At 71.6% G+C, this 113,703-nt stretch carries 108 protein-coding genes, 1 tRNA gene and 1 pseudogene (1 of these 110 only partly in view); 74 read left to right on the forward strand and 36 right to left on the reverse strand.

The annotated features are described in order from the left end of the window. Positions 1-517: 517 nt before the first annotated feature. Genes EXU48_RS17560 through EXU48_RS17615 form a run of 13 tightly spaced genes read left to right on the forward strand, consistent with a single transcriptional unit; the run spans position 518 to position 14,568 of the window. A complete protein-coding gene (locus EXU48_RS17560; protein ID WP_133108998.1) occupies positions 518-1,576 on the forward strand; it encodes a hypothetical protein in 1,059 nt (352 codons plus the stop codon). Beyond that, the gene (locus EXU48_RS17565; RefSeq protein ID WP_133108999.1) at positions 1,573-2,667 is read left to right on the forward strand and encodes an HAD-IIA family hydrolase; all 1,095 of its coding nucleotides are present in this window, start codon (positions 1,573-1,575) and stop codon (positions 2,665-2,667) included. The genes EXU48_RS17560 and EXU48_RS17565 overlap by 4 nt, the downstream gene beginning before the upstream one ends. Before the next feature lie 45 nt (positions 2,668-2,712). Continuing rightward, the gene (locus tag EXU48_RS24580; protein WP_165962878.1) at positions 2,713-2,889 is read left to right on the forward strand and encodes a hypothetical protein; all 177 of its coding nucleotides are present in this window, start codon (positions 2,713-2,715) and stop codon (positions 2,887-2,889) included. A 1-nt stretch (position 2,890) separates the two neighbouring features. Then, positions 2,891-3,730, forward strand: a complete 840-nt coding sequence (locus tag EXU48_RS17570) for a TlyA family RNA methyltransferase (RefSeq protein ID WP_133109000.1) — start codon at positions 2,891-2,893, stop codon at positions 3,728-3,730. Next, the gene (locus tag EXU48_RS17575) at positions 3,727-4,575 is read left to right on the forward strand and encodes an NAD kinase (protein WP_133109001.1); all 849 of its coding nucleotides are present in this window, start codon (positions 3,727-3,729) and stop codon (positions 4,573-4,575) included. The genes EXU48_RS17570 and EXU48_RS17575 overlap by 4 nt, the downstream gene beginning before the upstream one ends. After that, the gene (gene recN, locus EXU48_RS17580) at positions 4,572-6,326 is read left to right on the forward strand and encodes a DNA repair protein RecN (RefSeq protein ID WP_133109002.1); all 1,755 of its coding nucleotides are present in this window, start codon (positions 4,572-4,574) and stop codon (positions 6,324-6,326) included. Before EXU48_RS17575 ends, recN begins: the two co-directional genes overlap by 4 nt. A 5-nt stretch (positions 6,327-6,331) precedes the next feature. Continuing rightward, a complete protein-coding gene (gene steA, locus EXU48_RS17585; RefSeq protein ID WP_133109003.1) occupies positions 6,332-7,519 on the forward strand; it encodes a putative cytokinetic ring protein SteA in 1,188 nt (395 codons plus the stop codon). A gap of 53 nt (positions 7,520-7,572) precedes the next feature. Then, positions 7,573-8,643, forward strand: a complete 1,071-nt coding sequence (locus EXU48_RS17590; protein WP_165962879.1) for a copper transporter — start codon at positions 7,573-7,575, stop codon at positions 8,641-8,643. After that, on the forward strand, positions 8,640-9,497 hold the full coding sequence (locus EXU48_RS24585; protein ID WP_165962880.1) for a hypothetical protein: 858 nt from the start codon (positions 8,640-8,642) through the stop codon (positions 9,495-9,497). Before EXU48_RS17590 ends, EXU48_RS24585 begins: the two co-directional genes overlap by 4 nt. Further along, entirely contained in the window at positions 9,494-11,104 is a 1,611-nt protein-coding gene (gene murJ, locus EXU48_RS17600; protein ID WP_235857106.1) for a murein biosynthesis integral membrane protein MurJ, read from the forward strand. The genes EXU48_RS24585 and murJ overlap by 4 nt, the downstream gene beginning before the upstream one ends. After that, positions 11,097-12,194, forward strand: coding sequence for a glycosyltransferase family 4 protein (locus EXU48_RS17605; RefSeq protein WP_133109005.1), 1,098 nt, complete (start codon positions 11,097-11,099; stop codon positions 12,192-12,194). Before murJ ends, EXU48_RS17605 begins: the two co-directional genes overlap by 8 nt. A gap of 6 nt (positions 12,195-12,200) precedes the next feature. Then, a complete protein-coding gene (locus EXU48_RS17610) occupies positions 12,201-13,916 on the forward strand; it encodes a CTP synthase (RefSeq protein ID WP_328591653.1) in 1,716 nt (571 codons plus the stop codon). Further along, a complete protein-coding gene (locus EXU48_RS17615; RefSeq protein ID WP_133109006.1) occupies positions 13,909-14,568 on the forward strand; it encodes an NUDIX domain-containing protein in 660 nt (219 codons plus the stop codon). The genes EXU48_RS17610 and EXU48_RS17615 overlap by 8 nt, the downstream gene beginning before the upstream one ends. Positions 14,569-14,583: 15 nt before the next feature. On the opposite strand, the gene EXU48_RS17620 is transcribed toward EXU48_RS17615, so the two are convergent. Genes EXU48_RS17620 through EXU48_RS17630 form a run of 3 tightly spaced genes read right to left on the reverse strand, consistent with a single transcriptional unit; the run spans position 14,584 to position 17,258 of the window. After that, a complete protein-coding gene (locus tag EXU48_RS17620; protein WP_133109007.1) occupies positions 14,584-15,570 on the reverse strand; it encodes a COX15/CtaA family protein in 987 nt (328 codons plus the stop codon). 21 nt (positions 15,571-15,591) lie between these two features. After that, positions 15,592-16,347: an ABC transporter permease gene (locus EXU48_RS17625; RefSeq protein ID WP_133109008.1), complete on the reverse strand. Its 756-nt coding sequence runs from the start codon at positions 16,345-16,347 to the stop codon at positions 15,592-15,594. Then, positions 16,344-17,258, reverse strand: a complete 915-nt coding sequence (locus EXU48_RS17630) for an ABC transporter ATP-binding protein (protein WP_235857107.1) — start codon at positions 17,256-17,258, stop codon at positions 16,344-16,346. Before EXU48_RS17630 ends, EXU48_RS17625 begins: the two co-directional genes overlap by 4 nt. 262 nt (positions 17,259-17,520) lie before the next feature. On the opposite strand from EXU48_RS17630, the gene EXU48_RS17635 reads away from it, so the two are divergent. The 8 genes from EXU48_RS17635 to EXU48_RS17670 are packed head-to-tail and all read left to right on the forward strand — an operon-like array spanning position 17,521 to position 24,231. Next, a complete protein-coding gene (locus tag EXU48_RS17635; RefSeq protein ID WP_133109009.1) occupies positions 17,521-18,219 on the forward strand; it encodes a helix-turn-helix transcriptional regulator in 699 nt (232 codons plus the stop codon). Between the two features lie 35 nt (positions 18,220-18,254). Beyond that, entirely contained in the window at positions 18,255-19,661 is a 1,407-nt protein-coding gene (sufB, locus tag EXU48_RS17640) for a Fe-S cluster assembly protein SufB (RefSeq protein WP_456238535.1), read from the forward strand. Further along, positions 19,661-20,944, forward strand: a complete 1,284-nt coding sequence (gene sufD / locus EXU48_RS17645) for a Fe-S cluster assembly protein SufD (protein WP_133109011.1) — start codon at positions 19,661-19,663, stop codon at positions 20,942-20,944. Before sufB ends, sufD begins: the two co-directional genes overlap by 1 nt. Then, a complete protein-coding gene (locus EXU48_RS17650) occupies positions 20,941-21,294 on the forward strand; it encodes a non-heme iron oxygenase ferredoxin subunit (RefSeq protein WP_133109012.1) in 354 nt (117 codons plus the stop codon). The genes sufD and EXU48_RS17650 overlap by 4 nt, the downstream gene beginning before the upstream one ends. A 21-nt stretch (positions 21,295-21,315) precedes the next feature. After that, on the forward strand, positions 21,316-22,074 hold the full coding sequence (gene sufC, locus EXU48_RS17655; protein WP_133109013.1) for a Fe-S cluster assembly ATPase SufC: 759 nt from the start codon (positions 21,316-21,318) through the stop codon (positions 22,072-22,074). 25 nt (positions 22,075-22,099) lie between these two features. Continuing rightward, the gene (locus tag EXU48_RS17660; RefSeq protein ID WP_133109014.1) at positions 22,100-23,404 is read left to right on the forward strand and encodes a SufS family cysteine desulfurase; all 1,305 of its coding nucleotides are present in this window, start codon (positions 22,100-22,102) and stop codon (positions 23,402-23,404) included. Further along, positions 23,397-23,879 (forward strand): Fe-S cluster assembly sulfur transfer protein SufU, encoded by a 483-nt coding sequence (gene sufU / locus EXU48_RS17665; protein WP_235857108.1) that lies wholly within the window; start codon positions 23,397-23,399, stop codon positions 23,877-23,879. Before EXU48_RS17660 ends, sufU begins: the two co-directional genes overlap by 8 nt. 19 nt (positions 23,880-23,898) lie before the next feature. Next, positions 23,899-24,231 carry a metal-sulfur cluster assembly factor gene (locus tag EXU48_RS17670; protein WP_133109015.1) on the forward strand — a complete coding sequence of 111 codons (333 nt, stop codon included), beginning with the start codon at positions 23,899-23,901 and terminating at the stop codon, positions 24,229-24,231. Between the two features lie 441 nt (positions 24,232-24,672). On the opposite strand, the gene EXU48_RS17675 is transcribed toward EXU48_RS17670, so the two are convergent. After that, complete coding sequence (locus tag EXU48_RS17675; protein ID WP_133109016.1) at positions 24,673-25,077, reverse strand: hypothetical protein; 405 nt, start codon at positions 25,075-25,077, stop codon at positions 24,673-24,675. Positions 25,078-25,188: 111 nt separating this feature from the next. On the opposite strand from EXU48_RS17675, the gene EXU48_RS17680 reads away from it, so the two are divergent. The 3 genes from EXU48_RS17680 to EXU48_RS17690 are packed head-to-tail and all read left to right on the forward strand — an operon-like array spanning position 25,189 to position 28,589. Then, positions 25,189-25,878, forward strand: a complete 690-nt coding sequence (locus EXU48_RS17680) for a TetR/AcrR family transcriptional regulator (protein ID WP_133109156.1) — start codon at positions 25,189-25,191, stop codon at positions 25,876-25,878. Between the two features lie 45 nt (positions 25,879-25,923). Continuing rightward, positions 25,924-26,925: an ABC transporter ATP-binding protein gene (locus EXU48_RS17685; RefSeq protein ID WP_133109017.1), complete on the forward strand. Its 1,002-nt coding sequence runs from the start codon at positions 25,924-25,926 to the stop codon at positions 26,923-26,925. Then, a complete protein-coding gene (locus EXU48_RS17690; RefSeq protein ID WP_165962881.1) occupies positions 26,922-28,589 on the forward strand; it encodes an ABC transporter permease in 1,668 nt (555 codons plus the stop codon). The genes EXU48_RS17685 and EXU48_RS17690 overlap by 4 nt, the downstream gene beginning before the upstream one ends. A 10-nt stretch (positions 28,590-28,599) precedes the next feature. Here EXU48_RS17690 and ypfJ read toward each other — a convergent pair whose 3' ends face one another. Beyond that, the gene (gene ypfJ, locus EXU48_RS17695) at positions 28,600-29,481 is read right to left on the reverse strand and encodes a KPN_02809 family neutral zinc metallopeptidase (RefSeq protein WP_133109018.1); all 882 of its coding nucleotides are present in this window, start codon (positions 29,479-29,481) and stop codon (positions 28,600-28,602) included. Between the two features lie 52 nt (positions 29,482-29,533). Continuing rightward, entirely contained in the window at positions 29,534-30,493 is a 960-nt protein-coding gene (locus tag EXU48_RS17700; protein WP_235857110.1) for a GNAT family N-acetyltransferase, read from the reverse strand. Positions 30,494-30,601: 108 nt separating this feature from the next. Between EXU48_RS17700 and EXU48_RS17705 the strand changes: the two genes are divergently transcribed. Then, positions 30,602-32,200, forward strand: a complete 1,599-nt coding sequence (locus EXU48_RS17705; RefSeq protein WP_133109019.1) for an ABC-F family ATP-binding cassette domain-containing protein — start codon at positions 30,602-30,604, stop codon at positions 32,198-32,200. Positions 32,201-32,223: 23 nt separating this feature from the next. Here EXU48_RS17705 and EXU48_RS17710 read toward each other — a convergent pair whose 3' ends face one another. Genes EXU48_RS17710 through EXU48_RS17720 form a run of 3 tightly spaced genes read right to left on the reverse strand, consistent with a single transcriptional unit; the run spans position 32,224 to position 33,725 of the window. Beyond that, positions 32,224-33,162 carry an SURF1 family protein gene (locus EXU48_RS17710; RefSeq protein ID WP_133109020.1) on the reverse strand — a complete coding sequence of 313 codons (939 nt, stop codon included), beginning with the start codon at positions 33,160-33,162 and terminating at the stop codon, positions 32,224-32,226. 19 nt (positions 33,163-33,181) lie between these two features. Further along, the gene (locus EXU48_RS17715) at positions 33,182-33,409 is read right to left on the reverse strand and encodes a hypothetical protein (RefSeq protein WP_133109021.1); all 228 of its coding nucleotides are present in this window, start codon (positions 33,407-33,409) and stop codon (positions 33,182-33,184) included. Then, positions 33,402-33,725: a DUF3099 domain-containing protein gene (locus tag EXU48_RS17720; protein WP_235857111.1), complete on the reverse strand. Its 324-nt coding sequence runs from the start codon at positions 33,723-33,725 to the stop codon at positions 33,402-33,404. Before EXU48_RS17720 ends, EXU48_RS17715 begins: the two co-directional genes overlap by 8 nt. A gap of 145 nt (positions 33,726-33,870) precedes the next feature. Between EXU48_RS17720 and fabG the strand changes: the two genes are divergently transcribed. The 4 genes from fabG to serB all read left to right on the forward strand — a co-directional run bounded on the left by fabG (position 33,871) and on the right by serB (position 36,759). Beyond that, positions 33,871-34,584, forward strand: coding sequence for a 3-oxoacyl-ACP reductase FabG (fabG, locus tag EXU48_RS17725; protein ID WP_133109022.1), 714 nt, complete (start codon positions 33,871-33,873; stop codon positions 34,582-34,584). A 52-nt stretch (positions 34,585-34,636) separates the two neighbouring features. After that, complete coding sequence (gene fabI, locus EXU48_RS17730; protein WP_133109023.1) at positions 34,637-35,404, forward strand: enoyl-ACP reductase FabI; 768 nt, start codon at positions 34,637-34,639, stop codon at positions 35,402-35,404. A 4-nt stretch (positions 35,405-35,408) separates the two neighbouring features. Continuing rightward, the gene (locus tag EXU48_RS17735; RefSeq protein ID WP_133109024.1) at positions 35,409-35,945 is read left to right on the forward strand and encodes a SixA phosphatase family protein; all 537 of its coding nucleotides are present in this window, start codon (positions 35,409-35,411) and stop codon (positions 35,943-35,945) included. 154 nt (positions 35,946-36,099) lie between these two features. Continuing rightward, positions 36,100-36,759, forward strand: coding sequence for a phosphoserine phosphatase SerB (serB, locus tag EXU48_RS17740; RefSeq protein WP_133109025.1), 660 nt, complete (start codon positions 36,100-36,102; stop codon positions 36,757-36,759). 86 nt (positions 36,760-36,845) lie between these two features. Here the strand turns inward: serB and EXU48_RS24810 are convergent, their stop codons facing one another. The 3 genes from EXU48_RS24810 to EXU48_RS17750 form a co-directional block, all read right to left on the reverse strand. Beyond that, on the reverse strand, positions 36,846-37,082 hold the full coding sequence (locus EXU48_RS24810) for a hypothetical protein (RefSeq protein WP_207947807.1): 237 nt from the start codon (positions 37,080-37,082) through the stop codon (positions 36,846-36,848). Positions 37,083-37,251: 169 nt separating this feature from the next. Continuing rightward, positions 37,252-37,809: a hypothetical protein gene (locus EXU48_RS24815; protein WP_207947808.1), complete on the reverse strand. Its 558-nt coding sequence runs from the start codon at positions 37,807-37,809 to the stop codon at positions 37,252-37,254. Between the two features lie 254 nt (positions 37,810-38,063). After that, positions 38,064-39,308, reverse strand: coding sequence for a glucose-1-phosphate adenylyltransferase (locus tag EXU48_RS17750; protein WP_133109026.1), 1,245 nt, complete (start codon positions 39,306-39,308; stop codon positions 38,064-38,066). Between the two features lie 119 nt (positions 39,309-39,427). Here EXU48_RS17750 and glgA point away from each other — a divergent pair, with 119 nt between their 5' ends. Beyond that, complete coding sequence (gene glgA / locus EXU48_RS17755) at positions 39,428-40,630, forward strand: glycogen synthase (protein ID WP_133109027.1); 1,203 nt, start codon at positions 39,428-39,430, stop codon at positions 40,628-40,630. A 78-nt stretch (positions 40,631-40,708) separates the two neighbouring features. On the opposite strand, the gene EXU48_RS17760 is transcribed toward glgA, so the two are convergent. After that, positions 40,709-41,518, reverse strand: a complete 810-nt coding sequence (locus EXU48_RS17760; RefSeq protein ID WP_133109028.1) for a hypothetical protein — start codon at positions 41,516-41,518, stop codon at positions 40,709-40,711. A 33-nt stretch (positions 41,519-41,551) separates the two neighbouring features. Between EXU48_RS17760 and EXU48_RS17765 the strand changes: the two genes are divergently transcribed. The 8 genes from EXU48_RS17765 (at position 41,552) to EXU48_RS17800 (ending at position 51,166) form a co-directional block, all read left to right on the forward strand. Next, on the forward strand, positions 41,552-42,373 hold the full coding sequence (locus EXU48_RS17765; RefSeq protein WP_133109029.1) for an ABC transporter ATP-binding protein: 822 nt from the start codon (positions 41,552-41,554) through the stop codon (positions 42,371-42,373). 47 nt (positions 42,374-42,420) lie between these two features. Further along, positions 42,421-42,906, forward strand: coding sequence for an NfeD family protein (locus EXU48_RS17770; RefSeq protein WP_133109030.1), 486 nt, complete (start codon positions 42,421-42,423; stop codon positions 42,904-42,906). 62 nt (positions 42,907-42,968) lie between these two features. Continuing rightward, positions 42,969-44,141, forward strand: a complete 1,173-nt coding sequence (locus tag EXU48_RS17775) for an SPFH domain-containing protein (protein ID WP_133109031.1) — start codon at positions 42,969-42,971, stop codon at positions 44,139-44,141. 27 nt (positions 44,142-44,168) lie between these two features. Further along, positions 44,169-45,899: an ABC transporter ATP-binding protein gene (locus EXU48_RS17780; RefSeq protein WP_235857112.1), complete on the forward strand. Its 1,731-nt coding sequence runs from the start codon at positions 44,169-44,171 to the stop codon at positions 45,897-45,899. After that, positions 45,896-47,923 (forward strand): ABC transporter ATP-binding protein, encoded by a 2,028-nt coding sequence (locus EXU48_RS17785; RefSeq protein ID WP_133109032.1) that lies wholly within the window; start codon positions 45,896-45,898, stop codon positions 47,921-47,923. The genes EXU48_RS17780 and EXU48_RS17785 overlap by 4 nt, the downstream gene beginning before the upstream one ends. Before the next feature lie 147 nt (positions 47,924-48,070). After that, positions 48,071-49,246, forward strand: a complete 1,176-nt coding sequence (locus tag EXU48_RS17790) for a glycosyltransferase family 4 protein (RefSeq protein ID WP_133109033.1) — start codon at positions 48,071-48,073, stop codon at positions 49,244-49,246. A 10-nt stretch (positions 49,247-49,256) separates the two neighbouring features. After that, positions 49,257-50,081, forward strand: a complete 825-nt coding sequence (locus EXU48_RS17795; protein ID WP_235857113.1) for a TrmH family RNA methyltransferase — start codon at positions 49,257-49,259, stop codon at positions 50,079-50,081. Next, a complete protein-coding gene (locus EXU48_RS17800; protein ID WP_133109034.1) occupies positions 50,078-51,166 on the forward strand; it encodes a hypothetical protein in 1,089 nt (362 codons plus the stop codon). The genes EXU48_RS17795 and EXU48_RS17800 overlap by 4 nt, the downstream gene beginning before the upstream one ends. On the opposite strand, the gene EXU48_RS17805 is transcribed toward EXU48_RS17800, so the two are convergent. The 4 genes from EXU48_RS17805 to EXU48_RS17820 all read right to left on the reverse strand — a co-directional run bounded on the left by EXU48_RS17805 (position 51,156) and on the right by EXU48_RS17820 (position 56,638). After that, positions 51,156-52,823 (reverse strand): ABC transporter ATP-binding protein, encoded by a 1,668-nt coding sequence (locus EXU48_RS17805; RefSeq protein WP_133109035.1) that lies wholly within the window; start codon positions 52,821-52,823, stop codon positions 51,156-51,158. The two genes, EXU48_RS17800 and EXU48_RS17805, sit on opposite strands and share 11 nt — an antisense overlap. Next, positions 52,820-53,854, reverse strand: a complete 1,035-nt coding sequence (locus EXU48_RS17810; protein ID WP_133109036.1) for an ABC transporter permease — start codon at positions 53,852-53,854, stop codon at positions 52,820-52,822. Before EXU48_RS17810 ends, EXU48_RS17805 begins: the two co-directional genes overlap by 4 nt. After that, a complete protein-coding gene (locus tag EXU48_RS17815; RefSeq protein ID WP_133109037.1) occupies positions 53,854-54,930 on the reverse strand; it encodes an ABC transporter permease in 1,077 nt (358 codons plus the stop codon). Before EXU48_RS17815 ends, EXU48_RS17810 begins: the two co-directional genes overlap by 1 nt. A 64-nt stretch (positions 54,931-54,994) precedes the next feature. Next, positions 54,995-56,638, reverse strand: coding sequence for an ABC transporter substrate-binding protein (locus EXU48_RS17820; RefSeq protein ID WP_133109038.1), 1,644 nt, complete (start codon positions 56,636-56,638; stop codon positions 54,995-54,997). Between the two features lie 192 nt (positions 56,639-56,830). Here EXU48_RS17820 and EXU48_RS17825 point away from each other — a divergent pair, with 192 nt between their 5' ends. From EXU48_RS17825 to EXU48_RS17850, 7 genes and pseudogenes are all read left to right on the forward strand, one after another. Next, positions 56,831-57,454 (forward strand): hypothetical protein, encoded by a 624-nt coding sequence (locus EXU48_RS17825; RefSeq protein ID WP_328591654.1) that lies wholly within the window; start codon positions 56,831-56,833, stop codon positions 57,452-57,454. Positions 57,455-57,530: 76 nt separating this feature from the next. Continuing rightward, positions 57,531-57,815, forward strand: a pseudogene (locus tag EXU48_RS25365) (barstar family protein); the annotation flags it as partial. 126 nt (positions 57,816-57,941) lie between these two features. Next, on the forward strand, positions 57,942-58,883 hold the full coding sequence (locus EXU48_RS17830; RefSeq protein ID WP_235857125.1) for a 5'-3' exonuclease: 942 nt from the start codon (positions 57,942-57,944) through the stop codon (positions 58,881-58,883). Positions 58,884-58,924: 41 nt separating this feature from the next. After that, complete coding sequence (gene metH, locus EXU48_RS17835) at positions 58,925-62,452, forward strand: methionine synthase (RefSeq protein ID WP_133109040.1); 3,528 nt, start codon at positions 58,925-58,927, stop codon at positions 62,450-62,452. Positions 62,453-62,540: 88 nt separating this feature from the next. Continuing rightward, positions 62,541-63,059 (forward strand): EXLDI protein, encoded by a 519-nt coding sequence (locus EXU48_RS17840; RefSeq protein WP_133109041.1) that lies wholly within the window; start codon positions 62,541-62,543, stop codon positions 63,057-63,059. A gap of 192 nt (positions 63,060-63,251) precedes the next feature. Next, positions 63,252-64,040 carry an ABC transporter ATP-binding protein gene (locus EXU48_RS17845; RefSeq protein WP_133109042.1) on the forward strand — a complete coding sequence of 263 codons (789 nt, stop codon included), beginning with the start codon at positions 63,252-63,254 and terminating at the stop codon, positions 64,038-64,040. Beyond that, entirely contained in the window at positions 64,037-64,801 is a 765-nt protein-coding gene (locus EXU48_RS17850) for an ABC transporter permease (RefSeq protein ID WP_133109043.1), read from the forward strand. The genes EXU48_RS17845 and EXU48_RS17850 overlap by 4 nt, the downstream gene beginning before the upstream one ends. A gap of 2 nt (positions 64,802-64,803) precedes the next feature. Here the strand turns inward: EXU48_RS17850 and EXU48_RS17855 are convergent, their stop codons facing one another. Then, positions 64,804-65,349 (reverse strand): YbaK/EbsC family protein, encoded by a 546-nt coding sequence (locus tag EXU48_RS17855; protein ID WP_133109044.1) that lies wholly within the window; start codon positions 65,347-65,349, stop codon positions 64,804-64,806. Beyond that, on the reverse strand, positions 65,349-65,876 hold the full coding sequence (locus EXU48_RS17860; protein WP_133109045.1) for a YbhB/YbcL family Raf kinase inhibitor-like protein: 528 nt from the start codon (positions 65,874-65,876) through the stop codon (positions 65,349-65,351). Before EXU48_RS17860 ends, EXU48_RS17855 begins: the two co-directional genes overlap by 1 nt. A gap of 197 nt (positions 65,877-66,073) precedes the next feature. On the opposite strand from EXU48_RS17860, the gene EXU48_RS17865 reads away from it, so the two are divergent. Together EXU48_RS17865 and EXU48_RS17870 are read left to right on the forward strand one after the other, a co-directional pair. Continuing rightward, positions 66,074-66,868 (forward strand): hypothetical protein, encoded by a 795-nt coding sequence (locus EXU48_RS17865; protein ID WP_207947809.1) that lies wholly within the window; start codon positions 66,074-66,076, stop codon positions 66,866-66,868. Next, the gene (locus EXU48_RS17870; protein WP_133109046.1) at positions 66,868-68,616 is read left to right on the forward strand and encodes a Y-family DNA polymerase; all 1,749 of its coding nucleotides are present in this window, start codon (positions 66,868-66,870) and stop codon (positions 68,614-68,616) included. Before EXU48_RS17865 ends, EXU48_RS17870 begins: the two co-directional genes overlap by 1 nt. Before the next feature lie 288 nt (positions 68,617-68,904). Here EXU48_RS17870 and EXU48_RS17875 read toward each other — a convergent pair whose 3' ends face one another. Beyond that, positions 68,905-69,357, reverse strand: a complete 453-nt coding sequence (locus EXU48_RS17875) for a nitroreductase family deazaflavin-dependent oxidoreductase (RefSeq protein ID WP_133109047.1) — start codon at positions 69,355-69,357, stop codon at positions 68,905-68,907. 61 nt (positions 69,358-69,418) lie between these two features. Then, entirely contained in the window at positions 69,419-69,901 is a 483-nt protein-coding gene (locus tag EXU48_RS17880) for a VOC family protein (protein WP_133109048.1), read from the reverse strand. Positions 69,902-70,089: 188 nt separating this feature from the next. Here EXU48_RS17880 and EXU48_RS17885 point away from each other — a divergent pair, with 188 nt between their 5' ends. Continuing rightward, positions 70,090-70,695, forward strand: coding sequence for a ClpP family protease (locus EXU48_RS17885; protein WP_133109049.1), 606 nt, complete (start codon positions 70,090-70,092; stop codon positions 70,693-70,695). Next, complete coding sequence (locus tag EXU48_RS17890; RefSeq protein WP_133109050.1) at positions 70,695-71,303, forward strand: ClpP family protease; 609 nt, start codon at positions 70,695-70,697, stop codon at positions 71,301-71,303. The genes EXU48_RS17885 and EXU48_RS17890 overlap by 1 nt, the downstream gene beginning before the upstream one ends. Here the strand turns inward: EXU48_RS17890 and EXU48_RS17895 are convergent. The 5 genes from EXU48_RS17895 to EXU48_RS17915 all read right to left on the reverse strand — a co-directional run bounded on the left by EXU48_RS17895 (position 71,275) and on the right by EXU48_RS17915 (position 75,372). Then, the gene (locus EXU48_RS17895) at positions 71,275-71,697 is read right to left on the reverse strand and encodes a TIGR03667 family PPOX class F420-dependent oxidoreductase (RefSeq protein WP_133109051.1); all 423 of its coding nucleotides are present in this window, start codon (positions 71,695-71,697) and stop codon (positions 71,275-71,277) included. The two genes, EXU48_RS17890 and EXU48_RS17895, sit on opposite strands and share 29 nt — an antisense overlap. An 81-nt stretch (positions 71,698-71,778) precedes the next feature. Next, a complete protein-coding gene (locus EXU48_RS17900; protein WP_328591655.1) occupies positions 71,779-72,453 on the reverse strand; it encodes an HAD family hydrolase in 675 nt (224 codons plus the stop codon). Continuing rightward, positions 72,443-72,943, reverse strand: coding sequence for a helix-turn-helix domain-containing protein (locus EXU48_RS25440; RefSeq protein ID WP_133109053.1), 501 nt, complete (start codon positions 72,941-72,943; stop codon positions 72,443-72,445). The genes EXU48_RS17900 and EXU48_RS25440 overlap by 11 nt, the downstream gene beginning before the upstream one ends. 80 nt (positions 72,944-73,023) lie before the next feature. Further along, entirely contained in the window at positions 73,024-74,145 is a 1,122-nt protein-coding gene (locus tag EXU48_RS17910; protein WP_133109054.1) for a LacI family DNA-binding transcriptional regulator, read from the reverse strand. Positions 74,146-74,253: 108 nt separating this feature from the next. Beyond that, on the reverse strand, positions 74,254-75,372 hold the full coding sequence (locus EXU48_RS17915) for a hydroxyacid dehydrogenase (protein ID WP_133109055.1): 1,119 nt from the start codon (positions 75,370-75,372) through the stop codon (positions 74,254-74,256). Positions 75,373-75,600: 228 nt separating this feature from the next. Here EXU48_RS17915 and EXU48_RS17920 point away from each other — a divergent pair, with 228 nt between their 5' ends. The 4 genes from EXU48_RS17920 (at position 75,601) to EXU48_RS17935 (ending at position 82,177) form a co-directional block, all read left to right on the forward strand. Then, positions 75,601-76,926 carry an ABC transporter substrate-binding protein gene (locus tag EXU48_RS17920; RefSeq protein ID WP_165962883.1) on the forward strand — a complete coding sequence of 442 codons (1,326 nt, stop codon included), beginning with the start codon at positions 75,601-75,603 and terminating at the stop codon, positions 76,924-76,926. Next, entirely contained in the window at positions 76,923-77,891 is a 969-nt protein-coding gene (locus tag EXU48_RS17925) for a carbohydrate ABC transporter permease (RefSeq protein WP_235857114.1), read from the forward strand. Before EXU48_RS17920 ends, EXU48_RS17925 begins: the two co-directional genes overlap by 4 nt. After that, positions 77,888-78,778 carry a carbohydrate ABC transporter permease gene (locus EXU48_RS17930; protein ID WP_133109058.1) on the forward strand — a complete coding sequence of 297 codons (891 nt, stop codon included), beginning with the start codon at positions 77,888-77,890 and terminating at the stop codon, positions 78,776-78,778. Before EXU48_RS17925 ends, EXU48_RS17930 begins: the two co-directional genes overlap by 4 nt. A gap of 78 nt (positions 78,779-78,856) precedes the next feature. Continuing rightward, on the forward strand, positions 78,857-82,177 hold the full coding sequence (locus EXU48_RS17935; RefSeq protein WP_133109059.1) for an error-prone DNA polymerase: 3,321 nt from the start codon (positions 78,857-78,859) through the stop codon (positions 82,175-82,177). Between the two features lies 1 nt (position 82,178). Here the strand turns inward: EXU48_RS17935 and EXU48_RS17940 are convergent, their stop codons facing one another. From EXU48_RS17940 to EXU48_RS17955, 3 genes are all read right to left on the reverse strand, one after another. Continuing rightward, positions 82,179-83,483: an AI-2E family transporter gene (locus tag EXU48_RS17940; RefSeq protein ID WP_328591656.1), complete on the reverse strand. Its 1,305-nt coding sequence runs from the start codon at positions 83,481-83,483 to the stop codon at positions 82,179-82,181. A 61-nt stretch (positions 83,484-83,544) separates the two neighbouring features. Then, a complete protein-coding gene (locus EXU48_RS17945) occupies positions 83,545-84,438 on the reverse strand; it encodes an aminoglycoside phosphotransferase family protein (RefSeq protein WP_133109060.1) in 894 nt (297 codons plus the stop codon). Between the two features lie 65 nt (positions 84,439-84,503). Then, entirely contained in the window at positions 84,504-85,223 is a 720-nt protein-coding gene (locus EXU48_RS17955) for an HAD hydrolase-like protein (RefSeq protein WP_133109061.1), read from the reverse strand. A 69-nt stretch (positions 85,224-85,292) separates the two neighbouring features. Between EXU48_RS17955 and EXU48_RS17960 the strand changes: the two genes are divergently transcribed. Beyond that, complete coding sequence (locus EXU48_RS17960) at positions 85,293-86,102, forward strand: pentapeptide repeat-containing protein (protein WP_133109062.1); 810 nt, start codon at positions 85,293-85,295, stop codon at positions 86,100-86,102. A 63-nt stretch (positions 86,103-86,165) separates the two neighbouring features. Next, on the forward strand, positions 86,166-87,413 hold the full coding sequence (locus EXU48_RS17965) for an MFS transporter (RefSeq protein WP_133109063.1): 1,248 nt from the start codon (positions 86,166-86,168) through the stop codon (positions 87,411-87,413). Positions 87,414-87,417: 4 nt separating this feature from the next. On the opposite strand, the gene EXU48_RS17970 is transcribed toward EXU48_RS17965, so the two are convergent. Continuing rightward, the gene (locus tag EXU48_RS17970; protein ID WP_133109064.1) at positions 87,418-87,891 is read right to left on the reverse strand and encodes a tRNA (cytidine(34)-2'-O)-methyltransferase; all 474 of its coding nucleotides are present in this window, start codon (positions 87,889-87,891) and stop codon (positions 87,418-87,420) included. Positions 87,892-87,919: 28 nt separating this feature from the next. After that, a complete protein-coding gene (locus EXU48_RS17975) occupies positions 87,920-89,092 on the reverse strand; it encodes an AAA family ATPase (protein WP_133109065.1) in 1,173 nt (390 codons plus the stop codon). A 120-nt stretch (positions 89,093-89,212) separates the two neighbouring features. Here EXU48_RS17975 and EXU48_RS17980 point away from each other — a divergent pair, with 120 nt between their 5' ends. The 4 genes from EXU48_RS17980 (at position 89,213) to EXU48_RS24590 (ending at position 92,036) form a co-directional block, all read left to right on the forward strand. Beyond that, positions 89,213-90,103: a D-hexose-6-phosphate mutarotase gene (locus EXU48_RS17980; protein WP_133109066.1), complete on the forward strand. Its 891-nt coding sequence runs from the start codon at positions 89,213-89,215 to the stop codon at positions 90,101-90,103. 162 nt (positions 90,104-90,265) lie between these two features. Then, positions 90,266-90,868: an ECF RNA polymerase sigma factor SigK gene (sigK, locus tag EXU48_RS17985; protein ID WP_133109067.1), complete on the forward strand. Its 603-nt coding sequence runs from the start codon at positions 90,266-90,268 to the stop codon at positions 90,866-90,868. Then, positions 90,865-91,767, forward strand: coding sequence for an anti-sigma factor (locus EXU48_RS17990; RefSeq protein WP_133109068.1), 903 nt, complete (start codon positions 90,865-90,867; stop codon positions 91,765-91,767). The genes sigK and EXU48_RS17990 overlap by 4 nt, the downstream gene beginning before the upstream one ends. A 107-nt stretch (positions 91,768-91,874) precedes the next feature. Next, positions 91,875-92,036 (forward strand): hypothetical protein, encoded by a 162-nt coding sequence (locus EXU48_RS24590; RefSeq protein WP_165962884.1) that lies wholly within the window; start codon positions 91,875-91,877, stop codon positions 92,034-92,036. A 103-nt stretch (positions 92,037-92,139) separates the two neighbouring features. Here the strand turns inward: EXU48_RS24590 and EXU48_RS17995 are convergent. Then, positions 92,140-92,225 (reverse strand) — tRNA-Leu (locus EXU48_RS17995). A 147-nt stretch (positions 92,226-92,372) separates the two neighbouring features. Next, positions 92,373-95,183: a S8 family serine peptidase gene (locus EXU48_RS25445; RefSeq protein ID WP_328591657.1), complete on the reverse strand. Its 2,811-nt coding sequence runs from the start codon at positions 95,181-95,183 to the stop codon at positions 92,373-92,375. 475 nt (positions 95,184-95,658) lie between these two features. On the opposite strand from EXU48_RS25445, the gene EXU48_RS18005 reads away from it, so the two are divergent. Next, entirely contained in the window at positions 95,659-97,737 is a 2,079-nt protein-coding gene (locus EXU48_RS18005; protein WP_133109070.1) for a M3 family metallopeptidase, read from the forward strand. Continuing rightward, positions 97,734-99,059 carry a M20/M25/M40 family metallo-hydrolase gene (locus EXU48_RS18010; protein WP_133109071.1) on the forward strand — a complete coding sequence of 442 codons (1,326 nt, stop codon included), beginning with the start codon at positions 97,734-97,736 and terminating at the stop codon, positions 99,057-99,059. The genes EXU48_RS18005 and EXU48_RS18010 overlap by 4 nt, the downstream gene beginning before the upstream one ends. Positions 99,060-99,079: 20 nt before the next feature. Here EXU48_RS18010 and EXU48_RS18015 read toward each other — a convergent pair whose 3' ends face one another. Further along, the gene (locus tag EXU48_RS18015; protein ID WP_133109072.1) at positions 99,080-99,316 is read right to left on the reverse strand and encodes a DUF5703 family protein; all 237 of its coding nucleotides are present in this window, start codon (positions 99,314-99,316) and stop codon (positions 99,080-99,082) included. Positions 99,317-99,387: 71 nt separating this feature from the next. Here EXU48_RS18015 and EXU48_RS24820 point away from each other — a divergent pair, with 71 nt between their 5' ends. Continuing rightward, positions 99,388-99,678 carry a DNA primase gene (locus tag EXU48_RS24820; RefSeq protein WP_133109073.1) on the forward strand — a complete coding sequence of 97 codons (291 nt, stop codon included), beginning with the start codon at positions 99,388-99,390 and terminating at the stop codon, positions 99,676-99,678. A gap of 42 nt (positions 99,679-99,720) precedes the next feature. Here EXU48_RS24820 and EXU48_RS18025 read toward each other — a convergent pair whose 3' ends face one another. Further along, entirely contained in the window at positions 99,721-100,674 is a 954-nt protein-coding gene (locus EXU48_RS18025; RefSeq protein WP_133109074.1) for an aldo/keto reductase, read from the reverse strand. Between the two features lie 40 nt (positions 100,675-100,714). Between EXU48_RS18025 and EXU48_RS18030 the strand changes: the two genes are divergently transcribed. Continuing rightward, positions 100,715-101,569, forward strand: a complete 855-nt coding sequence (locus EXU48_RS18030) for an undecaprenyl-diphosphate phosphatase (protein WP_133109075.1) — start codon at positions 100,715-100,717, stop codon at positions 101,567-101,569. Between the two features lie 9 nt (positions 101,570-101,578). After that, positions 101,579-102,814, forward strand: coding sequence for a cysteine--1-D-myo-inosityl 2-amino-2-deoxy-alpha-D-glucopyranoside ligase (gene mshC, locus EXU48_RS18035; protein WP_133109076.1), 1,236 nt, complete (start codon positions 101,579-101,581; stop codon positions 102,812-102,814). Positions 102,815-102,827: 13 nt separating this feature from the next. On the opposite strand, the gene EXU48_RS18040 is transcribed toward mshC, so the two are convergent. After that, positions 102,828-103,655 carry a PAC2 family protein gene (locus tag EXU48_RS18040; RefSeq protein WP_133109163.1) on the reverse strand — a complete coding sequence of 276 codons (828 nt, stop codon included), beginning with the start codon at positions 103,653-103,655 and terminating at the stop codon, positions 102,828-102,830. Between the two features lie 160 nt (positions 103,656-103,815). Here EXU48_RS18040 and EXU48_RS18045 point away from each other — a divergent pair, with 160 nt between their 5' ends. The 10 genes in view from EXU48_RS18045 to EXU48_RS18090 are tightly spaced (at most 39 nt apart) and all read left to right on the forward strand, a layout consistent with a single transcriptional unit that may run on beyond the window. Next, entirely contained in the window at positions 103,816-104,514 is a 699-nt protein-coding gene (locus tag EXU48_RS18045) for an HAD family hydrolase (protein ID WP_235857116.1), read from the forward strand. After that, positions 104,492-105,631: a site-2 protease family protein gene (locus tag EXU48_RS18050; RefSeq protein WP_133109077.1), complete on the forward strand. Its 1,140-nt coding sequence runs from the start codon at positions 104,492-104,494 to the stop codon at positions 105,629-105,631. Before EXU48_RS18045 ends, EXU48_RS18050 begins: the two co-directional genes overlap by 23 nt. 20 nt (positions 105,632-105,651) lie before the next feature. After that, on the forward strand, positions 105,652-106,692 hold the full coding sequence (locus tag EXU48_RS18055) for a tRNA (adenine-N1)-methyltransferase (RefSeq protein WP_133109078.1): 1,041 nt from the start codon (positions 105,652-105,654) through the stop codon (positions 106,690-106,692). A gap of 32 nt (positions 106,693-106,724) precedes the next feature. Then, positions 106,725-108,389 (forward strand): proteasome ATPase, encoded by a 1,665-nt coding sequence (gene arc / locus EXU48_RS18060; protein ID WP_133109079.1) that lies wholly within the window; start codon positions 106,725-106,727, stop codon positions 108,387-108,389. A 36-nt stretch (positions 108,390-108,425) separates the two neighbouring features. Then, positions 108,426-110,093: a depupylase/deamidase Dop gene (dop, locus tag EXU48_RS18065; RefSeq protein ID WP_133109080.1), complete on the forward strand. Its 1,668-nt coding sequence runs from the start codon at positions 108,426-108,428 to the stop codon at positions 110,091-110,093. Positions 110,094-110,132: 39 nt separating this feature from the next. Continuing rightward, the gene (locus EXU48_RS18070; RefSeq protein WP_133109081.1) at positions 110,133-110,330 is read left to right on the forward strand and encodes a ubiquitin-like protein Pup; all 198 of its coding nucleotides are present in this window, start codon (positions 110,133-110,135) and stop codon (positions 110,328-110,330) included. Continuing rightward, positions 110,327-111,142, forward strand: a complete 816-nt coding sequence (prcB, locus tag EXU48_RS18075; protein WP_133109082.1) for a proteasome subunit beta — start codon at positions 110,327-110,329, stop codon at positions 111,140-111,142. The genes EXU48_RS18070 and prcB overlap by 4 nt, the downstream gene beginning before the upstream one ends. Continuing rightward, positions 111,139-111,852 (forward strand): proteasome subunit alpha, encoded by a 714-nt coding sequence (gene prcA, locus EXU48_RS18080; protein ID WP_133109083.1) that lies wholly within the window; start codon positions 111,139-111,141, stop codon positions 111,850-111,852. The genes prcB and prcA overlap by 4 nt, the downstream gene beginning before the upstream one ends. Further along, positions 111,849-113,255, forward strand: coding sequence for a Pup--protein ligase (pafA, locus tag EXU48_RS18085; protein WP_133109084.1), 1,407 nt, complete (start codon positions 111,849-111,851; stop codon positions 113,253-113,255). The genes prcA and pafA overlap by 4 nt, the downstream gene beginning before the upstream one ends. 11 nt (positions 113,256-113,266) lie before the next feature. Continuing rightward, on the forward strand, positions 113,267-113,703 hold the 5' end (the start) of the coding sequence (locus EXU48_RS18090) for an FKBP-type peptidyl-prolyl cis-trans isomerase (RefSeq protein WP_133109085.1). It continues 472 nt past the right edge of the window; the window shows 437 of its 909 coding nt (coding positions 1-437); the start codon lies at positions 113,267-113,269; its stop codon lies off the right edge, out of view.

A 113,703-nucleotide genomic window follows, 5' to 3' on the forward strand; every position in this document is an offset into this window, starting at 1 on the left:
GGGTGAGCGGGGCTCTGCCGCGTCTCGGCCGCCTCGGGACGGTGAGCGTCGGTACGACTCGCGTCCGCCTCGTGAGGGTGAGCGTCGGTACGACTCGCGTCCGCCTCGTGAGGGTGAGCGGGGCTCTGCCGCGTCTCGGCCGCCTCGGGACGGTGAGCGTCGGTACGACTCGCGTCCGCCTCGTGAGGGTGAGCGTCGGTACGACTCGCGTCCGCCTCGTGAGGGTGAGCGTCGGTACGACTCGCGTCCGCCTCGTGAGGGTGAGCGGGGCTCTGCCGCGTCTCGTCCGCCTCGGGACGGTGAGCGTCGGTACGACTCGCGTCCGCCTCGGGACGGTGAGCGTCGGTACGACTCGCGTCCACCCCGAGACGGTGAGCGGGGCTCTGCCGCGTCGCGGCCGCCCCGCGACGGCGAGCGTCGGGAGGGGAGGCCGCGTGACGGTCAGGGCTCCGGCCGGCCGCGTTCGGACCGTCCGGACGGCTCCGATCGTTCCGGCTCGGATGCTCAGCGTCGGCCTTTGCGGAGCGCCGATCGGCGCCTGGACAGCCGTCCGCCGCAGCGCGAGCGGATCCCGGCGCCGGAGATCGACGAGGACGTGGTGCCCAAGGACCTCGACCCCGCCGCGCGTCAGCGTCTGCGCACGCTCTCCAAGGAGAACTCCGACGAGGTCGCTCGACATCTGGTGATGGCCGGACGTCTCGTGGACGACCAGCCCGAGGCCGCGTACGAGCACGCGCAGGCGGCGTTGCGACGGGCCGGGCGGGTGGACATCGTCCGGGAGGCCGTGGCGCTGACGGCCTACGCCACCGGACGGTACGCGGAGGCACTGCGTGAGTTGCGCACCGTCCGCCGACTCAGCGGGCTCGACGCCCACCGGGCGATCGAGGCCGACTGTGAACGTGGATTGGGACGGCCGGAGCGCGCTCTCGCTCTCGCCGCGGCCGAACCGAGTCCGGAGATGACGATCTCCGACCGCGTCGAGCTCGCGATCGTGGCCAGCGGCGCCCGTCTCGATCTCGGCGAGTCCGAGGCAGCACTGCTTGCCCTCGACAGCCCGGTGACCGCCGTCGTCACCGATGGCGAACTGAAGCAGCGGCTCGACGAGGCGCGGGTCGGGGTGCTTCGGGCACTCGGTCGCGACGAGGAGGCGGACACGCTGGCCGCGACACTGCCGACTCCGGACGAGGCCGAACCTGAGGACGACGGCGTGGAGTTCGCGGAAGTGCCGTACTCGACTGCCGAACTCGAAGCGATGGCCGTCCAGGTCGCCGAGCAGGAGGAGGCGGCCGAGCGCGCGCGGGCAGCACGCGCCCAGGAACGCCTGGACGAGGCGGACGCCCGCGACGGTGCCGGCGACGCGGACGTGGATGCCGATCGTGACGGCGAACCTGAGCCGGACGCCGACCCTGAGCCGGTGCCGACGGACGGCTCCGGTCTCGAGATGGACGGGGAGCCCGACCCGGAACCTGTGGACGGCGCCGAGGTCGGGATGGACGCCGAACCCGACCCCGAGCCGGTCGAGGATCCCGCAGCCCCGGCTGAGGGATCCAACGGTGGCCCGGAGGACGAGAAGTGACCACCGGCGCCACCCTGCTCGGCTCCGACGAACCGCTCCAGACCGCCTACGATGTCGCCCTTCTCGACCTCGACGGCGTCGTGTACCGGGGCGCGTTCGGCGTCGCGGGTGCCCCCGAGGCGGTGACGGCCGCGCGGGCCGCCGGGATGCGTGTGATGTACGTGACGAACAACGCCGCCCGGGCACCCCAGACGGTCGCCGATCACCTCACCGAGCTCGAGATTCCGACCAGCGCCCAGGAGGTCACCACCGCCGCACAGGCCGCCGCGGCACTGGTCGCCTCCGAGGCGCACCCGGGCACCCGGGTGCTGACGATCGGTGGCGAAGGCCTCCGGCTGGCGATGGCCGCCGAGGGCCTCACCGTCGTCGACTCCGCCGATGACGCCCCGACGATCGTGGTCCAGGGCTTCGCGCCGACACTCGGCTGGCGGGACCTCGCCGAAGCCGTCTACGCGATCCGGGCCGGTGCCGACTACATCGCCTCCAACCTGGATGCGACCCTGCCGACCGACCGCGGCATGGCGCCCGGGAACGGTGCGCTGGTGGCCGCGGTCGTCCACGCGACCGGCGTCACCCCGCGATCGACCGGTAAGCCGCAGGCCTCGATCTTCCACCAGGCCGCGCGCCGGTCCGAGGCCCGGAACCCGCTCGTCGTCGGCGACCGGCTGAATACGGACATCGCCGGCGCCCGGGCCGCCGGCTACCCGAGCCTGCACGTCCTGACCGGTGTGGACCAGATCACCGACGTCCTGCGGGCCGTCCCGGGGGAGCGGCCCACGTTCCTCGCCGCTGACCTCGCCGGCCTCGCCCGGACCCACCCGCTGCCCGAGTGGCACGGAGGTGCCTGGACCTGTGGGACGGCCGCGGCTCGGGTCGAGGGGACGACGCTGGTGCTGACCAGGACCGACGGGGAGGTCGCCCTCGGCGGCGGATCCGACCCGACCGAGGTGTCCCTGGACGAGTTCCGGGCGGCCACAGCCGCCGCGTGGACGGCGACCGACGCCGTCGGGCCCGACCACCCGAGGAGTGGCGACGCGGGGGGCTCCGTGCTGCCCGCCGACTTTCCACCACTGCGCCTCGCCTCCGAGTGAGGGTGCCGCCGGGCCGGTAGCGTGGCCCCCGAAGGGAGAACGCCCGTGCCCACCAGCGACGACACCACCTACGACGAGCCGATCGAGTTCGACGACCCCGAGATCGAGGCCGCGCTCACGGCTCTCGGCGGGCTGTCCGAGGTGCCGCTCAGCCAGCACGTCGACGCCTTCGAGAACGTCTACCGGGTGCTCCAGGACCGGCTCACCCAGGCCGAGGGCTGACGTGGCGCGTCGGGCGCGCCTGGATGCCGAGCTGGTCCGTCGGGGGCTGGCCCGGTCCCGCCAGCATGCCGCCGAGCTGATCGACGCCTCGCGGGTCCTGCTCGACGGCAGCGTCGCGACCAAGGCCGCCACCCAGCTCGACCCGGCCCGGGCGGTCCGGCTCCTGCCCCCGCCCGACGGTGCCGAACCGGAGTACGCCTCCCGCGGCGGGCACAAGCTCGCTGGGGCCCTCGACGCCCTCGGTGACGCGGCCCCCCGGGTGGCCGGGCGCCGGGCTCTGGACGCCGGTGCCTCCACCGGGGGATTCACCGACGTGCTGTTGCGCCGCGGCGCCGCCCACGTGGTGGCCGTGGATGTCGGGTACGGCCAGCTCGTCTGGGAGCTCCAGAACGACGAACGGGTCACGGTCCGGGACCGCACCAACGTCCGCTCGCTCACCCCGGAGGACGTGGCACCGGCACCCGAACTCGTGGTCGGAGACCTGTCCTTCATCTCGCTGACCCTCGTGCTGCCCGCTCTGGTCGGCGCGGTGGCACCGGACGCGGACCTGCTGCTCATGGTCAAGCCGCAGTTCGAGGTGGGCCGCGAGCGACTCGGATCCGGGGGAGTGGTCCGGGACGCGGCCCTGCACGCCGACGCCGTTCGCACCGTCGCCCGCGCCGCGGCCGAACTCGGCCTGGCGCTGCGCGCCGTCGTGGCCAGCCCGCTGCCCGGGCCGAGCGGTAACGTCGAGTACTTCGTCCACCTGAACGCCGGCGACGGCGTGTTCCCCACTTCGGAGGAGATCGACGCGATGATCGCGGTCGCCATCGAGAACGGTCCAGCGGGGGTGACCCCATGAGTCGCCGGGTCCTGGTCCTGACCCACCCCACCCGGCCGGCCGCGGTGCACACCGCGGACTCCGTCGCCGCCGGGCTGCGTGATCGCGGCATGACGCCCATCGACGAGTCGGAGGTCGACGGCGGCGAGATCGAACTCGCGATCGTGCTGGGCGGCGACGGCACGATCCTGCGTGCCGCCGAGCTCATCCGCGGCCGCGAGACCCCCCTGGTCGGGATCAACCTCGGTCACGTGGGCTTCCTCGCGGAGTCCGAGGTGGACCGGGTCGCGGACGTCGTGCGCCGGGCCGCCGAGCGCGACTACGTCGTCGAGGAACGGATGACGCTGGACGTGGCCGTCCAGCGCCCGGACTCCGACGACGTCACCCGGGGGTGGGCGATCAACGAAGCCAGCGTGGAGAAGAGCGAGCGCGAGCGGATGATCGAGGTCGCGATCGGCATCGACGAACGTGGCCTGTCCACGTTCGGGTGCGACGGCGTCGTGCTCGCGACCCCCACCGGGTCCACCGCCTACGCGTTCTCCGCCGGCGGCCCGGTGGTGTGGCCGGACGTGGAGGCCATGTTGCTCACCCCGATCAGCGCCCACGCCCTGTTCGCCCGGCCGCTCGTGGTCGGCCCGGATTCGCGCATGTCCGTCGAGATCCTCGCCCGCAGCTATTCGGCGGCCGTGGTGTGGTGCGATGGCCGGCGGCGGATCGAGGCCCCGCCGGGATCCCACATCGACGTGGTTCGTGGGGCCGAACCGGTCCGGCTGGCGCGGCTGAACCTGGCCCCGTTCACCGACCGCCTGGTCGGCAAGTTCAATCTGCCCGTGGCCGGCTGGCGGGGCGGCCGGGAGGCGCCGTGATCGAGGAGATCCGCATCGAGAACCTGGGCGTGATCGTGTCCGCCCGGATCGAGCTGTCCCCGGGCCTGACGGTCATCACCGGTGAGACCGGCGCCGGCAAGACGATGGTGCTGACCGGACTCGACCTGCTCCTCGGCGGCAAGGCCGATGCCGGTGCCGTACGGCCCGGCGCCGACGCCGCCTCCGTCGAGGGTCGCCTCGTGCCACCGGCCGGCCACCCGGCGCTGGCCCTGGCCACCGACGCCGGCGCCCTGCTCGACGACGACGCCCTGATCGTCGTCCGGACGGTGGCCGCTGCCGGGCGTTCGCGCGCTCACCTCGGCGGCCGCACCGTGCCCCAGGGACTGCTCGCGGACGTCGGCGCGGAACTGGTCACCGTGCACGGGCAGAGCGACCAGCTCCGGCTACGGTCGAGCGCACACCAGCGCCAGGCCCTGGACGCCTTCGCCGGACCCGAGCACCTCGACACCCTGGAGAACTACGCCCGGGCCCACACCCGTCGTCGGGCCCTGGAGCGTGAGCTGGCCGACTGGGACGCCGAGGTCACCGACCGGCGCGATGAACTCGCCCGGCTGGAACGCGACCTGGAACGCATCGACGCCCTCGAACCGGTCCCGGGGGAGCTGACCACCCTGCGTGAGGAGGCCGAACGCCTCGGCAATGTCGAGGAACTACGGCTCGCGTCGGACCAGGCGCACGACGCGCTCGCCGGCAGCAACGACTCCGCGGAGGCCATCGACGCCCCGAACGCCGTCGAGCTGATCGAGGCGGCCCGGCGGGCCCTCGCGGCCGCGGAGAGTTACGACGGCCGACTGGCGGACTGGTCGACCCGGCTGGCCCAGCTGTCCTACCAGGCCAGCGACCTGGTCACGGAGATCAGCAGCTACGCCAGTGCCCTCGAGGCGGATCCGGAACGGCTCGAACAGGTGCACGAGCGCCGGTCCGCGCTCGGGGAGCTGACCCGCGCCTTCGCCGACCCCGGGGACCCCGCCGATACTGACCCGCTCACCGCGGTGCTGGCGTACGCCACGTCCGCCCGGGCTCGAGTGGGTGAACTCACCGCACCCGGCGCCGGCCGGGACGCCCTCGAGACCCGCCTCGCCGAGGCCACGGAGACCGAGACCACGGCGGCGGCGGCCCTGACCGCCGGCCGGCGGGCCGCCGCGGAGGCCATGGCGCGGGCCGTCGATGCCGAACTCGCCGGACTGGCCATGGGCGGCGCGAGCATCGAGGTGGCCCTGAGCCCCCGCGAGGAACTCGCCGGCTGGGGCGCCGAGGATGTCGAGCTGCTCCTGGTCGCCCATCGGGGCGCCCCGGCGCGCCCGCTCGCCAAGGGGGCCTCCGGCGGCGAGATGTCCCGGGTGATGCTGGCGATCGAGGTCGCCCTCGCCCGGGAGCAGGCGACCACCACCGACAGTGCGCTGCCCACGTTCGTCTTCGACGAGGTGGACGCCGGGGTCGGCGGGCGCGCCGCCGTCGAGGTGGGTCGCCGCCTGGCCGAGCTGGCCAGGCACACCCAGGTGATCATCGTCACCCACCTCGCTCAGGTCGCCGCCTACGCGGACCGGCACGTCGTGGTCACCAAGACCACCCACGACGGCGCGGATGCGGTGACGAACAGCGACCTGCGCGAGGTGACCGGCGCCGACCGCGAGGCCGAACTGGCCCGCATGCTCAGCGGCGATGCGGACTCCGACACCGCCATGCGGCATGCCGCGGAACTCCTCGAACGGACGGGCGTGGGACCATAGGGTCGATGAGATCCCTGCTCCGACGCCGATCGAGTGACGCCAGCGCGCCCTCCGATGCGCTCCACCATGTCCGGGTGGACCCGCGTACCAAGTCGTTGACGAAGCGCCTCCGGGCCGGCGAGATCGCCGTCATCGACCATGAGGACATCGACCGCGTCTCCGCCGAGGCCCTGGTCGCGGCCAGGCCGAGCGCCGTGCTGAACGCCGCGAAGTCCACCTCCGGGCGCTACCCGAACCTGGGCCCGCAGATCCTCGTCGACTCCGGCGTCCCCTTGATCGACGACCTCGGTCCCGATGTGATGACCCTCAAGGAGGGCAGCACCGTCCGGTTCGACGGGGCGACCGTCTTCGACGCCTCCGGCTCGGTCGTCGCCGAGGGCACCCGCCAGGACGACGCGAGCGTGGCGGCCGCGATGGAGGATGCTCGCGCCGGCCTGTCCGTCCAGCTCGAGGCCTTCGCAGCGAACACGATGGACTACATGAAGCGGGAGCGTGAACTCCTGCTCGACGGCGTTGGCGTGCCGCGGATCAGCACCAAGATCGAGGGGCGGCACGTGCTGATCGTCGTCCGCGGGTACTCCTACAAGGAGGACCTGGCGATGCTGCGCTCCTATGTGCGTGAGTACCGGCCGATCCTGATCGGCGTGGACGGCGGCGCGGACGCGATCATCGAGGACGGGCTCAAGCCCGACCTGATCGTCGGGGACATGGACTCCGTCTCGGACAAGACCCTGCGCAGTGGGGCCGAGGTGGTGGTACACGCCTACCGCGACGGCCGCGCGCCGGGGCTGGAACGCGTGGAGCAGCTCGGCGTCCCGCACGTCGTGTTCCCGGCCACCGGGACGAGCGAGGACATCGCGATGCTCCTGGCCGACGACAAGGGCGCCACGCTGATCGTGGCCGTCGGCACCCACGAGACCCTGGTGGAGTTCCTGGACAAGGGCCGGTCGGGGATGGCATCGACGTTCCTGACCCGGCTGCGGGTCGGCGGCAAGCTGATCGACGCCAAGGGTGTGTCCCGGCTGTATCGGCACCGCATCTCCAACTGGCAGGTCACCGGCCTGATCCTGGCCGGTCTCGCGGCCCTCATCGCCGCCATGGCCGCGACCCCGGCCGGGCAGGCGTTCTTCGGGCTCGTCCTGGCCCGCTTCGATGACATCTGGTCCTGGGTCCGGGGGTTGTTCGGCGGCTAGCACCACCCCGCCCCGACCAGGCCCGGCCACAGACCGAGAAGGAAAGCCCACACGTGATCGACTTCCGCTACCACATCGTCTCCCTGATCTCGGTGTTCCTCGCGCTCGCCGTCGGCATCGTGCTCGGCGCCGGACCACTGCGCGACTACATCGCGGACGAGCTCACCGGTCAGGTGGAGCAACTGCGTGAGGAGAAGGAGACCCTGCGCGCTGAGCTCGACGTTGCCCAGCTCAGCCTGCAGCGACGCTCGGAGTTCATCTCGGCGTCCGCGCCGGCCCTGCTCGGGGGCACCCTCGAGGACCGGTCCGTGGCCGTCGTGGAACTGCCCGGGGCGAACACCGACGTGACCGACGCCGTCATGACCCGGCTGGAACAGGCCGGCGCCACCGTGACCGCCCGGGTCGTGGTCAGCGAGCGGTGGGTGGACCCCGCCGAGCGAGCGTTCCGTTCCGGGATCGCCCAGAGCCTCGTGCCCTACCTCAACCCCGCGCCGGCGGATGACGCGAGCACCGAGACCATCCTCGGCCAGGCCCTCGGGCAGGCCCTGACGCTGCGGGACCCCGCCAACCTGGACGCCAGGTCCGCCGAGGCCGAGAACCTCTACGAACTGCTCGTCAGCAGCGAGCTGATCACCGAGGTGAGCGCGCCCACCGGACCGGCGTACGCGACCGCGGTGATCGCGCCGGAGCTGATCGAGGAGATCACCCAGGAGGACGCTCTGACCCGACTGGCGGAGAGCAACGCTGTCTACACCGGGCTCGCGGTGGACCTCGCCGGAGCCGGCGAAGCGTCGGTGCTCGCCGGCGCGGACGCCTTCGACGGCGACCTCGTCCGAGCCGTGCGCGCGGACGAGGCGGCCGCGCGGGCCGTGACCACCGTGGACAGTGTCGGGACCATCACCGGACAGGTGACCGTGCCGCTGGCCGTCGTGGCGACCACCGGCGGCGGGCCCGCCAGCTACGGCTTCGCCGAGGGCGTCGACGCCGTCGTCCCCGAGCCGGTGACCCTGACCCCGCCGGACCCGGCGGCGTTCGCTCCCGGCCCCGTGGCGACGTCCGACAGTGCCGACAGTGCCGATGGGGCCGATGGGGCCGATGGGGCCGACGCGGGGGCCGAGGGATGAGCCGGCTGGCCGCGGCCCTCCTCGGCGGCGGCCTGACCGTGGCCGCGTCCGTGTTGTTGCGCGACACCACCCCTGGTGGCGCCACGCGCTGGCAGCGCAGCAACTACCGCGGCACCACGGTGAGCCTGCTCGGTGGCGTCGCCACCGCTCAGGGATCGGTCTGGGCCGGGCTCGGCGCCGGAGGTCGCGCCGGCGCCGGCGCCGCCCTCGCCTCTGCCGTCGGCGGGACGCTGGGGGCGGTCGACGACCTCGATCCCGACGCGACCGCGTCCAAGGGACTGCGTGGCCACCTCGGCGCACTCGCCCGCGGTGAGGTGACCACCGGAGCCGTCAAGCTGCTCGGGATCGGCGCGTCCGCCGTCGTCGCGGCCGCCATCGGTACCCGCCTGGGTGCACGTAGCGCGGGCACGGGCACCACGACCCCTGGCCTCTCCGCGGCCGCCCGCGGGTTGGACGTGCTCACCTCGGGTGCGCTCGTGGCCGGCACGGCGAACCTCATCAACCTCTTCGACCTTCGGCCCGGGCGCGGGCTCAAGGCCGCGGGCGCCATCGCCGCGCCCCTCGCCGTCGCCGGCGGGCCGGGCGCCCCCCTCGCCACCGGCGCCCTCGCCGTGATCGCCGCCTCCTGGACCGACGATCTCAACGAACGGACCATGCTCGGCGACACCGGGGCGAACTCCCTCGGCGCCCTGGTCGGTACCGCGTTCGCGCTGCACCCCAGTGCCCGGGTCCGGGGGATCGGCCTCACCGCCGTGGTGGCACTGACGCTGCTGAGCGAGAAGGTCAGCTTCTCGAAGGTCATCGAGGCGACCCCGGTCCTGCGCCGGGTGGACGGCTGGGGCCGGACCGCGTGAGCCCGCGCCGCCTGCTCGGTGGCGTCGCCGGGGCGGCGACGATGATCGCCGTCCTCACCGTGGCATCGCGCCTGCTCGGCTTCGGCCGATGGTGGGTGCAGGCCAAGACCGTCGGAGCGACCGCCGTCGGGAACGCCTACGCCACCGCGAACACGGTGCCGAACGTGCTCTACGAGGTGGTCGCCGGCGGGGCGCTCGCGGGTGCCGTGATCCCGCTGCTCGCGGCCCCGTTGGCCCGCAGGATCCAGGCCGACGTGGACCGGATCTCGTCCGCGCTGCTCACCTGGGCCGTGCTCGTGCTGACCCCGCTCGCGGTCGCGCTCACCCTGCTGGCCCGCCCCATCGCGGAGGCGCTGCCGCAGTCGGTCGGCGGAAACGCGGCCGCGCAGGAGGACCTGACCACCTACTTCCTGGTCGTCTTCGCCCCCCAGATGGTCCTCTACGGGATCGGGGTGGTCCTGACCGGCATCCTGCAGGCCCACAAGCGCTTCCTCGCGCCGGCCCTGGCCCCGCTCGCGTCCTCGACGGTGGTCATCGTCAGCTACCTCGCGTTCGGCGCGCTCGCGAACGGCATGCAGGACCAGCCGGACCAGCTCTCCGACGCCGCCCTCGCGTGGCTGGCGTGGGGCACCACGGCCGGCGTTGCGGTGCTCTCCCTGCCGTTGCTGATCCCGGTCCGGCGTTGCGGGGTCCGGCTGCGCCCGGCGCTGCGGTTCCCGCCCGGGGTCGCCCGACGGGCGGGTTCGCTCGCCCTCGCCGGGATCGGTTCCCTCGTGGCCCAGCAGATCAGCGTCGTGGTGGTCGTGCTGCTCGCCCGGAGCGGTGGCGCCGAGGGCACGATCAACGTCTTCCAGTGGACCCAGGCGGTCTACCTGCTCCCGTACGCGGTGCTCGCGATCCCGCTCGCCACGGCCGTGTTCCCGCGTCTGGCCGAACTCGCCGCGGGCGGGAACCACAGCCAGTTCGCGCGCACCGCGGATTCCTCCACCCGGGCCGTGCTGGCCGTCTCCCTGCTCGGGGTGGGGGCACTGATCGCGGCCGCCCCTGCCGCCCAGGCGGTGTTCGCGATCGACAGCGAGACCACCGGCATGACGCTCGCCCTGACGCTGATGGCCCCGGGCATCGTCGGCCTGGCCATGATCTTCCACGTCAGCCGGGCACTGTTCGCGATCGACCGGCAACGGGTGGCCGTGGCCGCGACCGCGGCCGGCTGGCTGGTCGTGACGCTCGCGTGCGTGGTCGGTGTGCGCGTGGTGGCACCCGACGGCGGAGCGCCCGTGGCCACGCTGGCCGCCCTTGGTCTGGGGCACAGCATTGGGATGACCGTGGCCGGGGTGGCCCTGCTCGTCGCGTTCGCGAGGGCGTTGCCCGGCGCGGTCACGCGCGCGTGCACGCGGACGGTCGCGGTCGCCGGTGGTGGGGCGGTGGTGGGCGCGCTGGTGGGCCGGTGGGCCACGGACGCGGTCCTCGACCTCGCCGGGCGTTCCGTGCTCGCCGCCGTGATGGCCGCGCTGCTCGGCGGGATCCTCGCCGCGGCGGCCGTCTGCGGTGCGGTGTTCGCCGCGGACCGTGGCATCCTGAGCATCTTGAGGAGGGCGCGTGCCTGAACTGCGGATCGTGCAACTCACCGGCTCCAGCGACGGTGGGGTCGGCCGGCACGCCCGGGAACTGGCCGAACACCTGGCCGCCGAGCACCGGGTGATCCTCGCCGGCCCGCCCGGGGTGGTCAGCGGCGTCGCCGACGGCGTGCACACCCAGCAGGTGACGATCGCCGACCGGCCCCGGGTGGCGGACGCGAACGCGGTCGCCCGGATCCGCACCATCGCCCGCCGCGCGGACGTGGTGCACGCCCACGGGCTACGGGCCGGAGCGCTCGCCGCACTGGCGATGACACCACCCGGCACCGGTCCCGACCGCACCGCGCTCGTGGTCACGCTGCACAACGCCCCGGTCGGCGGGGTCGGCATGCGGACCGTGGCAGCCGGACTGGAGCGGCTCATCTTCGCCCGTGCGGATGCCGTGCTCGGCGTCAGCGGGGACCTGGTGGAACACGCCCGCGCGCACGGGGCCAAGCTCGCGCAGCGTGCCCTGGTGCCTGCGCCGCCACGGCGCGGCGGGCCACCGACCCCCCTGGACGCCGAGGATCGCCGCAAGCTCGGGATCTCACCCGAGCACCCGATGGTGCTCACAGCCGCCCGGTTGGCCCCGCAGAAGGGCCTCGGCCTGCTCGCCGACGCCGCGGCCCTGCTCGCGGACCGGGCACCGACCGCACGCTGGCTGGTGGCCGGCTCCGGCCCGCTGCTCGACGAGCTCGCCGACCAGGTGCTGGGGGAGGACCTCCCGGTGATCCTGCTCGGGTGGCGCGACGACCTGGCTGCCCTGATGGCCACGGCCGACGTCGTGGTCAGCACCAGCGCCTGGGAGGGACAGCCACTGAACCTGCAGGAGGCCCTCGCGGCCGGTGCGCCGATCGTCGCGACGGACGTGGGTGGCACCGCCGAGGTCACCGGCGGCGCGGCCGAGCTGGTGCCCTACCCGGACGCGGACGCCCTGGCGGCCCGCATCACCGCCGTCCTGTCCGATCCACAGCGGCGTCGGGACATGCGCGCGGCCTCGCTGACCCGGGCCGCGGAGCTGCCGACGGCGTCCGACGCGCTCGCTCAGGTGCTCGGGATCTACACAACGGTGATAGCGTAAAAGTCCGTGGTGAACTCTTCGGACCGGTACGCCGGCAACCTGGCCAACATCCCGCGTCATATCTTCGTGACGGGCGGTGTGGCCTCCTCGCTCGGCAAGGGTCTGACCGCCTCCAGCCTGGGGCACCTGCTCCGCGCCCGGGGGCTGCGGGTGACCATGCAGAAACTGGACCCGTACATCAACGTCGATCCCGGCACGATGAACCCGTTCCAGCACGGTGAGGTGTTCGTCACAGAGGACGGCGCCGAGACGGACCTGGACATCGGCCACTACGAGCGCTTCCTCGACGTGGACCTCAACGCCGGGGCGAACGTCACCACCGGGGTCGTGTACTCGACCGTGATCGCCAAGGAGCGGCGCGGTGAGTACCTCGGGGACACCGTTCAGGTGATCCCGCACATCACCGACGAGATCAAGGCGCGGATGCGCGCCCAAGCCACCCCCGCGGCAGGCCAGCAGGCACCGGACGTCATCATCACCGAGATCGGTGGCACCGTCGGCGACATCGAGTCCCAGCCGTTCATCGAGGCGGCCCGCCAGGTGCGCCAGGACATCGGCCGGGACAACGTGTTCTTCGTGCATGTGTCCCTGGTGCCCTACCTGGCGCCCAGCGGCGAACTCAAGACCAAGCCCACCCAGCACTCCGTGGCCGCCCTGCGCAGCATCGGCATCCAGCCCGACGCCATCGTCTGCCGGGCGGACCGGGACATCCCCGAGTCCGTCAAGGGCAAGATCGCCGCGATGTGCGACGTCGACCGCGAGGCCGTCATCACGTGCGTCGACGCCCCGAGCATCTACGACATCCCGAAGGTGCTGCACAGCGAGGGCCTGGACGCCTACGTGGTGCGCCGCCTCGCGATCCCGTTCCGGGACGTCGAATGGGACACCTGGCACGGGCTGCTGGACCGGGTGCATCACCCGGCCGACGAGGTCGAGGTGGCCCTGGTCGGCAAGTACATCGACCTGCCCGACGCCTACCTGTCGGTCACCGAGGCGCTGCGCGCCGGCGGCTTCCACGAGAACAGCCGGGTCAACATCCGGTGGGTGGCCTCCGACGACTGCGACACCGAGGCCGGTGCCCGCAAGGCCCTGCACGCCGTTGACGCCGTGCTCATCCCGGGAGGATTCGGGGTCCGCGGCATCGAGGGCAAGCTCGGTGCGTTGCGGTGGGCCCGTGAGCAGCAGGTTCCCACGCTCGGCATCTGTCTGGGTCTTCAGTGCATGGTGATCGAGTACGCCCGCAACGTGCTCGGTCTCGCCCGTGCCTCCTCAACGGAGTTCGACCCGGACACCCCCGACCCGGTGGTCGCGACCATGGAGGAGCAGCTCGAGATCGTCGGCGGCGAGGGAGACCTCGGCGGCACGATGCGCCTCGGCAGCTACCAGGCGGTCCTCACGCCCGGTTCCGTGGTCGCGCAGACCTACGGGTCGGAACAGGTGTCCGAGCGGCACCGGCACCGCTACGAGGTGAACAACTCCTACCGCGACGTCCTGGCCGCGGCCGGCCTGCAGATCAGCGGACGGTCCCCGGACTCCTCGCTCGTGGAGTTCGTCGAGCTGGACCGTGAGCAGCACCCGTACTACGTCGCCACGCAGGCCCACCCGGAGTTCAAGTCCCGGCCCACCCGGGCGCACCCGCTGTTCATCGGTCTGATCGCGGCCGCACTCGGCCGGCAGCGGGAGACCCGGCTGCTCGAGGTCGAGCCGGCGCGCAATGCCTGACGGCGGAACCCGGCCGGATCCGGTGCCGGTCCTTCTGCCGGGGCCGGTCGCGGACGAGCCCGCGGCGCTGCCGGTCACGGACTCCCGCACGATCCACTCCGGCCGGGTGTTCGACATCGTCGCCGAGACGGTCGACCTCGGCGATGCCGGCGCAGTGCACCGGGAGTTCATGAAGCACCCGGGTGCCGTGGCCGTGGTGGCCCTGGACACCGAGGACCGGGTGCTGTTGCTGCGCCAGTACCGCCACCCGGTCCGGTCCTATCTGTGGGAGGTGCCGGCGGGCCTGCTGGACGTCGCCGACGAACCGCTCGTGGATGCCGCCGCCCGCGAACTCGCCGAGGAGGCGGACCTGCAGGCGGCCCGCTGGGACACGCTCGTGGACTACTACACGAGCCCCGGTGGCTCCGACGAGGCGCTGCGGATCTTCCTCGCCCGGGACCTCAGCGACGTCCCCGAGGGTGGCACGTTCACCCGCGAGGGCGAGGAGGCCGGAATGGAGCTGCGCTGGGTGCCGCTCGCCGACGCCGTCGCCCTCGTCCTGGTCGGTGCGCTGCACAACCCGAGCGCGGTCGCCGGGCTACTGGCCCTGCAGGCGGCTCGCGCCACCGGCCTGAGCGGGCTCCGGCCCGCCGACGCTCCCTGGGTGCGCTGACGAGACGGACCGACCTCAGGCCGCGCCGGCGTCGACCGACGTGACCGACCCGGCCGCGGCCGGGGTGACCGGGCGGATCCGCAGGCCGAACACCGCGACGGTCGTCGCGACGATCAGCAGCGCCGAGCCCACCAGGTGCATGCCCACCACGAGCTCGGGCAAGCCGTTGAAGTACTGGTAGTAGCCGATGGCCCCCTGCAGGGCCGTCACCGCGACCAGCACCCACCCGCGCCGACGCGCCGTGACCAGCGCCGCTGCGCCGTCGGGCACGTCGGCCTGCGGCCGAGCCCGGTACAGAGCCACCAGCAGCAGCCCCAGCACGCCCACGAACACCCAGACGGTGCCGGAGTGGAACCTGGTGACCAGCAACGGGTCGACGGCGAACCGGTAGCCGACCTCATCGTCGCCGGAGTGCGGGCCGGCTCCGGTGACGACGACCCCGAGGACCACCACGAGGCCAGCCAGCGCGGCGAGCACCCGGCCCAGCACCCGCACCGCGGGTGCCACCACCGATACGGGCGCCCCGTCGCCCTCGCGCCACCGCAGCAACAACACGGTGGACACCCAGACCAGGGCCGCCGAGAGCAGGAAGTGTGAGCCCACGATCACCGGGTGCAGCTCGATCAGCACCGTGATGCCACCGACCACGGCCTGGACGAGCACCCCGATCAGCGGGACCAGTGCGAGCCGGCGGAAGCCCCGGTCCCGCACCGGCGTGACGCCCGCGCGCTCCTGGGTGAACACGAGCAGCACCACGGCTGCGGAGATGGCCACCAGCACTCCGGACATGGTCCGGTTCCCGAACTCCACGAACGGGTGGTAGGTGGCAGCCTCGTGGAACGTCGGCGCGAACTGGCCCGGCTCGCACTGCGGCCACGTGGAGCAGCCCAGGCCGGAGCCGGTCAGGCGCACCGCACCCCCGGTGCCGATGATGAGGATCTGGCCGATCAGGTTCGCGACGATGGCGGCGCCGGTGAGTTTGGTGTGGGTTGCGGGGGACACATGCCTACGGTAATGCGAGAGTCAGTCCCACTTGAACCAGCGCACGGTCGCGGCGCTGAACGCGGCAGTCCAGGCGGCGAGTACGGCCAGCGCGACCCATGTGGTGGCCGAGGGGCCCGGGCCCAGTGCCGTGCGCATCGCCTCCCCGAGGGCGCCCGAGGGCAGGAACCGGGTCACATCGCCCGCGGGGAGCAGGATGCCTCCGCCGACCACGAGCAGCAGCCAGAGCAGGTTCGCTCCGGCAAGGACCGCTTCGGCGCGCAGGGTCCCGGCGAGCAGCAGGGCCAGGGCCGTGAAGGCACCGGTACCGAGCACCACCGCCAGCAGCGCGGCTCCGACCCCGGCCGGGTTCGGCTGCCAGCCGAGGGCGAGCGCGAGGCCGCCGAGGATCACGACCTGCACGGCCTCCATCGCGAACACCCCGAGCACCTTGCCGCCGAGCAGGCCGCCACGTCCGAGCGGGGTCGTGGCCAGCAGGCGCAGTGCGCCGGCGCGCCGGTCGAAGCCGGTGGAGATCGCCTGGGAGGTGAACGCGGTGGACATCACCGCCAGGGCCAGCACCCCCGGCGCGGCGACGTCGATGACCGGGGTGTCGCCGGTGTCCAGGCGGATCAGGTCGGTCCGCACGAGCACCACGAGCATCAGCGCCGGCAGGATCAGGGTGAGCAGGAGCTGCTCGCCGTTGCGGAGCAGGTTGCGCAGTTCGAACCCGCCGTGCGCCACCACCCGGCGGGGCCACGGCGCGCCACCCGCGTGCGGGCGCGTGGTGAGCGTCATCGCAGGCTCCGTCCGGTCAGGTCGAGGAAGACGTCCTCGAGGGTGCGGACCCCATCCTCGAGCTCAAGGGTCAGTCCGTGCGTGTCCGCGAGCTCGGCGAGGTCGGCCCGGGCGGCCGGCGTCAGCGGGCCACGGAGCCGAGCGGCGTCCGGCGTGCGCGTCGCTCGGGCGCCGGCCACGGGTCCGGTCAGCTCGGCCACCGTGCCCTGGGCCAGGACGGCGCCGTGGTCGATGATCGCGACGTGGTCGGCGAGCCGGGCCGCCTCGTCCATCAGGTGGGTGCTCAGGATGACGCTGACCCCGTCGGCCCGGAGTGTCTCGACCAGGTCCCAGACCACCAGCCGCGCCTGCGGGTCCAGGCCGGCGCTGGGCTCGTCCAGGAACACCAGATCCGGTCGGCCGACGAGGGCGATCGCCAGAGCAAGACGTTGGCGCTGGCCACCGGACAGGCGCCGCACCGACGTCCGCGCGAACGCGTCGAGGCCGAGCAGGTCGACGAGCTCCTCGACGTCCCGGGGGGCGGCGTACATCCTGGCCACGTGGCGCAGCAGTTCCAGGGGCCGGGCCATGATCGGCAGGCCACCGTCCTGGACCATGACGCCGACCCGTGGCCGCAGCCGGGCCGCATCCCGACGGGGGTCGAGCCCGAGCACCCGTACGGTCCCGCCGTCGGCGGCCTGCAGACCCTCGCAGATCTCCATCAGTGTGGTCTTGCCGGCGCCGTTCGGTCCGAGGATCGCGGTCACGGCCCCCTGACTGGCCTTCAGCGACAGGGATCTGAGGGCACGGGTGTCACCGAAGGACTTCGTGACACCCTCGAGTTCGAGGCACCAGTGATCGGTGCCGGCTGCGAGCATCCCGTCAGCGTAGTGCGGATCGGGAGTGGCCCGGATCTGTGGCGTGTCTCTCATTTCTCGGATGGTGGACACGCCGGTTCCGGCCCGCGATCACGGCAAGGGGCGACCTCCCGCGGGGCGGTGGCGCCGATCGGAGCGGTTCGCCGCGCGAGGGCGAGGCCGTCGGAGAGCCGAATAAGGCTAGCCTTGCTTGCCGGGAAGCATTTGGGCAACGAAAATGTTGGATAAATCGAGGGCATGCCCATGCCCATCGAGCAGGGGCCATCGAGTGTGGGCACCACGACAGCAGGCCCATCGACACCAGGAGGTGAGGCGCGTGACGACCGAACCGGTCGAGGACTCCGAGTCCAGCACTCGTGAACGCGTCCTCGCGCTGATCGTCGAACTCGGGCCGGTCACGGCCGCGGTGCTCGCGCAGCGACTCGACCTGACGTCCGCCGCGATCCGACGGCACCTGTCCGCGCTCGACTCCGGCGGCCAGATCGCCGAGCGGGAGGATGCCACGCACGCCCCACGCCGGCGCGGGCGACCCGCCAAGCAGTACATCGCGACGGCGGCGGCCCACAGCCACCTCGGTCAGGCCTCCGCGGACCTGGCGGTGCATGCACTCGAGCACCTCGCCAAGGTGCTCGGGCCGGGCGCCGTCGAAGGCTTCGCCGAGGAACGCTCGGCGGAACTGCGCCGCCGGTACGCCGCCGCCGTGGGCGGCGCCGGACCGGACCTGCCCGCTCGCACCGCGGCCCTCGCGGAGGCGCTCAGCAAGGACGGCTACGCCGCCACCTCCCGCCCCTTCGGGAACGGCGTGGCCGTGCAACTGTGCCAGGGCCACTGCCCGGTGCAGGAGATCGCGACCCAGTTCCCCCAGCTGTGTGAGGCGGAGACCCGCGCGTTCTCCGACCTCCTCGGCGTCCATGTCCAACGGCTCGCCACCCTCGCCGGTGGAGAGCACGTGTGCACGACCCATATCCCGGTGACGATCCCGACCCGTGCGGAAGGAAAGAGAACACGCCCATGACGACACCGACCGAGACCACCCCCACGACAGAACCGATGACGCAGGACGAGACCATCGCGTCCATCGGCAACTACAACTACGGCTGGCACGACGCCGACGACGCCGGTGCGAACGCCACCCGGGGACTCTCGGAGGACGTGGTCCGCAACATCTCGCACCTCAAGGGCGAGTCGGAGTGGATGCTGAAGACCCGGCTGAAGGCGCTGCGGCTGTTCGACAAGAAGCCGATGCCGAACTGGGGCGCCGACCTCACCGGGATCGACTTCGACAACATCAAGTACTTCGTGCGGTCGACCGAGAAGCAGGCGCAGAGCTGGGAGGACCTCCCCGAGGAGATCAAGACCACCTACGACAAGCTCGGCATCCCGGAGGCGGAGAAGCAGCGCCTCGTGGCCGGCGTCGCGGCCCAGTACGAGTCCGAGGTGGTCTACCACCAGATCAACGAGGAGCTCGAGCGCCAGGGTGTGCTGTTCCTCGACACCGACACGGCGCTGCGCGAGCACCCGGAGATCTTCGAGGAGTACTTCGGCTCGGTGATCCCCTCCGGTGACAACAAGTTCGCCGCCCTGAACACCGCGGTCTGGTCCGGTGGGTCGTTCGTGTACGTGCCGCCGGGCGTGCACGTGGAGATCCCGCTGCAGGCCTACTTCCGGATCAACACCGAGAACATGGGTCAGTTCGAGCGGACCCTGATCATCGCCGACGAGGGCTCCTACGTGCACTACGTGGAGGGCTGCACGGCGCCGATCTACTCCTCCGACTCGCTGCACTCGGCGGTCGTGGAGATCATCGTCAAGAAGAACGCGCGGGTCCGGTACACGACGATCCAGAACTGGTCGAACAACGTGTACAACCTCGTCACCAAGCGGGCCACCGCCGCCGAGGGCGCCACCATGGAGTGGATCGACGGGAACATCGGTTCCAAGGTCACCATGAAGTACCCGGCCGTCTACCTGACCGGGGAGCACGCCCGGGGTGAGACCCTCTCGATCGCGTTCGCCGGCGAGGGGCAGCACCAGGACACCGGTTCGAAGATGGTGCACATGGCGCCGCACACGTCCTCCTCCATCGTCTCGAAGTCCGTGGCGAGGGGCGGTGGCCGGGCGTCCTATCGGGGCCTGGTCCAGGTGCTCGACGGCGCCGAGGCATCCAAGTCGAACGTGCTCTGTGACGCGCTCCTGGTGGACACGATCTCCCGGTCGGACACCTACCCCTATGTGGACGTGCGCGAGGACGACGTCGAGATGGGCCACGAGGCCACGGTGTCGAAGGTGAGCGAGGACCAGCTCTTCTACCTGATGTCCCGCGGACTGCCGGAGACCGAGGCGATGGCCATGATCGTCCGGGGCTTCGTGGAACCGATCGCCCGCGAGCTCCCGATGGAGTACGCGCTCGAACTGAACCGACTGATCGAACTGCAGATGGAAGGGGCCGTCGGCTGATGTCGACCACCACAACTGAGACCACCGACCACACCGGCCTGAGCACCGACCACTCGCGGGCCGTCGCCGACGGCGCGCACACGCACGGGCAGGGCCGGGTGCCGGAGAGCTCCCGGGCCGACCGCGCGACGTCCTTCGCGCTCGCCGACTTCCCGCTGCCCACCGGCCGCGAGGAGGACTGGCGGTTCTCCCCGGTCGGTCGCCTCCAGGGCCTGTTCGGCGGCGTCCTGACCGGAGCCGCGCCGCAGGTCGAGATCACCGGCGACCCGAAGGTCACCGTCGAGCGCGTCGGTCACGACGACCCACGGCTGGGCGCCGTCGGGGCCCCAGGGGACCGGCTCGCCGCGACCGCCTGGGAGTCCTTCGACCAGGCCCTGGTCATCACCGTGCCCGCCAACCACGTCACGGCCGGGGAGACCCTCGTGACGATCACCGGGACGGACACCACGCCCGCCGCCCAGCACATCCTGATCGTCGCCGAGTCCCTCAGCGAGGGCGTCGTGGTGCTCGACCACCGCGGCAGCGCCGAGCTCGCCCAGACCGTCGAGATCCAGGTCAAGGACGGCGCCTCGCTGCGGGTCGTCTCCGTTCAGGACTGGGACACCGGCGCCGTGCACGCCTCGAGCCACCGCGCCATGCTCGGCCGGGACGCGACCCTGCGGCACGTGGTCATCACCCTCGGTGGGGACGTCGTCCGGATCACCCCGGAGGCCGCGTTCACCGGGACCGGCGGTGAGGTCGAGATGAACGGCCTGTACTTCGCCGACGCCGGCCAGCACCAGGAGCACCGCCTGTTCGTGGACCACGCCGTGCCGAACTGCACGTCCCGGGTCACCTACAAGGGCGCGCTGCAGGGCGACGGTGCGCACGCCGTGTGGATCGGGGACGTCCTGATCCGCAAGGAGGCCGAGGGCACCGACACCTACGAGCTGAACCGCAACCTGGTGCTCACCGACGGCGCCCGCGCCGACTCGGTGCCGAACCTGGAGATCGAGACCGGCGAGATCGAGGGAGCCGGGCACGCGTCCGCCACCGGGCGCTTCGACGACGAGCAGCTGTTCTACCTGCGCTCGCGCGGCATCCCCGAGGCGGCCGCCCGCCGGCTCGTGGTGCGCGGCTTCTTCGCCGAGATGATCGCGAAGATCGGCGTGCAGTCCGTGCAGGACCGACTGCTCGCTGCGATCGACGCCGAACTCGACGTCGTCATGGGCCACCTCATCGGCACCGACGACCTCGACGAGGCGGATGTGATCGCCGCCGTGGAGAGCGGCGTCGTCAAGTGAGCGCGCAGGTGGTGGCCGCCCGTGACGATCTCGAGGTGGGGGAGACCCTCAAGCTCGAGCTCGACGGCGCGGACGGCTCGCTCGTCGAGGTGGCCCTGGTCCGGGCCGAGGACGGCGAGTACTACGCCGTCAACGACGTCTGCTCGCACGGGCAGGTCTCGCTCTCCGAGGGCGAGGTGGACGGCACCACGATCGAGTGCTGGCTGCACGGCTCCACCTTCGACCTGCACACCGGCAAGCCCCTGTCCCTCCCGGCCACCCGGCCGGTCCCCGTCTACCCGGTGAGTTACGACGGCGACAACGTCCTGGTGGACGTGGACGCCCCGCTCGCCGCCCATCAGAACGTCTGAGAAGAAGAGAGAACACCGCACATGTCGACACTTGAGATCCGCGACCTGCACGTCAGCGTCGAGACCCCCGAGGGCGCCAAGCAGATCCTGCGCGGCGTCGACCTCACCGTGAGGAGCGGCGAGACCCACGCCATCATGGGCCCGAACGGCTCCGGGAAGTCCACCCTGGCCTACTCCATCGCCGGCCACCCGAAGTACGAGGTGACCTCCGGCGAGGTCCTCCTGGACGGTGAGAACGTCCTCGAGATGACCGTGGACGAGCGCGCCCGCGCCGGGATGTTCCTGGCCATGCAGTACCCGGTCGAGGTCGCCGGGGTGACCGTCTCGAACTTCCTGCGCACCGCGAAGACCGCGATCGACGGCAAGGCCCCGGCGCTGCGCCAGTGGGTCGGTGACGTCCGCACCGCCATGGAGAACCTGCGCATGGACCCGGTGTTCGCCGAGCGCAACGTGAACGAGGGCTTCTCCGGTGGCGAGAAGAAGCGCCACGAGATCCTCCAGATGGAGTTGCTGTCCCCGAAGTTCGCGGTGCTCGACGAGACCGACTCCGGTCTCGACGTGGATGCCCTGCGGATCGTCTCCGAGGGGGTCAACCGGGTGAAGTCCACCACGGACGTCGGCGTGCTGCTGATCACCCACTACACCCGCATCCTGAACTACATCACCCCCGACTTCGTGCACGTGTTCGTGGACGGTCGGGTGGCCGAGCAGGGCGGCCCGGAGCTGGCCGAGCGGCTCGAGGCCGAGGGGTACGACCGCTACCTCGTCGGCAGCAACTGACGATCTCCACCACGAGGAGGACCGGATGACCACCACGGCCCCAGCGTCGCTCACGGCGGCGGAGTTGAGCGCGATCCGCGACGACTTCCCGCTGCTCGAACGCACGGTCCGTGGTGGTCGCCCGCTCGTCTACCTCGACTCCGCGGCCACGTCACAGAAGCCCGAGTGCGTCACCGACGCCGAGCAGGACTTCTACCTGCGCCGCAACGCGGCCGTGCACCGCGGCGCCCACCAGCTCGCCGAGGAGGCGACCGAGGCCTACGAGAGGGCGCGGGCCGCCGTCGCCGGCCTCGTCGGGGTGGGCACCGGCGAGATCGTCTGGACCAAGAACGCGACCGAGGCGATCAACCTCGTCGCGTACGCCATGTCGAACGCGACGCTCGGGCGCGGCGGCGAGGCCGCAGCGGCGCTGCGGCTCGGACCGGGTGACGAGATCGTGGTCACCGAGGCCGAGCACCACGCGAACCTCGTGCCGTGGCAGGAGCTGTGTGCCCGCACCGGGGCCACCCTGCGCTGGCTCGGGGTGACCGACGAGGGCCGGATCGACGTCGGCACGCTCGGCGTGATCAACGAGCGCACCCGGCTGGTCGCCTTCGCGCACGCCTCCAACGTGACCGGCGCGATCGCACCGGTGACGCAGATCGTGGCCGCGGCCCGTGCGGTCGGTGCCCTGGTGCTGCTGGACGCCTGCCAGAGCGTGCCGCACCTGCCCGTGGACCTGCGCGCCCTGGACGTCGACTTCGCCGCCTTCTCCGGCCACAAGATGCTCGGGCCGACCGGCATCGGTGTCCTGTACGGTCGCGCCGACCTGCTCGCCGCGATGCCGCCGTTCCTGACCGGTGGCTCGATGGTCGAGGTCGTCACCATGGAGTCGACCACCTACGCCCCGCCGCCCCAGCGGTTCGAGGCCGGCACCCAGATGGTCGCTCAGACCGTCGGCCTGAACGCGGCCGCCGACTACCTCGCCGAGCTCGGGATGCCCGCGCTCGCGGCGCACGAGGCCGAACTCACCGAGCACCTGGTCCGCGGGGTGGCCGGCATCGACGGGGTCCGGGTACTCGGCCCGACCGACGCCACCGACCGGCTCGCCGTGGTCGCGTTCGACGTCGCCGGGGTGCACCCGCACGACGTCGGCCAGATCCTCGACGACGCCGGCATCGCGATCCGGGTGGGCCACCACTGCGCGCAGCCGGTGCACCGTCGCCTCGGCGTGCACGCCTCGGCCCGGGCCTCGGCGAGCATCTACACGACGCACGACGAGATCGAGACGTTCCTGGAGCACCTGGCCGGGGTCCGCTCCTTCTTCGGACTGGGAGGCAGCCGTGGCTGACGCGATGGAGCAGCTGTACCAGCAGGTGATCCTCGACCACGCTCGGGAGAAGCACGGTTTCGGGCTCGCGCCGGGAGCGGCCGGCGAGTCGTTCCAGGTGAACCCCACCTGCGGCGACGAGGTGCGTCTGCGGGTCCATCTGGCCGAGGGCACCGCCGCCCCCGTCATCGAACGGGTCAGCTGGGAAGGGCTCGGCTGCTCGATCTCGCAGGCGTCCCTGTCCGTCCTCAGCGACCTGGTCGCCGGAGCCGACGTGACCCGCGCGGACCAGCTCACCGAGACCTTCCGGGCCCTGATGGCCGGCCGCGGTCAGCCGTTGGACGCCGAGCGGGAGGACCTCCTCGGCGACGCCGGCGCCTTCGTGGGCGTGGCCAAGTACCCCGCCCGGATCAAGTGCGCCCTGCTCGGCTGGATGGCCCTGCGGGACGCCCTCGCGCACGCACTCACCGAACCGTCCACCGTGACACCGGATTGACCTTGGATCAGGAGCAGCCATGAGCACCGAAGCAACCAGCGCCGTCCCGAACGCCGCCGACGTCGAGGAGGCCCTCCGCGACGTCATCGACCCCGAGCTGGGCATCAACGTCGTCGACCTGGGTCTCGTCTACGGGATCACCCTCGACCAGAACAACGTGGCCATGATCGACATGACACTCACCTCGGCGGCCTGCCCGCTGACCGACGTCATCGAGGATCAGGCCGCCCAGGCCCTCGAGGGCATCACCGCCGGGCAGCGCATCAACTGGGTGTGGATGCCGCCGTGGGGCCCGGACAAGATCACCGAGGACGGCCGCCAGCAGCTGCGGGCGCTGGGGTTCAACGTCTGAGTTCGGCCGGCTGGTCGCCGAGACCACGGGCGTTCGATGGGCGCCGGAGTTCGTCTCGGCGTTCTTCGACTCGGACACGAGGATGTAGACCGGATGCGTTCCTCGCGCGACGGTCGACCCGAGGTTCGCAGTAGGCCTGAGCGGTCCTGGAACCCATCGGAGCCCCGTGGGATCCGATCGAGCATCTCATCACGGCTGTCAGCGCCGCGGAGACGCGGATGGTCGACGAGCGCCTCACGGAGCTTGCCTCGCCCCGGGTGGCTGCCGTCCCGCTGAGCCTGTTCTGACCGGATTGCGACGCCGACACCCGTGACGGCTGGGGTCCTGGTTCAGGACGGCCGAGTGGCGAGATCTGGCGCACCCGACCGGCACCTGGCCGCGGCTCCTGAACACGCGGACCGATTCGTGGCGAGGTCGATCGAGCCTTCCAGTGCGGTGTCGTTAGTTGGCGGCTTCGGAGGTGCCATTGGAGTCTTGCCGGTGTCGAGCCCGTTCAGCGATCCCGCCGAAGAACTTGCCGGTTGCCTCGCTTGCCCGCGCGAAACCGTCAGCTCCCGAGTCGATTGCCTTGGCCCGGGTGGTCTGCGCCCGATCGAGCGTCTGCGTGCCGAACCGGCGGGCGACTCCCACGCCCTCGGCGCCAGCATCGACCACCTTATCCTTGAGCTCGGTGGCTGCGTCGCGCCACCGCTTCGCTTCGGCGGATTGCCGGTCGGACTCGATGCCGAGCCTTTCGTGGAAGTCGACGACGACGGTCGCGACGTGGTCGCTCGCCCGCACCACCGCCGGGGACTCGAGGGGGTTGAGAAGCACCTTCTTGTTGGCCAGCCCGGCCGCGCGGTCCACGCGGACGATGAGGTGCTCCGTCGTGTGGGAGAACCGAGGACCGCAAGCCCGTCGCCATCGCTGACCAACTTGACGTGGACCTCGACATCCGCTGAACACCGGATTAGCATGATGAACGTGCGTTCAGGCCAGCGTGTTCGTCCGGTGCCGGCATCGGACCTGACGGCGCGCGCACGGATTCGCGACGCCGCGATCGAGCGCTTTGCCAGGGACGGCTTCGGCGCGGGAGTGCGCACGGTCGCCGCTGATGCGGGCGTCAGCGCCGCGCTGGTTCTGCATCACTTCGGATCGAAGGATCGACTGCGCGAGCACTGCGACGAGCACGTCCTCGGGGAGATCCGATCGGCCAAGGCCGAGAGCATCGCGAAGGCGGAGTCCGGCTCGTTCCTCGAGCGCTTCGCAACCGCGGAGCAGTACGCGACGATCCTCGGTTACGTTCTGCGTTCCCTGCTCGACGGTGGGCCGCTGGCTCAAGCGTTCGTACGGCACATGGTCGACGACGCGAACGAATACGTGGCGGCGGCGGTCGCGTCGGGAATCGCCGTGCCGAGTCGGGACGAGCGCGCTCGCGCCCGCTACCTCACCCTGTCGGCACTGGGCGCGATGATGCTGTCGATCACCCTCGACCCTCCCGAGGATCTGAGCGATCTCAGTTCCTTCATGCGCGGGTTCTTCGACGAGTTCACCCTGCCGACCCTTGAGTTGTACACGGAGGGCTTCCTCACGACCCGACGCATGCTCGACGACTACCTCCTCTATGTGGGCGATCCACCAGGTGAGCGCACGGCTCCGATGAATTGAGCCCACGCGCACCAGGTAGATCCCTCGACGATGAGAAGGAAGACCATGACCAGCACGACTCGGCGTGCCCCCGGCACGCCCGCCATCGAGATCCACGACCTGCACAAATCGTTCGGCACCGTCAAGGCGCTGGATGGACTCGACCTGACCGTCGCCGACGGACAGGTGGCCGGGTTCCTCGGCCCGAACGGGGCCGGCAAGTCCACCACCATCCGGGTCCTGCTGGGCCTGCTCCGTTCGGATGCCGGCTCGGCACGGATCCTCGGCGGGCACCCCTGGCGTGACGCCGTGGCTCTGCACCGACGGCTCGCCTACGTCCCGGGCGATGTGTCGCTGTGGCCGAACCTCACCGGTGGGGAGGCCATCGACTACCTGACCCGGCTGCGCGGCCGGACGGACGCCAAGCGCAAGGCGGAGCTCCTGGAGCGCTTCGAGCTCGACCCCACGAAGAAGGCCGCCACGTACTCGAAGGGGAACCGCCAGAAGGTGGCCCTGGTGGCGGCCCTCGCCTCGCGCGTCGACCTCCTCGTGCTCGACGAACCGACGTCCGGCCTGGATCCGTTGATGGAGGCCGTTTTCACCGACTATGTGCGGGAGGCCAAGGACCAGGGCACCTCGGTGCTGCTGAGCAGCCACATCCTGTCCGAGGTCGAGAAGGTCTGCGACACCGTCACCATCATCCGTAGTGGACGGGCCGTGGAGGCCGGGACACTTGACGAGCTTCGGCATCTGACCCGCACCAGCGTGACCGCCGTCGTCGACGGCGACCCCAGCGCGATCGAATCGCTGCCTGGCGTGCACGGCCTGGTTGCCACGCCGAACGGCGCGGGCACCCGGGTCACGTTCGACGTCGACAACGCCAGCATGGGCGAACTTCTGCCCGCGATCGGGGCGCTCGGGGTGCGCTCGCTCACCGCGGCGCCGCCGTCGCTGGAGGAGTTGTTCATGCGGCACTACGGCGTTGACATCGCGTCGGATGAGCCCGGGGAACCGGCGGGCCGACACTCGGCAGTGGCGACCCCCGAGCACTCGGCGGGTGCGCGATGAGCGCTGCCGTCGCAGCGAACGCGGTCACCGAGCAGGGACGCGCCGGTTCAAGCACCCTCACCGGGACGTGGCGGTTGGTGCGCTTCATCGTTCGTCGCGACCGGGTGCGGATCGTGGTCTGGGCCGCCTCGGTCGTCGCCTTCTACGCCTATTTCACGTTCGCCCTCGACACCGTCTTCGCCGACCCGGTCGCCCGGCAGGGGCGTGCCGCGGTCATGGAGACACCGGCCGGCATCGTCATGGGCGGTCCCGGCTACGGCCTCGATGACTACACCACCGGCGTGGCCATCGCGAACGAAGGCATCGTCTGGATGGTGCTCGCCCTCGCAGTGATGAGCATCCTGCACGTGGTCAGGCACACCCGGGCCGAGGAGGAGTCCGGCCGCTCCGAGTTGGTCCGGGCCGCCGGGGTGGGTCGCCATGCCCCGGCCACGGCCGCAGTCATCACCCTGGTCGCGATGCAGGCGCTGATCGCGGTCGTCGGCGCGCTCGCGATGGTCGGGGTGGGCTCGGAACTGGACGTGGTCGACTCCTTCGGTGTGACGATCGGGTCCGGTCTCAGTGCGTTGGTGTTCGGCGCCGTGGCCGTCGTGTTCTGCCAGGTGATGGAGCACGGGCGCGGCGCGATGGGAGCGAGCCTGGCCGTGCTCGGTCTCGCGTTCGTGGTCCGCGCCGTCGGCGACATGCGCGAGCTCGGCGGCAGCACCCTGTCCTGGTTCTCGCCGTTCGCGTGGGCCCAGCAGATGCGCTCGTTCGTCGACCTGCGATGGTGGCCGGCGCTCCTGTCCGTGGCGGCCACGGCGATGCTGCTCTGGCTGGGGTCGGTGCTCGCCTCCAGGCGCGACTTCGGCGGCGGCATGGTGGCTTCCCGGCCCGGTCGCGCGGGCGCGAGGTCGTCCCTGCGGCACCCGTTCGTCCTGGCTTGGCAGCAACAGCGTGGCGCGCTGATGTGGAGCAGCCTCGGGCTCGGGCTGATGTGGTTCGCGACCGGCACACTGATGCCCGAGATCGGCACCATGATCGGCGACATCGTCGCCGACAATCCCGCGGCCGAGCAGATCTTCGGCCCGGGCTCCTCCGCGCTCAGCGTCACCTTCCTGGGCGTCATGATCCTGTTCTCCGCGCTCTGCTGCGCGGCGTATGCCATCGTGATGGGCGGCCGCCCGAACGGGGAGGAGCGGGCGGGCCGGGCGGAACTCGCCCTGTCGCTGCCCGTGTCCCGGCCCCGCTGGCTCGGCTCCCAACTGCTCGCGGCAGGTCTCGGCACCGTGGTCCTGTTGGGTGTGAGCACCTATGGAATGTGGCTCGGCGCCGTCACCGTGGGCTGGACGGACCAGACCTTCGCCGACTACACGGTGGTAATCGTGAACTACCTGCCGGCCGTGCTCGTGTACCTCGGGCTGACGTCAGCGCTCTTCGCCTGGTTCCCGAGGTTCACCGGGGTCACCTGGGCGCTCCTCGCGTACACCTTCGTGGTCGGGATGTTCGGCGGCCTTTTCGAGTTGCCCGACTGGGCACTGCGCCTCTCGCCGTTCGACTGGGTACCCGGGCCGTTCCTCGACGACGTCGCCGTCGGTGACCTGATCGTTCTGTGGGCGGTGGCGGTGGCGCTGCCCGTCCTCGCGTTCGTCGGCTTCCGGCGCCGCGACGTGGTGACCACCTGACCATCGGCGCTCAGAGCGAGGCGCCGTCCACCGCGAACGTGTCACACCCCTCGGGCCCGTCGTTGTACCCGGTGGTGAACCAGCGCTGCCGCTGCTCGGACGACCCGTGCGTCCACGACTCGGGGTGGGCCTGACCACCCTGCTGGGTCTGGATGTGGTCGTCGCCGACGGACGCGGCCGCGTCCAGCGCGGACGCCAACTGGGCGTCGGTGAACGGCTCCAGCAGGCGGTTGCCCTCGGCGTCGGTGGTGTTCACGGCGTTCGCCGCCCAGGCCCCGGCCAGGCAGTCCGCCTGCAGTTCCAGCCGGACCGCGTCCGAGGTGGGCCCGGTGTCGGTGTTGTCCACCTGGCCCATGATCCCGGAGAGGTTCTGGATGTGGTGGCCCCACTCGTGGGCGACCACGTACAGCTCCGCGAGCGGTCCGCCCTGCGCGCCCAGCTGCGTGGTCATCAGCTCGAAGAACGTCGGGTCCAGGTAGATGCCCTGGTCCGGCGGGCAGTAGAACGGCCCGACGGCGGCACTCGCCTGACCGCAGCCGGTGGACGTCCCGTCGGTGAACAGTTCCATGCCGGGGGAGGCGTAGGCGCCGCCGCTGATCTGTGGGTAGGCCTGCGCCCAGTAGTCGTCGAGTGAGGTGTACGCGCCGACCATCCGGCACTCGACGTCCTCGTTCGCGGCCGCCCCCGTGGTGCAGTGCTCGAGGCCGGTGTCGGACTCGCCGCCGGTGGCGCCGTCGTCGCCGGTCGCCAGGCCGGTCAGGTCGACGCCGAGCAACTGGGACAGCAGGAAGAGCACCAGGACGGTGCCGCCACCGACCGCGACGCCGGCGCCGGTGCGGCGACGCCTGCGGACCCGGGACGGGTCCAGCTTCGCGTCCTCGTTGAACGTCATGAACCAACGCTAGCCGCGAACCGGCGGAACTACCCGTCAGGGGCCGCGTGGGTCAGGCCGGGGTCGCGGCGATCTCGGTCTCCGCCTCGACCCGGGCCGCACCGGAGGCCAGCAGCCCGGTGATGACCGCCGCGAGCGGCTCCATGGCGTCGTCGACCTCCACCTGGACCGGGAGCCGGGCCACCAGCATCGCGAGCAGGTTCCGCACGGCACCGCGGGCCCGCGACGGGTCGAGTTCCGCGTCGTAGCCGAGCAGCACCTCGGTGGGGGCGTCCTCCGGTGCCTCGGTGTCCGTGGCGGGCGGGTCGTAGCTCACCGCGAACGCCAGGATCCGGCCGCCGGCGTCCTTGGGCCGGTCCCGCAGCACGACCGCACCGCGCGCCCCGGTAGCCGGCGCGAGCAGGTGGTCCTGCGCGCGCCCGAGCGTCATCTGCGCGCGGTCCCAGGGTGCGTGCACCGCGTCGTAGAACGCGGCGACCGTTTTCGTCAGCTCCACGGAGCCGGTGGCGAGGTCCTCCAGGGCCGGCCCGGTCGGGCCGAACGGTGGGACGGTCAACGACCCCGGGGCCACCACCACCAGCCGGGACCGCTGGATCGGCACGAGCCCGACCGACGCCGCGAAGGGTGCGGCGGCGGCGTCCGTCTCGGTTCCGCCGTCGAGGTCCGCCACCGGGTAGCGGGACCGCAGGCCCGTGGTGCCCGACGGCGGTGCCTCCTCCCGTAGGGCGCTCACCAGGGCGGTGCCGACACCGTGGCGGCGCTGGCCGGGGACGACCTCCACGTACAGCCAGAGCCGGTCGGGGTGCAAGCCGCTCTCCGAGACGGCACCCGCGCCGACGACGGCGCCGCCGGCCTCGGCGACGACGGTGCGCCGCCACGGCTGGTGCGTTCCCGGCCCTAGCAGCGCCCGACCGAGCGCCGCCTGGGGTGTGGCGGCCGGGCCGAGCGCGTCGGCGACCGCCACCTCATCGCCGTCGCGCCAGTCACGCAGCGCCAGTGTCGGCTCGCTCACACATACCTCCTCGCGGTGGGGCCGGAGAACGCCGGACCGGTGTCCGCCGGGGCCTTCCCACGTTGTCGCCAGTTATCGACACGGTAGCGCGTCGGTAGACTGGTGCCAGTGATCATCGCGCAGGACGTCGAACTCCGCATCGGGGTTCGCCAGCTACTCGGCGGAGCCACCTTCCGCATCGACTCCGGGGACCGGATCGGCCTGGTCGGCCGCAACGGGGCCGGGAAGACGACCCTCACCAAGACCCTCGCGGGCGAGGGCCAGGCCAGCGGCGGCACCATCACGACCACCGGCCAGGTTGGCTACCTCCCGCAGGACCCGCGGACCGGCGACCTGGACATGCTCGCCCGGGACCGGGTGCTCTCGGCCCGCGACCTGGACGCCGTGATGCGCCGGATCCGGCGCGCCGAGGCGGACATGGCCAGCGAGGACGAGGCCGTGCGCGAGAAGGCGATGGCCCGGTACGCGCGCCTCGACGAGGAGTTCGCCGCCCAGGGAGGCTGGGCCGCCGAGAGCGAGGCGGCCCGGATCACGTCCAACCTCGGGCTGCCGACCCGGGTCCTGGGCCAGCCGTTGCGCACCCTCTCCGGCGGGCAGCGGCGCCGGGTGGAGCTCGCCCGGATCCTGTTCTCCGACTCCGAGACGCTCCTGCTCGACGAGCCCACGAACCACCTGGACGCAGACTCGATCGCCTGGCTGCGGGAGTTCCTGGCGTCCTACTCCGGCGGGTTCATCGTGATCAGCCACGACACCGGACTGCTCCGGGCGACTGTGAACAAGGTGTTCCACCTGGACGCCAACCGCGGCGAGCTCGACGTCTACAACCTCGGCTGGGACGCCTACCTCGAACAGCGGGAGACCGACGAGCGCCGGCGTAAGCGGGAGCGCGCGAACGCGGAGAAGAAGGCGAGCACCCTGCTCGCCCAGGCGGACAAGATGCGAGCCAAGGCGACGAAGGCGGTGGCGGCGCAGAACATGGCCCGCCGGGCCGAGCGGATGCTCTCCGGTCTGGACGACGTGCGTGCCAAGGACCGTGTCGCCAAGCTCCGGTTCCCCGATCCGGCGCCGTGCGGACGCACCCCGCTGCGGGCGGCCGGCCTGTCGAAGAGCTACGGCTCCCAGGAGGTCTTCACCGACGTCGACCTGGCCATCGACCGCGGCAGCAAGGTCGTCGTGCTCGGCCTCAACGGCGCCGGCAAGACCACCCTGTTGCGGATCCTGGCCGGGGTGGAGGCCTCCGACACCGGAGAGGTGCAGCCCGGTCACGGCCTGAAGGTCGGCTACTACGCCCAGGAGCACGAGACCCTCGACACCGACCGGACGGTCGTGGAGAACCTCCGCTCGGCCGCGCCCGACCTCACCGACACCCAGGTGCGGAGCGTGCTCGGGTCGTTCCTGTTCTCCGGGGACGACGCGGACAAGCCGGCCCGGGTGCTCTCCGGTGGCGAGAAGACCCGGCTCGCGCTCGCGGTCCTCGTGGTCTCCTCGGCCAACGTGCTGCTCCTGGACGAGCCCACGAACAACCTCGACCCGGCCAGCCGCGAGGAGATCCTCGGCGCCCTGCGCACGTTCACGGGCGCCGTCGTGCTGGTCACCCACGACGAGGGTGCCGTGACGGCCCTGGAGCCGGAGCGGGTGCTGCTGCTGCCCGACGGCGACGAGGATCTCTGGAACGACGGCTACGTCGAACTGGTCTCGCTGGCCTGACCGGGACGGGGCCGGCGTGGTCCTCAGGTCCGCTCGCGCAGCTGGGCGTCGATGAGCGCGTCCTCCTCCTCCTCGGCGCTCCGGCGGCGGGTCCGGGCGGGCGGTTCGATGCGTGGGGCCGGCCGGGCGGCTGGGCTGTTCGGGCTGTGCGGGCCGAAGTCATGGGTCTCGAACGCTTCACGGCGGGCGAGGATCGCCGCGCCCGCCAGGGCGCCGATGCCGAAGATCCACCACTGGAACGCGTAGGAGAGGTGGTTGCCGAGGTCCGCGGCGGGCCTGGGCAGCGGGTTCGGGGGCGAGGCGGTCGTCGGCGACTCGTCCGCGAGCACGCCGTAGGCGCCCGTGACCAACCGGCCGTCACCGCCCGCCGCTGCTCCGCCGTCGCCCGTCGTGGCCGTCAGCACCTGCGCCGGGGCGAGGCCGTAGACCTGACCCTCCGGGGCGTCCCGGTCGGTGAGCGGCTCCGCCGGGCGCAACCGGACGGTGAGCGTGACCTCGCCGCCGGGAACCTCCTGCTGCGGGCCGTGGTCGGTGAAGGTGTCCGTGGCGTACCAGCCCCGGTCCACCGTGAGCAACCAGGTCTCACCCGCAGCACCGTCGACGGCGAAGATCGCGGCCACATGATCGGCGGCGCTGCCCCCGATCGGGCGCTGCGGCAACACCACGGACGGGTGTGCGGCGTCGGTGAGGTAGTGGCCGGTCACGGTCACCGGGGTCCAGGTCCGCGAGTCCTCGAGCACGCTGTCCGAGGTCGGCAGGACCGCCTCGATCGCGACCGGGTCGGCGTCGTAGTTCGCGTCCACGAGCGCGATCGCCTCGGCCTTGCCCTGGTAGCGGGTCAACTGCCAGTAGCCCAGGCCGCCGCACGCCAGGGAGACCACGACGGCGACGGCGACGATGCCGGCCCACCGGCCGCTCAGCAGGAACCGGTACCGGCCCGGCGAGCGCCCGCCCGTGCTCATGCCGGACCCATCGCGCGCCTCACTCGACCGCACGAGCGTCCGGCTCCGGGGGCAGGTCCGCCACCGGGACGGTCTCGCGCAGGAACGAGCGGGCCCCGAGGAAGTTCTCCAGGTGGACCCGGTGGTCCGGGCAGGCGAGCCAGGTCTTGCGCCGGTCGGGGGTGTGCAGCTTCGGGTTGTTCCATCGAAGCGCCCAGGCCGCTTCCTGACGGCAGCCCTTCGCGCTGCAGACGAGCTCCTCAGCCATGGTTGCCGCCAGCGGGGCGGTCGGGGCGGTCGGCGGGGTCCTCGGGCGGCGGTCCCGCGGTCAGCGACGGGTTCTCGATCTGGGTGCCCGGCGCGGCGCGACGGTCCCCGCCGGCGTTCGCGGCCACCACGGCCAGGTACGGCAGCACGATCGCCAGCGCCGCGAACGTCCAGCGCAGCCAGGTGATCGTCACCACGATCGCGAGGGCGAAGCAGAGCGTGCGGATGCCCATGGTGATGAGGTAGCGCTTGGTGCGATCGTGGAGCTGCTCGGTACGGCCGCGCTCGACCGACGTGATCGCGTGGACTTCTGGCACCCTCCCAGGTTACGCCGGGTCCGTCGCCGCGACGCCGCCGACGGACGATTGTGACGCCGACGCACGATCTGGACTAGTTTCGGGCGTGAGGCTCCCAGGGGCACCAGGGCCGGACGAACGACTGGACGAACGACTGGATGGCGCATTGAGCGAGAACGAGCGGACCGTGGTGGTGACCGGGGCGAACCGGGGGATCGGACGGGCGATCGCCGAACGGTTCGTCGCCGACGGCTACCGGGTGGCCACGATCTACCGCAGCGGCGACCTACCCGACGGTGTCTTCGGTGCGGTCGGTGACCTCCGGGACACCGACTCCATCGACGCCGCCTTCACCGCGATCGAGGCGCACCAGGGACCGACCGACGTCCTCGTGGCCAACGCGGGCATCAACAAGGACACCTTGCTGATGCGGATGACGGACGAGGAGTTCACCGACGTCGTCGACGTGAACCTCACCGGCACGTTCCGGTGCGTGCGCCGGGTCACCAAGGGGATGATCCGCAAGCGATCCGGGCGGATCATCCTGATCTCCTCGGTGGTGGGCCTGTACGGCTCGCCAGGGCAGGTCAACTACGCCGCCACGAAGGCCGCGCTGGTGGGCATCGCCCGGTCGGTGACCCGCGAGCTCGGTGCCCGGGGCATCACCGCGAACGTGGTGGCGCCCGGGTTCATCGACACCGCGATGACCGCCGAACTGCCCGAGGCGACCCAGCAGAAGTACCTCGCGTCGATCCCCGCCGCCCGCTTCGCCGAGCCGGCCGAGGTGGCCGCCGCGGTGAGCTTCCTGGCCGGGCCCGACGCCGGCTACATCAGCGGCGCCGTGATCCCGGTCGACGGCGGCCTCGGCATGGGGCATTGATCGGGCACGGACCTCCCACATGAACACCGACACACGCACAGGAGACGCTGGCATGGGACTGCTCGAGGGTAAGAAGCTACTGATCACCGGCGTGCTCATGGAGAGCTCGATCGCATTCACGGTCGCCAGGATCGCGCAGGAGCAGGGCGCCGAGGTCGTGCTGAGCTCGTTCGGACGCCAGTTCAAGCTGACCCAGGCGATCGCGCGCCGGCTGCCGAAGCCCGCCCCGGTGGTGCAACTGGACGTCACCGACGACGACGACCTGGCAGCGCTCGCCGACCGGGTCGGCGAACACGTCGACTCCCTCGACGGCGTCCTGCACTCGATCGGCTTCGCGCCACAGAGCGTGATGGGGGGCAACTTCCTCGCCGGCACCTGGCCGGACGTCGCCACCGCGCTCGAGGTGTCCGCGTTCTCCCTGAAGTCGCTCGCCGTGGCGGCCAGGCCGCTGCTGGCCCCGGGATCCTCGATCGTCGGGCTCACCTTCGACGCGCAGTTCGCCTGGCCCGTCTACGACTGGATGGGCGTGGCCAAGGCCGCGTTCGAGTCGACCGCCCGCTACCTGGCTCGAGACCTCGGACCCGATGGCATCCGGGTCAATCTCGTCTCGGCCGGGCCGCTGCGCACCACCGCCGCGAAGTCGATCCCGGGGTTCGAGAGCATGGAGGGCGGCTGGCCCGACCGGGCCCCGCTCGGGTGGGACGTGAACGACGCCGAGCCGACCGCCCGCACGGTCGCGGCGCTGCTCTCGGACTGGCTGCCGGCCACCACCGGAGAGATCGTTCACGTCGACGGTGGCGTGCACGCCATGGGACTCTAGGACCATGAGCTCCTCACCTTCGCAGCGGCACCTGATCCTGCTCCGGCACGCCCAGGCGGAGCAGTCGGCCACGACCGACTACGACCGGGTCCTGACGGTCACCGGCCGGGCCCAGGCGACGGTGGTCGGGCAGCGGATCCTCGAGCGCGACGTGGTGCCGGACCTCGTGCTGTGCTCGGCCGCGGTACGCGCCAAGCAGACCTGGCAGCTGGCCGCGACCGCGCTCGGCGACGCGGCGGACGCCGTCACGGTGACCTACTCCGAGGACCTCTACAGCGCCGACGTCGATGAGGTCCTGGACCTGCTCCGGGCGGTCTCGCCCGAGGTGGGCCGGGTGCTCGTGGTGGGCCACGAGCCGGTGCTCTCGGGCACGGCACACCGCTTGGCGGGACCGAAGTCGCAGGAGTCCGCCGCGCTGCGGGTCCGGACCGGGATCTCGACGGCGACCGCCGCGTTCCTGGAGTTCCGGGCACCCTGGTCGACGCTCACCGATCGGGCCGCGGTGCTCACCGGGCTCTCGACGGCGCCCACCGGCGAGTAGGTCGCCGGGGCAACAACGGTTCGCTCCCGACGCGCCTGGCACGTCGGCAGCGAACCGTCAGTGGTGGGTCGGGTTGAGGGCGGGCCCGAGGTCAGCCGGTCTGAGCGGGTGGACAGCCGTGCGCGCGGCCGGGAGGCTGCGGCATGATTCGCTCATGCCCTCACCGCACCCGCGGCCCCGCCGTCGCCGGCTCGTCGTCATGGACGTGGACTCCACGTTCATCAGCGCCGAACAGATCGACCTGATCGCGGCGCACGCCGGCATCGGTGATCTGGTCGCCGGGATCACCGAGCGGGCGATGCGCGGTGAGCTGGACTTCGTGCAGTCGCTCACCGAGCGGGTCGCGACCCTCGCCGGGCTGCCGGTGTCCGTGCTCGCCGAGGTCCGGGCCCAGGTGCGCACCACTCCCGGTGCGACCGGCCTGGTCCGGGAACTGCGGGGGCGCGGCTGGCCGGTCGCGCTGGTCTCCGGGGGCTTCCACGAGATCATCGATCCCCTCGCCGCCGAGCACGGCATCACCCTGGTCCGGGCGAACCGGCTCGAGGTCGACGGCGGCCGGCTCACCGGGCGTGTCTCGGGCCCGATCGTGGACCGCGCCGCCAAGGCCCGGCACCTGCGCGAGTTTGCCGCCGCGGAAGGCGTCAACCTCGCCGACACCGTCGCGGTGGGCGACGGCGCCAACGACCTCGACATGATCGCTGTCGCCGGCCTTGGGGTCGCGTTCGCGGCCAAGCCGCTGGTCGCCGCGCAGGCCGACGTCGCCCTGCCCGGGCCGCGCCTGGACGCGCTGCTCAGCCTGCTCGACGAGCACTGACCCAACGCGGCGAGCGCCGGCCGGTCCGGTGAGCCCCCGGCTCAACGGTTCGATGACGACGCGTGTGGCACGTCGTCACAACATCGCTAACGACCAGGGGTCGGTGCGCAGCTCGGACCTGGCCTGAAGCCCCCGGTCCAGCCGCGCTGCTGCAGGATCTTGGCGATCCAGCGGGCGGTCCGGCACGGCGTGGTGAAGACTAGCCCGTACGTGACGCGCGCGGTCGGCGATCCGGTGGCCGCCAGCTCGGCCAGGTCCCGGTTGGCGTCCTCGTCACGCGAGGCCGCGTCACCGTGGAAGGCCAGGCCGTCCAGCTCCACCACGAGCCCGTACTCCCGATACCGGACGTCCTGGTGCGTACGAGTCCCGAGCGAGGAGCTCCGGTGCTGGCGCTTGGCCCGCGGCAGGGCGTGGGGCCGCTCGATGTGGTCGCGGTACCCGCGCTCGAGGACCGAGCAGACGCCTCACGCAGGTCGGTGAGCATCGCGGCGATCATCGCGCGCCCCGCGACCCGTCGCCGCTCGGCGAGCGTGGAGAGGGCCGGTCCACCGTGGTCTGGCGCGACTGCATGACCTTGGCGAGGGTGGCGAAGGCGCCGGCGACGTCGCCGGCGCGGACGTGTTCGGACATCTCGTCGATGGTCGCGTGTTCCACGCGCACCCTCGGCGGCGCGCGGTGCCACAGCACCCGATGCCGCAAGTTGCTGTGGTGGCGCACCTGCACCCCCTCCGGCGGCTGGACCGTGCGGCCGCGCGCAATCGCGATCTGAACCCGCGCTGGCGGCGGACCCGGCAGCGCGGAGGCACCCGCGAGCGCAGCCGGCCACGCGATCAGCACCGCGGCCCACTCGCGCTGCCGGTGGGTCAGCGGGCCGGTGTGGGTCACGTAGACGCCGGGGTGGATGCGCCGCAGCTCGCGCCGCCGGATCATCCGCTCGAGGTCATGCATCCGTGCACCCGCCTCAAGCAGCTGAGGGCGTGAGACCACGCCGTCCTGCACCGAGAGCAGATCCCGCAGAGCCGACCCGTGGAGCTCGAACCGTTGCGCCATCGCGGCACCATGCCACGGCTGCGGACGCCCTTCCACGGACTGCACGTGACCGTGTGGATCGCGACGCATCCGCGCCTCACTGTGGGCACGGGACGGAGCGACGGGGAGCCCGGGGACACCCGGGGTCCCGTTCACGGTTCCCTGGCGACGTGCGTGGCGCGTCGCAGCGGCACCGCTAGCAGGCCCCACCACGTGCCCACGGCTGACGGGTTTCTGGCGGGGTACTCGATGCATCGCCATCGAACCACTAGCGATCAGTCCGCGGTGATCCGGGTGCCCTTCGGGACGACGGTGACCCCCGACGGGGTCACTGCGAAGCCGCGGCTGGCGTCGAGTTCGCGGTCGACGCCCACCGTGGCTCCGGGCTCGACCTCCACGAACTTGTCCAGGATCGCCTTGCGGACCTCCGCGCGCCGGTGCACCTGCACGCCGTCCATGAGAACGGAGTCGGCCACCGAGGACCACGAGTTGACCCGGGTCCCCGGGGACAGGATCGAGCCGGACACGTCGCCGCCCGAGACCACGACGCCGGGGGAGATGATCGAGTCGTGGGCCTGGCCGACCCGGTCGGCAGAGGCGTGCACGAACTTCGCCGGCGGCAGCCCCACGTAGCCGGTGTGCAGCGGCCAGTCGTCGTTGTAGAGGTTGAACACCGGCTCGACGGTGATCAGGTCCTGGTTCGCCTCGTAGTACGCGTCGAGCGTCCCGACGTCGCGCCAGTAGTCCCGGTCCCGGTCGGTCGAGCCGGCGACGTCGTTGTGGATGAAGTCGTACAGGCCGCACTGCCCGCGGTCGACGAAGTAGGGCACGATGTCGCCGCCCATGTCATGGCGGGAGGAGGTCGAGGCGGCGTCCTTGGTGACGGCGTCCAGCAACGCGTCGGCGTTCATCACATAGTTGCCCATCGAGGCCAGGACCTCCTGCGGGGAGTCGGCCAGGCCGACCGGGTCGGTCGGCTTCTCCAGGAACTCCGCGATCCGCAGCGGATCGGAGGCATCCGCGGAGATCACACCGAACTGGTCGGCGAGGGCGATCGGCTGCCGGATCCCGGCCACCGTCATCTCCGCCCCGGAGGAGATGTGGGAGGCGACCATCTGGGAGAAGTCCATCCGGTACACGTGGTCGGCCCCCACCACGACGACGATGTCGGGGCGCTCGTCGTCCATGATGTTCAGCGACTGGTAGATCGCGTCGGCGCTGCCGAGGAACCAGTTCTTGCCGACCCGCTGCTGCGCCGGCACCGGGGCCACGTAGTTGCCCAGCAGGTGTGACATCCGCCAGGTCTTGGCGATGTGTCGGTCCAGGGAGTGCGACTTGTACTGCGTCAGCACCACGACCTTGAGGTAACCGGAGTTGACGACGTTGGAGAGGGCGAAGTCGATCAGGCGGTAGATGCCGCCGAACGGGACGGCCGGCTTCGCGCGATCAGCCGTCAGCGGCATCAATCGCTTTCCTTCTCCGCCGGCGAGGACGATCGCGAGAACTCGTGGTGCTGCCATGATCTGAACCATAGGGTGAGGCGAGGGTTCCCACCATCGCTTGCCACGGATTGTTTCAACGCCGGTCCGCGCGCGGCCAACGGGGGTCCCGCGGCACGGGAAACGGAAGGAGTTCGCCGATGCGTGTCGATCTGCTGACCAGGGAGTTTCCGCCGAAGGTCTATGGGGGAGCGGGGGTGCACGTCACCGAGCTCGCGGCGGTCCTCGCCGAGCAGATCGAGGTGCAGGTCCGGTGCTTCGACGGACCCCGGCCGGACGCCGTCGGGGTGACCGGGTACGACGTGCCGCCGGGCCTGGACGGTGCCAACCCGGCGCTGGCCACCCTGGGCGTGGACCTGGAGATGGCCGCGGACGTGGGCGGTGCGGACCTGGTGCACTCGCACACCTGGTACGCCAACCTCGCCGGCCACCTGGGCGGCCTGCTCCACGACATCCCCCACGTGCTCTCCGCGCACAGCCTCGAGCCGCTGCGACCCTGGAAGGCCGAGCAGCTCGGCGGCGGGTACGCCATCTCGAGCTGGGCCGAGCGGACCGCCTACGAGGGTGCGGCCCGGGTCATCGCGGTGAGCGCCGGGATGCGCTCGGACATCCTGCGCAGCTACCCGCAGCTGGACCCCGAGAAGGTGGTCGTGGTGCACAACGGGATCGACCTCGACTCGTGGCGGCGCCCCGAGCCCGCCGAGGTGGACGCCGTCGCCGCGAAGTACGGGGTCGACCGTGGCCGCCCCACCGTGATCTTCGTCGGCCGGATCACCCGCCAGAAGGGCCTGCCCTACCTGCTCCGGGCGGTGCGCGACCTGCCGTCCGAGGTGCAGATCATCATGTGTGCCGGGGCGCCGGACACCCCGGAGATCGCGGCCGAGGTCAAGAACGCGTTCGCGCAGCTCACCACCGAACGCACCGGGGTGATCTGGATCGACGAGATGCTGCCCCGCGCCGAGGTGGTCGCCCTGCTCGCCGCGTCCACCGTCTTCGTCTGCCCGTCGGTCTACGAGCCGCTCGGCATCGTGAACCTGGAGGCGATGGCCGTCGGGCTGCCCGTGGTGGCCTCGGCCACCGGCGGCATCCCCGAGGTGGTCGACGACGGCGAGACCGGGCTGTTGGTGCCGATCGAGCAGGTGACCGACGGCACCGGGACGCCGGTGCACCCGGACGTCTTCGTCCGCGACCTGGCCGCGGCCCTGACCGAGCTCACCTCGGATCCCGAGCGCGCGGCGCGGATGGGGGTGGCCGGACGGGCCCGCGCGGAGGAGCACTTCTCCTGGCAGGCCATCGGGGAGCGCACCCTCGAGGTGTATCGGGACGTGCTCGCGCAGCGGTGACCATCGGGTGGGCGAGTGGGCCCGCGTGGGCTGAGTGGGCCGAGCGGCACGGCGTGCGGCTCGCGCTCGCGGACCGGGTCAGGCCCGACGGGGTGCGCTCGCGCTCGCGGCGGTGAGCGCCCGTCGAGCCGCGGCGGCCACGTGCCGGAGCGCGGCCGAACGCTGATCGGCCTGCCAGGCGTTCACGGCGGCGCCGTCGTCCGTGCGGGCGAGTTCCACGATCGCGGTGAGGCGGACGGCGCGCACGAGCAGATCCGTGCGGCGCGCGTCCTGGCCGGGGGGCAGCCGGACCTCCAGCGCCGGGGGCACCACGGAGGAGGCCAGCATCGAGATCTCCTCGGCGGCCTCCTCGCGCCAGCGCGCCACGTCCATCCGGCTGAGCGCCTCGATGGCGACGTTCAGGGCCTCGGCGAGCCCTGCCCTGGCCTCACCGAGGGAGTCCACCGCGGGCGGCCGGGACGCCCCGCCGAACACCCGCCACGCCACCATCGCCCCCGGCTCCAGGGCCGATCCGAACTCGGTGACGAACGGTACGGCCACGAAGGAGCCCGTGGCCGCCGCCCCGTCGGAACCGACGCCGACCGGCAGGCCCGCCGGGGGACCGGACACCACGAGTGCCTCGCCCACCTCCATGGCTGCCTCCCCGGCGGTCCCCCCGAGCGCGAACGGCTCACCCGGGGCCGGTAGCACCGCGGCGACCTGGCCACCACCCGCCCGCAGCAGCAGTTCCGCGAGCGAGCCGGCGCCGTCGACCGTGTTGACGGTGTGTGGTTCGTCCTCGCCGACGATCGCCGCGAGCGCGTCCGAGACGGACGGCTCGGCCTCGGGATCGCGAAGGGCGTCGACCCAGAGTGCGGCCAGCACGCTGCGCGGCACGTCGATGGTCACATGCCGAACCTAGGTCAATTAGGGTCTTCAGTCATGGGTGACGTGCTGCAGTTCGACGAGGTGAGCGTCCGTCGCGGGGCCAAGACCATTCTCGACGGCGTGAACTGGTCGGTCGAGGAGGGGGAGCGGTGGGTGGTGCTCGGCCCGAACGGGGCCGGCAAGACCACGATCGTGCAACTGGCCTCGGCACGCATGCACCCGAGTTCGGGTCAGGTGGAGATCCTCGGCGAGCGGATGGGTGCCGTGGACGTGTTCGAACTGCGCCCGCGCATCGGCCTCGCCAGCGCCGCGCTCGCCGATCGGATCCCCGGCGGGGAGACCGTCCTGGACGTGGTCCTGACCGCGTCGTACGGGGTCACCGGGCGCTGGCGGGAGAGTTACGAGTCGCTCGACGTCGGCCGCGCCCGGGACCTGCTCGGTGCGTTCGACGTGGCCGACCTGAGCGGCCGGTTCTTCGGGACGCTCTCGGAGGGCGAGCGCAAGCGGGTCCAGATCGCCCGAGCGCTGATGACCGACCCGGAGGTGCTGATCCTCGACGAGCCGGGCGCCGGACTCGACCTGGGCGGCCGGGAGGAACTGGTGGCCGCCCTCGGGGAGCTGGCCGCGGACGTCTACTCACCCGTGCTCATCCTGATCACCCACCACGTCGAGGAGATCCCGCCGGGCTTCACCGACGGACTTCTGCTGCGCGAGGGACGCGTGGAGGCCGCCGGGCCGCTCGAGGACGTGATGTCCCCGCAACACCTCTCGCGTACGTTCGGGCTCGACCTGCTGGTGGAGCGGCACGCCGAGCGGTGGTCCGCCCGGGCACTGAGCGCCGGCGAGCGTGAGTCACAGCGGCGCCACGTGCTTTAAACTTCCTTTACACTGCATTCAACGGCGAGGTTCGAGGGGAGGCAGCGATGAACTACGGCTGGTTGTGGTGGCTCGGAGCGGCGTTGCTCCTCGGGGTCGTCGAGATGCTCACAGTCGACCTGTTGTTCCTGATGTTGGCCGGTGGCGCGGTGGCCGGCGCGGTCGCGGCCGGGCTCGGTGCCCCGTTCTGGGTGTCCGCACTCGTCGCCGCCGCGACATCGATCCTGCTGATCTTCGCGGTCCGGCCGTGGGCGTTGGCGCACCTGAAGAAGACCACCCCGGACGCCGACACGAACATCTCCGCGCTCACCGGTCGCACCGCCACGGTCCTGGCGGACGTCACCCAGCAGACCGGCCGGGTCAAGCTCGCCGGGGAGGTCTGGACCGCGCGGGTGGAGCAACCGGGCGTGGTGCTGCAGGTCGGCGCGGTGGTGTCGGTGGTCCGCATCGAGGGAGCCACGGCCGTGGTCGCCCCGCAGGCGGTGCCGCAGAACCCGAGCCAGCCGTACGGCACACCCGGTCCCGGTTACTGATCGACGACCTTCACACGAACGGCCCGCGGCGCGCGGGCCGGAGGAAACCAAAGGGGTAGTTCATGGATTTCGGTCAGGTAGTCGGAGCAATCATCCTGATCCTGGTGGTGATCTTCGTGATCGTGGCGGCCCGCCGCGCGATCCGGATCGTGCCTCAGGCGGTGGCGCTCATCGTCGAGCGTCTCGGGCGGTACCAGACGACCATGTACGCCGGGCTGCACCTGCTGATCCCATTCGTGGACCGCGTCCGGGCCGGCGTCGACCTGCGTGAGCAGGTCGTGCCGTTCCCGCCCCAGCCGGTGATCACCTCCGACAACCTCGTGGTCAGCATCGACACCGTGATCTACTTCCAGGTCACCGACCCGAAGTCCGCCACCTACGAGATCGCGAACTACATCCAGGGCATCGAGCAGCTCACGGTCACCACGCTCCGGAACATCATCGGTTCGATGGACCTCGAGCAGACGCTGACCAGCCGTGACCAGATCAACGGCCAGCTCCGTGGGGTCCTGGACGAGGCCACCGGCCGCTGGGGCATCCGCGTGAACCGCGTCGAGCTGAAGGCCATCGACCCGCCCCAGAGCGTGCAGGGTGCGATGGAGCAGCAGATGCGCGCCGAGCGTGACCGTCGTGCCGCGATCCTCACCGCCGAGGGTGTCAAGCAGTCCCAGATCCTCACCGCCGAGGGTGAGAAGCAGTCCTCGATCCTGCGCGCCGAGGGCCAGGCCCAGGCTGCGATCCTCAAGGCCCAGGGTGAGTCGCGCGCCATCCTCCAGGTGTTCGACGCGATCCACCGCGGCGACGCCGACCCCAAGCTGCTGGCCTACCAGTACCTGCAGATGCTGCCGCAGATCGCGAACGGCTCCTCCTCCAAGCTCTGGGTGGTGCCCGCCGAGTTCACGGCGGCGCTCGGCTCGATCACCTCGGCGTTCGGCGGCGGCGAGACGCCCCCGCCCACGTCCGGTGGCGACGCGCCGTCCGGTCGCGGCCCCGACCGTGGCGATGGCCCGGAGATGATCGAGGGCCTGGACATCTCCCTGCCGGAGACCGCGTTGCAGGACCCCGCGGAGGCACTGCGGGAGGCCCGGAGCCAGGTGGACGAGGCGACGGCCGAGGCGAGCACCGCCGGTGAGCACACCGGGGTGCCGTTCGACCGGTCGTCCGAGGTCGGGCAGGCCGCGCCGGACGAGCCGATTCCGCCCGCAGCGAAGCCGTGGAGTCCGCACGGGGAGTGAGATGCTGACACGGTGTAACGTCACCGTGTGCTGCGACTGGTCCGGACCTTCCTGAAGCCGTACACGTCGGCGATCGCCATCGTCTGCGTGCTCCAGTTCGTGCAGACGATGGCGGCCCTGTACCTGCCGACGCTGAACGCCCGCATCATCGATCAGGGCGTGGTCACGGGTGACACGGACTTCATCATGCGCACCGGCGCCCTGATGCTCGGCATCTCGCTGGTGCAGATGGCCGCGAACGTGGTCGCGATCTACTTCGGCGCCCGCACGGCGATGGCCCTCGGCCGGGACCTGCGGGAGGCGCTGTTCGGCCGGATCATGGACTTCTCGGCGCAGGAGATGTCCGCGCTCGGGACGCCGTCGCTGATCACCCGCTCCACGAACGACGTGCAGCAGGTGCAGATGTTCGTGTTCATGTCCCTGACCATGATCATCACGGCGCCGATCATGCTCGTCGGCGGCATCATCATGGCGGTCCAGGAGGACGCCGGACTCTCGCTCCTGCTCGTGGTCGTGGTGCCGGTGCTGGGCGGCACCATGGCCGTGGTGGCCAGCCGGATGGTGCCCTACTTCCGCAGCATGCAGAAGCGGATCGACACGATCAACGGGATCCTGCGCGAGCAGATCACCGGGATCCGGGTGGTCCGGGCGTTCGTGAAGGAGCACGACGAGCAGGCCCGGTTCGCCCGCGCGAACAGCGAGCTGCGCGACGTCGCGATCCGGGTGGGCTGGGTGCTCGCGTTCGCCCTCCCGCTCGTGATGCTGATCGTCAACGGTGCCTCGGTCGCGGTCATGTGGTTCGGCGCGCAGCGGGTCGACTCCGGGGCGATGGAGATCGGCTCCATCGTTGCGTTCCTGAGCTACCTGATGTTCATCCTGTTCGCCGTGATGATGGCGACGATGATGTTCATGTTCGCTCCCCGGGCCGTGGTCTCCGGTGAGCGGATCGACGAGGTCCTCGGCTCCGAACCGACCGTTCTGGCTCCCCTCGACCCGAAGCGACCGGACCGGGTGCGCGGCGCTGTCGAGTTCGACGCGGTCGACTTCCACTACCCGGGTGCCGAGGCGTCCGTGCTGCACGGGGTCTCGTTCCGCGCCGAGCCGGGCCGGACCACCGCGATCATCGGGTCGACCGGCTCCGGAAAGACCACGCTGCTGAACCTGGTGCCGCGGCTCTTCGACGCCTCCGAGGGTGCCGTGCGCATCGACGGGATCGACGTGCGCGACATCGACCCGACGATCATCACCGGCGAGATCGGGCTGATCCCGCAGAAGCCCTACCTGTTCTCCGGGACGGTGGCCTCGAACCTGCGCTACGGGCGTGAGGACGCCACCGACGAGGAGATGTGGGACGCGCTGCGGGTCGCCCAGGCCGAGAACTTCGTGCGCTCCATGGACGGCGGCCTCGAGGCGGAGATCGCGCAGGGCGGCACGAACGTCTCCGGCGGTCAGCGCCAACGCCTCGCGATCGCGCGGGCGCTGATCCGCAAGCCGTCCATCTACCTGTTCGACGACTCCTTCTCCGCACTGGACTACGCGACCGACGCGGCGCTGCGGGTCGCGCTACGGCCGCGGACCCGGGACGCGAGCGTGATCATCGTGGCTCAGCGGGTCTCCACGATCAGGGACGCGGACCAGATCCTGGTGCTCGAGCACGGCCGGGTGGTCGGCGCCGGCTCCCATGACGAACTCCTCGCCACGAACGAGACCTACCAGGAGATCGTCTCCTCGCAGCTGACCGCGGCGGAGGCGGCATGAGCACCGACGACACCGAGGACGTCACCCGGGGCGAACGCGCCGACGACTCCGAACTGAAGGCCTCCGTCAAGCCCGCGGCCCGCCGGCCCCAGGCGCACGGCCCGGGCGGCGGGATCGGGATGCCGGCCGAGAAGGCGATGAACCTCGGCGGCACGCTGCGCCGGATGGTCTCCGAACTGCGCCCGCAACGGGTCGCCGTCATCGTCGCGATCGCGTTCGGCGTGGTCTCCACGGCGCTCGTGGTGCTCGGGCCGAAACTGCTCGGGAACGCCACCAACGCGATCTTCGACGGGTTCGTCGGCAGCCAGTTCGAGCCCGGCCTGACCCAGCCGGAACTCGTCGAGCTGCTGCGCTCGCAGGGCATGGACGCCCAGGCCGACCTGGTCAGCGGGATGCCGAACCTGGTCCCCGGGCAGGGCATCGACTTCACCCGGCTCGCCCAGTTGCTCGGGGTGGTCCTGGCCGTGTACGCCGCGTCCTTCCTGTTCAGCTGGCTGCAGGGCCGGATCACGACCAGGGTGGTCCAGCAGACCGTGTACGACCTGCGCGAACGCTCCGAGACGAAACTGGCGCGGCTGCCGCTGAGCTACTTCGACAAGCAGGCCCGCGGCGAGGTCCTCTCCCGGGTCACGAACGACATCGACAACATCGCCCAGACGCTGCAGCAGTCGCTGTCCCAGCTGATCACCTCGGTCCTGACCGTGATCGGCGTGCTGTTCATGATGTTCTACATCTCGTGGATCCTGGCCCTGGTGGCGCTCGTGACGATCCCGTTGTCCGCCGTGGTGGTCGCGCAGATCGCCAAGCGCTCCCAGCCCCAGTTCGTGGAGCAGTGGAAGCGCACCGGGACCGTGAACTCCCACGTCGAGGAGATGTACACCGGGCACTCCCTGGTGAAGGTGTTCGGCCACGAAAAGACCGCCCGGGCGACGTTCGAGCAGGAGAACACGCAGCTCTACGAGGCGAGCTTCAAGGCGCAGTTCATCACGGGCACCATCCAGCCGGTCATGGGCTTCGTGTCCAACCTCGGCTACGTGGTGGTGGCGGTGGTCGGTGGGCTGCGCGTCGCCTCCGGCCAGATGAGCCTCGGCGACGTGCAGGCGTTCATCCAGTACTCACGCCAGTTCTCGCAGCCGATCACCCAGATCGCCTCGATGATGAACCTGCTCCAGTCCGGCGCGGCCTCCGCCGAGCGCGTGTTCGAGATGCTCGACGCACCGGAGGAGTCCGCGGACCCGGTCGCCCCGGCGACGCTCGGGGAGGTCGAGGGACGGGTCGCATTCGAGAACGTGTCCTTCAGCTACTCGCCGGAGCGGCCCCTGATCGAGGACCTCTCGTTCGTGGCCGAGCCCGGCCAGACGATCGCGATCGTCGGCCCGACCGGCGCCGGCAAGACCACGCTGGTGAACCTGATCATGCGCTTCTACGAGGTGAACGGCGGCCGGATCACGATCGACGGCGTGGACACCCGCGACCTCACCCGGGCCGGCCTGCGTTCGAACATCGGCATGGTGCTGCAGGACACCTGGCTGTTCGGCGGCTCCATCGCGGACAACATCGGCTACGGCACCCACCGGGAGGTCACGGAGGCGGAACTGGTCGCCGCCGCCGAAGCCACCCACGTGGACCCGTTCGTGCGGACCCTGCCCGACGGGTACGAGACCAGGCTGGACGACGAGGGCACCGAGGGCACGGCCGTCAGCGCCGGTGAGAAGCAGCTGCTGACCATCGCCCGGGCCTTCCTCGCCGACCCGGCGATCCTGATCCTCGACGAGGCCACCTCCTCGGTGGACACCCGTACCGAGGTGCTCGTCCAGGAGGCGATGAACGCGCTCCGGCACGGCCGCACCAGCTTCGTCATCGCCCACCGGCTCTCCACGATCCGGGATGCCGACATCATCCTCGTGATGGAGGAGGGTTCGATCGTCGAGAAGGGCAGCCACGATGCGCTGATCGCGGCGGGCGGTGCCTACGCGCGCCTGTACCGGGCCCAGTTCGCGGCCGCGGCGGCCGAGGTCGACTGAGCGGTCCGACCGGCCCCGCGCGCGAGGCGACGGCCACCACGCACACGAACGGGACGCCGTCGTACACCGGAAGTTCGACAACACGTCGGGCGACATCACCCGCGCGGTGGATACGCTGCGCGCCCGGCATCTGCCACCATCGGCCCTATGCGCATCGCAGTGGTGGCCGAGTCGTTCCTCCCGCAGGCCAACGGGGTGACCGTCACGCTGCTGCGCCTGCTGGAGTACCTGGACGTGCGCGGCGAGGACGTGCTGGTGCTGGCGCCGGCCCCCGGCCGCGGCGAGCACGCGGTCGCCGAGTACGCCGGCGCGAGCGTGCGCCGCTACCGGGCAGTGCCGCTGCCCGGCTACGCGGAGATGCGGCTGTCGAACCCGCGGGTGCGGACCCTGGAGGAGCACCTGCGCTACTTCGGTCCCGACGTCATGCACCTCGCGGCACCGTTCGTGCTCGGCTGGCAGGCGATCGGCGCGGCCCAGTCACTCGGGCTGCCGTCGGTCGCGGTCTACCAGACCGAGGTGCCCAGTTACGCCAAGCGGTACAAGGTGCGCCAGATCGAGCCGCTGCTTTGGCGTCGGATCGAGGACATCCACAAGAGCGCCACGCTGTCGCTGGCGCCCTCCTCGTACGCCTGCCAGCAACTGATCGACCGCGGTGTGCACCGGGTGGCGGTGTGGCCCCACGGCGTCGACCGGGACCGGTTCTCACCGGTACACCGGGACGAGGCCCTGCACGCCTCCCTGGCGCCGGGCGACGAGGTCGTGGTCGGGTATGTGGGGCGCCTGGCACGGGAGAAGCAGGTGGAGGACCTGGCCGTGCTGCAGAACCTGCCAGGGGTGCGGCTGGTGGTGGTCGGGGACGGGCCGCGCCGCGACCAGATCCGGCGGGCACTGCCGAACGCGACATTCACCGGGCGGCTCGAGGGTGCCGATCTGACCCGGATGATGGCGAGCCTCGACGTGTTCGTCCACACCGGCGAGATGGACACGTTCGCGCAGACCATCCAGGAGGCCCAGGCCAGCGGGGTGCCGGTGGTCGCGCCGGCCCGGGGCGGTCCGATCGACCTGGTCGCCGACGGGCAGAACGGCCGCCTCTACACGCCGGGTGACCTGGGCGCGATGCGTCGCGCGGTCGAGGGCCTCGCCGCGGACCCCGTGCGCCGCACCATGATGGGGCTGGCCGCCCGGGAGTCCACCGCGCCGCGGACCTGGGACGCGGTGAACGCCGAGGTGACCCAGCACTACGCGAACGCCATCGAGTTCGCCGCGCGGGACCGGATCGCCTCCGGCGGTCGCCCGATGCGGCGCCGGCTGATCACCCGTTAGTCTCGCGGGCGTGCCGACCGTCCCGCTCACCGATCTCGGATCCGCCGAACTCGCCGACTACACCCGTCTCACCGATGTGGCGCTGCGCTCGCGCAGCGAGCCCGAGCGTGGCATGTACCTCGCCGAGAGCTCCACGGTGATCCGCCGGGCGGTGGCCGCGGGGCATCGGCCGCGCTCCTTCCTGCTCGAGCCGAAGTGGCTCCCGGACCTGGAGCCGCTGCTGGCACGGGTCGGTGCCGGCGAGCACGGGGACATCCCGGTCTACCTGGCCGAGCAGGACCTGCTCGAGCAGATCACCGGCTTCCACCTGCACCGGGGCGCGCTCGCGGCCATGCACCGCCCGCCGCTGGCTCCGGTGGCGCAGGTCGTCGCCGGGGCGCGGCGGGTCGCGATCCTCGAGGACATCGTCGACCATACGAACGTGGGTGCGGCGTTCCGCAGCGCCGCCGGGCTGGGCGTGGACGCCGTGCTGGTCACGCCGCGGTGCGCGGACCCCTTCTACCGGCGCTCCGTCCGGGTCTCCATGGGCACCGTGTTCCAGGTCCCGTGGACCCGGATCGACCCCTGGCCGGCCGGGATCGCCACGCTGCGCGACGCCGGGTTCGTCACGGCCGCACTCGCCCTCGACGAGCACTCGATCCGTTTGGACGACCTCGCCGACGACCCGCCCGAGCGGCTCGCCGTGGTGCTGGGCGCCGAGGGCCACGGGCTCAAGGCCCGCACCGTCGCGGAGTGCGACCGGGTGGTGCGCATCCCGATGGCTGGCGGGGTGGACTCGCTGAACGTCGCCGCCGCCGCGGCGGTCGCGTTCTGGGCGACCCGGACCCGGTCGTGAGCACCGGGCCGGCGTCGCTCGCGGTCCGTCTGCAGCGTGCGGACACGGTGGCGGACTCGGTCGCGGATCTGACCGAGGCCGACCTGAAGGAACTCATCCGGGACGCGACGCCGCTGGGGTCCGGAATCGGCGGGCGCACCCTGCTGACCGTCGTCGGCGGGGTTGAGGTCTTCGTGAAGCAGGTCCGGCTGACCGACCTGGAGCGCCGGCCCGAGCACCGGGGCTCGACCGCGAACCTGTTCGGTCTGCCCCCGTACTACCAGTACGGGGCCGGTTCGGCGGGCTTCGGGGTGTGGCGCGAACTCGCGGCGCACGAACGCACCACCGCCTGGGTGCGCACCGGGTCGACGCCGAGCTTCCCGTTGCTCTACGGCCACCGCGTGCTCGAGGCCGCACCCCCTCCGGCCACGGCCACGGACTCCGGGCAGGACTGGACGGAGCCGGCCGCGGCGGCCCGGTTCTGGGGCTCGACGGCGGTGCGCGAGCGGGTGGAGGCGCTCGCCGGGGCGTCGGCGAGCGTACTGCTGTTCCTGGAGTACCTGCCCGGGCACGTGTCCGGCTGGTTCGGCGCCCGGATGGCCGAGGGCGGCCCCGGGCTCGATGCGGCGTGCGCGATGCTCGAGTCCGACCCGGTCCGGACGGCCCGGCTCATGAACGAGGACGGACTGCACCATTTCGACGCGCATCCGCTCAACCTCCTCACCGACGGTCACCGGGTGTACATCGCGGACCTCGGGCTCGCCACCGACACCGGGTACGACCTCGGCGACGACGAACGCGCCTTCCTGGCCAGGCACACCACCTACGACGGCGCGTACGTCGTCACCCAGCTGGTGAACGCCCTGGTGCGGGGACTGACCGACCGGCCCACGCCGTCGGACCGGTTGGACCTGCTGCGCCGGTGCGCGGGCGGCGAGCGGCTCGACGGCATCCGGCCGGCCGCGGCGGACCTGATCACCCGCTACGCACCCCTCGCCGTCCTCACGAACGAGTTCTGGCACGACCTCACCCGGGTGAGCCGCCGCACCCGCTACCCGGACGAGGCGGTCCGGGCCGCGGGGGAGGCCGCCGGGCTCACGCTCTGAGCGCGGCCAGGGCGAGGCGTCGCTCCCGCTGCGCGACCGGGTCCGGAACCGGCACCGACGCCAGCAGACGCTGGGTATAGGGGTGCGTCGGGGCGCCCAGGACCTGCGCAGCAGTGCCCAGTTCGACCAGTTCGCCCCGGTGCAGCACGCCCACCCGGTCCGCCACCATCGCCACGACGGCGAGGTCATGGCTGATGAACAGGGTCGCGAAGCCGAGGCGCTGCTGCAGCTCCGCGAACACCTCGAGCACCTTCGCCTGGACCGAGACGTCCAGCGCCGAGGTCGGCTCGTCCGCGATCAGGAGCTCGGGATCCAGGGCGAGGGCCCGGGCCAGGCTGGCCCGCTGCCGCTGACCGCCGGAGAGCTCGTGCGGGTAGCGGGCGGCGTACGCGGTGGGCAGGTGCACGGCATCGAGCAGTTCGTGGACCCGGACCCGGGCCGCGTGCACGTCCGGGAACCGGCCGTGCACCACGAGCGGCTCGGCCACGCAGTCCCCGATCGTCAGCAACGGGTTGAAGCTGGTGGCCGGGTCCTGGAACACGAACCCGATCCGGGCCCGCAGGGGCCGGAACGCGCGCTCCCGGAACCCGACCATCTCGTGCCCGAGCACCTGCAGCGAACCGCCCGTGGCCGGGGTCAGACCGGCGATCGTCCGCCCGATGGTGGTCTTCCCGGACCCGGACTCACCCACCAGCCCGACCACCTCGCCCGGTCCGATCCGCAGGCTGACCCCGTTGACGGCGCGGAACCCGCTCCGGCCGAACCGCCCGGGGTAGACCACCTCCAGGTCCTCGGCGGTGACCACCGCAGCCACCTCCGGACCGTCGGCCGACGACGAGACCGCAGCGCCGCCGTCGGGCTCGCTCGAGTGCGCCTGCAACCGCGGCACCGCGGCGAGCAGGGCCTGCGTGTAGGGGTGCTGGGGCCGGGCGAAGAGCTCCGACGCGCTCGCCTGCTCGACGAGCTTGCCCCGGTACATCACGGCGACCCGGTCCGCGAGATCCGCGACCACACCCATGTTGTGGGTGATCAGCACGATCGAGGAACCGAACTCGTCCCGGACCAGACGCAGCAGGTCCAGGATCTCGGCCTGCACGGTCACGTCCAGTGCCGTCGTCGGTTCGTCGGCGACGATCACCTTGGGGCCCAGCACGAGTGCCATCGCGATCACGATGCGTTGCTTCTGGCCGCCGGAGAACTGGTGCGGGTAGTGGTCCACCCGGATCTCCGGGTCCGGGATGCCCACCCGGCCGAGCACCTCGATCGCGCGGCGACGGGCCTCCTGCTTGGAGACGGTGCCGTGGGCCCGGAGCCCCTCGGCGATCTGCCAGCCGATCGGGAACACCGGGTTCAGGGCGGCCGAGGGTTCCTGGAACACCATGGCCACGTCCCGTCCGCGGACCCGCCGCATCTGCGTGGGACCGAGGGTGACCACGTCGTTGCCGGCGAGGAGCACGGCGCCGTCCACCGTGGCCGTCTCCGGCAGCAGCCGCAGGATCGTCTTCGCCGTGACGGTCTTGCCCGACCCGGACTCCCCGACGATGGCGAGTACCTCACCGGGCTGCACCTGCAGGCTCACGCCGTCGACGGCGGTGACCGGGTCCGCATCGGTGGCGAAGGTGACGTGCAGATCCTTGATCTCGACGACGGCGCTCATCGGGGTGCTCCTTCGGCGACCGGTTCGGCCGGGGTAGGCGGGGGTGCGGTCCGGGCCCGTCGACGGATCCGCAGGCGCGGGTCGGAGAGGTCGTTCAGGCTCTCACCCACGAGCGTCACCCCCATCACCAGCAGCACGATCGCCGCGCCCGGGAACACCCCCGTCCACCAGATGCCACTGGCGACGTCCGCGATCGCCCGGTTCAGGTCGTAGCCCCACTCGGCGGCCGCGGTCGGGTTGATGCCGAACCCGAGGAACCCGAGGCCGGCCAGGGTGAGGATGGCCTCGGACGCGTTCAGGGTGAGGATCAGGGGCAGCGACCGGGTGGCGTTGCGCAGCACGTGTCGGCCGAGGATGCGCGGTGTGGACGTGCCGATCACCCGGGCCGACTCCACGAACGGCTCGGCCTTGAGGCGCACCGTCTCGGCCCGGACCACCCGGAAGTACTGCGGCACGAACACCACGGTGATGGACAGGCCGGCAGCCAGGATGCCGCCGAGGAAGCTGGACTGTCCGCCGGAGATCATGATGGACAGCACGATGGCGAGCAGCAGGGACGGGAACGCATAGATCGCGTCCGCGATCGTGACCAGCACCCGGTCCAGCCAGCCGCCCAGATAACCGGACACCAGGCCGAGCAGCACGCCGAGGAACAGGGAGGCGACGATCGCCACCACCACGACCAACAGGGCCGTCCGCGCGCCCCAGATCACCCGGGAGAACACGTCGTAACCGCCCACCGTGGTGCCCCAGATGTGCTCGGCGGACGGCGGCGCCTGGCGCGGGAAGTTCCCGTCCGGTCCGGAGAGCTCGTTGTAGGAGTAGGGCGTGATCAGTGGTGCGAACACAGCCAGCAGCAGGAACAGCACGCACAGCACCAGGCCGGCCACGAGCATGCCGCGTTGCAGGCCGACGCTGCGCCGCAGCTGCCAGACCAGCGGGAGCTTCTTCCACCGTGGTTCGGTCGAGGTGCCGTGCACCACCACGGTCTCCTCGACGAGGTCGGACGGTGCAGGTGTCTCCTCACTCATCAGTACCTCACCCTCGGGTCGATCAGCGCCGCCGCCACGTCCACGATGAAGTTCGTGACCGCGACGATCACGGCGAGCATGGCGACGATCCCCTGAACCGCCACGAAGTCACGGGCGCCCAGGTACTGCGCCAGCTGGAAGCCGAGCCCACGCCACTCGAACGTGGTCTCGGTGAGGATCGCCCCGCCGAGCAGCAGGGCGATCTGCATGCCCATCACGGTGATGATCGGGATCAGCGCCGGCCGGTAGGCATGCTTGCGGACCAGGCGGGACTCGCTCACCCCGCGCGAGCGGGCCGCGTCGACGTAGTCCCGGCCCAGGGTGCCGATCAGGTTCGTGCGCACCAGGCGCAGGAACACGCCGGCCGTGAGCAGTCCGAGGGTCAGTGCCGGCAGCACCGCGTGGATGGCCACGTCCCCGATCAGGTCGGGGCGCCCGGTCCGCAACGCGTCCAGCATGTTGATGCCGGACGACCCGCTGATCGCGCTCAGGGTCAGCTGGGTGTCGGAGGTCGCGCGTCCGCTGAGGGGGAACCAACCGAGCCAGACCGAGAAGACGAGCTTCAGGAGCAGCCCGGCGAAGAACACCGGGGTGGCGTAGAACAGGATCGCGGTGACCCGAAGCACCGCGTCGGGCCAGCGGTCCCGCAGCCGGGCGGCGATCATCCCGAACGGGATCCCGACCGCGAGCGCCACGATCAGCGCGTAGATGGCCAGTTCGAGGGTGGCCGTGCCATACGTGATCAGGATCTCGGAGATGAGCCGGTTGTCGGTGATCGTGCGCCCGAAGTCGCCGGAGAAGATCTGTCCGAGGTACTCGACGTACTGCACGAGCAGGGGCCGGTCGTAGCCGGCCTCGGCGAGCCGTTCGGCGAGCTGGTCCGCGCTGAGCCGGTCGCCCACCGAGGCCGTGATCGGGTCACCGACGACCCGCATCAGGAAGAAGACGAGCGTGACGAGGATGAACACGGTGGGGATGATGAGCAGGAAGCGGGTGAGGAGGTAGCCACCGAGTCCGGAGCCCTTGCTCCGGACGGCGGCCGTCGTCCCCACCGTGCGATCGTCGACGATCGTCACAGGTGGACCTCTTTCGCAGGCGTTCCGGTGACCGCCACGTGCGCCGGCGCACGTGGCGGCGGTGTCAGCGGCCCAGTGCCCCGTACCGGAACTTGAACGACGCGTCCAGCGTGTCCGAGACCCCGGTGATGTCGGTCGCCGCGACGGCCACCTGGGCACCCTGCAGGTAGGGGACCGTGGACAGGTCGGCCGCGACCAGGTCCTGCACCTGCTCGATCAGCGCGGTGCGCTCGGTCTCGTCGACGGTGGTCGCCTGCGCCAGGATGAGGTCGTTGACCTCCTGGTTCTCGTAGTGGTTGCCGAGGAAGTTCTCGGTGAGGAAGAACGGCGACAGATAGGTGTCCGCGTCCGAGTAGTCCGGGAACCAGCCGAGCTGGTACGCCGGGTAGAGGTCCTGAGTGCGCTCGGCCGAGTAGGCGTCCCACAAGGTCGAGTTGAGCTGCACGTCGAACAGGCCGGTCGCCTCCAGTTGCGCCTCGATCATGGCGTACTCCTCGTCCGAGGAGGCGCCGTAGTGGTCGGGGCTGTACTGCAGGTTCAGCGGCACCGGCGTGGTCACGCCGGCGTCCGCGAGCGCGGCGGTGGCGGCATCGACGTCCGGGCCACCGGAGCCGTCACCGTAGAGGCCCTGCAGCGCCGTGTTCGCACCGGTCAGGCCCTCCGGCACGTAGGAGTACAACGGGGTGTAAGTGCCCTGGTAGATCTCCTCGGACAGGGCGTTCCGATCGATCACATGCGCGACGGCCTGCCGGACCGCGAGGGCCTTGGCCGGGTCCGGTTCCGCGGTGGTGGCACCGTACGGCTGGGTGTTGAAGTTGAACACGATGTAGCGGATCTCCCCACCGGGGCCGTCGTGGACCGTCACGGAGTCGTCCGAGCGCAGGTCGCCGATGTCGGTCGGGCTCATCGACCGGAACGCCACGTCGACGTCGCCCTCCTGCACGGCGAGCTTCAGCGAGGTCTCCTCGGCGAAGTACTGCACCGTGATCTCGTCGGTGACGGCCGGTGGCAGCACGCCGGCGTAGCCATCGAACGCCGTGTACCGGATCACCTCGTTCTCCACGTAGTCGCTGATCGTGTACTGCCCGGCGAAGGCCTCGGCCTCGGCGATATCGGCCGACGGCGTCACCTCGGTCGCGGAGAAGACCTCCTCGTCCACGATCGGGGCCACCGCGGAGGCCAGGATCTGCGGGAAGACCTGGTCGTTCTCGCTGAGCAGGTGGAAGACCACCGTGGTCTCATCGACGACCTCGGTGCTCTCCAGGTTGTAGAGCAGGGCGGCCGGGCCCTGCGGGTCGTTGATGGCGACCTGGCGGTCGAACGTGAACTTGACGTCGGAGGCGGTCAGCGCGTGGCCGTTCGCGAAGGTCAGGTCCGGCTTGAGCACCACCGTGTACTCGGTCGGAGCGGTGAACTCCGCGGACACGGCGATGTCCGGTTCCACGTCCGGTGACCCGTAAGGGTTGTTCATCAGGAATGGGTACACCTGGAGCATGACGGTCAAGGACCCGTTGTCGTAGGACCCGGCGGGATCCAGCGAGATGATCACGTCGGTGGTGCCCACCGTGATGCCACCGCCGGCGTCCCCACCGGTGCCGTCATCGGCGTTCGGGTCCTCGGTCTCCGCGCAGGCGGCGAGCACGAGGGCGAGGGCGGCGGCGGTGCCGACCACGCTCAGGCCGCGGCGCCGGAAGCTGGCTGTAGCCATGTTCCACATCCTTAGTGCGATCTCCGGGTCCGCGGGTACACGGACTCCTCAGGCGATGCCTGTCCACATCTTCGTGGAGTGATGTCTAGCACACGGAGGTCGCGTTTTGATTACGGGCCCCGCTCACCGAAGACCTTTTGCTTGCCGCGTTGGAGTGTAATCATGTAAGCAAGTAACGATGGGAGACGCCTCATGACCAGGAACGAGTACGACGAGGCCGGCGACGACGCCATGTCCGGCGAGCGGTTCGGCGGCCGTGGTCGCGGTGACCGACGCGGGGGCGCGCGCGGCAGGGGTCGCGGCGGCTGGCAGGTCGCCGACCTTCCGGCCGCCGACGACGCCGCGGACTGGTTCCTCGGCAGGTTGCCGCAGGCCTGGTTCACCGAGGTCGAGGTGACCGTCGACCGTGAGGAGATCCTCGTCGTCGGGACCCTGGCCGTGCAGACCGTCGGGGCGGCCGAAGGGGCCGAGGCCGAGGGCCGGATCGGCCGGTTCCGCGCCGAGACCAGGGCCGAGCGGATCGAGATCGCCGAGGAGGCACAGGCCCGATACCGGCGCACGGTCTCCTGGGGCGCCCGGCTGGGCGGTACCTCCGCCCTGTTCACCCATGTCGCGGCGCCGGTGATGACCCGGCTGCGTCAGCCCGAGCGTCGGGTGCTCGACACGCTGGTCGACGCCGGGGTGGCCCGCTCCCGATCCGACGCGCTCGCCTGGTCGGTGCGGCTGGTCGGCGAGCACGCCGACGAGTGGCTCGGCCGCCTCCGTGAGGCGATGGCGGAGGTCGACGAACTCCGGTCCCAGGGGCCGGCGCTCTGAGGAGGCCACTAGCCTGGGGAGTGTGCCCTGGATCGATGCCCTCACCGAGGCGCCGACGGCCGCCGGGCCGTACGACGTGTGGCACCGGATCGACGGCACCCGTGCCCGCACCAAGTCGGACCTGCTCGGTGAGCTCGCGCGGGTGCTGGAGTTCCCGGACTGGTTCGGGAGGAACTGGGACGCGCTCTTCGACTGCCTCCTCGGGCTCGAGCGGCTGGGCCCGGAGCGGCGCGGCGTAGCCCGGGCCGGCCTACCCCGCTCCGGACGGCGGGTGGGTACCGGCAAGCACGTGCTCGCCCTCACCGATCCCGAGGACCTGCTGATCGACGCCGAGGACGAACTCGGCACGTTCCTCCAGGTGCTGACCGACGCCCGCCTGTACGGCGTCGGCGCCGCGGTGGTCACGGACGCTCCCGAGCGGTGGCGCGCGCGAGCCCGCCGGGCCGTGTCGGCCCGCCGTGACAGACTCGCGCCCATGGACCGACTGATGCTCCTGGACACTGCGAGCCTGTACTTCCGCGCCTTCTTCGGTGTGCCCGACTCGATCAGGGCGCCCGACGGCACCCAGGTCAACGCCGTGCGTGGCCTGCTGGACTTCATCACCCGGCTCGTCGAGCAGTACCGGCCCACCCACCTGGTCTGCTGCTGGGACAACGACTGGCGACCGCAGTGGCGGGTGGACCTGATCCCCTCCTACAAGGCGCACCGGGTCGAGGAGGTGGTTCCCGGCGGCTCCGACGTGGAGGAGGTGCCGGACCCGCTCCAGGTCCAGATCCCGATCATCGTGGCGACGCTGGAGGCGCTCGGGATCACGATCGCCGGGGCGGACGGCTACGAGGCCGACGACGTGATCGGCACCCTGGCCACCGACGCGGGCATGCCCGTCGACGTGGTCACCGGGGACCGGGACCTGTTCCAACTCGTCGACGACAACGCCGTCGGTGGTCCGGTGCGGGTGCTCTACACCGCGCGCGGTGTGGGCCGGCACGAGGTTCTCACCGACGCCGTCGTCATGGAGAAGTACGGGGTGCGGCCGGACCAGTACGCCGACTTCGCGACCATGCGGGGGGACACCTCGGACGGCCTGCCCGGGGTGTCCGGGGTGGGGGAGAAGACCGCCGCGTCGTTGCTCGCGAGTTTCGGGGACCTCGCCGGGATCCGGGCTGCCGCCGCCGACCCGGCGACCCCGCTCGCCGCCGGCGTGCGCGCGAAGCTCAAGGCCGCCTCGGACTACCTGGACGTGGCCCCGCAGGTGGTCGCGGTCGCCCGTCGGATCAACCTCGGTGAGCTGGACGCCGCGCTGCCGGGGAGCGGCCCCGGCCACCCGGTGCCCCGCGACCCCGCGGCGCTCGCCGACCTGGTCGAGCGGTGGGGCCTGGGCGGGTCGGTCAGCCGCCTGCTGGAGGCGCTCACACCGGCCACATCGTGAATGCGCCGACACGCGCCCGCTCGGCTTCCTACACTCGGGGGATGCTCCCCGAACGCTCCGCCGCACTGAAGCACGCCATCAGCACCCGGGTGGTCGTCGCCGACGGTGCCATGGGCACCATGCTCCAGGACGCCAACCTGACCCTCGACGACTTCCAGGGACTCGAGGGCTGCAACGAGATCCTGAACGTGACCCGCCCCGATGTGATCGAGTCCGTGCACGACGCGTACTACGCCGTCGGTGTGGACTGTGTCGAGACGAACACGTTCGGCGCGAACTGGTCGAACCTGTCCGACTACGACATCGACGACCGGATCTTCGAGCTCGCCGAGGCCGGGGCCAGGATCGCGCGACGCAGCGCCGACAAGAACAGCACCGAGGACCACCCGCGCTGGGTGCTCGGGTCCATGGGACCGGGCACGAAGCTGCCGAGCCTGGGGCACACGACCTACGCCCACCTGAAGGACACGTTCGCCCAGCAGGCCGCCGGCCTGATCGCCGGCGGCGCCGACGCGATCCTCGTCGAGACCAGCCAGGACCTGCTGCAGACGAAGGCTGCGATCAACGGGGCCAAGGCCGCGATGACGCAGACCGGCACCGAGTTGCCGATCTTCGCCCAGGTCACGGTGGAGACCACCGGCACGATGCTGATGGGGTCGGAGATCGGCGCCGCACTGACCACCCTGCGCGCGCTCGGCATCGACTCCATCGGGCTGAACTGCGCCACCGGCCCCGCCGAGATGAGCGAGCACCTGCGCCATCTGGCCCGGCACGCCGACCTGCCGATCACTTGCATGCCGAACGCCGGGCTGCCGGTGCTGGGGGCGAACGGCGCCTCCTACCCGTTGACCCCTCAGGAGCTGGGCATCGCCCACGAGCAGTTCGTGACCGAGTTCGGCCTCGGTCTCGTCGGCGGGTGCTGCGGCACCACCCCCGAGCACCTGGCGCAGGTGGTGCAGCGGGTCGGCGGCCGGGCCGTCGTCACCCGGTCCCCGGAGCCCGAGCAGGGTGTGGCGAGCCTGTACTCCCACGTCGACTTCGACCAGGATGCCTCGTTCCTGGCCATCGGCGAACGCACCAACGCGAACGGCTCCAAGGCGTTCCGGGAGGCGATGCTCGCGGAGAACTGGGACGAGTGCGTCCAGATCGCCCGGGCCCAGACCCGCGACGGCGCGCACCTGCTGGACGTCTGCGTCGACTACGTCGGCCGGGACGGCGTCGCCGACGCCCGCGCGGTCATCTCGAGGCTGGCCAGCGCGTCCACGCTGCCCCTGGTGATCGACTCCACCGAGCCGGACGTGGTCCGCGCCGGCCTGGAGCTGGTGGGTGGCCGGGCCGTGGTCAACTCGGTGAACTTCGAGGACGGCGACGGCCCCGAGTCCCGCTACGCCAAGGTCATGCCGATCGTGAAGGAGCACGGCGCCGCCGTCATCGCCCTGACCATCGACGAGGAGGGCCAGGCCCGCACCGCCGAGACGAAGGTGGCGATCGCGTCCCGGCTCATCGAGGAGCTCACCGGCACCTGGGGGATGGCGATCGAGGACATCATCGTCGACGCCCTCACGTTCCCGATCGGCACCGGCCAGGAGGAGACCCGGCGGGACGCCATCGAGACGATCGAGGCGATCCGGGCGCTGAAGGCGAAGTACCCCGGCGTGCACACCACGCTGGGGGTCTCGAACGTGTCCTTCGGGCTGAACCCGGCCGCCCGCGTGGTCCTCAACTCGGTGTTCCTGCACGAGGCGGTGCAGGCCGGACTCGACTCGGCGATCGTGCACGCCGCGAAGATCCTGCCGCTCGCGAAGATCCCCGACGAGCAGCGCCAGGCCGCACTCGACCTGGTCTGGGACCGCCGTGAGTTCGACGAGACCGGTGCGATGACGCACGACCCTCTCGCGCACCTGCTCGACCTCTTCTCCGGGGTGGACTCGGCGGCCCTGAAGGACCAGCGAGCCGCGGAGCTGGCGGCGCTGCCGCTGGGTGAGCGGCTGCAGCGGCGCATCGTCGACGGCGAGATGAAGGGTCTCGACGACGATCTCGCGGCCGCCCTCGGCGAGGGCTGGAGCGCTCTGGCGATCATCAACGACCACCTGCTCGAGGGCATGAAGGTGGTCGGCGAACTGTTCGGGCGCGGCGAGATGCAGCTGCCGTTCGTGCTGCAGTCCGCCGAGACCATGAAGTCCGCGGTGGCCTACCTCGAGCCGTACATCGAGAAGACGGACGAGGCCGGCAAGGGCACCATCGTCCTGGGCACCGTGCGCGGCGACGTGCACGACATCGGCAAGAACCTCGTGGACATCATCCTCACGAACAACGGCTACACCGTGGTCAACATCGGGATCAAGCAGCCGATCTCGGCGATGATCGAGGCCGCGGAGGAGCACAACGCGGACGTCATCGGAATGAGTGGCCTGCTGGTGAAGTCCACCGTGGTGATGAAGGAGAACCTCGAGGAGCTCGCCTCCCGCGGGCTCGCCGGGAAGTACCCGGTGCTGCTCGGCGGCGCCGCGCTGACGCGCGTGTATGTCGAGGACGACCTGGCCGGGCTGTATCCGGGCGAGGTGCGCTACGCCCGCGACGCCTTCGAAGGGCTGCGCCTGATGGAGCCGCTGGTACGGGTCGCCCGGGGAGAGGCGCGCGACGCCGTCGGGCTCCCCGCGTTGAAGAAGCGGATCCACGCGAGAGTGACGGTGGACGAGACGGCGCCCGAGGACCTGCCGGCCCGTTCGGACGTGAGCCTGACCAACGAGGTTCCCACCCCGCCGTTCTGGGGCACCCGGATCGTCAGGGGAATCAAGCTCGCCGACTACGCCGCGTTCCTCGACGAGCGGGCCACCTTCATGGGGCAGTGGGGGCTCAAGCCGTCCCGCGACGGGGAGGTCTCCTACGAACAGCTCGTCGAGACCGAGGGACGGCCACGGCTGCGCGAGTGGCTCGACCGCATCCAGACCGAGGAGATGTTCGCACCTGCGGTGGTCTACGGGTACTTCCCGGCGGTGTCCGAGGGCGACGACCTGGTGATCCTGCACCACGACGGTCCGGACGGCGGATCCGGGGGTGAGCCGGGCACCGAGCGGGTCCGGTTCACGTTCCCTCGGCAGCGCCGGGACCGGCATCTGTGCCTGGCCGACTTCGTGCGCCCGCGGGAGTCCGGTGAGGTCGACGTGGTCGGCTTCCAGCTCGTCACCGTGGGCGCGGCCGTCAACGACCATACGGCCCGGCTGTTCGCCGCCAACGCGTACCGGGACTACATGGAGCTGCACGGACTGTCGGTGCAGCTGACCGAGTCGCTCGCCGAGTTCTGGCACTCCCGGATCCGCGAGGAGCTCGGCTTCTCGGCCGAGGACCCGGACGACGTCGAGGGCATGTTCAAAGTCGCCTACCGGGGGGCTCGGTACTCGCTCGGCTATCCCGCCTGCCCGGACATGGAGGACCGTCGCAAGATCGTGGACCTGCTCCGCGCCGAGCGGATCGGGGTCGAGCTCTCGGAGGAGCTGCAGCTGCACCCCGAACAGTCCACCGACGCCATCGTGTTCCACCACCCCGAGGCGAAGTACTTCTCCGTCTGACGGGCACCGACCCCGACGGCACTTCGGTCGCCTCTTGCACTATACGTATACATATGCGTATCCTTTGATCGGAGGATACGATGAGCCCATGCCGAACAAGACGATCTATGTCTCCGACGCCGACCTGCCCCTCTACGAGCGGGCGCAGGAACTCGTCGGGGGCAACCTCTCCCAGGCGATCGTCAAAGCCCTGCGCCGGTACGTCGACGTCGAGGAGGGCAAGGACGAGGGCTTCGAGGAGATCACCGTCCGGGTCGGCCCCGGTAAGGGGAAGCGCCAACGCTTCCTCGGCGTGCTGCTCGTCGAGTGGGGCCGGTCCACGAAGGACCGGGTGTACAAGTACAACGTGTATCGCAGCCGGACCGGCAAGTACGTGGTCCACGAGGAACGCTCGCCCGAACAGATCTGGACCGCCGGCGCCGACGGTCAGGCCAAGGGATGGCGCAAGCACGTCAGCCAGGACCAGGCCTGGGGCACCACGGCTGCCACCGCCGTCCTCGAGATCTTCGATGACCTGGACGCCCTTCGCCCGAAGGTCCCGGCCCAGCTCTACGAGCTGGTCGCCGCCACCGCCGCACTGCCCGAGGTCGAGGACCTCGACATCTGAGTTCGCCGGGGGATAGGCCCCGGCGCACCACCCACGCCCGACGGGCGGGCGCGAGCCTGCCCGGCAACGCGCGCACGCCCGACGGGCGGGCGCGAGCCTGCCCACCCCACCACCTCGCGAGGTGGGACGGCCATGCCACCACGACATCCGCCGTCGGCCATCGACGCGCCGGACGAACCAAGGAGACCCCAGATGACCACCACCGGTACGGACCGACCCCCCGCCATCCAGGTCAAGGGCCTGGAGAAGTCCTACAAGGACCTGCAGGTGCTCCGTGGCGTCGACCTCGATGTCGCGCCCGGAAGCATCTTCGCCCTGCTCGGCTCGAACGGGGCGGGCAAGACCACGATCGTGCGGATCCTCGCCACCCTGCTGCGCGGGGATGCCGGGACCGCGACGGTCAACGGCTTCGACCTCACCACGCAGGCGGCCCGGGTCCGGGAGTCGATCAGCCTGACCGGGCAGTTCGCCGCCGTGGACGAGGTCCTCACCGGGCGCGAGAACCTGGTCCTCGTGGCCCGGCTGCGGCACCTGCCGAACCCGGGCGCGGTGGCCGACGACCTGCTCGCCCGGTTCGACCTCACCGACGCCGGAGCCCGGCGTACGGCCACGTACTCCGGCGGCATGCGCCGGCGGCTGGACATCGCGATGAGCCTGATCGGGAGCCCGTCGGTGGTCTTCCTGGACGAACCCACCACCGGACTCGACCCCCAGGCGCGCAACGACATGTGGCGGATCGTCCGGGAACTCGCCGACGACGGCACCACCGTGCTGCTCACCACCCAGTACCTCGAGGAGGCCGAGAAGCTGGCCGACCGGATCGCCATCCTGCACGGCGGCCGCATCATCGCGGACGGCACGCTCGCCGAGATCAAGGCGCTCGTGCCGCCCGCCGAGATCGAGTACGTCGAGAAACAACCCACGCTCGAGGACGTCTTCCTCGCCATCGTCGGCAGCGACACCACCAAGGAGATCTCATGACCGCACATGCCCTCACCGACGCGTCGATCCTGGTCGGCCGGTCGATGCGGCACATCACGCGCAGCGTCGACACGATCATCACCGTCACGATCACGCCGATCGCGATGATGCTGCTGTTCGTCTACGTCCTCGGCGGCGCCATCGAGACCGGGGCCGGCCGGTACGTCGACTACCTGCTGCCCGGGATCCTGCTGATCACGATCGCGTCGGGCATCGCCTACACGGCCGTGCGACTGTTCAACGACATGAGCAGCGGGATCTTCGAACGGTTCCACTCGATGCCGATCGCGCGCTCCTCGGTGCTGTGGGCGCACGTGCTGACCTCGCTGGTCTCCAACGGGCTCTCGCTCGCGATCGTGGTGCTCGTGGCGCTCGTCATGGGCTTCCGGTCGCCGGCCGGGCTGCTCGCCTGGCTCGCGGTGGCCGGCATCCTGGCGCTGTTCACCCTCGCGCTCACCTGGCTCGCGGTGCTCGCCGCACTGACGGCGAAGACGGCGGAGGGTGCCACCGCGTTCTCCTATCCGCTCATCTTCCTGCCGTTCATCAGTTCGGCGTTCGTCCCGACGGACAGCATGCCCGGGCCCGTGCGCTGGTTCGCCGAGAACCAGCCGGTCACCTCGATCGTGAACACGATCCGGGATCTGCTCGCCGGGCACCCGGTCGACGGCGACATCTGGATCGCGCTCGGCTGGTGCGTGGGGATCCTGGTGGTCGGCTATGTGCTCTCGATGGTGGCGTACCGGCGCAAGGTCGCCTCGTAGGCTCAGTTCGCCAGGCCCTCGATGAGCTCGACGCCGGGCATGGCCGCGAGGACCTCGCCCGGCAGCACGATCTTGGATCGGCGCAGGCCGCTGCCGATGATCGCGGTACCGGTGCCGACCGCCGGGTCCAGGAGGATCCGGTGGTCGGCGGGCAACCCGATCGGCGTGATCCCGCCGTACTCCATGCCGGAGTCGGCCACGGCCCGGTCCATCGGCAGGAACGACGCCTTGCGCACGTCCAGCAGCCGTTTGATCACGTTGTTCACGTCCGCGCGTGCGGTCGCCCGCACGACGGCCGCGGCGATCCGCTCCTCGCCGGCCCGTCGCCCCGCGACGAGCACGCAGTTCGCGGAGGCCGCCAGGGGCAGGTCGTAGGCCTCGGTCATCTCTGCGGTGTCGGCGCATCCGGGGTCGATCTCGGTGACCAGAACCTGCCCGACGGCGTCCGGCGCCTGCCGTGCCCACGTCGCCAGGGCGTCGCGGACGGGGTCGGCGAGCAGGTCCGGGTGATCCAGGGCCGGGGCCCAGTCCAGGGTGCCGAACCGCATCAGCGCTCGAACGTCGGGGTGATCACGGCGCGGGCGAGCGTGTGGAACAGGGCGACGAAGGAGAACTTCGTAGCGCTCTCCTCGTGGGAGAGTTCCAGGGTCTCGACGTCGAGGGCGTGGACCGCGAACGCGTAGCGGTGCGGGCCGTCGCCGGGCGGTGGCGCGGCACCCTCGTAGGCGAACGCCCCGCCGTCGGTGCGGGCATGGAAGGCCGCCCCGGGTAGGGTGAGGTCGCTCTCGCCCCAGCCCTGCTCCATCTCGGTGACGCTCACGTCGAGGTCGGCGACGGTCCAGTGCCAGTAGCCGGACGGGGTCGGCGCGTCCGGGTCGAAGCAAGTGAGCAGGAAACTCTGGGTCTGCGGCGGGAACCCGGACCAGCTCAGCTGGGGGGACACGTTGCCGCCGGTCAGCGAGTGCAGCGCAGGCAGGGGAGTGCCGTCGGCGATGTCGGTGCTGGTCACGGTGAACGTGCCGGTGCTGGGCATGGCGTCATAGGGGGCGGGGGCGACGGGGCGCTGCAGGTCCATGTCATCTCCTTGCGGCTGGTCGAGCCGGTCGTTCCTCCGGCTTCGTTCCTAACCTACGTCCACTGCGGGTTCGGGGCCGCCAGGGCACGCGCGCGTCTCGTGGCCACTCCCGATCGCGCTCATCTTGCTACAGTATTAGAACCGACGTTCGAATGTCGGTGGTGGCTTCTAGCGTGATGGACGTGGGAGGAGGAACGATGGCGACCACGTCGAAGTTGGAGGATGCGCGGCGGGCGTTGGCGGCCGCGGAGACCGCTGCCGGGCTGCGGACCCAACTGCACGGGCCAACGGTTCGTGCGGTACCCGGCCCGTCCCCCACGCCCCCACCTCCCGCGCCCGCTCTCGATACCGAACGGGTGCTGCCCGTGCCGCCCGCGCTGGCGCCGTTGTTCCCCTACGGCGGGATCCGCCGCGGCACCGGGGTGCAGGTGACCGGGTCCACCTCGCTGCTGCTGCGACTCGCGGCCGCGGCCGGCGGGGCCGGTGCGTGGTGTGCGGTGGTGGCGCTGCCGGACGTGGGACTCGCGGCTGCTGCCGAGGCCGGCCTGCCCCTGGACCGGGTGGTCGTGGTGCCCCGGCCCGGCCCGGACTCCCCGTCGGTGGTGGGCGCCCTCGTGGACGGGTTCGACGTGCTGGTGCTGGGGGACTGCACGGCGTTGGCCGACCGGGACCGGCGGCTGCTCGCCTCCCGGGCCCGGACCAGGGGGTCGGTGCTGCTGACCACCACGCCGTGGCCGGGATCGGAGCTCGTGCTCGACGCCGGGGACCGGGTGTGGCGTGGCGTCGGGCGTGGCGCCGGGGTGCTGCGCACCGAGGAGATCACGGTCGTGGCGTACGGGCGGGGGGTCGCGGCGGCGCGTCCGGTGCGGATCCGGATCGGTCCGGGTGGGGTGGAGACCGCGGCGCCCGAGGTGCCCGCCATGGAGGGCCCGACGGCGGAACGTGAGTTCGTCGTGCCGGTCGCCGAACGCTCGTTGGCGCAGGTCGGCTGATGGGCGCCGCAGAGCAGTTGCCGCCCCCGGTTGCCGGTGACGGGGCATGGCCGGCCGGGACCGTCCCGGACGGCGCACCGCTCGCCGAGTCCGCCACCCGGCTCGCGGTGCTGTGGGTCCCGGACTGGCCGATCGCCGCCGCCGTCGCCGAGGGGCTGATCGGTGCCCACCACCGCGCGGTGCTCCACGACGGGCGGGGGGTGACGGCCGTCTCCGCGATGGCGCGTGCCCAGGGGGTCCGGCGTGGGATGCGTCGGCGCACGGCCCAGGGGCTGTGCCCGGACCTCGTGCTGCTGGCTGCGGACGAGGCGCGGGACGTGCGCGCGTTCGAGCCGCTCGTGCAGGGCGTGGAGGAGGTGGTGCCGCACGTGCAGGTGATGCGGCCCGGGGTGGTCGCCGTGGGCGCCCGGGGCCCGAGCCGGTACCTGGGGTCGGAGGAGGCGGTGGCCGAGGCACTCGTCGGAGCGGTCGCGCAGGCGAGCGGGGCCGAGGCCCAGGTGGGGATCGCGGACGGCCTGCTCGCGGCCCTGCTGGCGGCCCGCACCTCCACGGTGGTGCCTCCGGGGCGGTCGGCCCGGTTCCTGGCCCCCCGGGACGTGCGTGACCTCATCTACATCACCACCACGCGGCAGTCCCGGGCCGCCTACACCGACCTGGTGGACCTGCTGCGCCGGCTGGGGCTGAGCACCCTGGGTGATCTCGCGGCGATGCGCACGGCCCACGTGCTGCCCAGGTTCGGCGAGCTCGGGGTACAGGCGCAACGACTGGCCAGGGGCCTGGACGCCTACCCGCCGCAGATGCATCGCCCCGAACCGGACATCACCACCCACGCCGAACTGGATCCACCGGCGCAGCGCATCGACACGGCCGCCTTCGCCGCGCGTCGGCTGGCCGAGGAACTGCAGAGCAGGATGGTTCGACGCGGGGTGGTGTGCGCTCGGCTGCGGGTCTCGGCCCGGGCGGACAACGGCGCCGAACTGGTCCGCACCTGGCGCATCGACGGGGCACTGACCGCCACCGAGTTGACCGACCGGGTGCGATGGCAGCTGGAGGGTTGGCTCAGTGGCCGCAGCGGACGCCCACCGAGCGCCCCGCTGACCCACCTGGAGCTGGCCGCCGAGGAGATCAGTCCGGCGGCCGCCGTCCAGGACGGGCTGTGGGGGCGGGTCGGGCGCGGTCAGGTGCAGGCCGACCGGGCCGTGCTGCGGGTGCAGGGGCTGATCGGAGCGGAAGGGGTGCTGTCCCCGGTGCTGGAGGGCGGGCGGTCACCCCGGGACCGGGTGCGCCTGGTGGCCTGGGGGGACGAGTTGCGCCCGCTGCGCGATCCCGACGCGCCGTGGCCCGGGCAGATCCCGCGGCCGCTGCCCGCCACCGTGCCCGCCGAGCCGGTGCCGGCCCGGCTCGTGGACGCCCAGGGGGATCCGGTGCGGGTGGGCCGGCGCGGCGAACTCGAGGGCGATCCCGCCCTGGTGGACGTGCGCCGCCGCCCGTCCCGGCCGGCAGAGCCCGGAACACGTGGCGCGGGTTCTGCCCATCAGGCCCCGGGACCAGCAGGACCAGCACGGCGCGCCGGGCCGACGGGACTCACCGGGCAGACCATCACCGGATGGGCCGGGCCATGGCCGGTGCACGAGCGGTGGTGGTCCGGCACCGAGCCACGTACGTACCTGCAAGTGGTCACCGAGGGAGGTGCCCTGCTGCTGGCGGGGGAGGGCGGCCGGTGGTGGGTCGAAGGAGTCTATGACTGACCGCGGTCGGCGCACCGCACGCCCGCCCAGGTGATCCCGTCGCAGACGGTCGACGCGCGGCGTGCGCCGCGGTCGTGAGGGTGCTGAAGTGGCTGCCACTTCGACACTCTCGGCGTCGGTCGACGCTTCCGCGGAAGCGTTCGACGGTCGCGGCGCTACGCCGCTCGGTCCTCGCGCTTGTGGGAGTGCTGAAGTGGCTGCCACTTCGACACTCTCAGTGTCGGCAACGCTTCCGCGGAAGCGGTGGGCGGCCCTGCCTGGAGGCGGGTGACGACCGCGGACCAGCCGTCAGCGACGCGGTCGGATCCGCACGAGCGGCATCCGCTCGGTGATGTCCTCGGGCAGCGGACCGTCGACGGTGAAGCCCTCGATCTCGAGGCCGGTGGCCAGGGCCCGCACCGTGCCGGGGTGCCGCGTGCGGTAGTCGTCCAGCACGGCCAGTCCCTCCGCCCGGGGGAGGATCGTGGCGAGGGCTCCCACTCCGCGCCCCCAGCCGGACCACATCCGCACCCGGGGGTCGGCCTTGACGTTACGTAGCCACTGGGAGGACCAGCCGTACCCGGAGATGACGTAGACGTCGTCGCCGTCGATCTTGATCGTCTCCAGGACCACCTCCCGGATCAGCCCGCTCGTGCGCCCGCGATGCTCGATCATGACGAGCCGCTTGGTGAGCAGGCCACCGATGCCGAGACGGAAGACGGGGATCGGGGCACGTGCCAGCCAGCGGGGAATCTTGCGCATAACTCAGCCTAGGCATGAAAGCGCGATGAGAGCAGGTCGGGCGATCGTCGACCTCGCGGCGTCAGCGCCCCGGGTGGAACTCCACCGACTGCACGGAGGCCATCGCCTCCTGGAAGCGGGGCAGGGTCATCCGGCGCTCGGCCTCCGCCTCGTCGACGTCGGCCACGTGCTGGTGGATCCAGTACAGGTTGCCGAACGGGTCCGCGATCCTGCTGATCCGATCGCCCCAGGACATCTCGGTCGGCTCGGTGACCACCCGCGCACCGGCTGCGATGGCCCGGCGGTGCACGGCGGCGTCGTCCGGCACATAGAAGCGCAGGAAGCAGGGGGTCGGCGGCCAGTCGGGTGGGGAGTCGAACATCATGATGACGGAGTCGCCGATCTGCACCTCGGCATGCCCGATGACGCCGTCGACCTCCATGCGGCCGCGTTCGGTGGCCTCGAAGACCTCCACCAGGAAGTCGATCACCTCGGCCGTGCGCGCGTTGATCAACCACGGATTCACGGACTGGTAGCCGTCGGGGACGGTGGTGGGTGCGGTCATGATGGCCTCCTCGCTCGATCGACAACGTGCCGACCACGCTAGGGGCGGTACAGGTCAGCACCTGGCCGCTACCAACAGCGCGAGGCGCCCCGATCTGCTCACGGCAGATCCGCCGTCGGGCGCATCGACCCCGACCGACCCGTCGAGCGGCGCACGCTGAGTGGACCAACCCACGAAGGGAGCCCGCCATGTCCGAACGGACCCGACTCGACGACCGCCTGGCGGACGGTCTGATGCAGAACCGCGTCATCGCCATCGGCACCGAGGTGGAGGACGATGTCGCGACCCGGATCACCAGTCAACTCCTGCTGCTGTCCGCCCAGGACCCGAAGGCGGACATCACCCTGCTCATCAACTCACCGGGCGGCTCGGTCTCGGCCGGGCTCGCGATGTACGACACGATGCGGCTGATCCCCAACGACGTCGCCACCCTCGCGATGGGCCTGGCGGCGAGCATGGGGCAGTTCCTGCTCTCCGCCGGCACCCCGGGCAAGCGGTTCGCCCTGCCACACGCACGGATCCTGATGCACCAGGGGTCCGCCGGGCTGCAGGGCACCGCCGTGGACATCGCGATCCAGGCGGAGAACCTGGAGCACACGCGCTCGGTGATGCTCTCCCTGATCGCCGAGCACACCGGGCAGCCGCTGGCGCGGATCGAGGCCGATTCCGACCGGGACCGGTGGTTCACCGCCCAGGAGGCCCTCGAGTACGGCTTCGTCGATGCGATCGTGACCGAACTCAGCGATGTGATGCCGGTGCGGACCCGCCGCGCCGGCCTGGGAGGGCAGTTGTGATGAGCCAGTACACGATCCCCAGTGTGATCGAGCGGACCACATCGGGGGAGCGGGCCGCCGACGTCTACTCCCGGCTGCTCTCGGATCGCATCGTGTTCCTCGGCACCGAGATTGACGACGGGGTCGCGAACACGATCATCGCCCAGCTGATCCACCTCGAGTCGGTCGACCCCGATGGCGAGATCAACCTCTACATCAACTCACCCGGCGGCTCGGTCACCGCGATGCTCGCGATCTACGACACGATGCAGTTCGTGCGGGCACCCGTCGCGACGATCTGCGTGGGTCAGGCGGCGTCGTCCGCGGCGGTCCTGCTGGCGGCGGGGGAGCCGGGCCGGCGCGGGGCGCTGCCGCATGCCCGGGTGTTGCTGCACCCGCCGTCGATGGGCGGGCAGGGGGCGCTGCCGGACCTGCGCATCCAGGCCGCGGAGATCGCCCGGATGCGTGCCGAGGTGGATGAGATCCTGGCCCGGCACACCGGGCAGGACGCCGCGCGACTGTCCGAGGACACGTCGCGGGACCGGATCTTCACGGCGTCGCAGGCGGTCGATTACCACCTGGTGGATGAGGTGGTCGCGATCAGAACCCGCGCAACCGCGTCACGCTGACCCGGACCACCTGGGAGTAGTCGGCGTGGAACTGCTCCGCAGTGAGGCCGAGGCCGCGGATGTCCGCGCCGTACTTCACGTCGTAGGCCGCCAGTTCGGTGCCGGCCAGGGGTCCCGGGTCGACGGCGGCGGTGCCGGTCAGGACCACCACGTCGCCGCCGCTCGCGGTGCTGTTGAAGGAGATGCTCGCGCCGGGGCGCGCGGCGAGGTTGCGCACCTTGTGCGTGTGCGGCTGGCTCGCGATCAGGATGTCGGCGCCGGTCCAGCTGAACCACACCGGCGTGGGCTGCGGCACCAGCGAGGGTGAGATCGTGGTGAGCCAGGCGACGGTCTCGTCGGTGAGGCGGGCGACGGCCCGGGCGCCGAGGTCGGTCCTGGTGTCGATGGTGAACATGGTTCTCCGGGTGTCGGGGTCGTGTCCTCGGGCCAACGTCGCGGGCGCCGTCCTGAATTCCGGACCGGCCGGGTTGGATGCTCAGCCGCGCCGGGTCGAGCCGAGCCGGGCCGCGTCGAACTCGGCGAGCGAGCCGATCCGGCCGGCCACCGGGACCCCGGGATCGGGCGTGTGGGAGTCGATGAACCACACACTCAAACCGGCCGCGTGGGCGCTACGGGCGCCACTGGCGGAGTCCTCGAACGCGATGCTGATCGACGGGTCGATGCCGAGCCGGGAGGCCGCGAGCAGGTACGGCTCCGGGTCGGGCTTACCCCGCGTGACGTCCTCGGCGGCGGTCGCGAATGCGAGCGAACCGGGCGGCGCGGCCTCGAGCAGTGCGTCGGCGTTCGCCCGGCCGGCGTTCGTCACCAGCGCGCACGGGATGTCGGCCGCGGCGAGCGAGGACAGCAGGTCGAGGGCCCCGGGCAACCAGGGCACGTCCTCGCGCACCACGGCGGCGACCATAGCCACGGCGTCGGCGATGATCACCTCGGCCGGGTTCGGATGGCCGCGGCGGCGCATCGCACCGGCCCACTCGGTCATGGGCCGGCCGGTGTAAAGGGCACAGTCGGCGTCGGTCCACGCGATCCCACCCTCACCGGCGAGGCGACGCTGGGACCGGTGCCAGAGGGGTTCGGTGTCCACCAATGTGCCGTCCATGTCCACGAGCACTCCTGCGCCCGGGCGGAGCGCGACCGCCGGCTCAGGCGGCACGAAGGACCGGGCCCTGCGTGCGCAGGGCGCGGGACACCCGCCCGGTCAGGGTGCCCAGGTCAAGTCCCAGGGACTGCCCGATGGCCTCGAGGATCTCCGAGGAGGGCTCCTTGCGGCCGCGCTCGATCTCGGACAGGTACTGGGTGGAGACACCGGCCTGGGAGGCGACGTCGCCCTGGGTGCGGCCCTGGTCGCTCCGTTCGGCGCGCAGCGCGTGACCGACCGCCTCACGCCAAAGCAGAGGGCGGGGCTGTGCACCTCGGTCTCCGGGTCGTGGCGTGGACGACGGCGTCCGTGTGGGTCGATGGTCGGGTGTCGGCAGACGTCGAGGTGGTTCGATCTGCACCGGCTCGGGTAGGGGCGGTGCCGCCTGCCCCGGTGCTGCCGGTCCGGTTGCGACCCGCTCGGCCGGTTCGGGGCGGGCGCGCCGCACCCTGGGCCGCGCCGTCGTGGCGCGCCGGTCGGCCGGAAACTCGATGAGCTGTCCCATGTCGGGCAGCCTAGGGACGGGAGCCGGGACGCGCCCGGATGTTCCCGCGGAGCGTAATCCAGCAGTGGCGCCGGGGATGGCTATGGCAGGCGCCGCTCCGGCGACGATGCACCGGCTGCCGCCGCCGGTGGGCGGGTGGAAGCCCGCACGACCAGCCGGGGCTCCACCTGGATGTGCGTGGGGGTCGGGGGTTCGGCCTCCTCGATCTGCTCGAGCAGGAGCCGGGTCGCGAGCAGGCCCACCCGTGGCCGGTCCGGCGAGACCGCCGTCAGAGGTGGGTCCACCAGAGCCGAGATCTCGTCGTCGTAGGCGATGATCGACAGCTCGTCCGGGATAGCGATCCCCTGGGAACGGGCGCTGTGGATCAGGGTCAGCAGCGAGTTCTCGTCGCCATGGCAGAACAGCGCGGTCGCCCCCGTGGACAGCACCCGTTCCAGCACGATGTCGGAGCCGGTCTGGCCCCAACTGGGACCGGTCCCGAGTTCGTCCGCGCCGAGCATCGGCGAGCCGATGTCGAACCCGTGGCGTTCCACCGCCTCGCGCCACCCGCGGCGCACGAACTCCGCGCTCTGCGTCCGACCCCTGCCCACCATCGCCACCCGGCGGTGCCCGAGGTCGCGCAGGTGGGACATGGCGGCCTCGACGCCTCGCTCGTGCGCCGAACGCACAGTGTGCAGGTGCGCACCCAGGCCACCCGGCAGTTCGCGCTCGACGAGGACCGTGGGCAGCGCCAGGTCGGAGATCAGTTCCGGATATGCGGTATCCGTGTCGTCCAGGAGCAGTGAGGGCACCACGAGGAGTCCAGCCACGCCTCCCTCGACGAGTTGTGCGATGAGCCGGCGCTCCTCGTCGGGGTCGTAGTTCGAGATCAGCAGTCGCATCTCTCCGCCACTGCGCTCGAGCGCTGCGCCGATGCCCTGCGCGATGTGGCGGTAGTAGTAGGAGGTGGGCACCACCACCCCGATCGCACCGGTGAACCCGTTCGCGCCGGTCGTGACCCGGCCGCTGCCCAACTTCGACCCGTCGAGGAAGATCGCGCCACCGCGCACCTTCTCGAGCGCGTGGTCGGCGACCAGAGCGTCGAGGTCGCGGCGGACGGTCACGTGCGAGACCCCGAGGTCCTCGACGAGCCGGGCGATCTCGACCGACCCGTCTTGCTCGGCCAGGGCCAGGATCCGCGACCTACGCTCGGCTGCGAGCATCGTTCCTCACTTTCTCGGGACCTGGATGCCACGGGCATCCGTGGCCCCACGGTATCCGAGTTGTCGCAAGAGTTGCGGTTGCGTGCCTTGCGCTGCGGAGATGGCGCGTCAGGCGCTGCGCTCAAGGGTCCGCGGATCCACGGCGTGCCTGAGCGGCTCGCCGCGGCGGAAGCGCTCGAGCTCCTCGAGCGCGGAGTCCGCCAGCCGGTGTGCCTCCGCCTGCATCGATCCGGCGATGTGTGGCGTGAGCTCCACCGAGGGGAGTTCGAACAACGCCGAGTCGGTCGGCAGTTCCTCGGGGTCGGTCACGTCCAGGACGGCGCGGATGCGGCCGCTCCGGCAGTGCTCGATCAGGGCGGCGGTGTCCACGAGTGTGCCCCTGGCGGTGTTGATGAGCACGGCACCGTCGCGCATGAGCGCGAGCCGGTCGGCGTCGATGAGGTGGCGGGTCGCGGGCAGCGACGGCGCGTGCAGGCTGACGATGTCGCCGCACCGGAGGGCCTCATCGAGGCCGACCAACCGGGCCCCGAGCGACGCGGCCTCGGCTCGGCTCGCGTACGGATCGACGGCCAGCACGGTGAGGTCGAACGGGCGCAGCAACGCGGCCACGCGCCGGCCCACGCGGGACAGCCCGACGAGGCTCACCACGCCTCCGTTGTTGATCGTCGGTGGGACGGAGGCTCGCCAGTCGCCGGAGATGTCACGGTGCGCGCGGTATCCGGCGGCATAGGTCCGGGCGCGCTTGCCCTCGAGCAGGATGGTCCCGACGGTGAACTCGGCGACCGGGATGGCGTTGGCATCGGCCGCCGACGTGACGACCAGGCCGCGACTCCAGCACGCGGGGGAGATGTGGGCCTTCACGGAACCACCCGTGAAGAAGACGGTCGACAGCGCCGGGGCGGCGTCGAGTACCGCCGCAGTGATGGTCGGCGATCCCCAGCCGGTGATCAGGACCTCGGTCCGTGCGAGCCGATCCCGAGCCGCAGGTGAGGACACGTCCAGGGAGAGGAAGTCGACCGGGAGGCTGACGCCCCTGCGGAGCCGCTCGACCCGAGGTGGGTCGAAGAGCTCCCCGAAGGCGGCGTCGGACATCAGGACCAGGGCGTGCGGTCGGTCGGGCCTCGGCGCGTTGCCATCGGCGACGTCGCCGGTGCGCAAGGCCGCCGGCACGCCCGGTCCACCCAGGAGGGCGGGCCGGGTACCGGCGTCATCAGCGGTGGTTGCCATGGCAACAGTCCACCACATCGCGTCAGAAGTGCACAAGATCGAAACTTAGTGAAACTAATGCCTTGCGAAGATGGCGTGATTCGTGAATCATGGTGAGCGCACATCAGGGTGCCTACGTCCGATCGGAACCGCGCTCGTGTGCATCACCGTGCTGCACCGACGCAGCACACACACTCTGGAGGCGAAATGAAGGCACGAGCCAGACGGGTCCTCGGTGCTGCTGCTGCGATGGCACTGATGTCGGGAGCCGCCGCCTGTGGAACGTCGCCCGGGGCGGACCCGGACACGGTCGTCATCACGGTCATGGGCATGCCGGCCGCTACGAATACCGCCGCACTGGAACTCTTCCAGGCACAGGTCGCCGAGTTCGAGGAGCTCAATCCGGGGATCCGGGTGGTCGGCTCCGACGTTCCCTGGGATGCGAAGACGTTTGCCGCCCGGCTCGCGGGCGGAAGTGCACCGACCCTGCTCCGGGTGCCGCTCACCGAGCCGCCCTCGCTGATCGAGCGTGGCCAGGTGGCGGACATCGCGGCGGAGGTGGCCGAACTGGACAGCTTCGAGGAGCTGAACCCCCGGGTGATGCAGTTCCTGACGGACGATGACGCCGTGTACGGCGTCCCGGAGAAGAGCTACGCGTTCGGTCTCGTCTACAACCGCTCCATCTTCACGCAGGCTGGCCTGGATCCGGACGTCCCACCGACCACCTGGGAGGAGGTCCGTGCGTACGCGGCGCAGATCACCGAACGCACCGGCCGGGTCGGGTTCGGTGAGATCACCACGAACAACAGCGGTGGCTGGCACCTGACCGGGTACACCTACACCCATGGCGGCGCCATGATCGAGCAGGCCGGCGACGGGCACTGGGTCGCGGCGTTCAACGACCGGCCGGCGCTGGACGTCCTCAAGTGGTGGCAGCAGCTGCGATGGGAGGACGACTCGATGGGTGACAACGTCCTCGGCAAACAGGAGGACATGCTCGCCGAGTTCGTCGCCGGGAACGTCGGCATGTGGGTCTCCGCCCCACCGGACCTCTATCCGAACTATGTCGCGGCCGGTGGGGACCCGGCGGACTACGGGGCGGGCCCGATGCCCCAGGCGGGTGCCGACGCGACGCTGGCCGGTGCGACGGTGCTGATGGTCAACGCGAACGCGTCCGCGGCCGAACGGGACGCGGCCGTGCGGTGGATCGACTTCCGTGCGCTCCGCCCGAACTTCGACCCGGAGATCGCCGAGGAGACGGCCGCCGCGGCCGCGGCGGACGGGCTGCCGGTCGGTGTCCCCGTCCTTCCGATCTACTCACAGGAGAAGTACGAGGAGATCCAGGCGGCCATCGCCGACCACGTCAACGTGCCCGTCGAGAACTTCGCCCCGTACGTCGCCTCGCTCGAGACCTTCGAGTATGTGCCCGAACCGGTCGTGGCGTCGCAGGAGATCTACGCAGCACTCGATCCGCTCGTCCAGGCGGTGCTCACGGATCCGGCGGCGGATCCCGCCGAACTGCTCGCCGAAGCCGAGGGCCGTGTCAACACCATCCTGGAGCAGAACCAGTCATGACGATGGCACCGGAACGTGTCCTCGGGGTCGCCGCCAGCGGCCCCGGGGACGCCCGTGGTCACCGCTCGGACCGGCGGTCCGCGGGTCGTCGCGCCGGACGCCGGCGTGCCGCCGCGGCGGGATTGGTGTTCCTGCTGCCGGCCCTGGTGATCTTCGGATACTTCGCGTGGTGGCCGATCGCGCAGAGTGTGGTGCTGTCGTTCCAGCAGACGAACCTGGTCTCGGCGCCGCACTGGGTGGGCCTGCGCAACTTCGCGCAGCTGTTCGCCGATCCATTGCTGGCCACCGCCGCCCTGAACACACTGTGGTTCACCGGGTTGTCCCTCCTGGTCGGACTGCCGGTCCCACTGGTCTGCGCCGTGCTCGTCTCCGAACTGCGTCGCGGCGGCGCCCTCGCGCGCACGCTCGCGTACCTGCCGGTGGTGATCCCGCCGGTGGTTGCGGTGCTCCTGTGGAAGGCGTTCTACGCGCCCGGCGAGTCCGGCGTGATCAACAGCCTGCTCGGGCTGTTCGCGCTCGGGCCCTACCCGTGGCTGCAGTCGCCCGTCCTGGCGATGCCCAGCCTGGTGGTGGTCGCCACCTGGTCCGGTGCCGGGACGGCGGTCCTGATCTACCTCGCCGCGCTCGCCGGGGTGAGCAGGGAACTCTACGAGGCGGCCGAGCTCGACGGTGCCTCGGTGCGCCGCCGGGTCTGGCATGTGACCCTTCCACAGATGCGCGGCGTCATCCTGATCCTGCTCCTGTTGCAGATCATCGGTGCGCTCCAGGTGTTCACGGAGCCGTATGTGATGACGGACGGCGGCCCGGCCAACGCGACGGTGACGGTGCTGCTGATGATCTACCGGTACGCGTTCCTGTTCGGGAACTATGGCGTGGCCACGGCCCTGAGCGTGCTCCTGGCCCTGGTCCTGGTGGTGGTCTCGGCCGTGTACCTGCGGCTCACGCGTAGCTGGAGCACCTCATGACGTCCGGCCCGGCGCCCGTGCGTGGCATCCTCTCCTCCGCGGACTGGCGACACTCCGCGACCCGGCGGACCTGGCGCCTGCTGCATGCTGTGCTGTTCGCGGGCCTGGTCGCGTTCGGCGCCCTGCCCCTGGTCTGGATGTGGCGGGCCTCGATCTCGAGTACCGCCGACCTGGTGCAGCGTCCGCTCGCCCTGTGGCCGGACCCGGCCCGGTGGAGCAATCTGTATGACGCCTGGAGCCTGCTCGGGATCGACAGATATCTCCAGAACACAGTGGTGCTCGTGGCCGGCTCGTGGCTGGTCCAGCTGATCGTCGCGACCACGGCGGGTTTCGCGCTCGCGGTCATCCGGCCGTGGTTCGGCAGATTCGTCTACGGAGCGCTGCTCGCCACCTTGTTCGTTCCGGGCACCGTCACGCTGATCGCGCTCTACCTCACGGTGCTCGACCTGCCCGGACTCGGGATCTCGATCGCCGACACGCCGTGGGCGATCTGGCTGCCGGCCGGGGCGCATGCCTTCAACGTGCTGCTCGCGAAGCAGTTCTTCGACGCGATCCCCAGGGAGCTCTTCGAAGCGGCCCAGGTCGATGGCGCGGGGTGGCTGGTCGTGTTCCGTCGGCTGGTGCTGCCGATGTCGCGCCCGATCCTCGCGGTGATCTCGCTGCTGGCCATCATGACCGCGTGGAAGGACTTCCTCTGGCCCCTCGTCGTGCTCTCGGACCCCGCCCAGCAACCGCTCGCGGTCGCCCTGCCTCGCTTGGCCCAGAACACCGATCCTGCCTACCTGGTCGCCGGTCTGGTCATCGCCAGCGTTCCGCCCTTGGTGATCTTCCTGATCTTCCAACGGCAGATCGTCAGCGGTGTCGGCTGGAGCGGGCTGAAGGGGTGACCGGCTGAGCAGCGGCGGGTGCCGGCATGGTCGGCACCCGCGATGCTGCTCTGCCGACCGCGAGGTAGGATCGAACGTATGTTCGTCTCCGGTTATGCCGAGCTGCACGCCCACTCGGCGTTCAGCTTCCTCGACGGCGCCAGTCAGCCCGAGGAACTGGCGATCGAGGCGGCCGGGCTCGGCCTGTCCGCGATGGCGATCACCGATCACAACGGGCTCTACGGGGTGGTCCGGTTCGCCGAGGCCGCCCGCACCCTGAAGCTTCCCACCCTGTACGGGGCGGAGCTGAGCCTGGACGCGCCGGTGCGGCCGACCGGGATGCCGGACCCGCCGGGCACCCACCTGCTCGTGCTGGCCCGTGGGGCCGAGGGGTACCGGCGGCTGTCCCGGTCCATCGCGAACGCCCACCTGGCCAGCGGGAAGAAGGGGGAGGCGCACTACCGGCTCGGTGAGCTCGCGGACCTCGCCGCCGGGAACTGGCTGATCCTCACCGGCTGCCGCAAGGGCTCCGTGCGCCGTGCCCTGGAACCCGAACCCGGCCGCTTCGACCTGGCCGCGGCACGCCGGGAACTGGACGTGCTGACCGACCACTTCGGTGCGGAGAACGTGGTCGTCGAGATCACCGACTCCGGGGCGCCGCTGGACTCGGTGCGCTGCGACGCGCTCGCCGAGCTCGCCGCGGACGCCCGGCTGCCGGTGGTCGCCACCGGGGCGGTGCACTGCGCGAGCCCGGCGGACCAGCCCCTCGCGGACGTGCTGGCCGCGGTGCGCGCCCGCACCACGCTGTCCGAACTCGACGGCTGGCTCCCGCCCAGCGCCGCCCATGTGCGCGCGCCGGCGGAGATGTACGCCCGGCACGCCTCCCGCCCGGAGGCGGTCGCGATGAGCGTGGAACTGGCCCGCCAGTGCGCGTTCGATCTGCGCCTGGTGGCGCCGAACCTGCCCCCGCACCCGGTGCCGCCCGGGCACACCGAGGCCACCTGGCTGCGCCACCTCACCTACGAGGGGGCCCGGGACCGGTACGGCCCGCCGGAGGCGCCGCGGCAGCCCGGCGCGTACGCGACGATCGAGCGGGAGCTCGACATCATCATCGACCTGGACTTCCCCGGGTACTTCCTGATCGTGCACGAGATCGTCGACTTCTGCCGGCGCCACGACATCCTCTGCCAGGGCCGCGGCTCGGCCGCGAACTCCGCGGTCTGCTATGCCCTCGGGATCACCGCCGTCGACGCCGTGCAGCACAAGCTCCTGTTCGAGCGGTTCCTGTCCCCGGGCCGGTCCGGCCCGCCGGACATCGACGTGGACATCGAGTCCCGGCGCCGGGAGGAGGTGATCCAGTTCGTCTACGAACGCTACGGGCGCACCCACGCCGCGCAGGTGGCGAACGTGATCTCCTACCGGCCGCGGTCGGCGATCCGGGACGCCGCCAAGGCGTTCGGCTACGACGTCGGGCAGCAGGACGCCTGGTCCAAGGGCATCGAACGGTGGGGCAGCCTGCGGCCGAGCCCGTCGCCCGACGATACCGGCGGCACCGGCGAGCGGATCAGCGAACTGGAGCGCCGCCGTCGGGACGGGCCGTGGACCCCGAGCGCGGAGGTGGTCGCCGCCTCCGACGGCGCGACCGGCGGCGGCGACCTCGACGGCATCCCCGCCGAGGTCGTGGACATGGCCGAGCGGATGCTGCGCCTGCCCCGCCACCTCGGCATCCACTCCGGCGGCATGGTGCTGTGCGACCGGCCGGTCATCGACGTGTGCCCGGTGGAGTGGGCGACCATGCCCGGCCGCACGGTGCTGCAGTGGGACAAGGACGACTGCGCCGATGCCGGCCTGGTGAAGTTCGACCTGCTCGGCCTCGGCATGCTCACCGCGCTGCGGCTCGCGTTCACCTGGATCAGGGACATCGAGGGCGTGGACGTCGGGCTGCACTCGCTGCCGCAGGAGGACCCGAAGGTCTACGACCTGCTCTGCGCCGCGGACACCGTCGGGGTGTTCCAGGTGGAGTCCCGGGCACAGATGGCCACCCTGCCGCGGCTGCAGCCGCGCACGTTCTACGACATCGTCGTCGAGGTCGCGCTGATCCGCCCCGGACCGATCCAGGGCAACTCGGTGCACCCCTACATCAACCGGGCCCGCAAGCGTGAGCCGGTCACCTACCTGCACCCGCTGCTCGAACCGGCCCTGGCGAAGACGCTCGGGGTGCCGCTGTTCCAGGAACAGTTGATGCAGATCGCGATCGACACCGCGGACTTCACCCCGGCCGAGGCGGACCAGTTGCGCCGGGCGATGGGGTCGAAGCGGTCCCTCGAACGGATGGAGGCGCTGCACGGGCGGCTGCTGGAGGGGATGGCCCGCAACGGCATCGACCGCCCCACCGGGGAGGCGATCTTCGACAAGCTCAAGGCGTTCGCCGACTTCGGGTTCCCCGAGTCGCACGCGTTCTCCTTCGCCTACCTCGTCTACGCGAGCGCGTGGCTGAAGGTGCACCACCCCGAGGCGTTCTACGCAGGGCTGCTCGCGGCGCAGCCGATGGGGTTCTACTCGCCGCAGTCGCTCGTGGCCGATGCCCGACGGCGGGGGGTCCGCGTCGAGCGCGCGGACGTCGCCTTCTCGCAGGTACAGGCGGGCGTCGAACGGGTCGACGGCGGGGGGCTGGCCGTGCGGCTCGGGCTCGCCCCGGTCCGGGGGATCGGTCAGAAGGGGGCGGAGCGGATCGTCGCGGCCAGGGAGGCCGCACCGCTGCGCGACCTCGCCGACCTGGCCCGCCGGGTGCGACTGTCCGCCGCCCAGCTCGAGGCGCTCGCGACCGCCGGGGCGCTGGACTCCTTCGGGCACTCCCGCCGGGAGGCGCTCTGGCTCGCCGGCGCACTGGCGGGGGAGAGCGGTACCTCCACCGTGGTGCGCACGGGCGACGGGCCGGCGGTCCGGGCCGTGCAGGAACCGCTGCCGTTCACCGCCGTCGGTATCGACCTGCCCAACCTGCCGGGCATGGACGAGGTGACCACCGCCGTCGCCGACGTCTGGGCCACCGGGATCTCCACGGACTCCTTCCCGACCGAGTTCCTGCGCTCCGACCTGGACGCCCGCGGGGTGCTGCGGGTGACCGACGTGCCCGGCGCCGGATCGGGCACCCGGGTGCGGGTGGCCGGGGTGGTCACCCACCGGCAGCGCCCGTCCACGGCCGGTGGGGTGACGTTCCTGTCCCTGGAGGACGAGACCGGCCTGCTGAACGTGATCTGCACGCAGGGGCTGTGGGGCCGCTACCGGAGGGTCGCCCGGACCAGCGCCGCCCTGGTGGTCCGGGGCACCGTGGAGACCGCCGACGGCGTGACCAACCTGATGGCGGACTCGGTCACGGCGCTGAGCCTGCGGGTGGCCTCCACCTCCCGCGACTTCCAGTGACCTAGGGTTCGACGGCCTTCGTGTCCGGCTCCATGTCCTCCATCGGCGGGTCGAGGGTCCGCAGCTTCGCGTACACGGCCCAGATCACGGCCACGATCGGGATGACGATCACGGCGCCGAGGATGCCGGCCACCAGGGTGCCCGCCGTCACCGCCAGCGCCACCACCAGCGGGTGCAACGAGACCTGCTTGCCCATCACCAGCGGTTGCAGGATGTGCCCCTCGAACTGGCCGATGAGGGCGATCCCGACACCCACCAGGATCGCGTTGACGGGACCGTTCACGGCCAGGGCCACCACCATCGCGATGATCATCGCCGCGGGCGCACCGACCAGCGGGATGAACGCACCGATGAACACCAGCACCGCCAGCGGCGCGGCCAGCGGGACCCCCGCGATCAACAGGATGATCGCGGCCAGGATGCCGTCCACCAGGGCGATGATCACGGTGCCGCGGGCGTACCCGGAGAACGTGTACCAGCCGACCCCACCGGCGAGCATCCACTTCTCCCGCACCTTCGCCGGGAGTTGGTTCAGGAACCACTTCCACATGTCGGCGCCCCGGGCGAGGAAGAACACGGTCGAGAAGATCGCCAGCGCGAGGGCCGCGAACACCTCGAACACGGACCCGGCCCCGGCCGCCGCCCGGTTGAGCAGGTCGCTCTGGTTCTCCTGCAGCCAGGTCTGCCCCTGTTCCAGCCACTCGTTGACCTGATCCTCGGTGATGGTCAGGCCGAACGGCAGGTTCTGGGCGAGCGCGAACAACTGGGCGATGCCGGTGGAGAACTGCTCCGAGAGGGTCTCCCACTGCCCGGTCACCGAGGTGATCACGTAGGTGAGCAACCCACCGACGAACGCCAGCGCGGACAGCATGCCCAGCGCGGTGGCCAGCCCGCGGGGCATGACCTTCGCGAACACGTTCACCAGCGGCCGCAGCACGGCGGTGATGACCAGGCCGAGGAACACCGCGACGAACACCAGCTGGATCCGTGCGGTGGCCCACACCAGCAGCGAGATGAGCGCGATCACCACCAGGATGCGCCACGACCAGCCGGCGGACTTGCGCATCCAGCGGGGGACGCCGTCGCCGCCGTCGTCCGCGCGCAGGTGCCGCTCCGGGAGCCGGTGCACCCGGGCCCGGGCACCCCGGGCCGGGGACCGGGGCAGCGGTGGCAGCGGGGACGGCTCGGCCGCCGAGCCGTCGGTGGTCTCGGCGGCGGGACGGGCCGTGTTCGCCGACGCGGCCCGGCGTGCCGCGGCGGCCTGGCGGACCGCTGCGGCCTGGATGCGTTGGGGCACGAGTCTCACGCGGGTCAGTCTGCCCCAGTCGGACCCGGATCGCGCGGAGACCTTCCGGTCGCGTCGCTGCTCAGCCGCGGGCGAGGATCGCCCAGCAGCGCACCTGGACCAGATCCTGGAGCGCGGCGGCCTGCCGGGCCGGATCCGGCCAGGTCTCGAGCTGCCAGAGCACGGACTCGACGGATCGGGCGCAGGCCCACTCGCAGATGCGCCGGAACGGGATGCCGAGCGCCCGGGAGGCGAGCTCCACCCGTGGTCGCAGCACGGCCAGGGGATCCTGGTACACGAACGGGTTGTCGATCTGGGACAGCACCGGCCACAGGTCGTAGCCGGGGTCGCCGATCATCGGCTTCGGATCGATCGCGAGCCATTGCGGCGGCACCGAGCCCGGTGCGTCCAGCAGGATGTTGCCGGGGTTCAGGTCACCGTGCAGGACCACGACCGGCCCGGGTTTCGCGCCCGGGCGACCGAATGCCGCGAGCAGCCCGAGGCCGTAGGAGACCTCCCGCCGGAATGCCTCGTACAGGTGGGCCCAACGGTTCGCCCGCTGTGTCGCGATCCGGGACCACGTCGCACTGACGGTGGTCAGCAGTGGCATCTCGGTGCCGGTGGCCACCGCGCGGTGCAGGTTCCGCAGGATCTCCACGGCGATCCCGAGCCGCACGTGCGGGGGTGAGGTGTCCGCGAGCAACAGGGTGCCGGGGTGGGCGCGCCGCAGCAGCAGCGCCCAGTCCTGGGTGTCGTGGTCGAGCAGTTCCACGGCCGCGTGCCCCTGCCACAGGGCCAGGGCGGTCGCCTCGTACTTTGCCTCGTCGTGCGGGAAGGTGAGTTTGAGGACCACCGGGGTCCCGTCCGCCATCGCGCCCGGGGTGGTCCACGCCGCGGTGCCGACCGAGAACGGGTTGCCGAGGGTCAGGCCCCAGCGTTGCACGGCCCGGTCGATCAGGCCGGGCAGCCGGGCCACCCAGGCCGCCCCCGCGGGAGTCGAGGCTGCCCCCGTCGTCAGCGACGCGGGCAGGACCGGGCCGTTCAGCGCCCCACCCCTGCGCTGCGGGCCACCGGCTCCGCGACGGACCGGTTCGTGACCGGTGCCGGCAGCCCGAGCAGGCCGGCCAGGTGCGCCGGGTCCGAGGCGAGGGCGTCCGCGTCGGCGTGTTCGGCCTCCGTGCCGTACCCCCAGGCGACCAGGACGCATGGCATGCCGTGGGCACGGGCACCCTCGAGATCGTGCTCACGGTCGCCGACCATCACCGGGGCGGACAGGTCCGCGCCGGCCGCGTGCAACTGGGTCAGGGCCTTGCCGATCACGTACGCCTTGTCCGAGTTGCGGCCGCGGTCGTCGGCGCCGCAGATCGCGGTGAAGTACCCGGTCAGTTCGAAGTGGTCGAGGATCGCGCGGGCGAACTCCTCCGACTTGGACGTGGCCAGGCTCACCGGGACCCCGGCCTCGCGCAGAGCGACGAGCAGCTGGCGCATCCCGTCGAACACGGCGGAGTTGAACATCGAGCCGCCGCCGTAGTGGGCCCGGTAGAGGTCCTGACCGCGGTCGACGTCCGCGGGATCCACGCCGCCGATGTGCTCGAGCGTCCACGCCAGGGGCGGTCCGACCACGGCGCGCAGCTCGTCCGGTGGCGGCGGCTGGAGGCCGAGCCCGCGAACGGCGGTCACGAAGGAGTCGATCACGCCGGGCGCGGAGTCCGTGATGGTGCCGTCGAGGTCGAGCAGGACGGCGGTCGTGCGATCAGGCATCCTCACCCGCGTCAGCCTAATAGGTAGGGTGGCCGGATCGAACCGACCGACCGCACCCACCCGACCACCGTGGCCACCTCCGGTGACATCGACCTCCGGGCCGACTGCGCCCGCTGCGTGGGCCTGTGCTGCGTTGCGCTGGCATTCTCCAGATCGGCGGACTTCGCGTTCGACAAGGCCGCCGGCGACCCCTGCCGGAACCTGCTGGCCGACCACCGCTGCGCGGTCCACGCCGGTCTGCGGAGCCAGGGGATGGCAGGGTGCACCACCTACGACTGCTTCGGGGCCGGGCAGCACGTCACCGAAGCGACGTTCGCCGGGCGGACCTGGCGCGACGGCGCGGACACCGCCGCGGCGATGTTCGCCGCCTTCGGGGTCATGCGCCGGCTCCACGAGGCACTCTGGTACCTGAACGCGGCCCGGGCCCTCGACCTGCCTCGCGCGCTGGCGAGGCAGGTCCGCCTGCTGATCAGCCGGGTCGAGGAGGCGAGCGCCGCGAGCGCACCGGACCTGGCCGGCGTGGACGTCGACGCCGTATGGGCCGAGATGGCGGAGGCCGCCCTGCGGGCGAGCGCCCACATCCGCGCGTCGGCACCGGGACCACGCGTCGAGTTCCGCGGTGCGGACCTCGCCGGGGCCGATCTGCGCGGCGCCGACCTGCGCGGGGCGAACCTACGTGGCGCCGCCATGATCGGGGCCGACCTGCGTGGCGCCCGGCTCCACCGCGCCGACGTCATCGGCGCCGACCTGCGCGGCGCGGACGTACGGGGCACCGACCTCGCCGACGTCCTGTTCCTGACCCAGCCGCAGGTCGCCGCCGCGACCGGCGATGCCCGTACGGCCCTGCCGGGCGGTTTCGCCCGGCCGGGGCACTGGTGAACGGCGCTGCCCGTGCGGCGGGATGACGCTCGGCCGGTGCCCGCCTCGCCCGGGGAGGCGCCGATGAGCGAACAGCCCCCGCGTCCTGGCCCGCTCGGTCCCGGTTTCCGGAACGTCTTCGTCGCGAACCTGGGGTCCAGCCTCGCGGACGGGATCGCCCGGGTGGCCGCGCCGCTGCTCGCGGTCCGGCTCACCGACGATCCGCTGCTGATCTCGGGAATCGCCGCCGTCGCACTGCTGCCCTGGCTGTTCTTCGCGATCCCGGCCGGGATCGTCCTGGACCGCATCGACCGACGGCGAGCCCTTGCCGTCGCGAACGCGGTGCGGACCGTACTGGCGGTCGCACTGTTCGTCCTGACCGCTACCGGCTCCCTGACGATCTGGTGGTTGTACGCCGTGATCTTCGTCTACGGCGCGTTCGAGACCCTCTACGACGGGGCGATCCGGGCGGTGGTCCCCAGCCTCGTCGAACGGCGCAGCCTGCCACGGGCGAACTCCCGGATCGAAGCAGGCGAGCTCGTGGTGCAGAACTTCGCGGCCGCGCCGTTCACGTCGGCTCTGTTCGCGGTCTCGGTCCTCATCCCGCTGGGGGTCGGGGTGCTCGGCTACGCGGTCGCCGGGTTGCTCGCCCTCTGGCTGCCGCTGGCCGCGGCCGGGGAGCACCACGGCACCGGCGGCGAGCGGGAGCGGGTGCCGTGGCGCGACGAGGTCCGGCAGGGACTGCGGTTCATCCTCGGGAACCGGACCCTGCGACCACTCTGGTTCCTGAGCACCGTGGTGGCCCTGGGCCACTCGGCGGCGACCGCGACCCTGGTGCTCTACGTGCTCGACCGGCTCGGCGTCCCCGAGGCCTGGTTCGGGGCGTTCATGCTCTCGATGGCCGTCGGCGGGCTCGTCGGCGCGTGGGTCGCGTCGCCGGCGAAGGAGCGCTTCGGCGCCGGCCCGGTGATGGCGGTCGCCAGCCTCGCCTCGGCCCTCGCCGTCGTCGCGATCGGCGTGTGGCCGACGGTGCCCGGCGCCGCCGTCGGACTGGCCGTCTCCTCCGGGGCCGTGACGGCCTGGAACGTGCTGGTCATGTCGTTGCGGCAGAGCATCATCCCGAGCCGGTTGCTCGGGCGGGTGCACGGCACCTGGCGAACCCTGTTGTGGGGGGTGATCCCGCTGGGCTCGGTCCTGGGGGGTCTGCTCGCCCGGGTCGACCTGGTCACACCGCTGCTGGTCGGGGGTGGGCTCGCCGCGCTCACGAGCCTGCTCGGGTTCCGGTTCCTGTACTCCCTTCCCGACCCCGAGGACGTCGAGGCGACGCCGTGAGGCCTCAGGAGCCGCCGGCGTAGCCGTGCTGGCGCCAGGCCTCGTAGATCGCGAGGGCGGCGGAGTTGGACAGGTTGAGCGACCGGATCCCCGGGAGCATCGGGATCCGCACCCGGTCCGTGACCCGCTCGTCGGTCAGCACGTGCTCGGGGAGGCCCGTCGGCTCGGGGCCGAACAGCAGCGTGTCGCCCGCGGCGTAGTCGACGTCGGTGAAGGACCGGGTCGCGTGGCCCGTGAAGGCGTACACCCGCCCGGTCCCGACGTCCTGCACGCGCGCCAGGGCGGTGTCGAGGTCAGGGTGCACCTCCACGCGCGCCAGGTCGTGATAGTCGAGGCCGGCCCGGCGCAGGTTGGCGTCGGAGAGGTCGAAGCCGAGGGGCTCGACCAGGTGCAGCGTGGTGCCGGTGGCGGCCGTCAACCGGATGGCGTTGCCGGAGTTGCCCGGGATCCGCGGCTCGAAGAACATGATGTGGAACACCAGACCATCGTCCCACCGCGGGAGCGAGTCACCGGCCCGGCCAGGTCCAGGACGGCCGGCTGAGCAGCCCCTGCCCGGCGATCGTGGTCTCACCGAGGTCCTTGACGAGTTCGACCCGCTCCAGGTCCGCGCCGGTCAGGTCGGCGAGGGCCGCCTGTAGCGTCGCGGAATGGGTCACGACGACCACCTGCATCTCCTCGCTCGCGGCATGGATCAGGCCCGCGAGCGGTCCGATCAGCTCCGGGTGCAGGCTCGTCTCCGGCTCGTTCAGCACGAGGAGTTCGGGTGGCCGCGGCGTCAACAGGGCAGCCGTCAGCATCAGGTAGCGCAGCGTTCCGTCGGATAGCTCGTCCGCCCGCATCGGTCGGAGCATGCCGTCCTGGCGCAGCGCGAGCCCGAACCGCCCGGCGTCGACCGACACCTCGATCCGGGAACCGGGGAACGCGGCATCGACGGTGCGGGCCAGAACGCCGGACCTGCCGATCTCCTCGATCGTCGCGAGCGCCGCCGCGAGGTCCGCACCGTCGTGGGCCAGGACCGGGGTGCGGGTCCCGACCGGTGCGAGCCGGGCCGGGGCCGACGCGTCCGTGCGCAGATGGTCGTAGAAGCGCCAGCCGCGCAACTGTTCGCGCAGTTCCAGCAGCTCCGGGGCGCGGTGCGGATCGGCGACGTGGCCGAGCATCGAGTCGTAGTCAGCGAGCGACCGCGTGAGCTCGGTCCAGGAGCGCCCGTCCCGCACCCTCACCACCGGTCCCCGGCGTTGGGCCAGGACCGCTGCCGGTCTGGCCACCGGACCGGACCAGACCGTCTCCACCTTGATCTCCGGGTCCAGGGCGAACCGGCCCGAACCCACATCGGGCCGGGGCAGACCCAGGTCCATGGCGTAGCCGAACCCGTCCCCGGCGAAGCCCAGTTGCAGGCGCACCGGCCCGGAGCGCCGCGTGCCCTGGACCGGCACCTCACCGCGACGCATCGAGGCGGAGATGGTCTCCGGGCCGGCCCAGAGCGTCGACGGCAGCCCACCCTCCCGGGCCAGCGCCGCGACGGCGCCGCCTCGCGCGGCGTCGGTGAGTAGCCGGAGTGCCCGGTACAGGCTGGACTTGCCGGACCCGTTCGCCCCCGTGATCAGGGTCAACCGCCCGAGCGGCACCACCACGTCCCGCAGCGACCGATATCCCTGGACGGCGAGCGTGGTGAGCATGGACCGAACAGTAGGGCCCAGGACCGACAGCGGGGCCGCCGTCGCCCGTTCCTGCCGACGGGCACGACAACTACTGGCAACCCGGTGGGGGTCCGGGCACCACGGCATTACGGTCGCGCCATGGCGCAGGAGCTGTCGGAACGGCCCGAAATTGCCCCGGGGGTCACCCTGACCACGGGAGAGGCCGGGCTGCCCATGATCCGGGTGGAGCGCGGACCGGCAGCGGGTTCGCTCTACCTGCACGGCGCCCACGTGGTCGAGTGGGTTCCGGTCGGGCGCGGTTCGGTCCTGTGGCGCAGCGCCGTACCGCACGACGGCGGGTCGGGACTGATCCGCGGTGGCGTCCCGATCTGCTTCCCCTGGTTCGGCAGCGGTCCGGACGGCGACCGCGATCCGCTGCACGGGTTCGCGGGCCGGCTCCCGTGGGAACTCGACGAGATCCGCGACACCGACGACGGCGTCCTGGTGGTACTGCAGCTGAGCGACTCACCGGCGACCACGGTCCACTGGCCGCACCGTTTCGAGGCGACCTATCAGGTGCTGTTCGGCGAGGACCTCCGGCTGAGCCTGCAGGTCCGCAACACCGGCACCGAGGCCTTCACGTTCGAGCAGGCCCTGCACAGCTACTTCACCGTCAACGACGTCGCCGGGATCGCGATCCGTGGACTCGAGGGCGCCACCTACACCGACCGGGCACCCGGGGCCGCCCACCCCAGGGGCGTGCTCGGCGGCCCGCTGCACATCGTGGGGGAGACCGACCGGGTCTTCGAGGAGACCACGGCCACGACCTACATCCAGGACACCCTGCACACGGTGCGGATCGCGAAGACCGGCGCGTCCAGCACCGTCGTGTGGAACCCGTGGACGGACAAGGCTCAGGTCATGCCCGACTTCGGTGACGACGAGTGGCCCTGGATGGTGTGCGTGGAGTCCGGCAACGTCGGCTCCGACGCGATCACCCTCTCGCCCGGGCAGGCACACACGATGACCACCACGATCACGCTGGACTGACCGGTCCGCCGAGCCCGTCCGCGACCGGCGATGCCGGCCGGCAAGCCGGTCGCCGTCGTGGTCGAGGATCGGGCACCCATCCGTTCGGCGACCCGCTCCGAATGACCCCTGACCGGACCATCCGGTCGAGAGCCCGACCGAGACGAGCGTATGGTTCCGCGAATGCAACCGGTGCCGGGGGAACGAGAGCCCCTCGGCGGCGGTCCGACCCCGGACGAGCCGACCGAGTTGGCCGAGCTGCTCCGTCGGAGCGCGCGCGGGGACGAACACGCGTTCGCGCGACTGTACGACAGCACGTCGGCGCGGGTCTTCGGCGTCGTGGTGCGTGTGGTGCGTGACCGCGCCCAAGCGGCGGAGGTGACCCAGGACTGCTACCTGCAGGTGTGGCAGCAGTCGGCGCGGTTCGATGCGGCCCGCGGCTCGGTGCTCGCGTGGATGCTCACGCTGGCCCACCGACGCGCGGTGGACCGGGTGCGCTCGGCGCAGGCCGCCGGAGCGCGAGACGCACGCTACGCCGTGCGTGAGCCAACCCAGGAGCGCGATGTCGGCGAGGCGGTCGTGGACAAGTTGGAGGCCGAACGTGTGCGTAAGGCCCTGGGGACCCTGACCGGGATCCAGCGCGAGGCGATCGAGCTCGCCTATCTGGGTGGCTACACCCACACGGAGGTGGCCGGCCTCCTCGACATCCCGCTCGGCACGGCGAAGACTCGGCTACGGGACGGACTGATCCGGCTACGAGACCATTTCGGGGGTGAGAGGCGATGACCGTGGAAGGTGAGTCGGCGCACGTGCTGACCGGGGCCTACGTCCTCGATGCGCTCGATGCCGACGAGCTCAGGGCGTTCGAGCTACACCTCGCGGCGTGCTGCGACTGCCGTGAGGAGGTGCAGTCCCTGCGTGCGGCCGTGTTGCGTCTGCCCGCCGTGAGCGCGGTGGCTCCACCGCCCGAGTTGCGTGGATCGGTGCTCGGCCTCATCTCGCAGGTGCGCCCCCTGCCGCCGCTGCCCGAGCACACGCTCGCCACCGACGGCACCGACGGCACCGACGGCACCGACGGCACCGACGGCACCGATCCCGAACGGTCGGTGTCCGGCGGCCCCGACCGCGACGCAGCGGCCGAGCCGGCCGAGCCGACCGAGCCGACCGAGCCGACCGAGTTCAGCCGTGCTCGGGCCCGCCGCGATCGGCGCGCCAACCGATGGCGACTCGTCGCGGCCGCGGCCGTGATCGTCGCCCTCGGCAGCGTGGGATGGGGAGTCCTCGGACCCGAGGAGCCGCCGGCTCGCGAGCTGGCGGGAGTGCAGCGGGAGAGCGAGGCCCAGCTGCTGGCCCTCCTGGAGGCGCCCGACCTCGAGGTCTATGCGAGCGGTGACGCCGCCGGGGTGCATGGCACTGTGTTGCGCTCGAGCGCCCTGGACAGTTCGGCCGCGGTCCTGCGGAACCTGCCGGGTCTGGGACCGGACGAGGTCTTCCAGGCGTGGACGCTCGAGGGGGCGGTCCCGGCGAGTGCCGGGTTGTTCGCGTCCTCGGACGGCGGTGCGATCGTGGTGCTCGAGGGTGACGTCCTCGGCGCGGACTCCGTTGCCGTGACGATCGAGCCGGCGGGTGGCTCGCCCGCACCGACCGGCGACATCCTGGTCCAGGTCCCCGTCGTGCAGTCCTAACCGCGGGTGAGCCCCACCGGGGCCCGCCGTGCCGGGGCCGCGGGCCCGCCGTACCCTGACCGGAACGGGTGCTCGCCAGGGGACCCGGCATCGAGGAGGTGGCACCCATGCAGCAGGCACAGCCGACGGACCCTTCGGATCAGGAGCGGCGCGAGCCGAGCACGGACGACCAGGGGGAGGCGCCCGGTTCGGAGCACGAGGACACGTTCGTGGACGAGTCCGCCACACCCGAGCACGGGACCGGATCCGAGCCGGAGATCCCGGAGTAGGACCCGCGGCCGTCCTTCGGCGAGACCGACAGCGACGACCTCGGCTACGACGAAGGCCCCCGACCGATCCGGTCGGGGGCCTTCGCGTCGCTGTCTCAACGAGTGTCCGAGGGGGGACTTGAACCCCCACGCCCGATAAAGGGCACTAGCACCTCAAGCTAGCGCGTCTGCCAATTCCGCCACCCGGACTCAGGTGGTCGTGAAGGGCCCGTTCGAGCCGCTCACAACGCCCGTAAAGATATCACGCGAGGGGCGCAGTTCCGAACACGCCGATGGGGCCCGGCCGGGTGGCCGGGCCCCATCGGTTCAGCCCTGGTTCAACTCCGGTTCAGCGGATCAGCAGATGCCGAACAGGATGCACTTGAGCAGTGCCGCCAGGAGCTGAGCGAGCAGCTTCAGCAGGTCGCCGATCGACGGCGGGCCCGGCGGGTCCACCGGCGGCGGGTTCCCGTCACCGTCCCGGTCGACCGTGAACGCCGGCGACGTGAAGCTCTCCACGTGGTCGGGGTTCGCCTCGTCGCCGAGCGCGGCCAGGGCCGTGATCTCCATCACGTAGTTGCCGTCGGGCAGGGTCTGCACCCGGTCACCGCCACGCCCGTGGCCCGGGCCGGTCAGCGTCCCGTCCCAGGTGAACGCGCTGAAGTCGTTCGGGTTGACGGAGCGGCCCAGGTAGTCGTGCACCTGGTAGGTCGGGTTCACCCCGGCCGGGTCGCCCCGGCTGCCGTCCGCGTTCGCGTGGTAGATGTCCACCTGCACCGACCGCGCCGGGTGCGCCAGGTTCACGAGGGTGGTCGGCACGTCGCCGTCCGCCATCGAGTAGACCTGGCCCTCCTCCGCGAGGTCCCAGGAACCGCCGGCGAGGCAGTCCGGCCCCTCGAGCACGCTGCACTCGGTGAGCGCGGCCAGGGCCGGGAACGCCGAGCCCTCGGTCAGCATCAGCGGCAGGGCCTGGTAGTCGCCCGCGAACCCGGCGTAGGGCACCCGGATCGGCTGCGCGGCGCCGGCCGTCAGCGAGATGTAGCCGCCGTACTGGGCCAGTTCGAGGTCGGCGCTCGGGGTGATCGAGACGTCGATCTCGACGCTGCCACCGGCCGGCACGGTCACCGAGGCCGGCATGTCGACGGTGGACTCGGCCCAGTAGAAGCTGGGGTTGTACGGCGCGCCCCCGGTCGAGACCGCGTCCTCGAAGGTGAGGTCGTAGGTGAGCTCGTCGGCACCGGTGTTGGTCACCGTGAGCGTCCGGGTCACCGGGCCCGCCTCGCTCTCCCCGAGGGAGAGCTTGCCGGGTGAGACCAGGGTCTCGGTCAGGATCGCGTCGTCGATGTCCAGCATCCCGGCGCCCTGACGGTGCACCGGTTCGAGCGCCCCGACGCCCGTGTTGAGGGACCACAGGGCCGGGTCGGCGTTGTTCTGCAGGACGTCCCGGACCGCCGACGGCGTCGTGCCGGGATGGGCTTGCAGGTACAGGGCGACGGCGCCCGCCACGTGCGGCGACGACATCGACGTGCCCGAGTTGCTGGCGTGGCCACCCTGCTCGAGCGGGACCGTCGACCAGATCGACCCACCGGGGGCGCCGATGTCCGGCTTGATCTGCAGGTCCGCCGTCATCCCGTACGAGCTGAAGCTGGAGATCAGCCCACCCGTCGGGTTCGGTGCCGTGGTGGTCTGGTCCGTCCAGGTCAGGTCCACCGGGCCGGCGAGGGCCGCCGCGGTGTACGCCTGCCCGTCCTCGGCCCCGATGAAGATCACCGGGATGGTGATCGGCTCGGCACCCTCGACGGTCGCGTTGAGCAGGCCGGGCACGTTGTTGTAGATCAGGACGGCGGCCGCACCGGCGTTCTGCGCGGTCAGCGCCTTGTTGTAGAAGCTGGCGTCACACTCCGGCGTGTTCGGCCCGAGGCCACGTTCGACCAGGACCGCGGAACCGGTGAGGTCCGCCTCGATCGGGGTACAGGCCCGAGCCTCGTCGGTGCCCGGTTCGCCGAGCGCGACCAGCGGCAGCGAGCCCGAGGTCGGTGCCTCCGGGGAGCCCGTGGCGGGGGTGTACCCGGCCAGGTGGTCTCCGACGGCCACGGCGTTCGCCGTGATCTGGGTGTTGTCGTAGGAGGCGACACCGATCACCTTGTCGCCGACGCCGGGGGCGCCGGCGGCCCAGGTGCCGAGGTCGCCCTCGTTGCCGATGGAGGCGACGACCACGACGCCCGCGTCCACGAGGTTGTCCGAGGCGACCGCCGTCGGGTACTCCGGCCAGGTCGCCAGGGCGGAGCCGATCGACATGTTCAGCACGTCCATGCCGTCCGCGAGGGCCAGCTCCATGGCCTCGATCATGACGTCGGCCGTGGTGGAGCCGGCGCAGCCGAACACGCGGTAGGCGCCGAGGGTCGCGTCGGGGGCAACGCCCCGCACTCCGTCGTTGGCGAGATCGCCGTTCGCGCCGACGATGCCGGCCACGTGCGTGCCGTGACCCTCGCAGTCGTCGGGGTTGCCGTCCGGCTGCGGCACCGGCTGGTAGGCCGGGTCGGAGGGGTCGGCGTTGTAGGAGTCACCGACGAGGTCGTACCCGTAGGCGATGCGCTCGGTGGGGAACGACGTCTCACCGGGCACGCCGGAGCCGCCGAAGTCCGGGTGGTCGATGTCCACGCCGGTGTCCATCACCCCGACCCGCAGGCCCTCGCCGGTGAAGCCGAGCTCGCTCTGGGCGATGTCCGCGCCGGACTGGGACAGTGCCGACGCCAGGTCCGGTACGGGGGAGTTCTGGTCCTCCGGGATCTCGTACAGCAGGACCGGGAAGACCGCGACCACACTGTCGGCCTCCTCGGCGAGCGTGGCGGCATCATCGTCCGACACGGCGACCGAGAGGCCGTTCCAGAGGGTGCTGTAGGTGTTGCGGACATCCACCTCGACGCCCAGGTCCGCGGCCTCGTCGAGGAAGGCCTGCTGGTCGCTCGCCGTCGCGGCGACGGTGCCACCTCGCGCCGTCGGTGCGGCCTCGAGCTGGACGAACCACGCCCCGGTCGGGGACGTGAGATCGCCCTCGTCGGTGGGGGAGGCCGCTCCGTAGTCGGAGGCCGTGCCGAGGTCTCCGGCATCGGGACTGGCAGACGCGGCTGTGATCGGGACGGCAGTGGCGGCGATGATGCCTGCCACCGAGCCCAAGGCAACAGCCCGACGTCTGCTCGGGCTCACCCCAGACCAACTGGGTCGACGCATGAAGGATCTCCTCATCGTGATGTCGCGAGGCTCCCGGACCAGGAGCATTCGAGCAACATACTGGGAATGAGGGGGAATTGTGAACGGGGTCACACCGAACGGGTCGAACCGAGGGCCACACTCGGGGCGCTCGGGACGGCATGAGGAACGGCCCCGAGGCGCAGTACGCCTCGGGGCCGCCCGCGCGACGGCCGTTCAGAGGGGGGCCGTTCGGCCCGTCGCGACGAGCCGGGCTTCAACGTCTCCGAGGGGGACGGGGACTGGTCCCGGCTGAGGACCAACTGTACTAGAAAGTCCGGCGTTCAACGAGTCTCTCGTCGAACCGTTCGCGCGTGCGGGCCCGGCATCCGACAAGCACCCGACAGGCACCCGCGTGGACGACCCGGATCCGGGTTCCGGTAAGAATGGGCGCATGACCTCACCGACACTCGGCGACAACCCCTTCGCCGCCGCGTCCACGCTTCCCTACGGACTTCCGGACTTCTCCGCGATCCACACCGAGCACTTCCGGCCCGCCTTCGACGCCGGACTCGCGCAGCAGCGGGCCGAGTGGGAGGCGATCGCCACCGATCCGCAGGCGCCGACGCTGGCGAACACGCTGGAGGCGCTCGAGGTCTCCGGTCGGTTGCTCGCCCGCGCGCTGACCGTGTTCTACACGCTGGTGAGTTCGGCCGGCACGGATGAGATACGCGAGATCGAGGCCGAGTACGCGCCGAAGCTCTCCGAGCACCGGGACGCTCTTTACCTCGACCGGCGCATCTTCGCCCGCCTGGAGTCGCTCACCGACGCCGCCACGCAGGCCGGACCGGAGACGGACTGGCTGCTGCGGACCCACCTGAAGAACTTCGTCCGCGCCGGGATCCGGCTCGACCCCGAGCAGCAGGACCGGCTCCGGGCGCTGAACGGGGAACTCACCTCCCTGGAGACGGAGTTCTCCCAGCGCGTGGTCAGGGGCATGGAGGCGGCCGCCGTCACCGTCACCGACCCGGCCCAGCTGGACGGACTCGCGCCGGACGCCGTCTCCGCGCTGGCCCAGGCCGCCACGGACCGGGACGCCGAGGGTTACCTGATCACCCTGCAGCTGCCCACGCCCCAGGCCGTAGTGGGGCAGAGCCCCAACCGGGACCTCCGCCGTCGGGTGTTCGAGGCCTCGACCGGCCGCGGGACCGGAACCGACCCCGACTCCGACACCCGCCGGGTGATCCTCGACCTGGCCCGCAAGCGCGCCGAGCGGGCCCGCCTGCTCGGCTACGCCCACCACGCTGCCTACGTGGCCGAGGACGGCACCGCGGCCACCACCGAGGCCGTGAACGAGATGCTCGGCCGGCTCGCCGGGCCGGCGGTGCGCAACGCCCGCGCCGAGGCGGGCGACCTGCAGAGCGCGCTCGCTGCCGACGAGCCGGGTGCCGAGCTGGCGCCGTGGGACTGGTCGCTGTACGCCGACCGGGTCCGCCAGCAGAGGTTCGCGTTCGACGAGGGCGAACTGCGCCCCTACCTCGAACTCGAACGCGTCGTCACCGACGGCGTGTTCTTCGCCGCGAACGCGATCTACGGCCTCGAGTTCACCGAACGCACGGACCTCACCGGCTACGCCGACGGGGTCCGCGTGTTCGAGGTCAGGGAGGCGGACGGAACCGCGCTGGGGCTGTTCGTCGCCGACTACTACGCTCGTGAGGGCAAGCGCGGCGGCGCCTGGATGCACAACCTGGTCGACCAGTCCGACCTGCTCGGCCTGCCGCCGGTCGTCGTCAACAACCTCAACGTCACCCGGCCGGCCGCAGGCGAGCCGACGTTGCTCACCTGGGACGAGGTCATCACCGCGTTCCACGAGTTCGGGCACGCCCTGCACGGTCTGTTCTCGCGGGTGCGCTACCCGTCCCTGTCCGGGACCAATGTGCCGAGGGACTTCGTCGAGTACCCGTCCCAGGTCAACGAGATGTGGGCCTGGCACCCGACGGTGCTCGCCAACTTCGCCCGGCACCACCGCACCTCCGAGCCGCTCGACGCCGCGACCCTGGACCAGTTGCGGGCTTCGCAGGCCTACGGGGAGGGCTTCGCCACCACCGAGTACCTGGCCGCCGCGCTGCTCGACCAGGCCTGGCACCAGATCACCCCCGAGGAGGTGCCCGACGACGTCGCCGGGGTGGAGGCGTTCGAGGCCGCCGCCCTCGAACGGGCCGGGGTGGCGTACCCGCTGGTGCCGCCGCGGTACCGGTCCACGTACTTCAACCACACGTTCGGCGGCGGCTACGACGCCGGTTACTACTCCTACATCTGGAGCGAGGTCCTGGACGCGGACACGGTCGACTGGTTCGCCGAGGAGGCCGCCAAGGACGGCGACGGGGGCCTGAACCGGGCCGCGGGGGACACCTTCCGGGCGAAGCTGCTCTCCCGTGGGCATGCCCAGGACCCGCTGCAGTCCTACCGGGACCTGCGCGGCCGGGACGCCGTGATCGACCCGCTGCTCAAGCGCCGGGGACTCGGCGAATGAACACCCCGGACCCGGTGAGCGCCGCGGAACTGGACGCGGTGGCGATCTGCCGCGCCCTGATCCGCATCGACTCCTCCAACTACGGCGACGGCAGCGGCCCGGGGGAACGCGAGGCCGCTGAGTACGTCATGGGCCTGCTCACCGAGGTCGGCTACGACCCTGAGTACTTCGAGTCCGCGGACCGTCGCGGCAACGTGGTCCTGCGGATCCCGGGCACCGACCCGAGCCGGCCGGCGCTGGTGCTGCACGGGCACACCGACGTGGTCCCCGCCCAGGCGTCCGACTGGAAGATGGACCCGTTCGGCGGCGAGGAGATGGACGGCATGATCTGGGGCCGTGGCGCCGTGGACATGAAGGACATGGACGCCATGATCCTGGCCGTGCTCCGGGACATGAAGCGTTCGGGCTGGCAGCCGCCCCGGGACCTGATCGTCGCGTTCTTCGCCGACGAGGAGGCGGGCGGCACCTACGGGGCGCGGTACGCCGTCGACGAGCGTCCCGACCTGTTCGAGGGCGCCACCGAGGCGATCAGCGAGGTCGGCGGGTACAGCGTCGAGCTGAACGGCCGCCGGGCCTACCTGCTGCAGACCGCGGAGAAGGGCCTGCTCTGGCTCAGGCTGATCGCCGACGGCACCGCGGGGCACGGATCGCAGGTCAACACCGACAACGCGGTCACCCGGCTGGCCGGGGCGGTGTCGCGGATCGGGGCGCACTCGTTCGGGCGCAGCCTCTCGCCCACGGTGGCGGCACTGCTCGACGGCGTCGCGCAGCTGACCGGGATCCCGTTCGATCCGCAGGACGAGGGTTCGGTCGACGCGCTCGTCGCGGCGCTCGGTCCGGCGAGCAAGTTCGTCGGGGCCACGCTCGCGACGAATGCCAACCCGACCCAGCTCGGCGCCGGGTACAAGGCGAACGTGATCCCCGGCAGCGCCGAGGCGGTCATCGACGTCCGGTTCCTGCCCGGGCAGGAGGACGCGACCATGGCGACCCTGACCGAGCTGGCCGGGCCGGGGATCCGGTTCGAGGACGTGCAGCGCAACATCGCCCTCGAGGTGCCGTTCGCCGGTGACCTGGTGGACGCGATGGTCGCCGCGATCGACGTCGAGGACCCGGGTGCGGTCGTGCTGCCGTACATGCTCAGCGGCGGCACGGACAACAAGTCCCTCGCCCGGCTGGGCATCACCGGCTACGGCTTCGCGCCGCTGCAGTTGCCGCCGGAGCTCGACTTCGCGGGCATGTTCCACGGCGTCGACGAGCGGGTGCCGGTCTCGTCCGTGCAGTTCGGGGTCCGGGTCCTGACCCGGCTGCTGCGGACCTGCTGAGCCCGGTCGTCCGGACGGGCCTACAGGGTGCTGGCCACCTTGATGATCCGGCGCCGCAGCCACACCTTGCGCATGCCGCCGACGTACAGCCGGAGCCGGGCCAGTTCCCAGCGTCCGTATTCCGCCTCGTCGGTCAGCAGCCGGCGCACGTCGTGGCGGCTGGTGGTGCGGGGAAGGGTCAGTTCCCGGAACTCGTACTGGGAGGCGTGGCTGGGTCGTGCTTGCTTGGTCGACTGCTTGGGTGCTGCGGACTCCATCCGCACAGCGTAGGCGAGAAGTTCACGATTTTGCGGTGTCATTCGCCGGTGTTGACCGCTACGGTCAGCACATGGCTACCGAACCTCGCGCAGCACTGGACCGGCTCACCGCTGCCTTCGAGGCGCACCTGGACGCCGTCGCATCCGCCGGCGACGACAATTCGCCGGCCGTGATCGCGGCCACCAACACCCTCGCCGACGCGTTCGAGACCTACGACGAGGCCCTCTACGACGCCCACGGCGTCGACACCCCGTTCGTGGTCTACGACGGCGAGGACGACGAGGACGAGGACTTCGACGACTTCGACGACGAGGACGAGGACGAGGGCGACGACGAGCTGGACGGCGACGACGAGGAGTAGACCGGCAGGGCCCGACGGCGCCCGCTCAGCAGGTGCGCGCCGTCACCGTCGTTCGGGGTAGCCGTACGACGGTGCGGTGACCTCGTCCAGCACTGCGCGGATCTGATCGGGCAGGGCCAGGTCGACCGCCGCGAGCGTGCCCCGCAGTTGCGCGGGGGTGCGGGCGCCCACGATCGCGCTCGCGACGCCGTCGACGTCCCGCGCCCAGGCCAGCGCCACCTCCACCGGCGCGCGTCCGAGACCGTCGGCGGCGGTGGCGACCGCCTCGACCACCCCACGCGCCTCGAGGGTCAGGTACGGGTCCACGAACCCGCGCAGGTGCGGCGACGCCGCCCGCGAGTCCGCCGGGACCGACCGCCGGTACTTGCCGCTCAGGACCCCCCGCCCGAGCGGGGACCAGGCCAGCACCCCGACCCCGAGTTCCCGGGCCGCCGGCAGCACCTCGCGTTCGATCCCCCGCTCGAGCAGCGAGTACTCCATCTGAGCGGCCGTGCAGAACGTGTCGTCCGCCTCCAGCAGGGTGGCCATCCGGGCCACCTGCCAGGCGGGGAAGTTGGACAGGCCCACGTAGCGGGTGCGTCCGGACCGGACCGCCTCGCGTAACGCGGAGATCGTCTCCCGGACGGGGGTGGTCGGGTCCGGGGCGCCCACCAGCCAGAGGTCCAGGTGATCGGTGCCGAGCCGGGCCAGGCTCGCGTCCAGCGTGTCCAGGAGGCTGCGCCGGGAGGCGTCCACCCGACCGTCGCGGACCCCGGCCTTCGAGCACAGCACCACCTCGTCGCGGTCGACGGTGTCCGCCAGCAGTGCCCCGATCAGCTCCTCGGCCGCACCGTCGGCGTAGGTGGCGGCCGTGTCGAGCAGCGTGCCGCCCGCATCCAGGAAGACGCGTAACTGCTCGGCCGCCTCGTGCTCGTCCGTGTCACGGCCCCACGTCATCGTGCCGAGGCCGACCGCCGAGACCGTGAGCCCGCTGCCGCCGACCTGCCGTGACTCCATGGGGCACGAGGCTACCTGCCACGGCGTCTACCCTTGGCGCGTGACATGGTGGGAAGCAGTGATCCTGGGTCTGGTCCAAGGTCTGACCGAGTTCCTCCCGATCTCGTCGTCGGCGCACCTGCGCATCGTCGGTGAGTTGCTGCCCGGTGGCAGCGACCCCGGCGCCGCGTTCACCGCCATCACGCAGATCGGTACCGAAGCGGCGGTGATCCTCTACTTCCGGCGCGACTTCGCCCGGATCATCGGCCGGTGGTTCCAGGCGCTGCCGGTGGGGCCATGGCGGAACCAGGTGCCGACCTCGGACCCGGACGCCCGGATGGGGTGGTTCATCATCCTCGGGTCCATCCCGATCGTCGTCCTGGGCCTGCTGTTCAAGGACGCGATCGAGCACGCACTGCGCAACCTCTACCTGACGGCGCTCATGCTGGCCCTGTTCGCGCTGATCCTCGGCTTCGCCGACGCGCGGGGTGCGAAGACCCGCACACTGGACACCCTGACGATGAAGCACGCCTGGCTATTCGGGTTCGCCCAGGCGCTCGCGCTCGTCCCGGGCGTCTCCCGGTCCGGTGGCACGATCACCGCCGGGCTGCTGATGGGGTACACCCGCGAGGCCGCCGCGCGGTACTCGTTCCTGCTCGCGGTGCCGGCCGTCCTCGGCTCGGGGTTCTACCAGCTCGTCAGGAGCGGCGGCACCGGGGGAGCCGCGGGGTTCGGCGCGACCGCGCTGGCGACCGTGATCGCGTTCGCGGTCGGGTACGTCGTGATCATCGCGTTCCTGAAGATCGTCTCGACATACTCCTACAAGCCGTTCGTGTACTACCGGATCGGGCTCGCCGCGCTGGTCGTCGTGTTGCTCGTCACAGGCGTGCTCGAGCCGCTCCCGCCCACCGGATAGGGTGAGCGGGTGCAGTCATGGCCCGCCCCCCGCATTCCTGAACTCCCCGGTCGCGGCCCGGGCCTGAGCCTGACCGACACCGCGACCGGTGCCCGGACGGAGCCGACGGACGACGGCGTGGGCCGGCTGTACGTGTGCGGCATCACCCCGTACGACTCGACCCATCTGGGGCACGCGTTCACCTACGTCACCTTCGACCTGATCGGGCGCGTGTGGCGCGACGCCGGCGTGGACGTGCGGTACGCGCAGAACATCACCGACGTGGACGACCCCCTGCTCGAGCGGGCCACCGAGACCGGCGTCGACTGGCGTGACCTCGCCGACGACCAGGTGGACCTGTTCCGCGGTGACATGGCGGCCCTGCGGGTGATCCCGCCGGACCACTACGTGGGCGTCGTCGAATCGATCGGCCTCGTCGTCGACGCGGTCGAGCGGCTCGTCGAGGCCGGTGCCGCCTACCGGGTGGACGCCGACGTGTACGCCGACCTGAGCGCCGACGCCGCGTTCGGAGGTGTCGGCCACCTGGACCACACGCAGATGGACGAACTGTTCGCCGAGCGCGGCGGCGACCCGGAACGGCCCGGCAAGCGGCACCCGCTCGACCCGCTGCTCTGGCGCGGGCGGCGCGACGGTGAACCTCACTGGGACGGCCGCAGCCTCGGCGAGGGCCGGCCCGGCTGGCACATCGAGTGCGCGGCCATCGCCGCCAGCCACCTCGGCCTCCCGGTGACAGTGCAGGGCGGCGGGACGGACCTGATCTTCCCGCACCACGAGATGAGCACGAGCCACCTGCGTCTGCTCAGCAACGGCACCGGCGGCAGCGAGCCGATCCGGGCGTTCGTACACTCGGGCCTGGTCGGCTACCAGGGCCACAAGATGAGCAAATCCCGCGGCAACCTCGTGTTCGTTTCCGCCCTCACGGCCGACGGCGTGGCGCCCGGCGCGATCCGGCTCACCCTGCTCGCGCACCACTACCGCGAGGACTGGGAGTTCACCGAGGCCGATCTGGCCGCCGGTGCGACCCGGTACCAGGCCTGGCGGTCGGCCGCGGCCCGGCCGGCCGCGGACGCGGACCCGGACCGTGACCCCGCGTCCGTGCTGCACGCCCTGCGCGCGGCTCTGGCCGACGACCTGGACACCGCCGCAGCGCTCGCCGTCGTGGACGCCTGGGCACGGACCGGCTCGGCCGTGGACGCCGTGGTGATCGACGCCGTCGACGCCCTCCTCGGCGTGGACCTGCGCTAGGCGTGGACCTGCGCTAGCTGCCCGCGACCGGTCCGCCGCCGGTGTCCCGGCGGCGCAGGTACCGCTCGAACTCACGGGCGATCGCCTCACCGCTGGCCTCGGGCAGCTCCGCGGTGTCCTTGGCCTCCTCGAGCTGGCGCACGTACTCGGCCACCTCCGGATCGTCCTGCGCGAGCTCGTCGACCCCGAGCTGCCAGGCCTTCGCGTCCTCCGCGAGCTCACCGACCGGTGCGGGTTCGCCGAGGAACTCCTCGAGCGCCATGAGGATCGCCAGCGTCGCCTTCGGCGACGGTGGCTGGGCCACGTAGTGGGGCACCGCGGCCCAGACGTTGAGGGTGTGGATGCCGCGTTCGTACGCCAGCTGCGCGAGCACGCCGACGATGCCGGTCGGGCCCTCGTAGTCGCTGCCCTCGACCCCGAGCAGGGCCTGCACGGTCGGGTCCTCGGAGGAGGTCTGTACCGGGATCGGCCGGGTGTGCGGCACGTCCGCGAGCAGCGCGCCGAGGCACACCACGGTCCGCACCCCGAGCTCCTCGGCAGCGTCGAGGATCTGGTTGCAGTACGCCCGCCAGCGCATCGACGGCTCCACGCCCTGGACCAGCACGATCCGGCGCCCGGTCGACGGGCCGACCGTCACCGAGACCGTCGTGGACGGCCAGGTCAGGGTCCGCCCACCGGTGCCGTCCGGGCCGACCACCGGCCGGTTCACCTGGAAGTCGTGGAACTCGTCCGGGTCAAGGGTCCGGTGGGTGCGGGAGCCCCAACTGTCGGCGATCTGCGCGAGGGCGGAGGTGGCCGAACTGCCCGCATCGTTCCAGCCCTCGAAGGCAGCGACCAGCATCGCGGGCGGGACCTCGGGGGCCTGCTCGTCCTGCGACTGCTCGTCCGGTTCGCGGTGGCGCGGGGAACTACTCACCGTCCTACCCTACGGGAGGTGAACGGTCTCCCCGCGGGCCGCCCGGCGTCCGAACGCGGCGACGCGCTGGGTAGACTTGCTGACCGTGCCCCCAGCCTCCACCACCGTGCTCTCCGCCGTCCTGTGGGACATGGACGGCACCATCGTCGACACCGAGCCGTACTGGATCGGGGCCGAGATCGACCTCGCCACCGAGCACGGCGGCACCTGGGACGAGAGCCTCGCCGTCGAACTCGTCGGCAGCCCGCTCGAGTCCAGCGCGGCCCTGCTGCGCGAGCGTGCCGGGATCCGCGGAACGGACGCCGAGATCATCGACGAGCTGCTCTCCCGGGTCGTCCGCCGGGTCCGCGAGGAGGGCGTCCCGTGGCGTCCGGGCGCCCTCGAGCTCCTCGCCGAGCTGGGCGCCGCCGGCGTCCCGTGCGCGCTCGTGACGATGTCGTGGCAGGCGCTCGCGGACGTGATCCTCGCCGCCCTGCCCGCGGACACGTTCGCGGCCGTGGTCACCGGGGACCAGGTCACCCACGGCAAGCCGCACCCCGAGCCGTACCTGCGCGCCGCCCGCGACCTAGGCGTGGACATCGCCGCCTGCGTCGCGATCGAGGACTCGATCCCCGGGATCGCGTCGGCGGAGGCATCCGGGGCCCGGGTCCTCGCGGTGCCGGCCGTGCAGCCGATCGTCGCGGCGCCGGGCCGGAGCCGGTTCGCCAGCCTGGCCGACGTCGACCTCGACCTGCTGCGGCGGATCGTCGCCGGAGAGGTCCATGACCGCGTCGCCCAGAACTGAGACCCGCGGCTGGCGGGTCGGCCGGATCGGCGGCGCGCCGGTCATCATCACGTCCGGCTGGGCGCTGATCGCCGTCGTCCTGGTGGTGACGTTCGCGCCCTGGCTGGACGCCCAGCTCGACTTGGGGTTCGAGGCGTACCTGTGGGCCCTCGCCCTGCCGGTGCTGCTGCTCGTCTCGGTCCTGGCCCACGAGCTCAGCCACGGGCTGACCGCCCGCCGGTTCGGGGTCCCGGTCGGGGAGTACGTGATCACCCTCTGGGGCGGGCACACCTCGTTCACGGGGGCGATCCGCACGCCGGGGCCGTCCGCGGCGATCTCGGTCGCCGGCCCGCTCGCGAACGTGGCGCTCGCGCTGCTCGCCGCCGCCGGAGGTCAACTGACCGACGGCGTCGCCTCGGTCGCGTTCGCGGCGGCGACCTACTCGAACGGTTTCGTCGCGGTCTTCAACCTGCTGCCGGCCCTGCCCATGGACGGCGGCAAGCTCCTCGAGGCCCTCATCTGGAAGGTCCGCGGGGACCGGCTCACCGGTACGATCGTCGCCGGCCGGTGCGGGCAGGTGGTCGCGGTCGCCATCCCCCTCGTGGTCCTGGGTCTGCCGCTGCTGCGCGGTGGGAGCCCCAGCCTGTTCAGCGCGATCTGGGCCCTGCTCCTGGCCGGGATGCTGTGGAACGGGGCGCACGCCTCGGTCAGGTACGCCCGCGCCCAGCGCGGTGCCCAGGGCATGGACCTGCGGGCCCTCGCCGTCGGCGCCCACCTGCTGCCCGCCGGTGCGAGCGTCGCGGACGTGGACCGCTCGCTGGCCGCCGCGCCGTCCGTCGCCGTCGTCCTCGTGGACCCCCGCGGGATCCCGGTGGCGCTCGTCGACACCGAGGCCCTGGCGAGCGTCCCGGAGCAGGGCCGGGACACCGTCCCGGCCGCGGCCGTCGCCACCTCGCTCGGGCGCCATGCCCTGATCACCCAGCACACCGGGCCCACCGCCGTCGCCCAGGTGGCCCGGGCCGCGAAGGCGGGTGCCGCCACGGTGGTGGTGGTCGCGCTCGACGGCGGCACCCCGCAGGTCCTCGGCCTCGTGAGGGTGGCCGACGTCGCGCACGCACTGGCCCCCCGCCGCGGATAGGGCGGATAGACTCGCCGCCCGTGACTCACCACGAACCCACCGGCGCCGCCATCCGTCGAGGCCCCTTCCGCGAGGGCGACAAAGTGCAGTTGACCGATCCCAAGGGCCGGCTGACGACGATCGTGCTGCAGGCGGGCAAGGTGTTCCACACGCACCGGGGCTCGTTCGGGCACGACGACCTGATCGGGGCACCCGAGGGCACCGTGGTGGCGACCACGGCCGGTGTCGAGTACCTGGCGCTGCGGCCGCTGCTCTCCGACTACGTGCTCTCGATGCCCCGCGGTGCCGCCGTCATCTACCCCAAGGACGCGGGCCAGATCGTCACGATGGCGGATCTCTACCCCGGGGCCCGCGTGGTGGAGGCCGGGGTCGGCTCCGGCGCGTTGTCGCTGTCGCTGCTGCGGGCCGTGGGCGACGGCGGCTCGCTGCTGTCGATCGAGCGGCGCGAGGACTTCGCGGCAATCGCGCGGGGCAACGTCGAGGAGTTCTTCGGCGGGCCGCACCCGGCCTGGGAGGTGCGCGTCGGCGACCTCGCGGACGTGCTCCCGGACGCCGTCAAACCGGGATCGGTGGACCGGGTGGTGCTGGACATGCTCGCACCGTGGGAGAACCTGGGCGTGGTCGCGGACGCCCTGGCCCCCGGCGGCGTGCTCGTCGCCTACGTGGCGACCGCCACCCAGCTGTCCCGGTTCGCCGAGGACGCCAAGGCGGACGGCCGGTTCACCGAGCCGACGGCGTGGGAGTCGATGGTGCGCGGCTGGCACCTGGAGGGACTCGCGGTGCGCCCCGAGCACCGGATGATCGGCCACACCGGGTTCCTGATCACGACCCGCCGGATGGCTCCCGGCGTGAGTGCCCCGGTGCGTCGCCGGCGCCCCGCGCCCGGCGCCTACGCCGAGTCCGCCGTCGACTTCGACGAGGCCGAGCTGGCCACCGACCTGGGCGAGCGGACCGTCTCGGACAAGAAGATCCGACGGGTCCGGCGCGACCTCGATGCCCGGCGGGAGCGCCGCGAGGGCGGACCAGCCGGTGGACCGTCCGACGCGGACCGCACCGACTGACCTATTCTGGTCCCAGCGGCGAGGAGGGTCCGATGGTCGAGCAGAACGAGGTTCCGGGGCGGGTGTCGCCCACCCCTCGCGAGCGTGAGCTGGAGAAGAAGGCCATCGATCTGGCCGGCAAGAACGAGCGGCTCGTCACCGCGCTGACGTCCGCGCGCTCGCAGCTGGTGGAGATGCGGACCCAGCTCGAGGAGATGACCAAGCCGCCCGGCAGTTACGCCATCCACCTGCACGACCACGGCGACCGCACCGTGGACGTGATGTCCTCCGGTCGCAAGCTCCGCGTGGGGGTGGCCCCGAGCGTGGACATCGCCGGGCTGCGGCCCGGTCAGGAGGTCCAGCTCAACGAGGCGATGACCGTGGTCGCCGCGGGCGGGTACGAGCCGGTCGGTGAGCTGGTCACCGTCAAGGAGGCGCTCGACGGCGGACGCGTCCTGGTCCTCGGGCGCGCCGATGAGGAACGGGTGGTCCGCCTCGCCGGTCCGCTGCAGGACGTCACCGTGCGCGTCGGGGACACCCTGACCGTGGACTCCCGCACCGGCTTCGCGTTCGAGCGGATCCCACGTTCGGAGGTCGAGGACCTCATGCTCGAGGAGGTCCCGGACGTCGACTACGCCGACATCGGCGGACTCTCGGCGCAGATCGAGCAGATCAAGGACGCGGTCGAGCTGCCGTTCCTGCACCCCGACCTGTTCCGTGAGCACGGGCTGAAGCCGCCGAAGGGCCTGCTCCTGTACGGCCCGCCCGGCTGCGGCAAGACCCTGATCGCGAAGGCCGTGGCGACCTCGCTGGCCGAGACCGCCGCCGCCCAGGGTGGCGGCGCGGCCCCCGGCGCGGCGCGCAGCTACTTCCTCAACGTCAAGGGCCCCGAGCTGCTGAACAAGTTCGTCGGCGAGACCGAGCGACACATCCGGCTCATCTTCTCCCGGGCCCGGGAGAAGGCCTCGCAGGGCATCCCCGTGGTCGTCTTCTTCGACGAGATGGAGTCCCTGTTCCGCACCCGCGGCACCGGCGTCTCCAGCGACGTCGAGACCACGATCGTGCCGCAGCTGCTCAGCGAGATCGACGGTGTGGAGCGGCTCGAGAACGTGATCGTGATCGGCGCCTCCAACCGGGAGGACATGATCGACCCGGCCATCCTGCGACCGGGCCGGCTGGACGTGAAGATCAAGATCGAACGCCCGGACGCCGAGGCGGCCCGTGACATCTTCACGAAGTACCTCACCCCGGACCTGCCGATCCACCCCGACGACCTGGCCGAGCACGGCGGGGACCCGAGCGCCGCCGTCGAGGCGATGATCGAGCGGACCGTGGGCCGGATGTACTCCGAGGAGCCCGAGAACCAGTTCCTCGAGGTCACCTACGCCAGCGGGGACAAGGAGATCCTGTACTTCAAGGACTTCAACTCCGGGGCCGTGGTGCAGAACATCGTGGACCGCGCGAAGAAGAGCGCCATCAAGGATCTGCTCGCCACCGGTGTGCGGGGGATCCGGGTGGACCACCTCCTGGACGCCTGCATGGCGGAGTTCAAGGAGAGCGAGGACCTCCCGAACACCACCAACCCCGACGACTGGGCCAGGGTCTCCGGTAAGAAGGGGGAGCGGATCGTCTTCATCCGCACGATCGTGCAGAAGAAGGGCACCCCGGAGGCCGGGCGCACCATCGAGAACCTCAACCCGACGGGGCAGTACCTGTAGGCGGACCGGTCGTTTTGGCACGTCTAGGGTGGGGCCGTGACTGTGCGACGCATCATGGGCATCGAGACCGAGTACGGCATCCTCGGAATCGGCAACCCCGGCGCGAACCCGATGCTGATGTCCGCCCAGGTCGTCACCGCCTACGCGAACGAGGGGATCCACGGCGGCTCCCGGGCCCGCTGGGACTACCAGGACGAGGACCCGCTGCGCGACGCCCGGGGCTGGCGCCTGGACCGGACCTCGGCACACCCGAGCCAGCTCACCGACGAACCGGGCCGGCCCGCCCCCGACGGCGACGGCGTCGCCGGGGCCCAGGACGTGGACGACGCGAACTGGGCGGGCGTCACCCAGCGGCGGCGCCCCGCGCCGCAGCCGGAACCGGCCACGGTCGCGAACGTGATCCTGCCCAACGGCGCCCGGTACTACGTCGACCACGCACACCCGGAGTACTCCAGCCCGGAGGTGACCAACCCGCTCGACGCGGTGCTCTGGGACCGGGCCGGTGAGGAGGTGCTGCTCCGGTCGGCGCGGCTGCTCGCCCAGATCCCGGGCATGCCCCAGGTGGCGCTCTACAAGAACAACACCGACGGCAAGGGGGCCAGCTACGGCACCCACGAGAACTACCTGGTGGACCGGGACGTGCCGTTCGACGACATCATCGACCACCTCACCCCGTTCCTGGTGACCCGGCCGGTGTTCTGCGGGGCCGGCCGGCTCGGTCGTGGGCAGCGCGGCGAACAGAGCGGCTACCAGATCTCCCAGCGCGCCGACTTCATCGAGAACGAGGTCGGCCTCGAGACGACGCTGCGCCGTCCGATCATCAACACCCGCGACGAACCGCACGCGGACGCGAGCCGGTACCGGCGCCTGCACGTGATCGTCGGGGACGCGAACATGCACGAGGTGTCCACCTACCTCAAGGTCGGCAGCACGTCGCTGCTGCTCTGGCTGCTCGAGCAGGGCCAGGTGCCCCTCGAGCTCGGCGCCCTCCGGCTCGCCGACCCGGTCGGCGCCGCCCACGCCGTCAGCCACGACCTCAGTCTGGGTGAGCCGCTCGACCTCGCCGATGGTCGGCGACTGACCGCCCTGCAGATCCAACGGGTCTACGTGGACGTGCTCACCGCCGCCGTGGCCGCCAACGCCGAACGCACCGGAACTCCGGTGGACGAGCAGACCGCCGACGTGCTGGCCCGCTGGTCCAGCCTGATCACCCGACTCGCGGACGCACCCGGATCCTGCGCCCGGGAGGTCGAGTGGCTCGCGAAGCTGCGGGTCCTGGACGGCATGCGCACCCGGGACGACCTGCCCTGGGACCACCCGCGGCTCGCCGCCCTGGACCTGCAATGGTCCGACCTGCGGCCCGAACGCGGCATCTACGCGAAGATGGCGGCCGCGGGGGCGGTGGAACGGCTCGTCGACCCGGCCGCCGTCGAGCGTGCCATCACCCACCCGCCCCAGGACACCCGGGCCTACTTCCGCGGCGAGTCGATCCGCCGGTTCCCGGACGCGATCAGCGCCGCCAACTGGGACGCGATCGTCTTCGACGTGCCGGGGCAGGCACACCTGCAACGGGTCCCGACGACGGATCCGCTGCGGGGCACCCGGCGGCATGTCGGCGACCTCCTGGACGCACACCACGATGCCGGTTCATTGCTGCGGGCGCTGACCGCCGTGCCGCCTCCGGAAGGCGGCTCCGCGACGTAGGATCGCCAGAGCAGGCGTCAGTGCCACGAGGAGGACATCTTGGCTGCACGGCAGTTCGATCAGCGCAACACCCCCGACCCCAGGCCCGACGACGAACCCGCGGGCCCGCCGCCGACCGGGGCGAGCGCGAGCGCGCGCGATGCCGAGGTGGACTCGCTGCTGGACGAGATCGACGACGTCCTCGAGACGAACGCGGAGACCTTCGTGCGGGGATTCGTGCAGAAGGGCGGCCAGTGACGGCCGACTTCGGCGACCGGCTCCCGGCCGCGTTCTCCCGACCCGGGAGTTCGTCGTTCGTCGACTTCCTCGCCGATCACGCCCCGGACCTGCTGCTCGGACGCACCCAGAGCGGCCAGAGCACACTGGGCTCCGTGCCGACCCCGCACGCGACCACCATCGTGGCGCTCACCTTCGAGGGTGGGATCGTGATGGCGGGCGACCGGCGCGCCACGATGGGCTCGACGATCGCCCACCGGCAGATGGAGAAGGTCTTCTCGGCCGACGACTACTCCGCGGTCGGCATCGCCGGCACCGCCGGGGTGGCGGTGGAACTGGTCCGCCTGTTCCAACTCGAGCTCGAGCACTACGAGAAGATCGAGGGCACCCTGCTCTCGCTCGAGGGCAAGGCGAACCGGCTGGCCACGATGGTCCGCTCCAGCCTGCCGATGGCGCTCCAGGGGCTGGCCGCCATCCCGCTCTTCGGCGGGTACGACGGCCTGCGTGCCACCGGACGGATCTTCTCCTACGACGTGGTCGGCGGCCGCTACGAGGAGCATGACTTCCACGCCATCGGCTCCGGCTCGGTGCACGCGCGGGGCTCGATGAAGAAGCTCTGGTCGTCCGGCCTCGACGCCGACGCGGCCGTGCGGACCGCGGTGCACGCGCTCATCGACGCGGCCGACGAGGACTCGGCAACCGGGGGACCGGATCTGGCCCGTGGCATCTACCCGATCGTCGCGGTCGTGGACGCGAGCGGCTACCGCAGGGTCCCCGACGAGGAGCTCGCGGCCGTGGTCCGGGCGATCGGCACCGGGGAGGACCTGTCATGACGCAGCCGTTCTACGTCTCTCCCGAGCAGCTCATGAAGGACCGGGCGGACTTCGCCCGCAAGGGCATCGCCCGCGGCCGGTCGGTGATCGTGATCGGATACTCCGGCGGTATCGCGTTCGTCACCGAGAACCCGTCCCGCGCCCTGCACAAGGTCAGCGAGATCTACGACCGGATCGGATTCGCCGCCGTCGGCAAGTACAACGAGTTCGAGAACCTCCGGGTGGCCGGCGTCCGGTACGCGGACCTACGCGGGTACTCCTACGACCGGGTGGACGTCAGCGCCCGCGGCCTGGCGAACGCGTACGCCCAGACCATGGGCGCCGTGTTCACGACCGAGTCCAAGCCGCTCGAGGTGGAACTCGCCGTCGCCGAGGTGGCCGACGCCCAGGCCGGCGACCAGATCTACCGGCTCGGCTACGACGGCTCGGTCGCCGAGGAGCCGGGCTTCGTGGTGATGGGCGGCGCGGCCGAGCGCCTGGGCGCACTGGTCCGTGAGGAGTGGTCCGAGGGCCTCTCCCTGGAGCAGGTGCTGCGGCTGGCCGTGCGCGTACTCGGCGCCGGCGAGGAGGAGGACGGTTCCGCCGACCGGGTCCTCGCCCCGGCCAGCCTTGAGGCCGCCGTGCTCGACCGGGACCGGCCCCGCCGGGCGTTCCAGCGGCTCGGCGTGCCGGCCCTTGCCCGCCTGCTGCCCGCCGCGGAGCCCGAATGAGGATCCGGCGCATCTTCGGTCTGGAGACCGAGTTCGGCGTCACCTGCGCCGCGCCCGAGGGCCGGGGCCTGTCCGCGGAGGAAGTGGCCCGCTACCTGTTCCGGAAGGTGGTGGCCTGGGGCCGCTCCTCGAACGTGTTCCTCGGCAACGGCTCCCGGCTGTACCTGGACGTCGGCTCGCACCCGGAGTACGCCACCGCCGAGTGTGACGACCTGCGCCAGCTCGTCTTCCACGACAAGGCCGGCGAACGCATCCTCGAGGGCCTCGTCGCCGACGCCCAGGAGCGCCTCGACGCCGAGGGCATCCCGGGCCGGATCCACCTGTTCAAGAACAACCTCGACTCCGCAGGCAACTCCTACGGCTGCCACGAGAACTATCTGATCCGGCGCCGGGGGGACTTCGCCAGGACCGCCGAGGTGCTCGTCCCGTTCCTGATCACCCGCCAGGTGCTCACCGGCGCCGGCCACATCCTGACCACCCCACGCGGGCCCACATACTGCTTCTCCCAGCGCGCCGACCACCTGTGGGAGGCCACCAGTTCCGCGACCACGCGGTCGCGGCCGATCATCAACACCCGCGACGAGCCGCACGCCGACGCGGATCTGTACCGTCGCCTGCACGTCATCTCCGGCGACTCCTCGATGTCGGAGACCACCACCATGCTCAAGGTGGGGATGACCGACATCCTGCTCCGGATGATCGAGTCCGGGTACATCTTCGGCGACCTGAACCTGGAGAACCCGGTGCGCGCCATCCGGGAGATCTCCCACGACATCACCGGGACCAAGCAGGTGGCCCTGGCCCGCGGCACCAAGGTGAGCGCCGTCGACCTCCAGGAGCAGTACCTGCAGCGGGCCCGGGACTTCATCGCGGAGGCTCCCGAGGGCGGCCCGCACGACGAGTGGGTCCTCGAGCTGTGGGGCCGCGGCCTGACCGCGCTCCGCAGCGGTGACCTGACGCTCGTGGACCGCGACCTGGACTGGGCGATCAAGAAGCGGCTCATCGACCGGTACGTCGACGCCCACGACGTGCCGATGTCGGACCCCCGGGTCCTGCGGCTCGGCCTCGCCTACCACGACATCTCCCGCACCGACGGACTGTTCGCCCGCCTCGCCGCCCGCGGCCTGGTCAGCCGGGTGGTCACCGACGAGGAGATCGACGCCGCCACCACCGAGCCGCCGCAGACCACCCGGGCCAAGCTCCGCGGCGACTTCGTCACCGCGGCGACCGCCCGCCGTCGGGACTACACGGTGGACTGGGTGCACCTGAAACTCAACGACAACGCCGGCAGGACCGTGCTCTGCAAGGACCCGTTCCGCAACACCGACGACCGGGTGGACCGGCTGATCGCGAGCCTCGACCCACCAGGATCGACCCAGGTGACTCCCAGCCTCGCCCCGTAGACTCCGCGATCATGCCCGCACCTGCCCGACCCCGCCGCCCGGTGGGGGTGCTCCTGCAGCGCCTGCTGGCCGTGCTGGCCCTCGTCGCGGGGCTGACCGGCCTGGTGGCCTGCACCCCCGACGAACCCGAACCGTCCGGCATCGACCTGGTCGCCGTCGGCGGCAACATGGGGGCGCACCCCCAGGTGACCTTCGACGCCCCGCTCGCGGTCACCGAGACCGAGACCGAGGAACTGATCACCGGCGAGGGCACCGTGCTGGTCGACGGCGCCGCCGTGATGGTCTCCTACCTCGCCATCGACGCGGTGACCGGCGAGACGATCGAGGACACCTTCAGTTCCCAGCCGGAGGTGCTGCTGCTCACCGAGGCCGAGGCCGGCCCGCTCTACGACGAACTGCTCGGCCGCACCGAGGGATCCCGGCTGCTGCGCGTTGAGGTCGGGACCGC

The organism is Occultella glacieicola, from assembly GCF_004353825.1.
GTDB lineage: Bacteria > Actinomycetota > Actinomycetes > Actinomycetales > Beutenbergiaceae > Occultella > Occultella glacieicola.

What these genes read in the sequence shown, in the direction of transcription:
- EXU48_RS24815 (WP_207947808.1), bottom strand. Translation starts at nt 37,809, where the DNA reads ATGGCGCAACGGTTCGAGCTCCACGGGTCGGCTCTGCGGGATCTGCTC.
- EXU48_RS17785 (WP_133109032.1), top strand. Translation starts at nt 45,896, where the DNA reads ATGAGCACCGACGACACCGAGGACGTCACCCGGGGCGAACGCGCCGAC.
- EXU48_RS17830 (WP_235857125.1), top strand. Translation starts at nt 57,942, where the DNA reads ATGCTCCTGGACACTGCGAGCCTGTACTTCCGCGCCTTCTTCGGTGTG.
- EXU48_RS17885 (WP_133109049.1), top strand. Translation starts at nt 70,090, where the DNA reads ATGTCCGAACGGACCCGACTCGACGACCGCCTGGCGGACGGTCTGATG.
- EXU48_RS17910 (WP_133109054.1), bottom strand. Translation starts at nt 74,145, where the DNA reads ATGCTCGCAGCCGAGCGTAGGTCGCGGATCCTGGCCCTGGCCGAGCAA.
- EXU48_RS17845 (WP_133109042.1), top strand. Translation starts at nt 63,252, where the DNA reads ATGACCACCACCGGTACGGACCGACCCCCCGCCATCCAGGTCAAGGGC.
- ypfJ (WP_133109018.1), bottom strand. Translation starts at nt 29,481, where the DNA reads ATGACGTTCAACGAGGACGCGAAGCTGGACCCGTCCCGGGTCCGCAGG.
- EXU48_RS25440 (WP_133109053.1), bottom strand. Translation starts at nt 72,943, where the DNA reads ATGGGACAGCTCATCGAGTTTCCGGCCGACCGGCGCGCCACGACGGCG.
- EXU48_RS17710 (WP_133109020.1), bottom strand. Translation starts at nt 33,162, where the DNA reads ATGAGCACGGGCGGGCGCTCGCCGGGCCGGTACCGGTTCCTGCTGAGC.
- EXU48_RS17735 (WP_133109024.1), top strand. Translation starts at nt 35,409, where the DNA reads ATGAGCTCCTCACCTTCGCAGCGGCACCTGATCCTGCTCCGGCACGCC.
- EXU48_RS17840 (WP_133109041.1), top strand. Translation starts at nt 62,541, where the DNA reads ATGCCGAACAAGACGATCTATGTCTCCGACGCCGACCTGCCCCTCTAC.
- EXU48_RS17990 (WP_133109068.1), top strand. Translation starts at nt 90,865, where the DNA reads ATGACCGTGGAAGGTGAGTCGGCGCACGTGCTGACCGGGGCCTACGTC.
- prcA (WP_133109083.1), top strand. Translation starts at nt 111,139, where the DNA reads ATGACGCAGCCGTTCTACGTCTCTCCCGAGCAGCTCATGAAGGACCGG.
- EXU48_RS18025 (WP_133109074.1), bottom strand. Translation starts at nt 100,674, where the DNA reads ATGGAGTCACGGCAGGTCGGCGGCAGCGGGCTCACGGTCTCGGCGGTC.
- EXU48_RS17820 (WP_133109038.1), bottom strand. Translation starts at nt 56,638, where the DNA reads ATGGCTACAGCCAGCTTCCGGCGCCGCGGCCTGAGCGTGGTCGGCACC.
- EXU48_RS17615 (WP_133109006.1), top strand. Translation starts at nt 13,909, where the DNA reads ATGCCTGACGGCGGAACCCGGCCGGATCCGGTGCCGGTCCTTCTGCCG.
- EXU48_RS17625 (WP_133109008.1), bottom strand. Translation starts at nt 16,347, where the DNA reads ATGACGCTCACCACGCGCCCGCACGCGGGTGGCGCGCCGTGGCCCCGC.
- EXU48_RS17685 (WP_133109017.1), top strand. Translation starts at nt 25,924, where the DNA reads ATGACCAGCACGACTCGGCGTGCCCCCGGCACGCCCGCCATCGAGATC.
- EXU48_RS17825 (WP_328591654.1), top strand. Translation starts at nt 56,831, where the DNA reads ATGACCAGGAACGAGTACGACGAGGCCGGCGACGACGCCATGTCCGGC.
- sufC (WP_133109013.1), top strand. Translation starts at nt 21,316, where the DNA reads ATGTCGACACTTGAGATCCGCGACCTGCACGTCAGCGTCGAGACCCCC.
- EXU48_RS17790 (WP_133109033.1), top strand. Translation starts at nt 48,071, where the DNA reads ATGCGCATCGCAGTGGTGGCCGAGTCGTTCCTCCCGCAGGCCAACGGG.
- EXU48_RS17865 (WP_207947809.1), top strand. Translation starts at nt 66,074, where the DNA reads ATGGCGACCACGTCGAAGTTGGAGGATGCGCGGCGGGCGTTGGCGGCC.
- EXU48_RS17750 (WP_133109026.1), bottom strand. Translation starts at nt 39,308, where the DNA reads ATGGCAGCACCACGAGTTCTCGCGATCGTCCTCGCCGGCGGAGAAGGA.
- steA (WP_133109003.1), top strand. Translation starts at nt 6,332, where the DNA reads ATGAGATCCCTGCTCCGACGCCGATCGAGTGACGCCAGCGCGCCCTCC.
- EXU48_RS17690 (WP_165962881.1), top strand. Translation starts at nt 26,922, where the DNA reads ATGAGCGCTGCCGTCGCAGCGAACGCGGTCACCGAGCAGGGACGCGCC.
- EXU48_RS17890 (WP_133109050.1), top strand. Translation starts at nt 70,695, where the DNA reads ATGAGCCAGTACACGATCCCCAGTGTGATCGAGCGGACCACATCGGGG.
- EXU48_RS17660 (WP_133109014.1), top strand. Translation starts at nt 22,100, where the DNA reads ATGACCACCACGGCCCCAGCGTCGCTCACGGCGGCGGAGTTGAGCGCG.
- pafA (WP_133109084.1), top strand. Translation starts at nt 111,849, where the DNA reads ATGAGGATCCGGCGCATCTTCGGTCTGGAGACCGAGTTCGGCGTCACC.
- sigK (WP_133109067.1), top strand. Translation starts at nt 90,266, where the DNA reads ATGCAACCGGTGCCGGGGGAACGAGAGCCCCTCGGCGGCGGTCCGACC.
- EXU48_RS18015 (WP_133109072.1), bottom strand. Translation starts at nt 99,316, where the DNA reads ATGGAGTCCGCAGCACCCAAGCAGTCGACCAAGCAAGCACGACCCAGC.
- EXU48_RS17930 (WP_133109058.1), top strand. Translation starts at nt 77,888, where the DNA reads ATGACGTCCGGCCCGGCGCCCGTGCGTGGCATCCTCTCCTCCGCGGAC.
- EXU48_RS17765 (WP_133109029.1), top strand. Translation starts at nt 41,552, where the DNA reads ATGGGTGACGTGCTGCAGTTCGACGAGGTGAGCGTCCGTCGCGGGGCC.
- EXU48_RS17715 (WP_133109021.1), bottom strand. Translation starts at nt 33,409, where the DNA reads ATGGCTGAGGAGCTCGTCTGCAGCGCGAAGGGCTGCCGTCAGGAAGCG.
- EXU48_RS17810 (WP_133109036.1), bottom strand. Translation starts at nt 53,854, where the DNA reads ATGAGTGAGGAGACACCTGCACCGTCCGACCTCGTCGAGGAGACCGTG.
- EXU48_RS24820 (WP_133109073.1), top strand. Translation starts at nt 99,388, where the DNA reads ATGGCTACCGAACCTCGCGCAGCACTGGACCGGCTCACCGCTGCCTTC.
- EXU48_RS17975 (WP_133109065.1), bottom strand. Translation starts at nt 89,092, where the DNA reads ATGCTCACCACGCTCGCCGTCCAGGGATATCGGTCGCTGCGGGACGTG.
- EXU48_RS17965 (WP_133109063.1), top strand. Translation starts at nt 86,166, where the DNA reads ATGAGCGAACAGCCCCCGCGTCCTGGCCCGCTCGGTCCCGGTTTCCGG.
- EXU48_RS17880 (WP_133109048.1), bottom strand. Translation starts at nt 69,901, where the DNA reads ATGACCGCACCCACCACCGTCCCCGACGGCTACCAGTCCGTGAATCCG.
- arc (WP_133109079.1), top strand. Translation starts at nt 106,725, where the DNA reads ATGGTCGAGCAGAACGAGGTTCCGGGGCGGGTGTCGCCCACCCCTCGC.
- metH (WP_133109040.1), top strand. Translation starts at nt 58,925, where the DNA reads ATGCTCCCCGAACGCTCCGCCGCACTGAAGCACGCCATCAGCACCCGG.
- EXU48_RS17895 (WP_133109051.1), bottom strand. Translation starts at nt 71,697, where the DNA reads ATGTTCACCATCGACACCAGGACCGACCTCGGCGCCCGGGCCGTCGCC.
- EXU48_RS17875 (WP_133109047.1), bottom strand. Translation starts at nt 69,357, where the DNA reads ATGCGCAAGATTCCCCGCTGGCTGGCACGTGCCCCGATCCCCGTCTTC.
- fabI (WP_133109023.1), top strand. Translation starts at nt 34,637, where the DNA reads ATGGGACTGCTCGAGGGTAAGAAGCTACTGATCACCGGCGTGCTCATG.
- EXU48_RS17770 (WP_133109030.1), top strand. Translation starts at nt 42,421, where the DNA reads ATGAACTACGGCTGGTTGTGGTGGCTCGGAGCGGCGTTGCTCCTCGGG.
- serB (WP_133109025.1), top strand. Translation starts at nt 36,100, where the DNA reads ATGCCCTCACCGCACCCGCGGCCCCGCCGTCGCCGGCTCGTCGTCATG.
- EXU48_RS17920 (WP_165962883.1), top strand. Translation starts at nt 75,601, where the DNA reads ATGGCACTGATGTCGGGAGCCGCCGCCTGTGGAACGTCGCCCGGGGCG.
- EXU48_RS17935 (WP_133109059.1), top strand. Translation starts at nt 78,857, where the DNA reads ATGTTCGTCTCCGGTTATGCCGAGCTGCACGCCCACTCGGCGTTCAGC.
- EXU48_RS17575 (WP_133109001.1), top strand. Translation starts at nt 3,727, where the DNA reads ATGAGTCGCCGGGTCCTGGTCCTGACCCACCCCACCCGGCCGGCCGCG.
- EXU48_RS24590 (WP_165962884.1), top strand. Translation starts at nt 91,875, where the DNA reads ATGCAGCAGGCACAGCCGACGGACCCTTCGGATCAGGAGCGGCGCGAG.
- EXU48_RS18050 (WP_133109077.1), top strand. Translation starts at nt 104,492, where the DNA reads ATGACCGCGTCGCCCAGAACTGAGACCCGCGGCTGGCGGGTCGGCCGG.
- EXU48_RS18005 (WP_133109070.1), top strand. Translation starts at nt 95,659, where the DNA reads ATGACCTCACCGACACTCGGCGACAACCCCTTCGCCGCCGCGTCCACG.
- EXU48_RS17915 (WP_133109055.1), bottom strand. Translation starts at nt 75,372, where the DNA reads ATGGCAACCACCGCTGATGACGCCGGTACCCGGCCCGCCCTCCTGGGT.
- EXU48_RS17955 (WP_133109061.1), bottom strand. Translation starts at nt 85,223, where the DNA reads ATGCCTGATCGCACGACCGCCGTCCTGCTCGACCTCGACGGCACCATC.
- EXU48_RS17870 (WP_133109046.1), top strand. Translation starts at nt 66,868, where the DNA reads ATGGGCGCCGCAGAGCAGTTGCCGCCCCCGGTTGCCGGTGACGGGGCA.
- EXU48_RS17850 (WP_133109043.1), top strand. Translation starts at nt 64,037, where the DNA reads ATGACCGCACATGCCCTCACCGACGCGTCGATCCTGGTCGGCCGGTCG.
- EXU48_RS18040 (WP_133109163.1), bottom strand. Translation starts at nt 103,655, where the DNA reads ATGCTGGTCGCTGCCTTCGAGGGCTGGAACGATGCGGGCAGTTCGGCC.
- EXU48_RS17855 (WP_133109044.1), bottom strand. Translation starts at nt 65,349, where the DNA reads ATGCGGTTCGGCACCCTGGACTGGGCCCCGGCCCTGGATCACCCGGAC.
- EXU48_RS17630 (WP_235857107.1), bottom strand. Translation starts at nt 17,258, where the DNA reads ATGAGAGACACGCCACAGATCCGGGCCACTCCCGATCCGCACTACGCT.
- EXU48_RS17775 (WP_133109031.1), top strand. Translation starts at nt 42,969, where the DNA reads ATGGATTTCGGTCAGGTAGTCGGAGCAATCATCCTGATCCTGGTGGTG.
- sufD (WP_133109011.1), top strand. Translation starts at nt 19,661, where the DNA reads ATGTCGACCACCACAACTGAGACCACCGACCACACCGGCCTGAGCACC.
- EXU48_RS18010 (WP_133109071.1), top strand. Translation starts at nt 97,734, where the DNA reads ATGAACACCCCGGACCCGGTGAGCGCCGCGGAACTGGACGCGGTGGCG.
- EXU48_RS17860 (WP_133109045.1), bottom strand. Translation starts at nt 65,876, where the DNA reads ATGGACCTGCAGCGCCCCGTCGCCCCCGCCCCCTATGACGCCATGCCC.
- EXU48_RS24585 (WP_165962880.1), top strand. Translation starts at nt 8,640, where the DNA reads ATGAGCCGGCTGGCCGCGGCCCTCCTCGGCGGCGGCCTGACCGTGGCC.
- EXU48_RS17680 (WP_133109156.1), top strand. Translation starts at nt 25,189, where the DNA reads ATGAACGTGCGTTCAGGCCAGCGTGTTCGTCCGGTGCCGGCATCGGAC.
- sufB (WP_456238535.1), top strand. Translation starts at nt 18,255, where the DNA reads ATGACGCAGGACGAGACCATCGCGTCCATCGGCAACTACAACTACGGC.
- EXU48_RS17805 (WP_133109035.1), bottom strand. Translation starts at nt 52,823, where the DNA reads ATGAGCGCCGTCGTCGAGATCAAGGATCTGCACGTCACCTTCGCCACC.
- EXU48_RS17670 (WP_133109015.1), top strand. Translation starts at nt 23,899, where the DNA reads ATGAGCACCGAAGCAACCAGCGCCGTCCCGAACGCCGCCGACGTCGAG.
- EXU48_RS17925 (WP_235857114.1), top strand. Translation starts at nt 76,923, where the DNA reads ATGACGATGGCACCGGAACGTGTCCTCGGGGTCGCCGCCAGCGGCCCC.
- EXU48_RS17980 (WP_133109066.1), top strand. Translation starts at nt 89,213, where the DNA reads ATGGCGCAGGAGCTGTCGGAACGGCCCGAAATTGCCCCGGGGGTCACC.
- glgA (WP_133109027.1), top strand. Translation starts at nt 39,428, where the DNA reads ATGCGTGTCGATCTGCTGACCAGGGAGTTTCCGCCGAAGGTCTATGGG.